107 protein-coding genes and 3 tRNA genes (2 of these 110 cut by a window edge) are annotated in these 114,622 nt (G+C 74.5%); 52 read left to right on the plus strand and 58 right to left on the minus strand.

The features are described 5' to 3' along the window. The 30 genes from DQ241_RS21370 to DQ241_RS08950 all read left to right on the plus strand — a co-directional run. A protein-coding gene (locus DQ241_RS21370; RefSeq protein WP_113829791.1) for a flagellin crosses the window boundary here: on the plus strand, positions 1-401 show its end. 733 nt of this gene lie to the left of the window's left edge; the window shows 401 of its 1,134 coding nt (coding positions 734-1,134); its start codon lies off the left edge, out of view; the stop codon is at positions 399-401. Between the two features lie 119 nt (positions 402-520). Continuing rightward, positions 521-1,894 carry a flagellar filament capping protein FliD gene (gene fliD / locus DQ241_RS08810; RefSeq protein WP_113829792.1) on the plus strand — a complete coding sequence of 458 codons (1,374 nt, stop codon included), beginning with the start codon at positions 521-523 and terminating at the stop codon, positions 1,892-1,894. Positions 1,895-1,946: 52 nt separating this feature from the next. Beyond that, the gene (gene fliS, locus DQ241_RS08815) at positions 1,947-2,333 is read left to right on the plus strand and encodes a flagellar export chaperone FliS (protein ID WP_113829793.1); all 387 of its coding nucleotides are present in this window, start codon (positions 1,947-1,949) and stop codon (positions 2,331-2,333) included. Next, the gene (locus DQ241_RS08820) at positions 2,330-2,761 is read left to right on the plus strand and encodes a hypothetical protein (protein WP_113829969.1); all 432 of its coding nucleotides are present in this window, start codon (positions 2,330-2,332) and stop codon (positions 2,759-2,761) included. The genes fliS and DQ241_RS08820 overlap by 4 nt, the downstream gene beginning before the upstream one ends. Before the next feature lie 362 nt (positions 2,762-3,123). Next, entirely contained in the window at positions 3,124-3,471 is a 348-nt protein-coding gene (gene flgB / locus DQ241_RS08825) for a flagellar basal body rod protein FlgB (protein WP_113829794.1), read from the plus strand. A gap of 1 nt (position 3,472) precedes the next feature. After that, entirely contained in the window at positions 3,473-3,877 is a 405-nt protein-coding gene (locus DQ241_RS08830; protein ID WP_113829795.1) for a flagellar basal body rod protein FlgC, read from the plus strand. 2 nt (positions 3,878-3,879) lie between these two features. Then, on the plus strand, positions 3,880-4,212 hold the full coding sequence (gene fliE / locus DQ241_RS08835) for a flagellar hook-basal body complex protein FliE (protein WP_113829796.1): 333 nt from the start codon (positions 3,880-3,882) through the stop codon (positions 4,210-4,212). Next, positions 4,212-5,810 (plus strand): flagellar basal-body MS-ring/collar protein FliF, encoded by a 1,599-nt coding sequence (fliF, locus tag DQ241_RS08840; RefSeq protein ID WP_113829797.1) that lies wholly within the window; start codon positions 4,212-4,214, stop codon positions 5,808-5,810. Before fliE ends, fliF begins: the two co-directional genes overlap by 1 nt. After that, complete coding sequence (fliG, locus tag DQ241_RS08845; RefSeq protein ID WP_113829798.1) at positions 5,807-6,889, plus strand: flagellar motor switch protein FliG; 1,083 nt, start codon at positions 5,807-5,809, stop codon at positions 6,887-6,889. Before fliF ends, fliG begins: the two co-directional genes overlap by 4 nt. Beyond that, positions 6,873-7,790, plus strand: a complete 918-nt coding sequence (locus DQ241_RS21375; protein WP_113829799.1) for a FliH/SctL family protein — start codon at positions 6,873-6,875, stop codon at positions 7,788-7,790. The genes fliG and DQ241_RS21375 overlap by 17 nt, the downstream gene beginning before the upstream one ends. Then, positions 7,787-9,094 carry a FliI/YscN family ATPase gene (locus DQ241_RS08855; protein ID WP_113829800.1) on the plus strand — a complete coding sequence of 436 codons (1,308 nt, stop codon included), beginning with the start codon at positions 7,787-7,789 and terminating at the stop codon, positions 9,092-9,094. The genes DQ241_RS21375 and DQ241_RS08855 overlap by 4 nt, the downstream gene beginning before the upstream one ends. Continuing rightward, positions 9,091-9,540: a flagellar export protein FliJ gene (locus DQ241_RS08860; RefSeq protein WP_113829801.1), complete on the plus strand. Its 450-nt coding sequence runs from the start codon at positions 9,091-9,093 to the stop codon at positions 9,538-9,540. Before DQ241_RS08855 ends, DQ241_RS08860 begins: the two co-directional genes overlap by 4 nt. Beyond that, positions 9,528-10,472 (plus strand): NlpC/P60 family protein, encoded by a 945-nt coding sequence (locus DQ241_RS08865; RefSeq protein WP_113829802.1) that lies wholly within the window; start codon positions 9,528-9,530, stop codon positions 10,470-10,472. Before DQ241_RS08860 ends, DQ241_RS08865 begins: the two co-directional genes overlap by 13 nt. Continuing rightward, positions 10,469-11,824, plus strand: coding sequence for a flagellar hook-length control protein FliK (locus DQ241_RS08870; protein WP_147252350.1), 1,356 nt, complete (start codon positions 10,469-10,471; stop codon positions 11,822-11,824). The genes DQ241_RS08865 and DQ241_RS08870 overlap by 4 nt, the downstream gene beginning before the upstream one ends. A 21-nt stretch (positions 11,825-11,845) precedes the next feature. After that, on the plus strand, positions 11,846-12,301 hold the full coding sequence (locus DQ241_RS08875) for a flagellar hook capping FlgD N-terminal domain-containing protein (RefSeq protein WP_113829804.1): 456 nt from the start codon (positions 11,846-11,848) through the stop codon (positions 12,299-12,301). A 39-nt stretch (positions 12,302-12,340) separates the two neighbouring features. After that, a complete protein-coding gene (locus DQ241_RS08880; RefSeq protein ID WP_113829805.1) occupies positions 12,341-13,612 on the plus strand; it encodes a flagellar hook protein FlgE in 1,272 nt (423 codons plus the stop codon). A 233-nt stretch (positions 13,613-13,845) separates the two neighbouring features. Continuing rightward, positions 13,846-14,130, plus strand: coding sequence for a flagellar FlbD family protein (locus DQ241_RS08885; RefSeq protein WP_113829806.1), 285 nt, complete (start codon positions 13,846-13,848; stop codon positions 14,128-14,130). Between the two features lie 3 nt (positions 14,131-14,133). Beyond that, positions 14,134-14,904: a motility protein A gene (locus tag DQ241_RS08890; protein ID WP_113829807.1), complete on the plus strand. Its 771-nt coding sequence runs from the start codon at positions 14,134-14,136 to the stop codon at positions 14,902-14,904. A gap of 4 nt (positions 14,905-14,908) precedes the next feature. Beyond that, positions 14,909-15,814 (plus strand): flagellar motor protein MotB, encoded by a 906-nt coding sequence (locus DQ241_RS08895; protein WP_113829808.1) that lies wholly within the window; start codon positions 14,909-14,911, stop codon positions 15,812-15,814. Continuing rightward, positions 15,807-16,268 (plus strand): flagellar basal body-associated protein FliL, encoded by a 462-nt coding sequence (fliL, locus tag DQ241_RS08900; protein ID WP_113829809.1) that lies wholly within the window; start codon positions 15,807-15,809, stop codon positions 16,266-16,268. Before DQ241_RS08895 ends, fliL begins: the two co-directional genes overlap by 8 nt. A gap of 152 nt (positions 16,269-16,420) precedes the next feature. After that, positions 16,421-17,407 carry a flagellar motor switch protein FliM gene (locus tag DQ241_RS08905; RefSeq protein WP_233492323.1) on the plus strand — a complete coding sequence of 329 codons (987 nt, stop codon included), beginning with the start codon at positions 16,421-16,423 and terminating at the stop codon, positions 17,405-17,407. Then, positions 17,404-18,135: a flagellar motor switch protein FliN gene (gene fliN / locus DQ241_RS08910; RefSeq protein WP_113829811.1), complete on the plus strand. Its 732-nt coding sequence runs from the start codon at positions 17,404-17,406 to the stop codon at positions 18,133-18,135. The genes DQ241_RS08905 and fliN overlap by 4 nt, the downstream gene beginning before the upstream one ends. Continuing rightward, a complete protein-coding gene (locus DQ241_RS08915; protein WP_113829812.1) occupies positions 18,132-18,557 on the plus strand; it encodes a flagellar biosynthetic protein FliO in 426 nt (141 codons plus the stop codon). The genes fliN and DQ241_RS08915 overlap by 4 nt, the downstream gene beginning before the upstream one ends. Then, complete coding sequence (fliP, locus tag DQ241_RS08920) at positions 18,554-19,411, plus strand: flagellar type III secretion system pore protein FliP (protein WP_233492324.1); 858 nt, start codon at positions 18,554-18,556, stop codon at positions 19,409-19,411. The genes DQ241_RS08915 and fliP overlap by 4 nt, the downstream gene beginning before the upstream one ends. Further along, on the plus strand, positions 19,411-19,686 hold the full coding sequence (fliQ, locus tag DQ241_RS08925; RefSeq protein ID WP_113829813.1) for a flagellar biosynthesis protein FliQ: 276 nt from the start codon (positions 19,411-19,413) through the stop codon (positions 19,684-19,686). Before fliP ends, fliQ begins: the two co-directional genes overlap by 1 nt. Before the next feature lie 7 nt (positions 19,687-19,693). Next, a complete protein-coding gene (gene fliR, locus DQ241_RS08930) occupies positions 19,694-20,458 on the plus strand; it encodes a flagellar biosynthetic protein FliR (RefSeq protein ID WP_113829814.1) in 765 nt (254 codons plus the stop codon). Continuing rightward, positions 20,458-21,609, plus strand: coding sequence for a flagellar biosynthesis protein FlhB (locus DQ241_RS08935; RefSeq protein ID WP_113829815.1), 1,152 nt, complete (start codon positions 20,458-20,460; stop codon positions 21,607-21,609). Before fliR ends, DQ241_RS08935 begins: the two co-directional genes overlap by 1 nt. A 176-nt stretch (positions 21,610-21,785) precedes the next feature. After that, on the plus strand, positions 21,786-23,819 hold the full coding sequence (gene flhA, locus DQ241_RS08940) for a flagellar biosynthesis protein FlhA (protein WP_113829971.1): 2,034 nt from the start codon (positions 21,786-21,788) through the stop codon (positions 23,817-23,819). After that, positions 23,800-26,688, plus strand: coding sequence for a hypothetical protein (locus DQ241_RS08945; protein WP_113829816.1), 2,889 nt, complete (start codon positions 23,800-23,802; stop codon positions 26,686-26,688). The genes flhA and DQ241_RS08945 overlap by 20 nt, the downstream gene beginning before the upstream one ends. Then, positions 26,685-26,945, plus strand: coding sequence for a hypothetical protein (locus DQ241_RS08950; protein ID WP_113829817.1), 261 nt, complete (start codon positions 26,685-26,687; stop codon positions 26,943-26,945). Before DQ241_RS08945 ends, DQ241_RS08950 begins: the two co-directional genes overlap by 4 nt. 309 nt (positions 26,946-27,254) lie before the next feature. Here the strand turns inward: DQ241_RS08950 and DQ241_RS08955 are convergent, their stop codons facing one another. The 6 genes from DQ241_RS08955 to DQ241_RS08980 all read right to left on the minus strand — a co-directional run bounded on the left by DQ241_RS08955 (position 27,255) and on the right by DQ241_RS08980 (position 32,930). After that, complete coding sequence (locus tag DQ241_RS08955; RefSeq protein ID WP_113829818.1) at positions 27,255-28,550, minus strand: PhoH family protein; 1,296 nt, start codon at positions 28,548-28,550, stop codon at positions 27,255-27,257. Between the two features lie 263 nt (positions 28,551-28,813). Continuing rightward, entirely contained in the window at positions 28,814-29,572 is a 759-nt protein-coding gene (locus DQ241_RS08960; RefSeq protein WP_113829819.1) for an ABC transporter permease, read from the minus strand. Beyond that, on the minus strand, positions 29,572-30,555 hold the full coding sequence (locus tag DQ241_RS08965; RefSeq protein ID WP_113829972.1) for an ATP-binding cassette domain-containing protein: 984 nt from the start codon (positions 30,553-30,555) through the stop codon (positions 29,572-29,574). Before DQ241_RS08965 ends, DQ241_RS08960 begins: the two co-directional genes overlap by 1 nt. A 59-nt stretch (positions 30,556-30,614) precedes the next feature. Continuing rightward, entirely contained in the window at positions 30,615-30,902 is a 288-nt protein-coding gene (locus DQ241_RS08970) for a hypothetical protein (protein ID WP_113829820.1), read from the minus strand. A gap of 4 nt (positions 30,903-30,906) precedes the next feature. Beyond that, the gene (locus DQ241_RS08975; protein WP_113829821.1) at positions 30,907-32,124 is read right to left on the minus strand and encodes a DUF885 domain-containing protein; all 1,218 of its coding nucleotides are present in this window, start codon (positions 32,122-32,124) and stop codon (positions 30,907-30,909) included. A 23-nt stretch (positions 32,125-32,147) separates the two neighbouring features. Beyond that, on the minus strand, positions 32,148-32,930 hold the full coding sequence (locus DQ241_RS08980; RefSeq protein ID WP_113829822.1) for an isoprenyl transferase: 783 nt from the start codon (positions 32,928-32,930) through the stop codon (positions 32,148-32,150). A 115-nt stretch (positions 32,931-33,045) separates the two neighbouring features. Between DQ241_RS08980 and DQ241_RS08985 the strand changes: the two genes are divergently transcribed. Next, positions 33,046-33,861: a hemolysin III family protein gene (locus DQ241_RS08985; RefSeq protein ID WP_113829823.1), complete on the plus strand. Its 816-nt coding sequence runs from the start codon at positions 33,046-33,048 to the stop codon at positions 33,859-33,861. Positions 33,862-33,864: 3 nt separating this feature from the next. Here the strand turns inward: DQ241_RS08985 and DQ241_RS08990 are convergent, their stop codons facing one another. From DQ241_RS08990 to DQ241_RS09000, 3 genes are read right to left on the minus strand one after another with little or no spacing between them, the layout of a single operon-like run. Continuing rightward, positions 33,865-35,115 (minus strand): geranylgeranyl reductase family protein, encoded by a 1,251-nt coding sequence (locus tag DQ241_RS08990; RefSeq protein ID WP_113829824.1) that lies wholly within the window; start codon positions 35,113-35,115, stop codon positions 33,865-33,867. A gap of 43 nt (positions 35,116-35,158) precedes the next feature. After that, the gene (locus DQ241_RS08995) at positions 35,159-35,824 is read right to left on the minus strand and encodes a maleylpyruvate isomerase N-terminal domain-containing protein (RefSeq protein ID WP_113829825.1); all 666 of its coding nucleotides are present in this window, start codon (positions 35,822-35,824) and stop codon (positions 35,159-35,161) included. Between the two features lie 19 nt (positions 35,825-35,843). Then, on the minus strand, positions 35,844-36,431 hold the full coding sequence (locus tag DQ241_RS09000) for a hypothetical protein (protein ID WP_304554640.1): 588 nt from the start codon (positions 36,429-36,431) through the stop codon (positions 35,844-35,846). Between the two features lie 186 nt (positions 36,432-36,617). Between DQ241_RS09000 and DQ241_RS09005 the strand changes: the two genes are divergently transcribed. Together DQ241_RS09005 and DQ241_RS09010 are read left to right on the plus strand one after the other, a co-directional pair. Beyond that, positions 36,618-37,094 carry a proteasome activator gene (locus tag DQ241_RS09005; RefSeq protein ID WP_113829826.1) on the plus strand — a complete coding sequence of 159 codons (477 nt, stop codon included), beginning with the start codon at positions 36,618-36,620 and terminating at the stop codon, positions 37,092-37,094. Between the two features lie 56 nt (positions 37,095-37,150). Next, positions 37,151-38,497, plus strand: coding sequence for a WS/DGAT domain-containing protein (locus DQ241_RS09010; RefSeq protein ID WP_113829827.1), 1,347 nt, complete (start codon positions 37,151-37,153; stop codon positions 38,495-38,497). 13 nt (positions 38,498-38,510) lie between these two features. Here the strand turns inward: DQ241_RS09010 and DQ241_RS09015 are convergent, their stop codons facing one another. The 3 genes from DQ241_RS09015 to mca form a co-directional block, all read right to left on the minus strand. Further along, the gene (locus tag DQ241_RS09015) at positions 38,511-39,473 is read right to left on the minus strand and encodes a universal stress protein (protein WP_113829828.1); all 963 of its coding nucleotides are present in this window, start codon (positions 39,471-39,473) and stop codon (positions 38,511-38,513) included. 118 nt (positions 39,474-39,591) lie between these two features. After that, positions 39,592-39,912 (minus strand): hypothetical protein, encoded by a 321-nt coding sequence (locus DQ241_RS09020; protein WP_113829829.1) that lies wholly within the window; start codon positions 39,910-39,912, stop codon positions 39,592-39,594. Then, positions 39,909-40,796: a mycothiol conjugate amidase Mca gene (mca, locus tag DQ241_RS09025; protein ID WP_113829830.1), complete on the minus strand. Its 888-nt coding sequence runs from the start codon at positions 40,794-40,796 to the stop codon at positions 39,909-39,911. The genes DQ241_RS09020 and mca overlap by 4 nt, the downstream gene beginning before the upstream one ends. Before the next feature lie 170 nt (positions 40,797-40,966). Between mca and greA the strand changes: the two genes are divergently transcribed. Further along, entirely contained in the window at positions 40,967-41,470 is a 504-nt protein-coding gene (greA, locus tag DQ241_RS09030; protein WP_113829831.1) for a transcription elongation factor GreA, read from the plus strand. 22 nt (positions 41,471-41,492) lie between these two features. Continuing rightward, positions 41,493-41,825 (plus strand): RNHCP domain-containing protein, encoded by a 333-nt coding sequence (locus DQ241_RS09035; protein WP_199584223.1) that lies wholly within the window; start codon positions 41,493-41,495, stop codon positions 41,823-41,825. A gap of 7 nt (positions 41,826-41,832) precedes the next feature. Here DQ241_RS09035 and DQ241_RS09040 read toward each other — a convergent pair whose 3' ends face one another. The 4 genes from DQ241_RS09040 to ilvA form a co-directional block, all read right to left on the minus strand. Then, positions 41,833-43,890 carry a M3 family metallopeptidase gene (locus DQ241_RS09040; protein ID WP_113829832.1) on the minus strand — a complete coding sequence of 686 codons (2,058 nt, stop codon included), beginning with the start codon at positions 43,888-43,890 and terminating at the stop codon, positions 41,833-41,835. 47 nt (positions 43,891-43,937) lie between these two features. Continuing rightward, positions 43,938-44,744 carry an ABC transporter permease gene (locus tag DQ241_RS09045; protein WP_113829833.1) on the minus strand — a complete coding sequence of 269 codons (807 nt, stop codon included), beginning with the start codon at positions 44,742-44,744 and terminating at the stop codon, positions 43,938-43,940. Then, a complete protein-coding gene (locus tag DQ241_RS09050; protein WP_113829975.1) occupies positions 44,741-45,739 on the minus strand; it encodes an ATP-binding cassette domain-containing protein in 999 nt (332 codons plus the stop codon). The genes DQ241_RS09045 and DQ241_RS09050 overlap by 4 nt, the downstream gene beginning before the upstream one ends. A 73-nt stretch (positions 45,740-45,812) precedes the next feature. Then, positions 45,813-47,027 (minus strand): threonine ammonia-lyase, encoded by a 1,215-nt coding sequence (gene ilvA / locus DQ241_RS09055; RefSeq protein WP_233492325.1) that lies wholly within the window; start codon positions 47,025-47,027, stop codon positions 45,813-45,815. A gap of 61 nt (positions 47,028-47,088) precedes the next feature. Between ilvA and DQ241_RS09060 the strand changes: the two genes are divergently transcribed. Both DQ241_RS09060 and DQ241_RS09065 read left to right on the plus strand, forming a co-directional pair. After that, positions 47,089-48,552 (plus strand): sigma 54-interacting transcriptional regulator, encoded by a 1,464-nt coding sequence (locus DQ241_RS09060; protein ID WP_199584225.1) that lies wholly within the window; start codon positions 47,089-47,091, stop codon positions 48,550-48,552. A gap of 2 nt (positions 48,553-48,554) precedes the next feature. Continuing rightward, positions 48,555-50,537, plus strand: a complete 1,983-nt coding sequence (locus DQ241_RS09065; protein WP_113829834.1) for a VWA domain-containing protein — start codon at positions 48,555-48,557, stop codon at positions 50,535-50,537. Here the strand turns inward: DQ241_RS09065 and DQ241_RS09070 are convergent. Next, the gene (locus DQ241_RS09070) at positions 50,534-51,874 is read right to left on the minus strand and encodes a DUF2252 domain-containing protein (protein WP_233492326.1); all 1,341 of its coding nucleotides are present in this window, start codon (positions 51,872-51,874) and stop codon (positions 50,534-50,536) included. The genes DQ241_RS09065 and DQ241_RS09070 overlap by 4 nt on opposite strands. Positions 51,875-51,982: 108 nt before the next feature. Here DQ241_RS09070 and DQ241_RS09075 point away from each other — a divergent pair, with 108 nt between their 5' ends. Together DQ241_RS09075 and DQ241_RS09080 are read left to right on the plus strand one after the other, a co-directional pair. Next, entirely contained in the window at positions 51,983-53,008 is a 1,026-nt protein-coding gene (locus tag DQ241_RS09075; protein WP_113829835.1) for an SGNH/GDSL hydrolase family protein, read from the plus strand. Between the two features lie 122 nt (positions 53,009-53,130). Next, complete coding sequence (locus tag DQ241_RS09080; protein WP_113829836.1) at positions 53,131-54,351, plus strand: acetyl-CoA C-acetyltransferase; 1,221 nt, start codon at positions 53,131-53,133, stop codon at positions 54,349-54,351. A gap of 63 nt (positions 54,352-54,414) precedes the next feature. Here the strand turns inward: DQ241_RS09080 and DQ241_RS09085 are convergent, their stop codons facing one another. Then, positions 54,415-55,245: a Bax inhibitor-1/YccA family protein gene (locus DQ241_RS09085; RefSeq protein ID WP_113829837.1), complete on the minus strand. Its 831-nt coding sequence runs from the start codon at positions 55,243-55,245 to the stop codon at positions 54,415-54,417. 129 nt (positions 55,246-55,374) lie between these two features. Between DQ241_RS09085 and DQ241_RS09090 the strand changes: the two genes are divergently transcribed. Further along, a complete protein-coding gene (locus DQ241_RS09090; RefSeq protein WP_113829838.1) occupies positions 55,375-55,662 on the plus strand; it encodes a DUF1905 domain-containing protein in 288 nt (95 codons plus the stop codon). A gap of 6 nt (positions 55,663-55,668) precedes the next feature. On the opposite strand, the gene DQ241_RS09095 is transcribed toward DQ241_RS09090, so the two are convergent. Beyond that, positions 55,669-55,742, minus strand: a tRNA-Leu gene (locus tag DQ241_RS09095). A gap of 75 nt (positions 55,743-55,817) precedes the next feature. On the opposite strand from DQ241_RS09095, the gene DQ241_RS09100 reads away from it, so the two are divergent. Further along, positions 55,818-56,711, plus strand: a complete 894-nt coding sequence (locus DQ241_RS09100) for an alpha/beta hydrolase fold domain-containing protein (protein WP_113829839.1) — start codon at positions 55,818-55,820, stop codon at positions 56,709-56,711. Positions 56,712-56,713: 2 nt separating this feature from the next. On the opposite strand, the gene DQ241_RS09105 is transcribed toward DQ241_RS09100, so the two are convergent. The 9 genes from DQ241_RS09105 to mfd form a co-directional block, all read right to left on the minus strand. Beyond that, the gene (locus DQ241_RS09105) at positions 56,714-58,096 is read right to left on the minus strand and encodes an NAD(P)/FAD-dependent oxidoreductase (protein WP_113829840.1); all 1,383 of its coding nucleotides are present in this window, start codon (positions 58,094-58,096) and stop codon (positions 56,714-56,716) included. A gap of 50 nt (positions 58,097-58,146) precedes the next feature. Continuing rightward, positions 58,147-58,917, minus strand: coding sequence for a uracil-DNA glycosylase (locus tag DQ241_RS09110; RefSeq protein ID WP_113829841.1), 771 nt, complete (start codon positions 58,915-58,917; stop codon positions 58,147-58,149). Between the two features lie 62 nt (positions 58,918-58,979). Continuing rightward, complete coding sequence (locus DQ241_RS09115) at positions 58,980-59,927, minus strand: Ppx/GppA phosphatase family protein (protein ID WP_113829842.1); 948 nt, start codon at positions 59,925-59,927, stop codon at positions 58,980-58,982. Continuing rightward, a complete protein-coding gene (locus tag DQ241_RS09120; RefSeq protein ID WP_113829843.1) occupies positions 59,924-60,424 on the minus strand; it encodes a DUF501 domain-containing protein in 501 nt (166 codons plus the stop codon). The genes DQ241_RS09115 and DQ241_RS09120 overlap by 4 nt, the downstream gene beginning before the upstream one ends. Beyond that, positions 60,421-60,927 (minus strand): septum formation initiator family protein, encoded by a 507-nt coding sequence (locus DQ241_RS09125; RefSeq protein ID WP_233492327.1) that lies wholly within the window; start codon positions 60,925-60,927, stop codon positions 60,421-60,423. The genes DQ241_RS09120 and DQ241_RS09125 overlap by 4 nt, the downstream gene beginning before the upstream one ends. A 99-nt stretch (positions 60,928-61,026) precedes the next feature. Further along, on the minus strand, positions 61,027-62,307 hold the full coding sequence (gene eno / locus DQ241_RS09130; RefSeq protein ID WP_113829845.1) for a phosphopyruvate hydratase: 1,281 nt from the start codon (positions 62,305-62,307) through the stop codon (positions 61,027-61,029). 52 nt (positions 62,308-62,359) lie between these two features. After that, positions 62,360-63,271, minus strand: a complete 912-nt coding sequence (locus DQ241_RS09135) for a MazG family protein (RefSeq protein ID WP_113829846.1) — start codon at positions 63,269-63,271, stop codon at positions 62,360-62,362. 4 nt (positions 63,272-63,275) lie between these two features. Further along, positions 63,276-64,259, minus strand: a complete 984-nt coding sequence (locus tag DQ241_RS09140) for a peptidylprolyl isomerase (protein ID WP_158545904.1) — start codon at positions 64,257-64,259, stop codon at positions 63,276-63,278. 49 nt (positions 64,260-64,308) lie between these two features. Beyond that, a complete protein-coding gene (gene mfd, locus DQ241_RS09145; protein WP_113829848.1) occupies positions 64,309-67,857 on the minus strand; it encodes a transcription-repair coupling factor in 3,549 nt (1,182 codons plus the stop codon). 207 nt (positions 67,858-68,064) lie between these two features. Here mfd and DQ241_RS09150 point away from each other — a divergent pair, with 207 nt between their 5' ends. Together DQ241_RS09150 and DQ241_RS09155 are read left to right on the plus strand one after the other, a co-directional pair. Beyond that, the gene (locus tag DQ241_RS09150) at positions 68,065-68,763 is read left to right on the plus strand and encodes a 4'-phosphopantetheinyl transferase superfamily protein (RefSeq protein ID WP_113829849.1); all 699 of its coding nucleotides are present in this window, start codon (positions 68,065-68,067) and stop codon (positions 68,761-68,763) included. Further along, positions 68,744-71,665 (plus strand): acetoacetate--CoA ligase, encoded by a 2,922-nt coding sequence (locus tag DQ241_RS09155; RefSeq protein ID WP_233492328.1) that lies wholly within the window; start codon positions 68,744-68,746, stop codon positions 71,663-71,665. Before DQ241_RS09150 ends, DQ241_RS09155 begins: the two co-directional genes overlap by 20 nt. Positions 71,666-71,669: 4 nt before the next feature. Here DQ241_RS09155 and DQ241_RS09160 read toward each other — a convergent pair whose 3' ends face one another. The 5 genes from DQ241_RS09160 to DQ241_RS09180 form a co-directional block, all read right to left on the minus strand. Beyond that, the gene (locus DQ241_RS09160; protein WP_147252351.1) at positions 71,670-73,160 is read right to left on the minus strand and encodes a polysaccharide biosynthesis tyrosine autokinase; all 1,491 of its coding nucleotides are present in this window, start codon (positions 73,158-73,160) and stop codon (positions 71,670-71,672) included. A gap of 103 nt (positions 73,161-73,263) precedes the next feature. Next, complete coding sequence (locus DQ241_RS09165; protein ID WP_147252352.1) at positions 73,264-74,571, minus strand: polysaccharide biosynthesis C-terminal domain-containing protein; 1,308 nt, start codon at positions 74,569-74,571, stop codon at positions 73,264-73,266. Beyond that, positions 74,555-75,673, minus strand: coding sequence for a glycosyltransferase family 4 protein (locus tag DQ241_RS09170; protein ID WP_113829852.1), 1,119 nt, complete (start codon positions 75,671-75,673; stop codon positions 74,555-74,557). Before DQ241_RS09170 ends, DQ241_RS09165 begins: the two co-directional genes overlap by 17 nt. A 13-nt stretch (positions 75,674-75,686) precedes the next feature. Further along, on the minus strand, positions 75,687-76,472 hold the full coding sequence (locus DQ241_RS09175; protein ID WP_113829853.1) for a WecB/TagA/CpsF family glycosyltransferase: 786 nt from the start codon (positions 76,470-76,472) through the stop codon (positions 75,687-75,689). Then, entirely contained in the window at positions 76,469-77,011 is a 543-nt protein-coding gene (locus DQ241_RS09180; RefSeq protein ID WP_113829854.1) for a serine O-acetyltransferase, read from the minus strand. The genes DQ241_RS09175 and DQ241_RS09180 overlap by 4 nt, the downstream gene beginning before the upstream one ends. Positions 77,012-77,382: 371 nt before the next feature. Here DQ241_RS09180 and DQ241_RS09185 point away from each other — a divergent pair, with 371 nt between their 5' ends. Beyond that, positions 77,383-80,679 (plus strand): PIG-L family deacetylase, encoded by a 3,297-nt coding sequence (locus DQ241_RS09185; protein ID WP_158545905.1) that lies wholly within the window; start codon positions 77,383-77,385, stop codon positions 80,677-80,679. 83 nt (positions 80,680-80,762) lie between these two features. On the opposite strand, the gene DQ241_RS09190 is transcribed toward DQ241_RS09185, so the two are convergent. The 10 genes from DQ241_RS09190 to DQ241_RS09235 all read right to left on the minus strand — a co-directional run bounded on the left by DQ241_RS09190 (position 80,763) and on the right by DQ241_RS09235 (position 90,672). Further along, on the minus strand, positions 80,763-81,962 hold the full coding sequence (locus DQ241_RS09190) for a hypothetical protein (RefSeq protein ID WP_113829856.1): 1,200 nt from the start codon (positions 81,960-81,962) through the stop codon (positions 80,763-80,765). A 167-nt stretch (positions 81,963-82,129) separates the two neighbouring features. Next, positions 82,130-83,617, minus strand: coding sequence for a right-handed parallel beta-helix repeat-containing protein (locus DQ241_RS09195; RefSeq protein WP_113829857.1), 1,488 nt, complete (start codon positions 83,615-83,617; stop codon positions 82,130-82,132). Continuing rightward, positions 83,614-84,228: a hypothetical protein gene (locus tag DQ241_RS09200; RefSeq protein ID WP_158545906.1), complete on the minus strand. Its 615-nt coding sequence runs from the start codon at positions 84,226-84,228 to the stop codon at positions 83,614-83,616. The genes DQ241_RS09195 and DQ241_RS09200 overlap by 4 nt, the downstream gene beginning before the upstream one ends. 88 nt (positions 84,229-84,316) lie before the next feature. Further along, positions 84,317-84,865 carry a DapH/DapD/GlmU-related protein gene (locus DQ241_RS09205; protein ID WP_147252354.1) on the minus strand — a complete coding sequence of 183 codons (549 nt, stop codon included), beginning with the start codon at positions 84,863-84,865 and terminating at the stop codon, positions 84,317-84,319. Continuing rightward, a complete protein-coding gene (locus DQ241_RS09210) occupies positions 84,855-86,210 on the minus strand; it encodes a sugar transferase (protein ID WP_113829860.1) in 1,356 nt (451 codons plus the stop codon). Before DQ241_RS09210 ends, DQ241_RS09205 begins: the two co-directional genes overlap by 11 nt. A gap of 354 nt (positions 86,211-86,564) precedes the next feature. Next, positions 86,565-87,134: an aminoacyl-tRNA hydrolase gene (gene pth, locus DQ241_RS09215; protein WP_199584280.1), complete on the minus strand. Its 570-nt coding sequence runs from the start codon at positions 87,132-87,134 to the stop codon at positions 86,565-86,567. An 86-nt stretch (positions 87,135-87,220) separates the two neighbouring features. Then, positions 87,221-87,937, minus strand: coding sequence for a 50S ribosomal protein L25/general stress protein Ctc (locus tag DQ241_RS09220; protein WP_113829862.1), 717 nt, complete (start codon positions 87,935-87,937; stop codon positions 87,221-87,223). A 138-nt stretch (positions 87,938-88,075) separates the two neighbouring features. Continuing rightward, positions 88,076-89,056, minus strand: a complete 981-nt coding sequence (locus DQ241_RS09225; protein ID WP_113829863.1) for a ribose-phosphate diphosphokinase — start codon at positions 89,054-89,056, stop codon at positions 88,076-88,078. A gap of 15 nt (positions 89,057-89,071) precedes the next feature. Then, positions 89,072-90,568: a bifunctional UDP-N-acetylglucosamine diphosphorylase/glucosamine-1-phosphate N-acetyltransferase GlmU gene (gene glmU, locus DQ241_RS09230; RefSeq protein ID WP_113829864.1), complete on the minus strand. Its 1,497-nt coding sequence runs from the start codon at positions 90,566-90,568 to the stop codon at positions 89,072-89,074. A gap of 31 nt (positions 90,569-90,599) precedes the next feature. After that, positions 90,600-90,672 (minus strand) — tRNA-Gln (locus DQ241_RS09235). 196 nt (positions 90,673-90,868) lie between these two features. Here DQ241_RS09235 and DQ241_RS09240 point away from each other — a divergent pair. Further along, complete coding sequence (locus DQ241_RS09240) at positions 90,869-91,858, plus strand: acyl-CoA desaturase (protein WP_113829865.1); 990 nt, start codon at positions 90,869-90,871, stop codon at positions 91,856-91,858. 31 nt (positions 91,859-91,889) lie between these two features. Beyond that, entirely contained in the window at positions 91,890-92,531 is a 642-nt protein-coding gene (locus DQ241_RS09245) for a TetR/AcrR family transcriptional regulator (RefSeq protein WP_233492329.1), read from the plus strand. Here the strand turns inward: DQ241_RS09245 and DQ241_RS09250 are convergent. From DQ241_RS09250 to DQ241_RS09285, 8 genes are all read right to left on the minus strand, one after another. After that, positions 92,524-93,432, minus strand: a complete 909-nt coding sequence (locus DQ241_RS09250; protein ID WP_113829866.1) for a 4-(cytidine 5'-diphospho)-2-C-methyl-D-erythritol kinase — start codon at positions 93,430-93,432, stop codon at positions 92,524-92,526. The two genes, DQ241_RS09245 and DQ241_RS09250, sit on opposite strands and share 8 nt — an antisense overlap. Next, a complete protein-coding gene (gene rsmA, locus DQ241_RS09255) occupies positions 93,429-94,157 on the minus strand; it encodes a 16S rRNA (adenine(1518)-N(6)/adenine(1519)-N(6))-dimethyltransferase RsmA (RefSeq protein ID WP_233492330.1) in 729 nt (242 codons plus the stop codon). Before rsmA ends, DQ241_RS09250 begins: the two co-directional genes overlap by 4 nt. A 202-nt stretch (positions 94,158-94,359) precedes the next feature. Continuing rightward, positions 94,360-95,451 (minus strand): resuscitation-promoting factor, encoded by a 1,092-nt coding sequence (locus DQ241_RS09260; RefSeq protein WP_113829867.1) that lies wholly within the window; start codon positions 95,449-95,451, stop codon positions 94,360-94,362. Between the two features lie 351 nt (positions 95,452-95,802). Beyond that, on the minus strand, positions 95,803-96,642 hold the full coding sequence (locus DQ241_RS09265) for a hypothetical protein (RefSeq protein WP_113829868.1): 840 nt from the start codon (positions 96,640-96,642) through the stop codon (positions 95,803-95,805). A 26-nt stretch (positions 96,643-96,668) separates the two neighbouring features. After that, a complete protein-coding gene (locus DQ241_RS09270; protein ID WP_113829869.1) occupies positions 96,669-97,568 on the minus strand; it encodes a TatD family hydrolase in 900 nt (299 codons plus the stop codon). Further along, positions 97,565-99,364, minus strand: coding sequence for a methionine--tRNA ligase (gene metG, locus DQ241_RS09275; protein WP_113829870.1), 1,800 nt, complete (start codon positions 99,362-99,364; stop codon positions 97,565-97,567). Before metG ends, DQ241_RS09270 begins: the two co-directional genes overlap by 4 nt. Before the next feature lie 49 nt (positions 99,365-99,413). Further along, the gene (locus DQ241_RS09280) at positions 99,414-100,073 is read right to left on the minus strand and encodes a hypothetical protein (RefSeq protein WP_113829871.1); all 660 of its coding nucleotides are present in this window, start codon (positions 100,071-100,073) and stop codon (positions 99,414-99,416) included. 83 nt (positions 100,074-100,156) lie between these two features. Beyond that, complete coding sequence (locus tag DQ241_RS09285; protein WP_113829982.1) at positions 100,157-101,650, minus strand: amino acid permease; 1,494 nt, start codon at positions 101,648-101,650, stop codon at positions 100,157-100,159. Between the two features lie 79 nt (positions 101,651-101,729). Here DQ241_RS09285 and corA point away from each other — a divergent pair, with 79 nt between their 5' ends. Continuing rightward, entirely contained in the window at positions 101,730-102,869 is a 1,140-nt protein-coding gene (gene corA, locus DQ241_RS09290) for a magnesium/cobalt transporter CorA (RefSeq protein ID WP_113829872.1), read from the plus strand. A 76-nt stretch (positions 102,870-102,945) separates the two neighbouring features. On the opposite strand, the gene DQ241_RS21075 is transcribed toward corA, so the two are convergent. Then, the gene (locus tag DQ241_RS21075; RefSeq protein WP_233492331.1) at positions 102,946-103,233 is read right to left on the minus strand and encodes an endonuclease domain-containing protein; all 288 of its coding nucleotides are present in this window, start codon (positions 103,231-103,233) and stop codon (positions 102,946-102,948) included. A 633-nt stretch (positions 103,234-103,866) separates the two neighbouring features. Next, positions 103,867-104,706 carry a 16S rRNA (cytidine(1402)-2'-O)-methyltransferase gene (gene rsmI / locus DQ241_RS09300; protein WP_113829873.1) on the minus strand — a complete coding sequence of 280 codons (840 nt, stop codon included), beginning with the start codon at positions 104,704-104,706 and terminating at the stop codon, positions 103,867-103,869. Positions 104,707-104,802: 96 nt separating this feature from the next. On the opposite strand from rsmI, the gene DQ241_RS09305 reads away from it, so the two are divergent. The 3 genes from DQ241_RS09305 to DQ241_RS09315 are packed head-to-tail and all read left to right on the plus strand — an operon-like array spanning position 104,803 to position 108,508. Beyond that, on the plus strand, positions 104,803-106,308 hold the full coding sequence (locus DQ241_RS09305; protein WP_113829874.1) for a dolichyl-phosphate-mannose--protein mannosyltransferase: 1,506 nt from the start codon (positions 104,803-104,805) through the stop codon (positions 106,306-106,308). A 44-nt stretch (positions 106,309-106,352) separates the two neighbouring features. Continuing rightward, positions 106,353-107,657, plus strand: a complete 1,305-nt coding sequence (locus DQ241_RS09310) for an MFS transporter (RefSeq protein WP_199584227.1) — start codon at positions 106,353-106,355, stop codon at positions 107,655-107,657. A gap of 56 nt (positions 107,658-107,713) precedes the next feature. Further along, complete coding sequence (locus DQ241_RS09315) at positions 107,714-108,508, plus strand: enoyl-CoA hydratase/isomerase family protein (RefSeq protein ID WP_113829876.1); 795 nt, start codon at positions 107,714-107,716, stop codon at positions 108,506-108,508. Positions 108,509-108,555: 47 nt separating this feature from the next. On the opposite strand, the gene DQ241_RS09320 is transcribed toward DQ241_RS09315, so the two are convergent. The 5 genes from DQ241_RS09320 to DQ241_RS09340 all read right to left on the minus strand — a co-directional run bounded on the left by DQ241_RS09320 (position 108,556) and on the right by DQ241_RS09340 (position 112,716). After that, positions 108,556-108,629: transfer RNA gene (locus DQ241_RS09320), tRNA-Ala, on the minus strand. A gap of 65 nt (positions 108,630-108,694) precedes the next feature. Beyond that, positions 108,695-109,378: a hypothetical protein gene (locus DQ241_RS09325; RefSeq protein ID WP_233492332.1), complete on the minus strand. Its 684-nt coding sequence runs from the start codon at positions 109,376-109,378 to the stop codon at positions 108,695-108,697. 191 nt (positions 109,379-109,569) lie between these two features. Beyond that, on the minus strand, positions 109,570-110,190 hold the full coding sequence (locus DQ241_RS09330) for a GNAT family N-acetyltransferase (RefSeq protein WP_199584229.1): 621 nt from the start codon (positions 110,188-110,190) through the stop codon (positions 109,570-109,572). Positions 110,191-110,198: 8 nt separating this feature from the next. Then, positions 110,199-111,671: a gephyrin-like molybdotransferase Glp gene (glp, locus tag DQ241_RS09335; protein ID WP_113829879.1), complete on the minus strand. Its 1,473-nt coding sequence runs from the start codon at positions 111,669-111,671 to the stop codon at positions 110,199-110,201. Positions 111,672-111,795: 124 nt separating this feature from the next. After that, the gene (locus DQ241_RS09340) at positions 111,796-112,716 is read right to left on the minus strand and encodes a UTP--glucose-1-phosphate uridylyltransferase (RefSeq protein WP_113829880.1); all 921 of its coding nucleotides are present in this window, start codon (positions 112,714-112,716) and stop codon (positions 111,796-111,798) included. A gap of 27 nt (positions 112,717-112,743) precedes the next feature. On the opposite strand from DQ241_RS09340, the gene DQ241_RS09345 reads away from it, so the two are divergent. Next, positions 112,744-113,337 (plus strand): 5-formyltetrahydrofolate cyclo-ligase, encoded by a 594-nt coding sequence (locus DQ241_RS09345; protein WP_113829881.1) that lies wholly within the window; start codon positions 112,744-112,746, stop codon positions 113,335-113,337. 43 nt (positions 113,338-113,380) lie between these two features. Further along, a protein-coding gene (locus tag DQ241_RS09350) for an SLC13 family permease (protein WP_113829882.1) crosses the window boundary here: on the plus strand, positions 113,381-114,622 show its 5' portion. 96 nt of this gene lie beyond the right edge of the window; 1,242 of the gene's 1,338 nt are visible here — the first part of the coding sequence; its start codon is at positions 113,381-113,383; the stop codon falls past the right edge of the window.

Here is a 114,622-nt window from a genome sequence, read left to right on the forward strand (position 1 = left end):
GCACCGGCCTGAGCGCCCAGGTCGACGCCTACGGCGGCGTGGTCATCAGCGGCCCGTCCAGCGCCGCCGCCGGCGACGTGACGGCGGCCGGTCTGACCGTGGCTCACAGCACCTCGGGCAGCGGCGCGGACTCGGCCATCCAGGCGATCGACGCGGCGCTCAAGACGGTGTCGACCGCCCGTGCCGACCTGGGTGCCAAGCAGAACCGGTTCGACCACACCATCAACAACCTCAACGTCGCGGTGGAGAACCTGACCGCGTCGGAGAGCCGCATCCGCGACGCCGACATGGCCCAGGAGATGGTCGGGTTCACCCGCAACCAGATCCTGACTCAGGCCGGCACCGCGATGCTCGCGCAGGCCAACCAGGCCTCGCAGGGCGTCCTCTCGCTGCTCCGCTGATCCCAGCGCGGTAGCTGAGGGCACCTCGGCAAGACCCTGGGTGAGGGGGGAGGTCTCCGGACCTCCCCCCTCACTCACACCACGACCACGGGGGGACCCGTGCCGACGGGAGGACTCGCATGGCAGGGATGGCAGTCGACGGGCTCGTCTCCGGGCTCGACACCACCAACCTGATCAACCAGCTGGTCGCTGCCGAGGGCGCCACCCAGTCGGCGCTCAAGACCCGGCTCAAGGGCACCGAGACCGCAGCCTCGGCCTACCGCACGGTCAACACGACCTACCTCGCCGTCACCACCGCAGCCGAGAACCTGCTCAAGCCCGAGACCTGGAACGCGACCCGGGCCACCAGCTCCGCGACCTCCGTCGCCGCCGCCGCGACTACCGGCGCCACCCCCGGATCCCTCACCTTCGCGGTGAAGAACCTGGCCACGACCCACTCCCAGGTCAGCACCGGGCGCTGGGCCTCCACCACCGCCGCCGCGAACGTCACCACGCTTGACGTGAAGAACGCCGACGGCACCAGCCGAGGCACCGTCCCGCTGACCGGCACGGAGTCGCTCGCGGAGGTCGCCAGCAAGATCAACAGCGCGAAGCTCGACCTGGCCGCGTCCGTGGTCAAGGTCAAGGACGGCGAGTTCGCCCTCCAGGTGACCTCCACCAAGTCCGGCGCCGCGGCCGGCTTCAGCCTGTCGGGCGGCAGCGCGTTCGCGGACACCTCCACCGGCAAGGACGCCCAGCTGGTCATCGGCTCCGGCGCCGGCGCCTACTCCGTCTACAGCTCGACGAACGTCTTCGACGGGTTGATGGGCGGCACCACGATCACCGTCAGCAAGGTCGAGGCGGATCCGGTCACGGTGAGCGTGGTCAGCGATCCGGACTCGATCGCGGCGAAGATGCAGGCCCTGGTCGATGCGGTGAACTCCGCCCTGACCCAGACCAAGAGCTACACCAGCAGCGCCCCGGGCAGCACCGCCGCGCTCAAGGGCGATTACACGCTCACCTCCCTGGCCAGCAGCGTCCTGAGCACGGTCGCCACCGGCGTCGGCAAGGACGGCTCGGTGGCCAAGCTCGGGCTGGAGCTGACCAAGGACGGCAAGCTGTCCTTCGACAAGGCGAAGTTCCTGACCGCCGTCAAGGAGACGCCCGAGCTGGCCAAGCGCATGGTCTTCGGCACCACGGCGAGCAACGGTGCCGACGGCGCGGTGGGCGGTGGCGACGACGTCGCCGCGGTCACCGGCCTCGCCGGCCGGTTGCTGAGCCTCTCCAAGGGCGCCTCCGACAGCACCACGGGCACCATCGTGGGCCTGGCCAACGGGCAGGACACCCTCGGCAAGGACCTCACCAAGCGTATCGAGGAGTGGGACCTGCGGCTGCAGATGCGCCGGCAGACCCTGACCCGCCAGTTCACCGCCATGGAGACCGCGCTGAGCAAGCTCCAGAGCCAGTCCAGCTGGCTCGGCGGCCAGCTGGCCTCGCTGCCCTCCAGCTCCTGACCGGTCCTCCCCCGCCGGTCCTGCACCCCCATTCCACCCAGGAGACCCCTCGATGAGTGCCGCATCCCTCCGCGCCCGCTACCTCGGCGACTCGGTCGCCACGGCGTCGCCGCAGCAGATCCTGGTGATGCTGTACGACCGACTGGCCCTCGACCTGGAGCGCGCCCAGAAGCACGTCGCCGCCGGCCAGCGCGAGGATGCCTCCGAGCAGCTGCAGCACGCCCAGGCGATCGTGCTCGAGCTTCTCTCCAGCCTGCAGGTCGACGCCTGGGAGGGAGGGCCCCGCCTGGCCGCCCTCTACAACTGGCTGATCGGCGAGCTGGTACAGGCGAACGTGAAGCTCGACACCAACCGCATCGCCTCCTGCCGCCAGGTGGTGGAGCCCCTGCGTGACGCGTGGCGCCAGGCCGCGGCGTCCCTGGCCGGCGCTCCGGCATGACCGGCGTGAGCCCGGTCGGCGGCACGGCAGCCGCGGGCTTCGGCTTCAGCCCCTACTCGGCGGCCGCCGAGGCGCGCGGTCTGGGCGCCGGCGGCCGGGAGCGCCGCCGGCAGCCGCAGGACTGGCACCAGGCCCTCGACGAGCTCGAAGGTGATGTGCTCGACGCCCAGGCCGCGCTGGCCCGCAACCGCGCCGAGGAGATCGCCACCTGGGGCCGCCGCGCGGAGGACTGGGTCCCGCCGCACGACCTGGGGCCGCTGCCCGCCGACCTGCGCGAGCGAGCCGCCCGGCTGCTGCAGCACCAGCTGGCCGTCGCCGAGCAGCTGGTCGAGCGGATCACCCAGTCGCAGAAGCAGCGCGACGTCGCCGCCCGCATGTCCTACGCCCCCACCCGCCCGGTCGCCTCGTTCATCGACCGCGGCCTGTAGCCGCACCGCACTCCCCCAGCCCCGCCTCCGGCCACGCCGGCGGCGGGGCTTCGTGCTTTTCCACGGTGAAGCAGCCCGCATCACCGCGGAAAGGCACGGAACCTGCCAACTCCCCCGTCCCGGTCGGCCCGGGACACGGCGAGGTCACCGCTGGTCACACGCGTCCCGGTTCCCCCACCCGGGTGCTGCTGCCACTCGTGTGGCGGACCGGCGGTCAGGCGGGGAGAGGCGGGTGCCGATGACTGGGAGGCACGGAGAGCAAGCCCTTTCGCCACGGATCGGCGGACCCCGCACTCGTTCGCGAGTGCCTTCCGCGTACCCCGGAGGACGAACGTGCCCTGCTTCCCGAGCCGGCCGGCCCCATGATCGGCGAGATCACCCCGGCCGCCCTGCACGCAGCCCTGTCCGGCCTGGCCCAGCGCCAGCGGGTCACCGCCGACAACATCGCCAACGTCAACACCCCGGGGTTCCTCGCCGGCCGGACCGACTTCGAGTCCTCGCTGCGCGGCGCGCTGCGCACCGGTGAGACGCCGCAGATCAGCGGCGGCACCGTCGCCCGGTCCCTGGAGCCGACGAACACCAACGGCAACAACGTCAACCTGGATGCGGAGACCCTCATCGCCACCGAGACCGGCCTGCGCTACCAGCTGGCCCTCAGCGCGCTGGACGGCAAGTACAACTCGATCCGCACCGCCCTCAGGACCTCGTGACATGGCCATCTTCGACACCTTCGGCATCTCCGGCTCCGGCCTGCTGCTGCACCGCAAGTGGCTGGACGCCGTCTCCGACAACATCGCCAACGTCAACACCGTCTCGCGGACCAACGAGGACGCGTTCCAGGAGCGGATGATCATCGCCCGCGCGGTCGACTACGGCACCGGCGAGGGCGGCGTGCGTGCCGCGCGCGCGGAGTTCGGCGACCCCGAGGGCCGCATGGTCTACGCGCCCGACCACCCCCTGGCCGACGAGGAGGGGTACGTGAAGTACCCCGACATGGACCTCGGCGACCAGATGTCGCAGATGATCATGGCGCAGCGCGGCTACCAGGCCAACCTCGCCGTCGTGGAGCGGGCGACCGCCCTCTACCAGGCTGCCCTGCAGCTCGGGAAGGGCTGACCGTGACGTTCCCGATCGGTGGCATCCCCGGCGTCAGCGCCCTCGCCGGGTCCGGCGGCGTCGCCGGCATCGACACGACCGCGACGGTCGCCGAGCCCGGCCGCACCGGCGAGACCAGCGGCTTCGCGTCGGTCCTGGCCGCCTCGTTCGACCAGCTGCAGACCACCCAGGCCAACGCCGACGGGCTGGCCGCCCAGGCCGCCACCGGCGACCTGAAGGACGTGCACGACTACATGATCGCCAGGAACGAGGCGTCCCTGGCCGTCGAGATGGTCGTGTCCATCAAGAACAAGGCCGTTGAGGCCTTCAACGAGATCATGAGGATGCCCGTCTGATGAAGTCGGCACTCGCCGGGACGCTGGAGCGTGCCCGCTCCACGTTCGCCACGGTCAGCCTGGGGCAGAAGGTCGTCATCGGCCTGCTGCTCGCCGGGCTGCTCCTCGGCGGGTTCTTCTTCTACAGCTGGATCACCACGCCCACCCAGGCCCCGCTCTTCTCCAACCTGGCCGCCAGCGACGCCGCCGCGATCACCGACGAGCTCGACGCCGCCGGCGTCACCTACGAGCTGGCCGACGGCGGGGGCACCATCCTCGTCCCCAAGGACCGGGTCTACGACCTGCGCCTGGACATGAGCGCCCAGGGCCTGCCGGCCGGCGACGACACCGGCTACTCGCTCCTCGACGAGCAGGGCATCACCACCAGCGAGTTCCAGCAGCAGACCACCTACCGGCGGGCGCTGGAGGGCGAGCTGTCCAAGACCCTCGAGGCGCTGGACGGCGTCCAGCAGGCGATCGTCCACGTGGCGCTGCCCGAGGAAGAGGTCTTCGTGACCGAGCAGGCGGACCCGACCGCCTCCGTCATGCTGCAGCTCTCCGCCGGCACCCAGCTCTCCGGTGAGCAGATCCAGGCCGTGACCAACCTGGTCTCCTCCAGCATCGAGGGCATGTCGCCGGAGCAGGTGACCGTCACGGACACCTCCGGCCAGGTCCTCTCCTCCCCCGGCACCGGCATCTCCGCCGCGGCCGGCGACGCCCGCTCGCAGGTCGAGCAGGAGTACCAGAGCCGGCTGCAGGCCAACGCCCAGGCGATCCTCGACCGGGTCCTCGGGCCGAACAGGGCCGTGGTCTCGGTGCGCGCCGACGTCGACCTCGACAAGCGCGACACCACGTCGGAGACCTACACCTACGACCAGGGCACCCCGCCGGTCTCCGAGAGCACCACGACGGAGAACTACACCGGGGGCGGCGGCGCGATCGTCGGCGGCGTCCTCGGCCCGGAGAACATGCCCGACGCCGCGGAGAACGCCGGCACCGGCGAGTCGACGTACGAGAAGGAGTCGACCACCTCGAACAACGCGGTCGGCAAGACCACCGAGGTGACCCAGGGCGCGCCCGGAGGCCTCAACCGGCTGACCGTCGCCGTGGTCATGGACGACGCCGTCGCCGGCAACCTCAACCAGCAGCAGATCCGCGACCTCGTCGGCAACGCCGTCGGCCTGGACGAGGCACGCGGCGACGACATCACCGTGGCCGCCATGCCGTTCGACACCGCCGCGTCCGACGCCGCCGCAGCCGAGATGGAAGCCGCTCGCGAGGCCGAGGCCAAGGAGCAGATGTGGTCGATGATCAAGCAGGGCGGCATCGCGGCCGGCATCGCGCTGGTCATCCTCGTCGTCTGGCTGCGCTCCCGCCGCGGCCGCGAGGAGGAGGAGGACTACGAGCCGCTCGAGCTGACCGACGACATGCTCGCCGAGCTGGACCGGCTCCGCGTCTCCAGCACCCGTGACGAGGTGCCCGCGATCGACGACAAGCAGGCCGAGCTCGAGGCCGCGGAGCGGCAGCGGGTGCGGGGGGAGATCTCGACCATGGTCAGCGAACGACCCGACGAGGTGGCGGCCATGCTCCGCGGCTGGCTGAGCGAGAACAAGTCATGACCATGGCCGGGCTCGAGCAGCTGATCGGCGCCACGGGCGCCGCCAACCTCCCCGCCGTCCCGTCGGCCCCGCCGCGGCCGGAGCTGCCGGGGCTGCGCAAGGCCGCCGTCTTCCTGGCGCAGATGTCCAAGGAGGAGGCCGGCATCCTGCTGTCCAAGCTGCGGCCCCGCGAGGTCGAGTCGCTGACCCGGGAGCTCATGCGCCTGGGCTCGGTGGAGCTCGAGGACGTCGACAGCGTCATGACCGAGTTCCACGGCCTCATGACCGCCCAGCAGTTCGTGGGCCGCGGCGGCGTGGAGTTCGCCCGCGAGATCCTCGCGGCGGGCCTGGGTGAGGACAAGGCCGAGGGAATCCTCTCCCGGCTCAACGTCGTCTACACCGAGGTCCCCTTCGCCTCGCTGCGCAACGCGGACGTGCGCCAGCTCGTCACGTTCCTCAAGGACGAGCACGCGCAGATCATCGCGCTCGTGCTGGCGCACCTGACGCCGGCGCAGTCGGCCGAGGTGCTCTCCGGTTTCGCGCCGGAGCAGCAGGCCGAGGTGGCCCACCGCATCGCGACCATGGATCGCACCTCCCCCGAGATGGTGCGCCTGGTCGAGGAGGAGCTCGGCCGCCGGATGGGCTCGATCCTGGCCCACCAGGACATGTCCACCGCCGGTGGCGTCGAGGCCCTGGTCGAGATCATCAACCGCTCGCCGCGGCCCACCGAGCGCTCGATCCTCGAGTGGCTGGACAACGCCGACCCGGAGCTGGCCGACCAGGTCCGCTCGCAGATGTTCGTCTTCGAGGACATCGTCACCATCGACGACCGGTCCCTGCAGCTGGTGCTGCGCGAGGTCGAGGCCAACGACCTGGCCACCGCCCTCAAGGGTGTCCGGCAGGACGTGCGCGACAAGATCCAGCGGAACCTCTCCGAGCGCGCCGCCGAGAACCTGGCCGAGGAGATCGAGCTGCTCGGCCCGGTCCGCACCCGCACCGTCGAGGAGGCGCAGGCCAAGGTCGTCGCCGTCATCCGCACCCTCGAGGAGCAGGGCGTGCTGACCATCTCGCGCGGCGGGGACGATGAGTTCGTCTCCTGACCCGGGGCACCGGCCGCCGCGGGAGGGGGCGGTCCTGCGCGGCGGCGCCGCCGTCGCCGCCCGGCCCTACCGCGACGCCAGCGGGCAGGTCACCCCTGCCGGCGGCACCACCGCGACCGCCGTCCTGACCGCACCCGCGGCGCCGGCCGCGCCCGCACCGGCGATCCCCGCACCGGCGCCCGCGCCGTCGTCGCTGACCCCGTCCCCGGTCATGACGGCGGCTGCGGCGACCGCCGTCATCCCGCCGCAGCCCTCGCCGGTGGAGCGGCGGTCCTCGGTGCGCCGCGCCGAGGACCAGCCGGTGGCCGGTAGCCGGCCGACCTTCCGGCTCGGCGAGGTCTACGCCGACGAGCTGGAGCGGCTGCGCCGGCAGGCGCACGCCGAGGGCTTCGCGGCAGGTCACGCCGAGGGCATGGCCGCGGCCGGCGCCGCCGTCGCCGAGGCCGAGCGCGCGGCCACCGAGCGCATGGCCGAGGCGCAGGCCCGGTGGGAGCGGCGGATCGCCACCGCGACCGCCGCCCTGGGGTCCGCCGTCACCCGCCTGGACGAGGCCGCCGTGCCGGTGGCCGACGACATCCGCGAGACCATCCTGGGCACGGTCCTGACCCTGCTCGAGGACCTGCTCGGCCGGGAGCTGGCCATGGCCGACTCCCCCGTCCTCGACGCGGTGCGCCGCGCGCTCACGCTGTGCCCGGCCGACGCGCCCGTCGTCGTCCGCGTGCACCCCGACGACCTGGGCGAGATCCCCGAGGAGGCGGTGGCCGAGCTGCCGGCGTCCGTGCGCCTCGTGGCCGACGCCTCGGTCGAGCGCGCCGGCGCCGTCGCCGAGACCGGTCCCCGCCGGATCGACGCCCAGCTCGTCGCCGCCCTGGAGCGGGTCCAGGCGGTGTTGTCCTCGTGACCGTGCCCGCCGCGCTCCTCACCCGGGCCCGCGCCGCCGCCCGCCCCCAGGTCACCGGCGTGGTCACCGGCGCCATGGGCCTGACCCTCACCGTCGACGGCATCGTCGCCGCCGTCGGGGACCTCGTCGAGGTCAACCCCGGCACCGCGCCGCTGCTGGCCGAGGTGGTGGCCGTGGGCCGCGACCGGCTCACCTGCATGCCCCTGGGCAGCCTGGCCGGCGTGCACGCCGGCGCGCCGGTGCGGGCCACCGGGCTGCCCCTGCAGGTCCCGGTCGGCGAGGCGCTGCTCGGCCGCGTGCTGGACGGCCTCGGCCGGCCGATCGACGGCGGTCCCCCGCTGGCCTCCCGGGTGTCCTGGGTCGACCTCGCCAGCGAGACGCCGCACGCCCTCGCCCGCAGCCGGGTCGAGGAGCCGCTGACCTTCGGGGTCCGCGCGCTCGACACCCTGGTGCCCTGCGGCAAGGGCCAGCGCCTGGGCATCTTCGCCGGCTCCGGCGTCGGCAAGTCCAGCCTGATGGCCCAGATCACCCGCGGCACCGACGCCGACGTCCGGGTCATCGGGCTGATCGGCGAGCGCGGCCGCGAGGTGCGGGAGTTCATCGAGGAGAACCTCGGCGCCGAGGGCATGGCGCGCACCGTCGTCGTCGTCGCCACCTCCGACGAGCCGCCGCTGGTGCGGCTCAAGGCCGCATTCGTCGCCACCCGGATCGCCGAGGCGTTCCGCGACCATGGCCGCGACGTGCTGCTGCTCATGGACTCGATCACCCGCACCGCGATGGCGCAGCGCGAGGTCGGGCTCTCCGCCGGGGAGCCGCCGGCGACCCGCGGCTACCCGCCGAGCGTCTTCGCGATGATGCCGCAGCTGCTGGAGAAGGCCGGCACCGGCGTGACCGGCTCGATCACCGGCCTCTACACCGTCCTGGTCGAGGGCGACGACCACAACGAGCCGATCGCGGACACCGCCCGGTCGATCCTCGACGGGCACATCGTGCTCACCCGCAAGCTGGCCACGGTCGGTCACTTCCCGGCCATCGACGTGCTCGAGTCGATCTCCCGCGTCGCCGGCGCGGTCACGCCGCCCCCGCAGATGGCCGACGCCCGCGAGATCCGCCGGCTCATGGGCGCGCTGCGCGACGTCAAGGAGCTCGTCGAGATCGGCGCCTACCAGGCCGGCACCGATGCCCTCGTCGACCGCGCCCGCGAGCTGGCCCCGCAGATCGACGCCTTCCTGCAGCAGCCCCTGGGCGAGTCCACCCCGCCGGCGGAGGCCTGGTCGTGGCTGCAGCGGATCGTGCGCTCGTGAAGCGCGCCGCCTTCCGCCTCCAGCCGGTGCTGGAGCTGCGCCGCACCCAGGAGCGCGCCGCGGCGGCCGACGCCGCCCGCGCCGCCCGGAACGCCGCCGACGCCGACCGCGCCGCGGCCGAGCGCGAGCACGCGCTCGCCACGTCCGCGCTGCCCGCTCGGCTGTCGTCCGGCGACTTCGTGGCCGCCATGGTGCTGCTGCGCGCGGCGGCCACCGACGCCAGCGACGCCCGCGCCCTGGCGACCGCGTCCGCCGAGCAGGCCGCGGCCGTCCGCGCGGAGTGGACCGCGGCGGCCCAGCGGACCAAGGCCCTGGAACGGCTGCGCGAACGCCACCTGGAGGCCCAGCGGCACGCCGAGGCCGCCGCCGAGGAGCGCGCGGCCGACGACCTCGTGACCGGCCGGGCCGGTCGCACGGACCCCCGGGAGGTGCCGTGGACGGGCTGAGCGCGGTGCAGGCCCGCATCAGCGAGATCCAGGCCCGCTTCTTCCCCGTGCAGGCCACCTCGACCGGGTGGGCGTCGGCCGCCGCGGCCGCGGGCCTGGACGGCACGAGCGCGACCAGCAGCACGTGGGCCACCACCGGCGCGGGGTCCGCGTCGGAGACCGCCGTCGTGGCCGAGGCGCAGAAGTACCTCGGCGTGCCCTACGTGTGGGGCGGCACCGACCCCGCGAAGGGGCTCGACTGCTCCGGCCTGGTGAAGCTGGTCTACGGGAACCTCGGCATCGAGCTGCCGCGCACCTCCTCCCAGCAGGCCACCAGCGGCAAGGCGGTCGCCTCGCTGGCCGCCGCCCGCCCCGGCGACCTGGTCTTCTTCGACCACTCCTCGTCGCGCGCCGGCATCGACCACGTCGGCATCTACATCGGCAACGGCAAGATGATCGCCGCCCCGCAGGCCGGCGAGACCGTCAAGGTGCAGGACGTCGGCACCCCGACCCTCATCCGCCGCGTGCTGCCCGAGGCGGCGCCGAGCACGGCGTCCGCGGCCGGCGGGGTCGCGGGCGTGCCCTACGCGAACCTCTTCAGCAGCGCCGCCAGCCGGCACGGCGTCGACGCCTCGCTGCTGGCCGCGATGGCCTCGGTGGAGTCGAACTTCAACGCCGGCGCCGTGTCGCCGGCCGGCGCCCAGGGCCTCATGCAGTTCATGCCGGCCACCGCGAAGGGCCTCGGGGTCAACCCGCTCGACCCGTCGTCGGCCGTGGACGGCGCCGCGCGCTACCTCAAGAACCTCACCTCGCAGTTCGGCTCCACCGAGCTGGCGCTGGCCGCCTACAACGCCGGTCCGGGCACGGTGACCCGCTACGGCGGGATCCCGCCCTACGCAGAGACCCAGAACTACGTCCGTTCCGTGATGAGCAAGGCGGAGGCCTACCGATGAGCGCTCCCGTGATGCCGGCCGCCCCCGCGGCGGTCCGCACCCCGTCCCCGGGTGCCGCCGAGGGGGGCTCCACCGAGAGCGCCGCCCCCTTCGCCTCCGCGCTGGACGGCGCCCTGTCGGAGGGGCGGGCGCCGGTCGGCGAGCGGCCGCCGGGAGAGGGCGACGCTGGCACGCCCGGGGAGGAGGCCGGCGCGGAGACCGCCGCGGTCGGGACGGCGGTGCCGGTCGAGGTGGCCGCCGGGTGGACCGGCGCTCTCTGGGCCCTGGCGCTCGGCGCGGTCTCCGCACCGGGCACGGCTGCCACCACCGAGGGCGAGGCGGCCGGCGTCGCCGCGGCGCCCTCGACGACCACCACCGCGCCGCTCCCGGCGACCGGCACCGTCGCGGCGCCCGCCGACACCCTCCCCGGTGCCGCCGCCGACCAGGTCGCGGCGCAGCCCGCGACCGCTCCGCCGGCCACCCCCACCGCCGCGCAGCCCGGCACCGGCCTGCCCGCGGGCCTGGTCGTCGTCCCCGCACCGGCGACCGGAGCAGGCCCTGGCACCGGCCCCGGCACCGACGTCCCCGGCGCCGCGGTCGTCACCGCCGACACGGCTGCCGGCGTCCCCGGCTCCCCCGCCCCGGCTGCCCCGACGGGCAGCGGCGCGGCACCCGAGGCGGCCGGCCTGCCCGGCTCCGCCCCGGTCCGCGCCGGCGAGGGCCCCGGCTCGTCCGGTGCCGGTGACCAGCCGGGCGACGAGCCCGGCACCCCGGTCCCGGCGGCGATCCCGGTCACCGACGGGGCGGGCGAGCAGCCGGCGACGGTGCCCGTCGCCGCACCGGCCGCCCCGTCCGCGACCGGCACCGCGGCCCCGGTCGGCCCCGTCGCGAGCGCGACCGGGCAGGCGGCCGAGCAGCCGGTGCACACCCAGCTCGCCCGTCAGGTCGCCGTGCTCAGCGCCGCCGACGGCTCGCACACGATGACGATGGTGCTCACCCCCGAGACCCTCGGCCCCGTCGAGATCTCGGTGACGGTCACCGGGAGCAGCGTCGACCTCGCCCTGCGCGGTGCGCACGAGCACGGCCGGGCCGCGCTGCTCGACGCCCTGCCGGAGCTCCGCCGCGAGCTGGAGGCGGCCGGCCTGACCGCCCAGCGGGTCGAGGTCTCGAAGGACAGCGGGGGCTCGTGGCTGGCCCGGCACGCCGCCGAGCAGCAGGCCCAGCAGTGGCAGCAGGGCTCCGGGGACCGATCCGGCCAGCAGGGATCGCCCGACGGGCGGTTCCGACCGTGGCAGCGCACTGCCGATAGCGGAGACGGACGTCCCGTCGCGACGGGCCGCACCGGATCCGACGGCGTCGACGTCCGCGTCTGAGAGAAGGAGACCCACAGACCCATGACCGACCCCGTGAACGGCCTCGGCCAGACGGCCTACACGTCGGCGACCACCCAGGTCGACCGCGGTGACCAGATGGGCAAGGACACCTTCCTCAAGCTCCTCGTGGCGCAGATGCGGTACCAGGATCCGTCCAACCCCGTCGACAGCACCCAGATGATCGCCCAGACGGCGACCTTCACCCAGGTCGAGAAGCTGGAGCAGCTGGCCTCGATGAGCGCCACCTCGCTGGTCCTGCAGGAGCACGCCACCGCCGGCGCCATGGTGGGCCGCCAGGTCACCTACACCAACAGCAACGGCGAGCCGGTGACCGGCGTCGTCTCCTCCGTGCGCCTCGCCTCCGGCAACTCCGAGGCCGTCGCCGTCGTCGACGGCAAGGACGTGCAGGTCGGGCGCATCACCGCCGTCTCCCTCCCCACGCCGAGCTCAGGGACGAGCTCCTCCGCGGCGTCCTGATCCCACCCCCCACCCCCGAACCGCGAGGAGAACCTCCGCATGCTCCGCTCCATGTTCTCGGCCATCTCCGGCCTCAAGGCGCACCAGACCAAGATGGACGTCACGGGCAACAACATCGCCAACGTGAACACCGTCGGCTTCAAGAGCAGCAGCACCGTCTTCCAGGACACGCTGTCGCAGGTCGTCCGGGCCGGCGGCGCCCCCGCCGCCGAGCGCGGTGGCACGAACCCCGCGCAGGTCGGCCTCGGCGTCAAGCTCGCCGGCATCATGACCAACTGGACCAACGGCGCCGCCCAGTCCACCGGCCGCTCGACCGACTTCATGATCGAGGGCGACGGCTTCTTCGTGACCCGCGGGCCGGGTGGCGAGCAGCTCTACACCCGGGCCGGCTCGTTCGACTTCGACGCATCCGGCCGCCTGGTCACCCCCGACGGCTCGATCCTGCAGGGGTGGATCGCCGACCCCACCACCGGCGCGATCAACCCCAACGGCCCGATCGGCGACCTGTCGGTGCCCTACGGCGCGAACGTCGCCCCGTCGGCCACCTTGAGCTCGACGATGGACGGCAACCTGGACAGCGCCGCCGCCGTCGGGGCGTTCGTGCAGACGCCGGTCAAGATGTACGACTCCATGGGCAACGCCCAGCAGGTGACCTACACGTTCACGAAGACGGACCTGAACGAGTGGACGCTCACGGTCAACAACGGCGACGACGACGGTGACCCGAGCACGCCGCCCCCGGCCCTGGCCCTGAGCAACCCCGACGGCACCGCGTTCAGCGGCGTCATCACCTTCGACCCGGTCACCGGCGTCATGAGCCCCGCGCTCGACGACGTCCGCTTCGCCCCCGGTGTGGCGAGCTGGCCCGGTCCGGTCCGGATGGACCTCTCCGGGATCACCCAGTACGGCGGCAAGAGCCAGGTCGTGCCGACCGACGTCGACGGCTACGCCATGGGCACGCTGCAGGGCTTCTCGCTGTCCAACGACGGCACGATCGTCGGCACCTACTCCAACGGGCTGCGGCAGAACCTGGGCCAGCTCGCGATGGCCGCCTTCAACAACCCGAGCGGCCTGGAGAAGGCCGGCAATTCCTCGTTCCGCGTGGGGGACAACTCCGGTGAGCCGGTGGTCGGCACCGCCGGCACCGGCGGCCGCGGCATCCTCTCGTCGGGTGCGCTGGAGATGTCCAACGTGGACCTCTCGGAGGAGTTCACCAGCCTGATCGTCGCCCAGCGCGGCTTCCAGGCGAACAGCCGCGTGATCACCGCGTCCGACGAGATGCTCCAGGACCTGGTCAACCTCAAGCGCTGATCCGGCACGCCCCCGTCCCCTCCGTGAGCTCTCGGTACCGAGAGCTCACGGAGGGGCCACAGCTCTCGGTACCGAGAGCTGGAACTCGCGCCCCCGAGGCGCCGGCACCGAGGGCTCATCCGTCGGGGTGACCTGCGAGAACCCCCGCTTCGGCTCAAGGAGCCCGAGGCGGGCGCCGATGAAGTCACTGACGCAATGCGCCCGTTCCACCCACCGAGCTAGAGGACCGACCCGTGATCCGTGTGACGCGCCTGAACGGGGAGCAGTTCGCGCTCAACCCCGACCTGATCGAGCGGGTCGAGGGCCACCCCGACACGGTCGCCTTCCTGGTGGACGGCACCAAGTACGTGGTGAAGGAGACCGTCGAGGAGGTGCTCCGGGAGATCGTGGAGTACCGCGCCGGGATCCTCGCGACGTCCTACGAGATGGACCGCGGCGAGTACCGCGTGCAGGCGCCGCCCGCGGACTCCGCCGGAGTCTCGTCCGTCGTGCCCTTCCCGAGCCGAGAGGAGCGCTGACCCGTGGATCCCGCCACCCTGATCGGGTTCGGCATCTCCGTCGTCGCCCTGTTCGTCTTCATGACCCTCGAGGGCGTCTCGCCCTCGGCGCTGATCTTCCTGCCCGCGATCGTCCTGGTCGTCATCGCGACCTTCGGTGCGGCGGCTGCCAGCCAGACCCTGGACGACCTGAAGAAGGTCGGCAGCTGGTTCAAGATGGCCGTGCTGCCGGCGAAGGTGCCGGCACCGACCGAGCAGATCCAGACGCTGGTCAGCCTCGCCGAGAAGGCCCGCAAGGAAGGGCTGCTCGCGCTGGAGGCCCAGGTCAAACAGATCGACGACCCGTTCCTCCGCAAGGGCCTGCAGATGGGCATCGACGGCACCGACCCGGAGGAGCTGCGCACCGTCCTCGAGAGCGAGATCGCGGCCAAGAAGGCCGAGGACAAGGTCGCCGCGAAGTTCATGAACGCCATGGGCGGCTACGCGCCGACCATCGGCATCCTGGGCTGCATCGTCGGCCTGATGAACGTCATGGGGAACCTGAACGACCCGGAGACGCTCGGCCCGATGGTCTCCGCCGCGTTCATCGCCACGCTGTGGGGCGTCATGGCGGCGAACTTCTGGTTCCTGCCGATGGGCGCCAAGATCCTCCGCGTCAGCGAGCTGCAGGCCGCCCAGATGGAGCTGCTCGTCGAGGGCATCACCGAGATCCAGGCCGGCACCAGCCCGCGCGCCGTCCGGCTCAAGCTGACCTCGCTGGTCCCGCCGGGCTCGCAGGCGAAGGAAGCGGCGTGACCGCGTGAGCACCGGTCACGGCCGCCGCCGCGGCAAGAAGCACGAGGAGCACGAGGAGCACGAGAACCACGAACGGTGGCTCGTGTCCGGCTTCGACATGATGACGCTGCTGTTCGTGCTGTTCGTGGTGCTCTTCGCCATGAGCAAGGTGGACGAGCAGAAGTTCGCCGCCCTGGCCAAGGGCATGTCGGACGCCTTCGGCACCCCTGTCTCGGTCCTGACCAGCGCCACCCCCGAGGGGTCGGTGCTCGAAGGCCTGCCGGGCGCCATCGACATCGCCTCCGCCATCCCGCCGGACCCCACCGTCACCGACGCGCAGGTCGAGCAGGCGGCGGCGCAGGCCGCCGCCGAGCGCGCGGAGCGGGTCGCCGCCGAGGCCCAGCAGGCCTACGACGAGCTGGCCGCCGCCCGCGAGAAGCTGCAGGCGGCGCTGACCGCCGCCGGCTACCCCGACGCCGCCCGGTTCGAGATCGACGAGCGCGGCCTGGTCGTGCACATCGTCGCCGACGCGGTGCTGTTCGACGCCGAGGAGGCCGTCCTCCGGCCGGAGGGCCAGGCCATCCTCACCGCGGTCGCCCCCACCCTCACCGGGCTGCCCAACCAGCTGGCCGTCGAGGGGCACGCCAACCACCTGCCCGTGACCGCCGGCGGGCCGTGGCCGTCCAACTGGGAGCTGTCCGCCTGGCGCGCCACCACCGTCGTCCGCTACCTCGCCACCGGCGGCGTCCCCGAGACCCGCATGTCGGCCGACGGCTACTCGTCGACCAAGCCCCTGGTCCCCGTGACCGACCCGACGGCGATCAACGTCAACCGGCGCGTCGACGTCGTCGTCCTGTCCACCGCCTCGGCAGAGGCCAACGCGCTGCTGCCGGGCATCGACGCCACGCAGAAGGAGGCGACCCATGAGTAAGGACAAGAAGACCGACGCCGAGGAGACCGAGGGCGGCGGCGGCAAGAAGAAGCTCTTCCTCGTCCTGGGCGTCGTCGTGCTGGCGCTCGCGGGGGCGGCCTACTTCTTCCTCCTCCCCAGTGGCGAGGCCGAGGCGGCCGAGCCCGAGCACGGCGGCTACGTCGCGCTCGAGCCGATCGCGGTCAACCTCGCCGGCGGCGGCTACCTGAAGATCGGCATCACCCTGGACTACACGACGGCTGCCGCCGGCGGTGGGCACGGCGGGGGCGGTGTCGACGGCGCCAAGGCCTACGACGCGATCATCTCCACGTTCTCGCAGGCCAGCCCGGCCGACGTGACCGGGGCGCGGGACGCGCTCAAGGAGACCCTCGAGCAGAAGATCATCGAGGCCTACACCGAGCACGAGGTGCAGATGGTGATGGGCATCTACTACACCGAGTACGTCACGCAGTGAGCCGTGGTGCCCGGGCCCCTCCAGGGGGTCCGGGCACCGCTGCATCACGCCGGGGCACACCCCGCCCCAACCGTCACACCCTCCCCCTACGCGTCCGGGGGTGCGGTCACCCCCGGTCACGGTGCCCCCCTCCTCCGCCGATGAGGGAGGACGTGACACAACCCGATGCCGGCCCCGCCGCCCGCGGCGCGAACGCCCAGGCCCCGGCTGCGTCACCCGCCCCCGGAGGCGGTCGCAGCCGCCGCGGCGAGCCGCGCACGTACGACTTCCGCCGGCCGACGAAGCTCTCCCGCGAGCACGTGCGCGTGCTGCAGATCGCGCAGGAGGCCTTCGCCCGCCAGGCGACGACGATCCTCACCACCTTCCTCCGCGCCGGGGCCCGGCTGGAGCTCGTGGGCATCGAGCAGTACTCCTACGACGACTACGTCGCGACGCTGCCCGACCCCGTCTTCATCACCACGTTCACCCTCGAGCCGCTGGCCGGCAAGGGGATGCTGGCCTACCCGCTGGACATCGCGATGGCGATCGTGGACCACATGCTGGGCGGCTCCGGCGCCGCCGAGCAGCCCAACCGGCCGATGACGGCGATGGAGGTGTCCATCACCCGGCACCTGCTGGACCGGCTGCTCGACGAGTTCTCCGCCGCCTTCGGCCACATCACCGAGATCCAGCCGGCGATGGCCGGCCTCGAGTACAACCCCCAGCTGGCCCAGGCGGCGTCGGGATCGGACACCGTCATGGTGGCCACCTTCGCCATGGCCGTGGGCAGCCGCGAGGGCGAGGCCACGCTGGTGCTGCCCTTCTCGTCGTTCGCCCAGTCGCTGAACAACGCGGCCTCGCCGCAGCTCTCGGAGTCGGCGCTGCGCAAGCGGCAGCGGGCCACCGAGGCGCTCAAGGAGCGGCTCAACCTCGTCCCGGTCGACGTCAGCGTGCGCTTCGCCCCGCTGACCGTCTCCTCCTCCGACCTGCTCTCCCTCGCCGTCGGCGACGTCCTCCTGCTGCGCCACCCCCGGGACAGCCCGCTCGAGGTCACCACCAACGACGTGACGTTCGCCTACGCGATCGCCAGCAACCACCGGCGCCGCCTGGCCGCCTCCATCGTCCCGACCCCGTACGCCGCCGCGAAGGACACCGCATGAGCACCGACACGACCCAGGACTCCCAGACCATCACCGCCGTGGTGGCGGCCGCCGCGCGCGCCGCGGCGGGCCTGGTCCCCGCGGCGTCCGAGCTGGTCGCGGGGACCCCGGTGAGCGACCCGGACACCGTCCCGCTCCCCCCGAACGCCGCGTCCGCCGTGGCCGCCGGGCTGTCCGGCGAGGTCAGCGGCGACGTCGTCCTCGTGCTGTCCGCCGACGTCGTCGAGGCCCTGAGCAACTCCCCGGTCGGCAAGATGGACGTCGCCGCCGCGCTGCGGCCCGCGCTCGAGGCGGCCGCCGCCACCCTGGGGCGCGTCCGCGTCGCCTCCGAGCGGCTCGAGGAGCCGGTCGCCGCGCTCGACGGGCTGCGCGACAAGGGCATGCTCGTGGCCGTCCCGCTGATGGCCGGCGGCGAGCACCAGGCCACCTTCGCCCTGCAGGTGACCCTGCCCGCGGCCCGCGCCGCCTCGGGCAGCCTGGACCTGCTGCGCCACGTGGCCATGGAGGTGACGGTCGAGATCGGCCGCACCCGCATGACGGTCCAGGAGCTGCTCTCCCTGCACCCCGGCGAGGTCGTCGAGCTCGACCGCGCCGCCAGCGCCCCGGCCGACCTGCTGGTCAACGGCACACTCATCGCCCGCGGCGAGGTGGTCGTCGTCGACGAGGACTTCGGCCTGCGGATCAGCGAGATCGTGAGCGACGCCGCCGAGCTCGGGGTCACCGCATGACCTGGATGATCATCCGGCTGGTCCTGTCGCTGGCCTTCGTCGCCGCGGTGCTGCTGTTCGCCGCGCGGCTGGCCAAGAAGCGGGGCCTCGGGCAGGGCAACGGCCTCATCGAGGTCGTGGCCCGTCAGCGCATGGGCCGCACCAGCACGCTCAACGTGGTGCGGATCGCCGACGTCGTCCTGGTCGTGGGCGCCACCGAGGAGCAGGTCACCCTGCTCGCCGAGGTCGACGGCGAGGCCGTCGACGCGGCGCTGCGCGAGCGGGTCCCCGCCCGCACCCCGGCCACCGGCGAGCGCGACGAGCGACCCGCCGTCCCGGCCGCCCGGTCCGGCTCCGGCGCCCTGGCCGGCTCGGTGCTCGACCGCGAGGGCTGGGGCTCCCTGGTCGACCAGCTCCGCGAGCGGACGGTGCGGCGGCCGTGAGCACCTCGACCCTGCGGCTGCCGGCCGCGGCACCGGTCCGGCGGCGCGCGCTCGCCGTCGTGCTGCTGTCGCTGCTGACGGCGGTCGCGGCGGTCGTGCTCGCGGGCCCCGCGTCCGCGGCCCCCACCGCCCCCACCGCCCCGGTGGACCCGACCGCGCCCGTGGTGCCGGGCATCGGCGGTGCCGACGGCGGCGTGGACATCTCCATCGGCGACGGCTCGCCGAGCACCTCCATCACCCTGATCATCGCGATCACGGTGCTGTCGGTCGCGCCGTCGGTGCTGCTGCTGGCGACCTCGTTCACCAAGATCATCGTCGTCCTGTCGCTGACCCGGAACGCCCTGGGCCTGCAGGCGGCACCGCCCAACCAGGTCCTCACCGGCCTGGCGCTGTTCCTGACCCTGTTCGTGATGGGGCCGGTGTTCGGCGACATCAACGAGGTGGCCGTCCAGCCCTACATGGACGGGACGCTCACGGTGTCGCAGGCCTACGACGCCGGCGTGGTGCCGCTGCGCGAGTTCCTGCTGGACAACACCCGCGAGGACGAGCTCAAGCTGATGGTCGGGCTCTCCGGCGAGGAGGCCCCCGCCGACGCCGCCTCCGTCACCCTCACCACGCTCATCCCGGCGTTCGTGCTCTCCGAGCTCAAGAGCGCCTTCATCATCGGGCTGGTCGTCTTCATCCCGTTCCTGGTGCTCGACATGCTGGTCAGCGCCGCGCTCATGTCGATGGGCATGATGATGGTCCCGCCGACCATCGTCGCCCTGCCCTTCAAGCTGCTGCTGTTCGTCGTCGTGGACGGGTGGTCCCTGATCACCACCGCCCTCGTCGGCTCGTACGGGGGAGGCGGCTAGTGAGCGACGCCGACGTCACCGAGATCGCCACCGAGACCATGATGGTGGCTGCCAAGATCGCCGCGCCGATCCTGCTCACCGCACTGCTGGTCGGCTTCCTGATCTCGCTGTTCCAGGCCGCCACGCAGATCCAGGAGGCCACGCTCTCGTTCGTGCCGAAGATGATCGCCGTGGCGATCGCGCTGCTGATCACGGGCAACTGGGTGCTCGCCGAGATGGTCGACTTCACCCACCACCTGTTCGACCAGCTGCCCCGGCTGCTCGACCGGACCTGAGGCCGCCATGGACCTGACGGTCCCGGCGGTCACGCTCGCCGCCCTCCTGCTCGGCACCGCGCGGGCCGCCGGTTTCGTGCTGCTGGCGCCGCCGTTCAGCTCGCGGGTCATCCCGGCGCCGGTCAAGGGCGCGCTGGCCATGGCGCTGTCGCTGCTCCTGTCCACCCAGATCGCCCCGGACCTGCCGGCCCCCACCGCGGGCTTCCTCGCCGTCGCGGCGGTCACCGAGGTGGTCATCGGGGCCGCGCTGGGGTTCCTGGTGCAGGTGCTGTTCACCGCCGTCCAGATGGCCGGTGACCTCATCGACGTCACCGGCGGTTTCTCGCTCCAGCCGGCCTTCGACCCGCTGTCGATGAGCCAGAACGCGACCATCGGCCGGCTGCACTACCTGCTGGCGACCACGCTGCTGTTCACCAGCGGTGGGCACCTGCTCCTGGTCCGCGGCTTCGCGGCGTCCTACGAGGGGCTGCCGGTGGGCGGGGACGTGCCGACCGACCAGATCGGCACGGTGCTGATCACCGCCTTCTCGATGATGTTCCTGGCCGCGCTGCAGATCGCCGGGCCGATGGTCGCCGTCCTCCTGCTGGCCGACGTCGCGCTCGCGCTCCTGTCGCGGGCCGCGCCGGCGCTCAACATCTTCTCCTTCGGCTTCCCGGTCAAGATCACGCTGACCCTGGTCATGCTGGGCCTGACGTTCCCGCTGCTGCCGTCGGCGCTCGACGGGCTGCTCGAGCACGCCGCGCAGGCCATGTCCTCCCTCCGGAGCGGCTGATGGCGAAGGACGGTCCCGGCGGTGAGAAGACCGAGAAGCCCACTCCGCAGCGCCTGAAGAAGGCGCGCAAGGACGGGCAGATCCCCCGGACCCAGGAGCTCGGCACCTGGACGGGCATGGCGGCGGCGAGCGTGCTGCTGCCGATGGTGGTCGGTAACGCCTACGAGGAGTCGCAGACGCTGTTCGTGCAGATCGGCCGGGTCGCGTCGGACCCCGAGCTGGCCGACGTCTACGCCCTGCTCGGGCAGGCCCTCAGCGCCTTCATGAGCACCGTGCTGCCGCTGGCGCTGGCGCTCATGGCCGTGGGCGTGGCCGCGTCGGCGGCGCAGGGCGGGGTCACCGTCTCGGGCAAGTCGATGAAGCCGACGCTCAAGAAGTTCAACCCGTTCACCGGCCTGAAGAAGATGTTCGGCACCCAGGGGCTGTGGGAGGCCACCAAGGCCATCATCAAGACCGTCGCCCTGGCCGTCGTCGTCATCGTGACCAGCGACCGCGCCCAGCAGCTCGTCTCCGCGGCCGGCGCCCTGCCGCTCTCCGCGGTGGTGGCCACCTTCACCAGCTCGGCGATCCTGATGTTCCGCGTCGTGGCGGTGACCGGGCTGGTCATCGCCGTCGCCGACTACGTCGTGGTCCGCGCGAAGATGATGAAGCAGCTCAAGATGAGCAAGTACGAGATCACCCAGGAGCACAAGCAGGCCGAGGGCGACCCGCACATGAAGGCGCACCGCCGCGGGGTGCAGCTGTCGATGTCGCGCAACCGGATGATGGCCGAGGTCGCGGAGGCCGACGTCCTGCTCGTCAACCCCACGCACGTCGCCGTCGCGCTGAAGTACGAGCCGGCCAAGGGCGCTCCGCGGATCGTCGCCAAGGGCGCCGGCGAGGTCGCGGCGAAGCTGCGCGCCCGGGCCGAGGAGGCCCGCGTGCCGATGGTGCAGGACATCCCGCTGGCCCGGGCGCTGCACGCCTCCTGCGACATCGGCCAGGAGGTGCCGCCGCAGCTGTTCACCGCTGTCGCGCGGGTGCTCGCGTTCGTCATGCACCTGGGCGCCCGCGGCGTGCGCGGCGGCTTCCACCGGCCGGGCTTCGAACCCCCGGACACCGCCGACCTGCCGAAGGCGGGACGACGCCGGCCCGCGGTGCCGGCGGCCTGAGGAGCGGCGATGACGATCAGGTGACCTGATCGTCAGGGGTCCTGGCTCACCGTCGACGCTGAGCCAGGACCCCTGGCGGTGAGCCAGGACGGGGTACCGGTCGGGCCCGCGGCTGCCGATGAGGGATCCGTGGACCAGGGACCGGCGCCGACCTCGCGGGGCGACTCGTGAAGGGCATGCTCAAGGCGGCCGTCCCCATCGGGGTCGTCGCCATCGTGCTCATGCTGGTCGTGCCGCTGCCGGCCGCCCTCATGGACCTGCTGATCGGGCTGAACCTCGCTCTCTCGCTGCTGATCCTGCTGGTCGCCATGCAGATCAGGAAGCCGCTGGACTTCGCGGTCTTCCCCTCGCTGCTGCTCATCGCCACGCTGTTCCGGCTGGCGCTCAACGTCTCCTCGACCCGCCTGGTGCTCACCGACGGCTACGCCGGCAAGGTGATCGAGGCCTTCGGCCACATCGTGATCGCCGGCTCGCTGGTCGTCGGCCTGGTCATCTTCGTGATCCTGACCGTGGTGCAGTTCGTGGTGATCACCAACGGCGCCGGCCGCGTCGCCGAGGTCGGGGCCCGCTTCACCCTCGACGCCATGCCCGGCAAGCAGATGGCCATCGACGCCGACCTGAACGCCGGCCTGATCAACGAGGACCAGGCGCGCAAGCGCCGCAACGAGGTCACCGCCGAGGCCGACTTCTACGGCTCGATGGACGGTGCGTCTAAGTTCGTCAAGGGCGACGCGATCGCCGGCATCATCGTGACGCTGGTGAACCTCATCGGCGGGTTCGCGATCGGCGTCATGCAGCGCGGCCTGGCCCCCGCCGAGGCGGTGTCGACCTACTCGCTGCTGACCGTCGGCGACGGCCTGGTGTCGATGATCCCGGCGCTGCTGATGTCGACGGCGACCGGCATCATCGTGACCCGGTCGGCCACCGAGGGCGACATGGGCACCGACCTCATCGCCCAGCTCGGCCGGTTCAAGCAGCCGGTGCGCATCGCCGGTGGCGCCGCGCTCGCCCTGTGCCTGATCCCGGGCCTGCCGAAGCTGCCGTTCCTGCTCGTCGGCGCGCTGTTCCTCTTCCTCTCCACCCGCCTCACCGACGAGCCGGAGGTCGACGACGACGCCGGCGCGGCGGCGGGCGCCGAGCTGGAGCCGCAGCCGGACTCCCCCGAGGCCATCGCCGAGAAGATGCGGGTCGACCCGCTGGAGCTCGAGGTCGCCTTCGACCTGGTGGAGCTGGTCGACACCTCGCGCGGCGGTGACCTGCTCGACCGGGTCAAGGCGCTGCGCCGGAAGGTCGCGATGGAGACGGGCCTGGTCATCCCTCTCGTCCGCACGCGGGACAACCTGGACCTGCCGGCGTCCCAGTACGTCATCTGGCTCAACGGCGTGCCCGCGGCGAAGGGCAGCTCGCCGGCCGGGACCGTGCTCGCCATCGGCGACAACCTCGACGGGCTCCCCGGCAAGGTCACCCGCGAGCCGGTCTTCGGGCTGGCCGCGAAGTGGGTGCCGACCGAGCTGCAGCGGGCCGCGGAGATGGCCGGCGCCACCGTCGTCGACCGCTCCTCGGTCATCACCACGCACCTGGCCGAGGTCGTCCGGCAGAACGCCGCCGACCTGCTCGGCCGCGAGGACGTGCGCCTGCTGGTGGAGATGGTCCGGCGCACGCACCCGGTCGTCGTCGAGGAGCTGACCCCCGCCCTGCTCACCCTGGGAGAGGTGCAACGCGTGTTGCACGCGTTGCTCGAAGAGGGTGTGTCGATCCGGGACCTGGTGCGCATCTTCGAGGCACTCTCTGTGCGTGCGAAGCAGTCGACCGATCTCGACGGTCTGGTCGAGGCAGCCCGCTCCGCACTCGGCCCGGCGATCAGCCACCCGTACGTGACGCCCGACGAGCGGTTGCACGTGTTCACCCTCGAGCCGGGTTTCGAGCAGCGGCTGCTGGAGTCGCTGCGGCAGAGCGACGTCGGGGCGGTCCTGGCCCTGGACGCCGGGTCCGTCGACGCCCTCGTGGCCGGCTGCGGCGGTCTCCTGCAGGAGGCCGAGCAGCAGGGCCTCTCCCCTGTCCTGGTGTGCTCCCCGCAGGTCCGCGCCGCCCTGGCGCGCCTCATGCGCCAGGTCCTCCCCCGGCTTCCGGTGATCTCCTACACCGAGGTGTCCCGGACAGCGCAGATCGAATCGCTGGGAGTTGTGAGCGGTGCCGTTGCGATCCGTTGAGGCCGCGACGCGCGACGACGCGATCGCCGCGGCGCGCGAGCAGTTCGGGCCCTCCGCGCGCGTGGTCGGCGTCCGCCGGGTGCGCTCGGGCGGCGTGCTGGGGTTCTTCGCCACCGAGCGCTACGTCGCCGAGGTGGCTCCCGACCAGGGCTTCCGGCCCGGCGCCCCGGTTCCCTCGCGGCCGGCCGGTGCGCTGACCGAGGAGCCGGACACCGGCTCGCTGCCGGCCGCCTTCGGCTCCCCCCTGGCCTCGGCCGCGCAGGCCCGCGCGCGCGTGGCCGCGCCGCCGCGCAACGGGGCCGCCGCGTGGGCGGCCGAGGCGTCCCGGCCGGCCCGGACGTCCCGGCCGGCCGAGGCCGCCCCACCGGCACGCGACCCGGAGCCGCTGGCCGCTCGCGCCGCCCGTGTCGCCGAGACCTTCCGCGCGGCGGAGGCGCTGCGCGCCGGCGAGCCGGGCGCGCCCTCGTTCGCCGCGCTGCTCGAGGCCTCGACGGCCGGTCGGGCCGCCGTCCGACCGGCCGACGAGGAGCGCCTGGACGAGCTGGCCGGTCTGCTCGGCGCCGACCCGGCCCCGGCGGGCCGGTCCTCCACGCCGTCCCCCGCGGCCAAGGGCCGCCCGGGCGTCACCCGCGCCGCCTTCACCCGCACCACGCGGGACGAGGTCGTGCGCCGCGACGACGTGGCCGACGAGCCCTCCCCCGCCGGCGGCGAGCCGGCCGCCGCGCCGTCGCCGTTCACCGCCGCCCTGGCGCGGATGGTCGCCGGCGACAAGGACGTGCAGCACGCCGTGCGCGTCGCGCTCGAGCCGCCCGCCGCGGCGGCTCCCCCCGTCGAGGACACGGGGTCCCGGCCGACCTGGCCCGGACCCGCAGCTGAACCATCGGGCGCGCCGGTCGTGGCGCCCCAGGAGGAGGAAACGGTGGGAGATCAGGTCATCGCGCCGCCCTCCACGTCGCTCGACCGTCCCGAGGAGGCGGTCTCCTGGGCCGCCGACCCGGAGGTCGTCGGCTTCCACGAGGAGATCAGCAGCTTCCGCGAGGAGATCAGCACGTTCCGCGAGGAGCCGGTCGGCCTCCCCGAGGCCGCCCCGGCCCCGGTCCCGGCCGAGGAGACCCCCGCGTCCCGCGAGGAGGCCATCGCCGAGATGCTGCGCGCCGCGCTCGCCGAGGGGCACTCCGACGAGGCACTGGCCGGCATCCTCCGCAAGGTCGTCGCCGGCGACTCGCCGCAGGCCGCGCTGGCCGAGCCGGAGCCCGCGATCGTCGAGCCGGAGCCGTCGCCGGCGCTCGCCGAGCAGCCGGTCGCCGTCCTCGAGGTCCCGGCCCCCGAGCCGGCCCTCGCGCCGGCCCCCGCGCCGATCACCCTGGACTGGGGGCCGGTGGCTTCGGCCCCCGTGGCCCTGTGGGGCGAGCCGACGGCGTCGACGTCGTCGGCTCCCCTGGCGGAGGAGCCGGCCGACGTGCCCGTCGCCCGGGCCGATGCCCCGATCTGGGCCGAGGTCGTGCTGGGAGAGCCCGCCGCCGCCCAGCCGGTGCTCGAGGAGGCCCGGGCCGAGGAGGTCCCCGTGGCCGAGGAGGCCCCGGTCGAGGAGGCCCCCGTGGCCGAGCTCCCGGTCGAGGACATCCCGGCCGTCGAGGTCCCGGCCGTCGGGGTCCCCGCCGTCGACATCCCCGCCGTCGAGGAGGCCCCGGCCGTCGAGGCCACCGCCGTGCCCGCCGTCGAGGTCGCCGAGGCGGGGGACGCCGCGGAGCCGGCCGAGGAGCCGGCGCTCGAGGAGCCCGTGGAGCTGGCTGCCCCGCTGGCCCGCACGGCCAGCGACCCGGCACCGCTCTCCATGGACGCCACGACCGTCATGCCGCCGCTGTCCCTGCTGCCGGGTGCCCCGTCGCGCGGGCGCGGCCTCCCCCCGGTGCCGCCGCGGAGCGGCCGGCCGCCGGTGCCGCCGGCCCGTCCGTCGGCAGGTGCCGCCCCGCGCGGCACCGAGCCCGCACCCGCCCCGGCCCCGTCGGCCGAGCTGGCCACGGTCACCCGGCTGCCGGTCGCCCCGCTCATGGCGACCCCCGAGACGCCCGACATGCCGGAGCTGGCCGACCTCGCCGACCTCATCGAGGCCGACGCCCCGACCGTCGAGGAGCCGGTGCTGCCGGTGCTCCCCCCTCGGACGCCCGCCCGCGTGAAGATCGACCCGCCGAGCACGCCGGACGAGGTGCTCGCCCGGCTCACCGAGCTCGGTGTCCCGGCCGACCTGCTCGGCCCGACCTTCGCCGACGACGTCGCGGCCGGCGGCACGTACGCCGCGCTGACCCGCGCCCTCGGCACCCGCCTACCGGAGGCCCCGGAGCTGCCGTCGGGCGCCGGCGAGGTGCTGTTCATCGTCGGCCCCGGGGTCGAGACCCTGCGCGCCGCCCGCTCGCTGGCCGCGAGCCTGCGGCTGGACCCCGACCGGGTGCAGTGGGCCACCCGCGGCGACCTGGCCGGCCTCGTGCCGGAGGCCAGCCGGATGAGCACGATCGACGCCGCGATAGCCCGCCGGGCCGAGGCCGCGGCCGCCGGGACGGTCACGATCGTCGCCGTCGACGCGCCGCTGCGCACCGACGCCTACTGGATGGCCCAGATGCTCGCCGTCTGGTCGCCGGTCGCCGTGTGGGCCCTGGTCGAGGCCACCCGCAAGCCCGAGGACGTCGAGCACTGGATCGACGGCCTGGCCCGGGTCGACGCGCTCGTCGTCCAGGACACCGACCTCTCGGCCGACCCGGCCGCGGTCCTGGCGCGGCTGGCCGCCCCGGTGGCCGTGGTCGACGGGCTCCGGGCGACGCCGCACCGCTGGGCCTCGCTGCTGTGCGAGCGGCTGGAGACAGCACCGGCATGAACCCGCTGCGCTGGGAGGTGCTCGCCCTCGGGTTCGTGCTGTCCCTGCCCGTGCTCGCGCTCGGGATGCGGGGCGACCTCAGCGCGGACGAGGTGACCACCCGCCTGCCGTGGTGCCTGCTGGCGGCGTGGGTGGCGGTGGTGCTCGTGCGCGCCGCCGCCACCCCGCCCGCGCCGGCGAAGGGCTCCGCGAAGGGGTCGGCGAAGAAGCCGGTCGGACTGGCCGCGGAGCCGCGGGAGGAACCCCCCGCGGCCTGATCCCGGCTCCACGAGGCCGCGCGATGCTCGCCGGCCTGCGACGCAGCGCCGTGGTGAGCCACCAGGCGGCGGTGCCCGGCGATGCCGTCCTCGCGGAGAAGCCGCGCGAGGACGCCGTGCGGGACGAGGGCGGGGGGTCGCCCGCTGGACATGGCCGGACCTGAGCGCCGGCCACCGGCCGGCCGCCCGGATCCGTCGCGCGCCGGCCCGGGGCGGCCGGTGAGCCGCTCCCGGGGTGTTCCTCGCGCCAACGGTGTCCTGCTGGACCGCGGGAGCGCGAACGACACCCCGGGAGCCGCGCCGGCACGGTCAGAGGGGCAGGTCCTCGAGCATCTCGGTGACCAGCGCCGCGATCGGCGAGCGCTCGGAACGGGTCAGCGTGATGTGCGCGAACAGCGGGTGGCCCTTGAGCGACTCCACCACCGCGGCGATGCCGTCGTGCCGGCCGACGCGGAGGTTGTCCCGCTGGGCCACGTCGTGGGTGAGCACCACCCGCGAGCCCGAGCCCAGCCGCGACAGCACGGTGAGCAGCACCCCGCGCTCCAGCGACTGCGCCTCGTCGACGATCACGAACGAGTCGTGCAGCGACCGGCCGCGGATGTGGGTCAGGGGCAGCACCTCGATGAGCCCGCGGTCGGCGATCTCGTCGAGCACCGCCGGGGAGACCAGCGCCCCGAGGGTGTCGTACACCGCCTGCGCCCAGGGGGACATCTTGTCGCCCTCGCTGCCGGGCAGGTAGCCCAGCTCCTGCCCGCCGACCGCGTAGAGCGGCCGGAAGATGACCACCTTCTTGTGCGCCCGGCGCTCCATCACCGACTCCAGGCCCGCGCACAGCGCCAGCGCCGACTTGCCGGTGCCGGCCCGCCCACCCAGCGACACGATCCCGATGTCGGGGTCGAGCAGCAGGTCCAGCGCCACCCGCTGCTCGGCCGACCGGCCGTGCAGCCCGAACGCCTCGCGGTCACCGCGCACCAGGTGCACCTGCTTGTCCGGCGTCACCCGGCCCAGCGCCGAGCCGCGCGAGGACAGCAGCACCAGCCCGGTGTGGGCCGGCATCTCGGCGGCCGCGGGCAGGTAGACCTCGCCGTCGTCGTACAGCCGGTCGACCTCGTCGTCCTCGACCGACAGCTCGGCCATGCCCGTCCAGCCGGCGTCGACCGCGTCGTGCACGCGGTACTCGTCGGTCTCCAGCCCCACCGCCGCCGCCTTGACGCGCAGCGGCACGTCCTTGGTGATCAGGCAGACGTCGCGGCCCTCGGACCGCAGGTTGAGCGCCACGACCATGATCCGCGAGTCGTTGCTGTCGTTGCGGAAGCCGGCCGGCAGCACCGAGGGGTCGCTGTGGTTGAGCTCGACGTGCAGCGTGCCGCCGTCCTCGCCGATCGGGACCGGGGCGTCGAGCCGGCCGTGCCGGACGCGCAGGTCGTCCAGGATGCGCAGTGCCGAGCGCGCGAACCAGCCCAGCTCCGGGTGGTTGCGCTTGTCCTCCAGCTCCCCGATCACGACGAGCGGGAGCACCACGTCGGAGTCGCCGAAGCGCAGCAGCGCACCGGGGTCGGAGAGCAGGACGGAGGTGTCGATGACGAACGTGCGGCGAGTGGTCACGGTCGACTCCCGTCGGGGCGCGCGGCGCGCCCCTTCTCGAAGGTGGCCGGGCCCCGGCGCAGAGGCCGGGCACCGGCCCCCCTGGTCGACGAACTCGTCAGCACCAACCGGGCCTCCCGTGAGCGACGAGGACGACTCGTCGCTCACCGCGGACGGTAGGCCCGACCGGTGACAAGAGCGCGGCCGCACCACGCCGTGCAACCCGAAGTTCACCCGACGGGGTACCGCGGGCCACACCGGCACCACCGGTGCGCAGCCACCCCTCAGCTGGACTCGCGCCGGAAACGCCGCACCCCGAAGAACCAGCCCAGCACCGCGAGCAGCAGCGTCATGGCCACGCCCCACCAGGCCGTGGAGGTGCCGTAGCCGCCGACGAAGAACTGGCGGGCGCCCTCCACGACGTGCTTGAGCGGGTTCACGTCGCTGACCGCCTGCAGCCACCCCGGCGCCAGCGACATCGGCAGCAGGATGCCCGACAGGAGCAGGACCGGGAGCACGAAGGCGTTGAGCAGCGGCGCGAAGGCGTCCTCGCTCTTCAGCGTGAGCGCCAGGGCGTAGGACACGGAGGCGAACGCCGCGCCCAGCAGGGCGATCACCACGAGGGTGAGGACGACGCCGGCCAACGGCGCGCGCAGCCCCAGCGGGATCGAGACCAGCACCAGCAGCGTCCCCTGGACCAGCAGGACGACGACGTCGCGCAGCACCCGCCCGAGCAGCAGCGCGGTGCGGCTGGCGGGGGTGACCCGCTGGCTCTCGATGACGCCGGCCCGGTACTCGGCGATCAGCCCGAAGCCGACGAACAGCGCTCCGAAGATGCCCAGCTGCACGAGGATGCCGGGCACGAAGATCTGGTAGGCGTTGCCGGAGCCGAGCTGGCCGGACAGCGGCTCCAGCAGCGGCCCGAACAGCAGGATGTAGAGCACCGGCTGCATCAGGCTGATCACCAGCCAGGCGGGGTTGCGCAGCGACAGGCGCATCGATCGGGCGAAGACCGTGTACGTGTCGCGCAGCAGCGTGGGCATCAGGCCGGCACCTCCACGGCCGGGGCGGGCGCACCGGCGTCGCGCAGCGAGCGGCCGGTCAGGGACAGGAAGACGTCGTCGAGGCTGGGCCGGCGGCTCTCGATGCCGCTGATCGCCACGCCCTCGCGGTCCAGCGCGCGCACCAGCTCGACCAGCGCCGCGCCACCGTGCGGCACCCGCCCGACGACGCGGTCGTCGACCACCTGCGGCGGCTCCGCCCCCGGGAGCGCGCCGACCAGCCGGGCGACGGCCGGTACCGAGGCGACGTCGGCGGCGGTCACCGTGAGGACGTCGCCGCCGACCTGCGACTTGAGCTGGTCCGGGGTCCCCTCGGCCACGATCGCGCCGTGGTCGATGACGAGGATCCGGTCGCACAGCGCGTCGGCCTCGTCGAGGTAGTGGGTGGTGAGGAAGACCGTCGTCCCCCGCTCCTCGCGCAGCCCGCGGATGTGCTCCCACAGGTTGGCGCGGGCCTGCGGGTCCAGCCCGGTGGTGGGCTCGTCGAGGAAGACCAGCTCCGGGACGTGGATGAGCCCGACGGCGATGTCGAGCCGGCGCCGCTGACCGCCGGACATCGCCTTGGGCTGGCGCTCCCACAGGCCGTCGAGGTCGAGCTCGCGGAACAGCTGCTGCCCGCGCTCGACGGCCTCGGCGGTGCTCATCCCGTAGAGCCGGGCGTGGTCGACGACCTCCTCGCCCGCCCGGGCCTCGGGGGCGGTGGAGCCGCTCTGCGAGACGTAGCCGATGCGCCGGCGCACGCCGACGGGGTCGGTGCGCAGGTCGCAGCCTGCGACGGTGGCCTCCCCGGCCGTCGGCTCGAGGAGCGTGGTGAGCATCCGGAGGGTCGTGGTCTTGCCGGCGCCGTTGGGGCCGAGGAAGCCGACGATCTCCCCCGGCTCGACGTCGAGGTCCACCCCGACGACGGCGTGCACCTCCTGCTTGCGCTTCCGGAACGTGCGGGCCAACCCGCGGGCGTGGATCACGCCGGTCAGCATGGCGAACGGCACCGACGCCGGGCGACCGGTTTCACCGTGGGCGCAGCTCAGCGCCAGGGATCGCGCGGCGGGACGGCGGGCCGCTCGACGGTGTCCGTGCGGACCGACGGCGGGATCGGCTCCCACCCGTCCTCGTCGCCCCACCTGTCGTACTCCCGGGCCGCGCGCCGCCGCGGGCGCAGCGCGACGAGCGCCCAGAGCACCGGCACGAGCAGCACCGGCCACTGCAGCGACAGGTCACCGAGCCGGAGGACGCCGGCCAGCAGGAGGACGAACAGGCAGCCGGCCGTCCACAGCCCGAGCAGGCGGGCGGAGCGGGGGTCGCGGCGGCTCACGAGGTCAGCCCGCGGCGAGCTCGGCGGCGACCGCCGCGGGGGTCAGCGGCTCGTCGAGGAGCCGGACGAACCGGTCGGCCACCGGCTGCGCGTCCGGCCGGGCGTCCAGCCACCGGGAGAGCAGGTCGTAGCCCTCGACGTAGGTGGAGGTGTAGGCCCGCCACAGCGGATCGGTGAGGAAGCGGATCTGCTGGCGGGCCCGGTCGGCGGTCACCAGCGACCACCGCTGCAGGAACGCGCTCACCTCGTCGACGTCGGCTCCCCGGTCGTGCAGCAGGATCGCCGCGTCCTGGCGGACCCGGTTGAGCGGCGCGGCCGCGGCGGCGACCCGCTCGGCCAGGTGCCCGTCGAAGCGCAGCCCCAGGTCGCCGAGGATGTCCTCGGCCCACGGACCCCAGCCCGCGCCGATCGACGCCTGGACGCCGAGGTCGGCCAGCCCCTCGGCCATCAGGCACTCCGGGGTGTTGACCAGGAAGACCGTGTGCTCCAGCCGGGCCGCGCGCTCGACCAGCCCGCGCTCCTTGCGGCAGTGCTCGGTGTGGTGGCCCGGGTAGGACTCGTGGGCCACCAGGTGCGGCAGCTGGGAGAGCCGGTGCGGGAGGTCGGCGTTGATCGCCACGCGCGAGCAGTAGTCGCCCTCGTAGTAGTTGAACCCCGACCAGGGCTTGTCGGTGACGACCTCGTACCGCACGGTCTCGACCTCGGGCAGGCCGTACTGCCCGCGGACCCGGTCGCGCAGCGCGCTGGACAGGGCGTGCACGGCGGACTCCAGCCGCGCCGGGGGGCACTCCTCGCGACGGCGGTGCGCGGCGTACCGGTCGGCCAGCGTCCCATCCCCTGGCAGCAGCGCGTCCAGCTCCGCGTGGGCCGCGGCGTAGACCGCCTCGTCCCCGAGCTCGACGTCCACCTGGAAGTAGCTGCGGACCTCCTCGACGAACCCGACCGGCTCTCCCCCGAGCTTGCGGGCGCTGCACTCCAGCCCGGTCAGCTGGCCGCGCAGGAAGGCGGCCCGGTCGGTCGGCAGGCCGGCGGCGTCGAGCTCGGCCAGCAGCGCCCGCGCCCGGTCGCGCAGCTGCTGCGGGGTCGGGGCGGGCTCGCTCTCCACCTCGGCGCGCAGCCGGGGGTCGCCGGTGTAGGCGTCGACGAAGCCGCTCTCCACCCGGTCGAAGCGCAGCCCGAGGCGCACGTACTCCAGCGGGACGTCGAGGGCTCCGGCGCTCATGCGGGCAGTCTCGCAGCCCGTCGTCACTCGCCGAAGCGGCGGTGCCGGGCGGAGTAGTCGCGCAGCGCGCGCAGGAAGTCGATCCGGCGGAAGTCCGGCCAGTAGACGTCGGTGAAGTGGAACTCGGCGTTGGCCGTCTGCCACAGCAGGAAGCCCGACATGCGCTGCTCGCCGCTGGTCCGGATGACCAGGTCCGGGTCGGGCTGGCCGCGGGTGTAGAGGTGCTCGGCGATGTGCTCGACGTCGAGCTGCTCCACCAGCGCCTCGAGCGGGGTGCCCCGCTCGGCGTGCTCGGCCAGCAGCGAGCGGACGGCGTCGGCGATCTCCCGCCGCCCGCCGTAGCCGACGGCGAGGTTGACCGTGGCCCCGGGCCGGTCGCAGGTGTCCTCCTCCGCCCGCTTCAGCACCGCGACGGTCTCCGGGGGGAGCACCTCCGGCGCGCCCATCTGCCGGACCTTCCAGCGCCGGCCGGGGGCGGACAGGTCGACGGCGACGTCCTCGATGATCCGCAGCAGCGCGCTGACCTCGGCCTCGGGACGGTTGCTCAGGTTGTCCGTGGAGAGCATGAAGAGCGTGACCACCTGGACACCGGCGTCGTCGCACCAGGCCAGCAGGTCGCGGATCTTGTCGGCACCGCGACGGTGGCCGTGGGCGACGTCCTCGAGGCCGATCGAGCGCGCCCAGCGGCGGTTGCCGTCCATGATCACGCCGACGTGGCGGGGCACGTCGGCCCCCACCAGCGCGCGGGCCAGCCGGCGCTCGTAGACCCGGGTGAGCGCGTCCCGGACGGTCTGGCGCACTCCCACGCAGGTCACCCTAGGCCCCTGCCGGTGCCCCGGCAGGCACCCCCGCGAGGAGGTTGGCAGCAAGCTCAAAGGGTGCCGGCATGACGCCGGACCTACGGCTCCGTAACCTCGGACCATGAGCCACCCCTCCCCGACCGAGCACGAACCCGTCCGGGTGGAGGCCGACAGCGCCGAGCTGGAGGCGCCGCGCGACCAGGCGCGCACCGCCGTCCTCGCCGAGGGCGAGCGGGTCGAGCGCGAGTGGACCGCCGAGGACTTCGGCGACAGCGACTGGAACCACCCCGACACCCGGCCCCGCATGCGCGGCTGGCTGCACCTGTTCTCGTTCTTCGGCGCGATCGTCGCCGGGGCGGTCCTGATCCCGCTGGCCTACGTGGAGAGCGCCCGGGCCGGCCTGTCGGTGACCGTCTACTGCCTCACGATCTGCGGGCTGTTCGGCGTCAGCGCGCTCTACCACCGGCGGCGCTGGTCACCGCGCGGCTGGAAGATCATGAAGCGGCTCGACCACTCGATGATCTTCCTGTTCATCGCGGGCACCTACACGCCCTTCGCCCTGCTCGCCGTCGACCAGGTGACCGGGTTCTGGGTGCTCGCGGTGGTCTGGATCGGCGCGCTGTGCGGCGTGACGCTGAAGATGACCTGGCCGACGGCGCCCCGCTGGGTGGGCGTGCCGCTCTACATCGGCCTGGGCTGGGTCGCGGTCTTCGTGCTCACCGACATCCTGCACTTCGCCGGGGTGGCCTCGCTGGTGCTGCTGGCCACCGGCGGCGTCCTCTACACGCTGGGCGGCGTCGCGTACGGCGTCAAGAAGCCCAACCCGTGGCCGGGCACGTTCGGCTACCACGAGGTCTTCCACGCCATGACTGTCGTCGCGGCGATCTGCCACTACATCGCGGTCTACTTCGCGATGTACAACTCGCCCTTCAACTAACGGTCAGCTGAACGGCGGGCGGTCGTCCAGCCTCACCGACAGCCGGCCGGCGGTCCGCCAGAGCCGCGCGACGACGTCGCGGTCCGCGTCGGTGACCAGGTTGCCCATCACGCGCAGCGCCACCGTCATGAGCGGCCGCACGCGCATGCCGACCGGGCCGGCGGCCGGCAGGAAGCGGGGCACGGTGAGCAGCCCGGCCAGCCGGCGGGCGATGGAGAACGCCTCGCCGTAGTGCCGGCGCAGCGTCGCCGGCCACGCCGCCGACCAGTCCGCCTCGTCGAGCAGGCCGGCGATCGAGCGCCCGGTCTCGAGCCCGTAGTCGATGCCCTCGCCGTTGAGCGGGTTGACGCAGCCGGCGGCGTCACCGATCAGCGCCCAGTTGCGGCCGGCCACGCCCGAGACCGCGCCGCCCATGGGCAGCAGCGCCGAGGCCGGCAGGCGCACCGCGCCGTCCAGCCGCCACTCCTCGCGACGGGCGTCGGTGTAGCTCTCCAGCAGGGCCTTGAGCTGCACCCCGGCCGGCCGGCGGGAGGTGGCCAGGGTGCCGACCCCGATGTTGACCTCACCGGCCTCGGCGCCCAGCGGGAAGATCCAGCCGTAGCCGGACAGCAGCTCGCCGTCGACGCCGCGCAGCTCCAGGTGCGAGGAGATCCACTCGTCGTCGCTGCGGCCCGACGCGACGTACCCGCGGGCGGCGACGCCGTAGGCGGTGTCGCGGTGCCACTCGCGGCCCAGGACCCGGCCGAGCGGGGAGCGCACCCCGTCGGCGACCACCAGCCGCTCGCAGGTGACCGTCCTCGTCGCGCCGTCGCCGTCCTCGAAGACGACGCCGCGCACCCGGTCCCCGTCGCGGACCACGTCCACCGCCCGGGCGCCGTCGACCGGCACGGCGCCGGAGTCCACCGCGACCCGGCGGATCCGGTCGTCGAGCTCGGTGCGCGGCACCGCGCTGCCGTGGTCGGGGAAGGCGCCACCGGGCCAGGGCAGCTGCCACTCGCGGCCGAACCCCGCCGCGCGCAGGCCCCGGTTGCGGGCCTTGGACCGCGCCCAGTCGCCCAGACCGAGGTGGTCCAGCTCGGCGATCGCGCGCGGCGTCAGCCCGTCACCGCACGTCTTGTCGCGCGGGAAGACGGCGGCGTCGGCCAGGACGACGTCCCGCCCCGCCCGCGCGGCCCAGGCGGCGGCCGCCGAGCCGGCCGGGCCGGCTCCGACCACGAGGACGTCGGTGGCGGACGGCGCGGCGCTGGCTGGCACGCCGCCCAGTGTCCCTGGTGGCGGCGACGGGTCGCGCACCCGCTCAGCCGAACAGCGGGAAGACGTCGGCCCGCTCGCCCAGTTCGGCGCGGTCGGTGCTGGTCAGCGCCTCCCGACCGGTCCCGCGGCGGGCGGCGGTGACGTCGTCCCACCGGGCCGGGAGCGGGCCGCCGGCCAGCTCCGCCAGGATTCGCCGGACCTCCGCCAACGGCCCGGCCGACGGCCCCGAACGGTCCAGCCGGGCGACCAGGTCCAGGTGGTGGACGGCGGCCTCGACCACGAGCGTGGAGAGCACCGCGTCGACCTCCATCACCCAGCCCTGCGTGCGAACCAGCTCCCCCGCCGGGACCCGGCCGGCCGCCACGAGAACCGCCGCGGCGGCCTCGGCGTACGCCTCGACCAGCTCGGGGAAGCCGAGGGCGGTGCTGGCGACGACCCGGGTGCGCCGCAGCGCGTCGTCGTCGCCGGGCTGGGGCGGCTGCCACCCGGCCCAGTAGGTGGCGGCATCACGATCGGCCGGCCCGGGCGCCGGGGTGTTGAGGGCCACCAGCGCCCGCCGGGTGTCACCGAGCAGGTGGAAGCCGAGGTCGTGCACGGTCCACCCGCGGCAACCGGTCGGCGCCCACTGGTCGCCCTCCCGGGCCACGTCGTGGAGCGTCCCGGTCAGGTCGCCGTACGCGGTGCGCAGCAGTTCCAGCGGTGCGGTCACGAGCGCAGCGTGGCAGAGATCAGCCCGCCTGCGGCCCCCGTCCGCGGACCTCCTCGACCGCGGCCATCGCGTTCCGGAGCTCGGTCAGCCACTCGTCGGTGTGCCGGCCGACCAGCCGCACCGCCCACGCCAGGGCGTCGGAACGGGACCGGGCCACGCCGGCGTCGACGAGGGTGTCGAGCACCAGCCGCTCGGGCTGGCGGAGCCGGGTCATGACCGGCACCGAGGCGTGGGTGAACAGCTGGCGGGTGCCGCCGCAGACCGCCCCCCAGGCGACCGAGCGGCCGTAGCGCTGCTGCGCGGCGTCGGCGACGGCCATGCGCTCCCGCCGCGTCTCCTCGCGGAACCGCTCGATCCGGCCCGCCCGGGCGGCGTCGGCGTCACCGGCGCCCGCGTCGGGCTCGGCCAGCGTGCCGACGACCGTGATCTCGTCCCGGTCCACGGTGATCTCCACGGGGCCGGTGAACCACGCATCGGGCAACCGGCCGGCGAACCACCCGGCCACCTCCTCCCGGTCGACCGGCGGCGGGGCGTCCGCGCCCCGACCGCGCCCGCGACCCCGACCGGCACCGAACTGCATCTCGGCGAAACGCTGGTACCCGTGCACGACGACCTCCCCAGCCGCTTGATTACGTGGTTGCACGGTAAGCGCGTGCTGCCCGCCGCGGGGGGCTTTCGCTCCCGGCGGAACGGCGCGGGACGTGGGTCCCGGCGCGACCGGGGCTGTCGGCACTGACCCGACGGCCCGCCCCGGCCCAGGCTGGGCGCCCAGGCCCCTGAGGGAGGAGGGCGGATGCCGGACCTGTCGACCACCTCTGCCCCACGCCCGGCCGCGCCGCCCGACCCCGGCGCCGTCCCACCGGGCGCCCAGCCGGGCGAGCTGCCGGCGGAGCCCGCCACCCTGGTGCGGATCGGAGCGATGACCCGCCACCTGCTGCGCGAGGTCCGTGACGGTCCGCTGGACGGGGCGGCCCGGGCGCGGCTGCGCTCCATCCACCTGGCGTCGCTGCGCGAGCTGCAGGCCGCCCTGCCCCCGGAGCTCGGCGCGGAGCTGGACCGCATGACGTTCCCCCTCCCCGACGACGGCGCGCCGACGGTGGCCGAGCTGCGGATCGCCCAGGCCCAGCTCATCGGCTGGCTGGAGGGCGTGTTCCACGGCATCCAGCTGGCGCTGTCGCTGCAGCAGGCCGGCGCCGGCGCCGGGCTCGCAGGCCTGCGCCGGCAGGAGCTGCCGCCCGACCTGCCGGACGCCGAGGGTCTCTACCTCTGAGCACCCGTCCACGACCCGGACCGCGGCGTCCGGGCAGCCCGCGGAGGAGCACGACCATGACCCCGGACGACGACCGTCCCGCGGCACCGCACGGCCGCCCGATGCGCCCGGAGGACGCCTTCTGGCTGGAGCTGGACCGCCCGGAGAACCTCATGGTCGTCACCTCGCTGATGTGGACCAGCGAGGAGGTGGACCCCGACCGGCTGCGCGCCGTCGTCCGGGAGCGGATGGTGGACCGGTTCCCGGTGTTCCGCCAGCGGCCGGTCCTGCACGGCGGCCCGCTCCGCCGCGGCCGGTGGGTGGAGGACCCCGACTTCACCCTCGACCGCCACCTGCTGGTCCGCCCGGCACCCGACGGCGGCGACCGACGGGCACTGGCGGAGTTCGTGGGCGAGCAGCGGGGCATCCCGCTGGAGCCGCAGCACCCCATGTGGCGCATGCACCTGCTGCAGGGGTACGCGGGGGGCAGCGCGCTCGTGACCCGGTTCCACCACTCGATCGCCGACGGGATCAGGTCCACCGAGGTCATGCTCGGGCTGCTCGACCCCCTGGACGGCGAAGCGCCCCGGTTCACCGCGCGGGTGGGGCGGGTCCGTCCCGCGCACCGGGCCACCGGCCCCGCGGCCCCGGTGCTCACCGCCCTGAACACCGGGCTGGCCCTGCTGACCATCGGGCTGTGGTCCAACCCGCGGACCGCCCTGGAGGGACGGCCGCGCGCGGCGAAGTCCGCCGCCTGGGGCGATCCGGTCCCCCTCGAGGTGGTCGCCGGCATCGGGCGGCGCACGGGGACGACGGTCAACGACGTCTGCACCGCGCTGGTGGCGGGCGCCCTGGCGCGCTACCTGGCTCGCTCACCGCACGGCCCGCGCCTGAGCACCGGTGACGACGACGTGGCCTGGATGGTGCCGGTCAACCTGGCCGCTCCCGCGCCGCAGCCACCGGAGCAGCTCGGCAACCACTTCGCCCTCGTCCTCGTGCCGCTGCCGGTGGGCCCGCGGTCCTTCCCCGACCGGCTCGCGGTGGTGCACCGGCGGATCCGGCGGATCCGCGACTCGTGGGAGCCGGTGCTGACCCTGGGCCTCAGCGACGCGCTGACCCGCTCGCCGGCGCTGGTCGGCGGGGCGGTCACCCGGTGGCTCGGCGGCAAGGCGGTCGGGGTGCTGACGAACGTGCCCGGCCCGCGCGCCCCGATGTCCCTGGCCGGCGCCCCGGTCGCCGGGGTGGTCGGGTGGGCGCCGACCAGCGACCGGCAGGCGCTCACGGTCACCGTCTTCAGCTACGCGGGCTCGGTGACCGTGGGCTTCGGGGCCGACTGCGCGGTGGTGCCCGACGTCGACGCCCTGGTCGCGGCGTTCCAGGAGGAGGTGGCCGAGGCGGTGGCCGGGTGCGCGGACCGACCCTGACCGCCGCGCCGGGTCAGGCCGCGTCGACCGGGTGGGCCGCCCGCCCCTCCTGCGGCGCCCGCTCGCGCGCCGGGACCAGCAGGACGGGGCACGGCGCCGCCACGGCGCAGCGCAGGGCCACCGAGCCGAGGAAGCGGCCACCCAGCCCGCTGCGGCCGTGGTTGCCCAGCACGAGCAGCGCGGCGCCGCGCGCCCGCTCCACCAGGACGTCGGACGGCGACCCGTCGACGACGTCGATGCGCGCCCGCACCGGCCGCTCCACGCCGGCCAGCACGGCCTCCACCATGGCGGCGGCCCCCCGCTGCACGTCGGCGCGCACACCGGCGTAGCTGGGCACCACCGTCGTCGCCAGGTCGTTCCACTCGCCGCTGCCCTCGCAGACGGCCACGACGTCGACCTCGGCGCCGAGCCGGCCGGCCTCCTGGACGGCCGTCGCCAGCGCGGCACGTGACTCCGGGGACCCGTCGACGCCGACGACGACGCGCGGTACCGCGCCCGTGGGGGCGGCGGCGTCCTCGAGGGGCACCACCTCGACCGGTCCGGCGGCGTGCCCGAGGCAGCGCAGCGCCACCGACCCGATCAGCGCGGTGCGCACGGCACCGTGCCCGTGCCGCCCGACGACCAGGAGCTCGGCCCCCGCGGCCCGCTGCAGGAGCACGTCCGCCGCGGGGCCCTCCACGACGTCCACCGTGATCGCCGGAACCGTGGCCAGCTCCGCGCCCACCGCGGCCACGAAGTCCTCGGTGCGGGCCAGCGTCTCGCGGTGCAGCCGCTCCGGATCGGGCACCAGGGAGCCGCTGGTCCACGGCAGGGCCGCGGAGAAGGTGGCGATCACCTCCACGTCGGCGCCGCGCCGGAGCGCCTCAGCGACGGCGTGCCGCAGCGCCCGGCGGCTGCCCGGCGAGCGGTCGACGCCGACGACGATGCGTCGCCGCGGTGACCTGGCCCCGTTGCCCTGCCCCTGCTCCCCGGCCATCTGCCCGACCTCCAGCCGCCCCTCCCGCGAGGGTGCCCCCCGACCATGGCGGGACGGGGCGGGCGCGCCATCGGACCGAGGACCCGCCGGGGAGGGACCTTCGGCACCGTTCCGGTGATCAGCCGGCGGAGCCGGGGCGCTCGGGTTCGTCTCCGCGCGGCGGCTCGATGGCCAGCGGCGCCCTGCGCAGCTCGTCGAGCAGCTCCTGGCCGGGCTCCCGTGGCTCCACCAGCTCCGCGGGGGTGTCGGGCACCTCCGGGAGCTGGTCCTCGGGGTCGAAGCTCCGGGGCAGCTTCTTCAGGTGCCCCGACATCGACCTCACCAGCAGCGCGACCGCGATCAGCAGCAGCACGATCAGCAGCAGGCCGATCGGGCCGGCCTTGCCGACGTCCTCGACCGGCTGGTCGCTCGCGGCCAGGACGATGCTGGCGCCGGTCATCGGACGGCCACCTCGCTGCGCAGCCCGGCGAACAGGTCGTCCTCGGGGGTGGTGGAGTCGACCAACGACCGGACCAGCTCGTAGTCCTCGGTCGGCCAGATCTCCTGCTGGGTCTCGACCGGGCAGGCGAACCAGCGGCCCAGCGGGTCGATCTGCGTGGCGTGCGCGATCAGCGCGGCGTCGCGCACCGGGAAGTACTCGCCGCACGGCACGCGGGTGGTGACCCGGTGCGAGATGTCGTGCGCCGGGTCCCAGTTCTCCAGCCACTCGGTGTAGGGCGACTCCGCGCCGGTGGCCAGGATCGCCTCGTGCAGCGCCTTGGTCCGGGGCAGCGTGAAGCTCATGTGGAAGTAGACCTTGCTGATCTGCCAGGGCTCGCCGAGCTCCGGGTAGCGGTCCGGGTCGGCCGCGGCCTCGAAGGCGTACATGGAGATCTCGTGGGTCTTGATGTGGTCGGGGTGCGGGTAGCCGCCGCGCTCGTCGTAGGTGAGCATCACCTGCGGCTTGAACCGGCGGATCAGCTCCACCAGGGGCGCCGCGGCCTCCTCGACGGGCACGAGGGCGAAGCAGCCCTCCGGCAGCGGCGGCAGCGGGTCGCCCTCGGGCAGGCCGGAGTCGACGAAGCCGAGGAACTCCTGCTCGACGCCGAGGATCTCGCGGGCCTTCGCCATCTCCTCCCGCCGGATCTCCGGCAGGCGGTCCCACACCTCCGGGCGGTCCATGGCGGGGTTGAGCACCGAGCCGCGCTCGCCGCCGGTGCAGGTGGCCACCATGACGCGGACGCCCTCCGCGACGTACTTGGCCATCGTCGCGGCGCCCTTGCTCGACTCGTCGTCCGGGTGGGCGTGGACGGCGAGGAGGCGCAGCTGGTCGGGATCGGTCACCGGAGCATTGTCCCCCGTGGGCGGCGGGAGGCGGCGGCACTCCCCCGGACGGGTCCGGCCGGGGGCGGCGCGAGTCCGTGCACCGGCGCCGTCGGCGGTGTTAGCTTGGCCGTTCGACCAGCGGCCGTCCCCGTTCGGGGGCGGCCTCCCGAGTCTCAGGAGTACCTCACGTGTCGACCCCCACCGACGAGCAGGACCAGGGCATCTGGCTGACCCAGGAGGCCTACGACCGGCTGAAGGCCGAGCTGGACCAGCTGGTGGCGAACCGACCGGCGATGGCCGCCGAGATCAACGCCCGCCGCGAGGAGGGCGACCTCAAGGAGAACGGCGGTTACCACGCCGCCAAGGAGGAGCAGGGCAAGCAGGAGGGCCGCATCCGCCAGCTCACCGACCTGCTCCGCAAGGCGCACGTCGGCGAGCCGCCCACGACGGCGACCAACGCCGCGCTGGGCACGGTCATCACGATCAAGTTCGCCGGCGACGACGAGACGGAGAAGTTCCTCCTCGGGTCGCGCGAGATCGCGGGCACGACCGACCTCACCGTCTACTCCCCCGAGTCGGCCCTGGGCGCGGCGATCATGGGTGCGGCGCCGGGTGCGACCGTGACCTACCAGGCGCCCAACGGCCGCGACATCACCGTCGAGGTCGTCGGCGTCGAGCCGTTCGTCCCCTGACGGGCCGGGCGGACAGGTCACGGTGAGCTCGCCGCGGGCCCGCTCCCGGCGGGCGGAGAACACCGGCTTCCCGTGCGTGCACTGCGCCGCGCCGGTACCGGCGAACACCGACGGGCACTACCGGAACCACTGCCCGTACTGCCTGTGGTCGCTGCACGTCGACGACCTGCCGGGCGACCGGGCCAGCGAGTGCCGGCAGCCCATGGAACCGATCGGGCTGGTGGAGAAGTCGGGCAAGGGCTGGCAGGTGGTGCACCGCTGCACGGCGTGCGGCCACCGCCAGCCCAACCGGCTCGTCCGCGAGGGCGCCGCCCCGGACGACCTGGACCTGGTGCTGTCGCTGCCCTGGCTGTAGGCCCCCGTCAGGCGGCGAGGCCCCGGCGGCGGAGCAGCGGTGCGGGGTCGGCGTCCCGGCCCCGCACGGCGCGGAAGGCGGCCAGCGGGTCCACCGAGCCGCCCACCGCGAGCAGCCGCTGCCGGAACGCGTCGCCGTTCTCCCGGCGCAGGCCGCCGTTCTCCTTGAACCACTCCACGGTGTCGGCGTCGAGGACCTCCGACCAGATGTAGGAGTAGTAGCCGGCCGAGTACCCGCCGGCGAACACGTGCTGGAAGTAGGTCGTCCGGTACCGCGGGGGCACCAGGTCGGACGCGACACCCGCCGCCTCGAGCGCCCGCCGCTCGAACGCCGCCGGGTCGCCGACCTCGGTCTCGGGCGCGATCCGGTGCCACGCCTGGTCCAGCAGCGTGGCGGCGAGGTACTCCAGCGTCGCGAACCCCTCGCCCCAGAGCCGGGCGGCCTCGATCGCCTCGACGGCCGACGGCGGCAGCGGCTCGCCCGTCTCCACGTGCCGGGCGTAGTTGCCGAGCACGTCCGGCCACATCGCCCACATCTCGTTGACCTGGCTCGGGAACTCGACGAAGTCCCGGGGGACGCTGGTCCCGGCGAACCGGGGGTACGTCACCGAGGAGCTCAGCCCGTGCAGCGCGTGGCCGAACTCGTGGAACAGCGTGTCGACCTCGTCGAGCGTCAGCAGCGCCGGCTGCCCCTCGGGCGGACGGGCGACGTTGAGGTTGTTCACCACCACCGGCCGGGTGCCCAGCAGCCGCGACTGGGTGACGAAGGAGTTCATCCAGGCACCGCCGCGCTTGCCCTCGCGGGCGAAGAAGTCGCCGAGGTAGAGCCCGAGCGGGGCGCCGTCCGCGTCGCTGACCTCCCAGACGCGGACGTCGGGGTGGTAGCCCTCCAGATCGGGCCGCGGGGTGAAGGTGAAGCCGTAGAGCAGCCCGGCGGCGTGGAAGACGCCGTCGACCAGCACCCGGTCCAGCTCGAACCACGACCGCAGGGCGGCGGTGTCGACGGCGTAGCGCTCGGCGCGCACCTGCTCGGCGTAGAAGGCCCAGTCCCAGGCGGCGAGCTCGACGCCGTCGCGGGCCGCGGCCTCGGCGAGCACCTCCGCCTCGGCCTCGGCGTTGGCCATGGAGGCGGGGACCATCGAGGCCAGCATGGCGTCCACCGCCTCGGTGGTGCGCGCGGTCGAGTCGGCCAGCACCAGGTCGGCGTGCGTGCCGAAGCCCAGCAACCGGGCCCGCTCGGCGCGCAGCCGAGCGATCCGGACCGCGACCGGCCCGTTGTCGTGCTCGCCGGCCGATGCCCGGGTCACCGATGCCTCGTGCACCCGGCGGCGCAGCGCCCGGTCCCGCAGCTTGGCGAGCAGCGGCTGGCGCGTGGGCAGCAGCAGCGGCAGCACCCAGCCCTCCAGCCCCCGGTCGGCGGCGGCCGTCGCGGCGGCGGCGACCTCCTCCTCGCCGAGCCCGTCGAGCTGCGCCCGGTCGGTGACGTGCACCGCGGCGGCGTCCATCGCCTGCTGGACGTTCTGGCCGAACTGCGTCGACAGGGCCGAGAGCTCCTGGTTGAGCTCGGTGAGCCGGGCCCGCCCGGCCTCGTCGAGCTGGGCGCCGGCCAGGACGAAGTCGAGGTGGTAGCGCTCGACCAGCCGCACCGACTCCTCGTCCAGGCCGGCGTCGTGGCGCGCGGCGTGCACCGCGTCGATCCGGGCGAACAGCGCCGGGTCCAGGTGCAGGGCGTCGGAGTGCGCCGCCGACAGCGGCGCGATCTCGCGCTCGATCTCGCGCAACCGCGGCGTCGACACCGACGGCGTGAGGTTGTGGAAGACCCGCTCGGCGCGAGCGAGCAGCCGGCCGGACCGCTCCAGCGCGACGACGGTGTTCTCGAACGTGGCCGGTTCCGGGGACCCGACGATCGCCGCCACCTCGACCCGCTGCTCCGCCATGCCGGCCAGCAGCGCCTCGCGGCAGTGCTCGAGGGAGATCTCCGCGAAGGCTGGCAGCTGGAAGTCCAGCGGCGACGGAGCGAACAACGGGTTGGCCGGGGTCACCGCGGGGGTGTCAGGAGCGCTCATCGACCCCCATCCTGCGCCAGGTTCGTGTCCGGCGCGTCACCAGGCGCTCACCGTGCGGCGGTACGCCGGTAGGCGCGCACGGAGAGCGGCACGAAGACGACCAGGATGATCGCGGTCCACAGCAGCGTGTACAGCTCCGGGTTCTGCAGCGGCCACGCGTCGGGCACCGGCGCGCCCGGCACGGTGTTGCCGAACAGCTCCCGAGCTCCCTGGACGACCGTGGACACCGGGTTCCACTCGGCGAAGACGCGCAGCGCCGCGGGGAAGGACTCCAGCGGCACGAACGCGTTGGACGCGAAGGTCAGCGGGAAGATGACCATGAAGCTGGCGTTGTTCACGACCTCCGGCGTCCGCACCAGGAGCCCGACCAGGGCCATCAGCCAGCTGATCGCGTAGGCGAACACCAGCAGCAGGACGAACCCGCCGATCGCCTCGACCACCGAGGAGTTGATCCGCCAGCCCACCGCCAGACCGGTCAGCGCCATGACGGTGATCGAGATGATGTTGAGCCCGGCGTCGGCCACCGTCCGGCCGATCAGCACGGCCGCGCGGGACATGGGCAGTGAGCGGAACCGGTCGATCAGACCCTTCTGCAGGTCCTCCGCGATCGAGGCGCCGGTGACCGTGGACCCGAAGACCACGGTCTGGGCGAAGATGCCCGGCAGCAGGAACTCGGCGTAGTTGATGCCCGGCGGGAGGTTGATCGCGCCCCCGAACACGTACCGGAACAGCAGCACGAACATGATCGGCGACAGCGTCGCGAACACGATCAGGTCGGGTACCCGCTTGACCTTGATCAGGTTGCGCTTGGTGATGACCGCGCTGTCGGACAGCGTGGCGGCGAGGCTGCTCATCGGACTCCTCCGGTCACGGCCGGCTCGGCCGGTTGCTCGTCGTCGGTGGCGACCTCCTCGGCCGCGTGCCCGGTGAGGGCGAGGAAGACGTCGTCGAGGTCGGGCCGGCGCAGGCCGACGTCGAAGATCCGGTCGGTGTCGCCGTCGAGCCGGCGCAGCGCCTCTGCCAGCACCTCGGCACCGCCGCTGACCGGCATCGACAACCGGCGGCTGGCGACGTCGACGTGCGGTTCGTCCACCGCCAGCGGGCGCAGCGCCTCGACCATCCCCGGGAGCGCAGCCGCGTCGGTCACCGTGAACTCGAGCCGCTGACCGCCCACCTGGGCCTTGAGCTCGTCGGCCGTGCCGCGGGCGATGACCCGACCGCGGTCGATGACGACCATGCGGTCGGCCAGCCGGTCGGCCTCCTCCAGGTACTGGGTGGTGAGCAGGATCGTCGTCCCGCCGTCGGCCAGCTCGGCGATGAACTCCCACATCGCCAGCCGGCTGCGCGGGTCGAGCCCGGTCGTCGGCTCGTCGAGGAACAGCACCCGCGGTCTGTTGATCAGCGAGGCGGCGATGTCCAGCCGGCGGCGCATGCCGCCGGAGTACGTCTTCGCCGGCCGGTGCGCCGCCCCGGTGAGGTCGAAGCGCTCCAGCAGCTCCCCCGCCCGGGCCCGCGCCTCGGCCTTCCCCAGCCGGTAGAGGCGGCCGACCATCTCCAGGTTCTCGAAGCCGGTGAGGTACTCGTCGACCGCGGCGTACTGACCGGTCAGCCCGATGGCCGCGCGCACCGCGTCCGCCTCGCGGACGACGTCGAGACCGACCACCTCCGCCCGGCCCGCATCGGCCTCGAGGAGGGTGGTGAGGATCCGCACCACCGTCGTCTTCCCCGCACCGTTCGGCCCCAGCAGCCCGAGCACCGACCCCTCGGTCACGGTCAGGTCCACTCCGTCGAGCGCTGTGGTGGCGCCGAAGCGCTTGACCAGCCCGTCGACGACGATCGCTTCGCTCATGCCGGCCACGCTATGAGTGGCCTACGACACTTTCGAGCTCTTTTCGCGGCCGCCCCCTGCCGGGGGTCCTTCTTCAGTTCTGGGTGACCTCGTAGCCCGCCCGCTGCAGCACGCCGACGACCTCGCCGGCGTGCTCCGGACCGCGGGTCTCGAGGACGACGAAGACCTCCACCTCGCCGAGGTCCAGCCGCGTCGTCGTCCGCTCGTGCTCGACCTCGAGCACGTTGGCGCCGACCGCGGCCAGCTCGGTCAGCACCGCCGCCAGGGATCCGGGGCGGTCGGGCACCCGGAGCCGCAGCGACAGGTAGCGCCCCGCGGCGGCCATGCCGTGCTGCACCACCTTGAGCAGGAGCACCGGGTCGATGTTGCCGCCCGAGACGACGGCGACCACCGGCGGCGCGAAGGCCGCCGGATCGGCCAGGACGGCGGCGACGGCGGCCACCCCGGCCGGCTCCACCACCAGCTTCGACCGCTCCAGGCAGAACAGCAGCGCGCGGGAGAGGTCCTCCTCGGTGACCGTGCGCACCTCGTCGACCAGGCCGCGCACGTGGGCGAAGGTGAGGTCGCCCGGCATCGGGACGGCGATGCCGTCGGCCATCGTGGCCATCGACGGCACGGGCACCGGCCGGCCGGCGGCGAGCGAGCCGGGGAGAGCGGCGGCGGTCGCGGCCTGCACGGCGACCACGCGCACGTCGGGCCGCCGGTCCTTGACCGCCGCGGCGACGCCCGACACCAGCCCGCCGCCGCCGGCGCACACCAGGACGGTGGCCACGTCGGGGCACTGCTCGAGCAGCTCCAGCCCGACGGTGCCCTGGCCGGCGATGACGTCGGGGTGGTCGAACGGGTGGATGAAGACCGACCCGGTGCGCTCGGCGTGCGCCGCGGCCGCCAGCAGCGGCTCGGCCAGCGACTGGCCCAGCATCTCGATGCGGGCGCCGTAGGCCCGGGTGGCGGCCACCTTCGGCAGCGGCGCCGTCTCCGGCATGTACACGGTCGCCTCGGCGCCCAGCAGGCGGGCGGCCAGCGCGACGCCCTGCGCGTGGTTGCCGGCGCTGGCGGCGACGACCCCGCGGGCGCGCTCCTCGTCGGTCAGCCGGGCGATGCGGGTGTACGCGCCCCGGATCTTGAACGACCCGGTGCGCTGGAGGTTCTCGCACTTGAGCCAGACCGGTCCGCCGACCCGGTCGGCGAGGCCGCGCGAGTGGTGCAGCGGGGTCCGTCGGACGACGCCGTCGAGCAGCGCGGCGGCGGCCTCGACGTCGGCACCGGTGACGAGGGGAGCGGGCACGACGGCGATCCTCGCAGGCAGCGCGACGCAGGCGTGCCGGGACGCGCGTGATCGTCGTACCGTGGTCGAGGTGACGGACCTGGCGACAGCAGCCACCCCCTCCCCCGCACCCACCACCCTCGGCGAGCTCCGCGCGAGCGGCGCCACCTACCGGCCGGTCAAGGCCGAGATCCGCACCAACCTGCTCGCCCGCCTGGGCCGTGGCGAGCCCAGCCTGCCCGGCATGGTCGGCTTCGAGGACACCGTGCTCCCCGAGGTCGAGCGGGCGCTCATCGCGGGCCACGACCTCGTGCTCCTGGGCGAGCGCGGCCAGGGCAAGACCCGCCTCATCCGCACGCTGGTCGGGCTGCTCGACGAGTGGACGCCGGTCCTCGCCGGCAGCGAGCTCAACGAGCACCCGCTGGCCCCGATCAGCGTCTGGGCGCACCGGCAGCTCGCCGAGCACGGCGACGCCACCCCCGTCGGCTGGCTGCACCGCAGCGAGCGGTTCGGGGAGAAGCTGGCCACGCCGGACACCAGCGTCGGCGACCTCATCGGCGACGTCGACCCGATCAAGGTCGCCGAGGGCCGGACGCTGGGCGACCCCGAGACGGTGCACTACGGGCTCGTGCCCCGCACCAACCGCGGCATCTTCAGCGTCAACGAGCTGCCCGACCTGGCCGAGCGGATCCAGGTCGCGCTGCTCAACGTGCTGGAGGAGCGCGACATCCAGATCCGCGGCTACCGCGTCCGCCTGCCGCTGGACCTGCTGCTCGTGGCCAGCGCCAACCCCGAGGACTACACGAACCGCGGCCGGATCATCACCCCGCTCAAGGACCGCTTCGGCGCCGAGGTGCGCACCCACTACCCGGTCGAGCTGGCCGACGAGATCCGGCTGCTGCACCAGGAGGCCGAGACGTCGTCGCTCGGCGGGGACGGCGGCACCGCCCCGCTCGTGCCCGAGCACCTGGCCGAGATCGTCGCCCGCTTCACCCGCCTGGTGCGGGAGTCCAGCCACGTCGACCAGCGCTCCGGCGTCAGCGCCCGGTTCGCCATCGCCGGCCTGGAGACCGTCGCCGCCTCCGCCGTCCGGCGGGCCGCGATCTCGGGTGAGACCCGGCCGGTGGCCCGCGTGGTGGACCTGCCGAGCATCGTCCCGGCCAGTCGCGGGAAGGTCGAGTTCGCCGACTCCGGCGCCGATCCGGACGACGACCGCGAGCTGGAGATCCTCGACCACCTGCTGCGGCAGGCGACCGCCCAGACCTTCCGCGCGCGGTGCGCCGGGCTGGACCTCACCGGGCTGCAGGAGCACTTCACCGGCGGGGAGACCGTCGAGTCCGGCGACCTGGTCAGCGCGCCGGCGCTGCTCGGTCAGCTGGGCACGATCCCGCGGCTGGCCGAGCTGCTGGGCCGCCTGGGCGTGCCCGAGGGCGAGCAGTCCGCCGAGCAGGCGGCCGCGGCGGTGGAGTTCGCGCTGGAGGGGCTGTACCTGACCCGCCGGCTGGCGAAGGACACCGACGGCGGCCGCACGGTCTACGGGGCCTGACCGTGACCCGCGGACGCCCACCCAGGGGCTACCGGTACGGGCGCTGGCGCGGCGGTCCGGACCCGCTGGCGCCGCCGTACGACCTGGGCAACGCCGTCGACGAGATCGGCGACTCGGTGCTCGGCGGCAGCGGCGTCCGGGAGGCGCTGCGCGAGCTGCTGCGCCGCGGCACCGAGGGCCGCCGGGGCCTGGACGAGCTGCGCCGCTCCGTGCGCGACCGGCTGCGCAAGGCCCGCACCGCCGGGCGGATGGACGGCACGCTGGAGGAGGTCCGAGAGCTGCTGGACCAGGCCCTGGAAGCCGAGCGCCGCGAGCTGTTCCCCGACCCGGACGACGCCGCCCGGCTGGCCGAGGCCGAGCTCGACGCCCTGCCCGACGACACCGCCGGCGCCGTCCGGGGGCTCAAGGAGTACTCCTGGCGGTCGCCCGAGGCGCGGCAGGCCTACGACCGGATCCAGGACCTGCTCCGCCGGGAGGTGCTCGACAGCTCCTTCGCCTCCATGAAGCAGGCGCTGGAGAACGCGACCGAGCAGGACATGCAGGCGGTCAAGGACATGGTCGCCGACCTGTCGCAGCTCATCGACGCGCACAACCGCGGCGAGGACACCGAGCAGCGGTTCGCCGACTTCATGGAGCAGCACGGCCAGTTCTTCCCCGACGACCCGCAGTCGATCGAGGAGCTGATCGACTCCCTCGCCCGCCGCGCCGCCGCGCAGGAGCGGATGATGGCCGGCCTCTCCCCGGAGCAGCGCGCCGAGCTGGCCGAGCTCATGGCGCAGACCATGCAGGACATGGGGCTGGCCAGCGAGATGGCGCACCTCTCCGACGCCCTCCGCCAGGCCCGGCCCGACCTGCCCTGGGGGCAGCGCGGGCAGGTGCCCGACGGCGAGCAGGCGCTCGGCATGGGCGACGCCACCAGCGCCGTCGCCGAGCTCGCCGACCTCGAGGCGCTGTCCAGCCAGCTGTCGCAGGGCTACGCCGGCGCCTCGCTGGCCGACATCGACGAGGAGCTGCTCGAGCGCGCCCTGGGCCGGCCGGCCGTCGACGACCTCGCCGCGCTGCGCCGGCTGGAACGCGAGCTGGAGCGGCAGGGCTACCTCAACCGCTCCGACGGGAAGCTGGAGCTCTCCCCCAAGGCGGTCCGCCGGCTCGGCGCGACGGCGCTGCGGCGGGTGTTCGCCAAGCTCGACGCCACCGGCCGGGGCGAGCACGACGTCGCCGACGCCGGTGCCGCCGGCGAGCTCACCGGCAGCTCCCGGGAGTGGCGGTTCGGCGACGAGCAGCCGCTCGACGTCGTCCGCACCCTGAAGAACGCCGTCCTGCGGACGGCGCACGAGGACCGTGACGACCGGAAGGTCCGGATCGCCGTGGAGGACTTCGCGGTGGTGGAGACCGAGCGGCGCACCGGCGCCGCGGTCGCGCTGCTGGTCGACCTCTCCTACTCCATGGCCCTGCGCGGGACCTGGGGCGCGGCGAAGTCGACGGCGATGGCGCTGCACTCGCTGGTGACGACGAAGTTCCCCCAGGACGCCATCCAGATCATCGGCTTCTCCTCGACCGCGCAGGTCCTGCGCCCGGAGACCCTCGCCGAGCTGTCCGTGGACACCCTGCAGGGCACCAACCTGCAGCACGGCCTGATGCTGGCGCGGCGGTTCCTCGCCCGGCACCGCGACGCCGAGCCCGTGGTCCTGGTGGTCACCGACGGCGAGCCCACCGCGCACCTGGAGGACGACGGGACGCCGTTCTTCTGCTGGCCGCCGATGCCCGAGACGATCGCCCGCACGGTCGCCGAGGTGGAGCGGGTGGCCCGCTCCGGCGCGACCGTCAACGTCTTCGCCCTCGACCCCGACCCGGGGCTGGTGCACTTCGTCCACGACCTCACCCAGCGGGCGGGCGGGCGGGTCTTCCAGCCCGACGCCGACCGCCTCGGCGAGTACGTCGTCGCCGACTACTTGCGCACCCGGAGGGGGCGGCGGGCGCGCTAGCCGACGGGGTGCGCGCCGCTCGAGCTGATGCCCGGGATGGCGCCGGCGCGGAAGGCGTCGACGAACCGGCGGTGGTCCTCCTGGGTCTGCCGCGCGTAGCCGTGGGCGAACCCGACCAGGTCGGCGACGAACTCCTCGCGCCGGCCGCCGATCATGGCGGTGATCGCCTCCTCTGTCTGGAACGGCACCAGCGTGTGGTCGCTGTCGGCGTCGCCCACGCAGTGCAGCTTCGCCGTCGCCCGGCCGAGCTGCACCAGCACCGGCAGGATCTCCTCCGGCTCGGTGAGGTCCTCCCAGTCGAGGTCCAGCTCGTAGGGCGAGAGCTCGGCGACGACGAAGCCGACGCCGCGGATCTCCGTGTGCCCCAGGAACTGCGAGGCGTTGGCCTGCAGCGCCCGCTGGCTGACCGCCGTCCGGTGGCCGTGGTGCTCGAAGTACCCGGCGACCTCGGGGTCGTCGACGATGCGGCTGGGCGCGGCCACGTTGCCCTGCTTGAGCGAGAGGACGACGTCGTTCTCCAGCGCCTGGTCGTAGCCCTCGAGCAGCACGTTGTAGGCCGGCAGCCCGGCGCTGCCGATGCCGAAGCCGCCGGTGGCGATGACGTCCTTGACGTCGTAGGCCACGTCGCGGCGGCGCCGGGGCGGGACGACGGTGCCGCGGTAGCGCTCGAGCGCAGCCATGACCTCGGCCCGTTCGGCGTCGTGCAGCCGGCGGTTGCGCGGGACGTCGGCGAACCGGCGCTCGTACCCCTCGACGACGGTGAGCCGGTCGACCAGCCCGGCCCGGCTGCGAGCCGTGGTGGCCAGCACCAGGTCGTGCACGGCGCCCTCGGTGTTCTCGCGGACCAGCGCGAACGAGCGGTCCTCGTCCGAGCGGGTGAACGCCGCGACCTGGTCGAGGTAGGCGCCCAGGTAGGCGGCGAGCAGCTCGGAGATGACGTCGTCGCCGAGCGCCTTGCGCCACGCGAGCAGGGCGAAGCTGGCGCAGAACCGGCGCAGGTCCCAGCTCACGTGCCCGACGTAGGCCTCGTCGAAGTCGTTGACGTCGAAGACCACCCGCCCGGCGCCGTCCATGTACGTGCCGAAGTTCTCCGCGTGCAGGTCACCCTGGATCCACACGCGCGACGTCCGCTCGTCGCACCAGCGGTCCTCGATCGTCGTCATGTCGGCGTAGAACAGACACGCGCTACCGCGGTAGAAGGCGAACGGGTCGGCCGCCATCTTCCGGAACTTGGTGCGGAAGGCGTCCGCGTCGGCCCGCATGAGGTCGGCGAAGGCGTCGACCAGCACGTCGACGATCAGCCGACTCCGGTCGTCGAGGGTTGTGGACTGGGTCACACCTGAGGGGGATGGGGCCACAGGTGGCACCGTAGAGGGCCGATAACCTCGGTGAAGGGTGATCACCGGCGGTGATCCGGGCAGGACGGGAAGCGGGACGGAGGATCCGTGACGCGAGCGGGGACAGCGCGACGGCTGGCGGCCGGCGCCGCCTACGGGGGCGGCGGGGTCGGGCTGGCCGGCGCCGCGCTCTACGCGGTGCTGCGCGAGGAGGCCCGTGCTGCCCGCCGCAACATCGACGCCCGCCGCGAGCCCGACCCGCCGGCCGGCAACGGGGTGTACGGCCGCGGCCGGACCAGGCCGCTGTCGTTCGTGGTGCTCGGCGACTCCAGCGCCGTCGGCCTGGGCGTCCAGCGCGCGGCCCAGACCCCTGGCGTGCTGCTGGCCGCCGCCCTGGCCGAGCTGGCCGAGCGCCCGATCAGGCTCACCCGGCTCGCGGTGTCCGGCGCCAAGTCGCCGCAGCTGGCCGACCAGGTCGAGGCCGCCCTGGAGGAGAAGCCCGCTCTCGCGCTCATCATGATCGGCGCCAACGACGTCACCAGCCGCACCCGGCCGTCGGTGTCGGTGCACCACCTCGGGGAGGCGGTCCGCCGGCTCACCGAGGCCGGTGCGGAGGTCGTCGTCGGCACCTGCCCCGATCTGGGCACCATCCGGCCGATCGGCCAGCCGCTGCGCCTCCTCGCCCGCCGGTGGAGCCGGCAGCTGGCCGCCGCGCAGACCATCGCCGTCGTCGAGGCCGGTGGCCGGACCGTCTCCCTGGGCTCGGTCCTCGGCCCGAAGTTCGCCACCGACCTCTCGATGTTCAGCAACGACCAGTTCCACCCGAGCGCGGCCGGCTACGCCCAGGCCGCCGCGGTGCTCCTTCCCGCGCTGGCCGACGCCATCGGCGCCTGGCCGGAGGGCGCCGACCGCCGGCTGCGCACCGGCCGGCGGGAGGCCGTGCAGCCGGTCGCGCGGGCGGCCGCCCGCGCGGCGGCGCGGTCCGGCACCGAGGTGCAGCCCGCCGAGAAGCGGGGTGCCACCGCCGGCCCCCGCGGCCCCTGGGCGCTGCTGCGCCGGCCGCGGACGCCGGAGGTCCCGACCGCGGAGGAGGCCGAGCGCGCCGAGCAGTCGCCGGAGGTCCTGGCGCCCTGAGCGGCGGCGGCCGGGCCCCGCTGCGGCAGGGGGCGATCCGGCCGGTCGGGACCGGGGTAGTTTCGCGGGGACCGACGTCCCGGGCGCAGCTCGTCCGGACCCACCTCATCGCGGAGGACTCCATGCCCGAAGCCGTCATCGTCGCGACCGCGCGCTCGCCCATCGGCCGCGCGTTCAAGGGGTCGCTCAAGGACCTGCGGCCCGACGACCTGGCCGCCACCATCGTGCGCGCCGCCCTGGACAAGGTGCCGGCGCTCGACCCGCGCGACATCGACGACCTGATGCTGGGCTGCGGCCTGCCCGGCGGTGAGCAGGGCTACAACATGGGCCGCGTGGTGAGCGTGCTGCTCGGCATGGACCACCTGCCCGGCACCACCATCACGCGCTACTGCTCCTCGTCGCTGCAGACCACCCGCATGGCCATGCACGCCATCAAGGCCGGTGAGGGCGACGTGTTCATCTCCGCCGGCGTGGAGATGGTGTCGCGGTTCGTGAAGGGCAACAGCGACGGCCTGCCCGACACCCAGAACCCGGTGTTCGCCGACGCCGAGGCCCGCACCGCGAAGGTCGCCGAGAACGGTGCGGACGGCTGGCGCGACCCGCGCGAGGACGGCGACGTCCCCGACGTCTACATCGCCATGGGCCAGACCGCGGAGAACCTCGCGCTGCTCAAGGACGTCTCCCGCCAGGAGATGGACGAGTTCGCCGCGCGCAGCCAGAACCTCGCCGAGCAGGCCATCGCCGACGGCTTCTGGGAGCGGGAGATCACCCCGGTCACCACGCCGGACGGCACCGTGGTCAGCACGGACGACGGCCCGCGCGCCGGCACGACGGTCGAGGCGCTCTCGCAGCTCAAGCCGGTCTTCCGCCCCGACGGCCGGGCCACCGCCGGCAACGCCTGCCCGCTCAACGACGGCGCCGCCGCGGTCGTCGTCATGAGCGACACCAAGGCCGCCGAGCTGGGCCTGACCCCGCTGGCCCGCATCGTCTCGACCGCGGTCACCGGCCTCTCGCCGGAGATCATGGGCTACGGCCCGGTCGACGCCTCGAAGCTCGCTCTCCAGCGCGCCGGCATGACCATCGACGACATCGACCTCGTCGAGATCAACGAGGCGTTCGCCGCCCAGGTCATCCCCAGCTACCGCGATCTGGGCATCGACATCGACAAGCTCAACGTGCACGGCGGCGCCATCGCCGTCGGCCACCCGTTCGGCATGACCGGTGCCCGCATCACCGGCACGCTGATCAACGGTCTGCAGACCAAGGACAAGACCTTCGGCCTGGAGACCATGTGCGTCGGTGGCGGCATGGGCATGGCGATGGTCATCGAGCGCCTCTCGTAACGACCCCTGGCACGACAGCGGCCCGGCCCCCGCGAGGGGACCGGGCCGCTGTGCGTTCCGGGGTCAGTTGTCCTGGAAGTAGGACAGCAGCCGCAGGATCTCCAGGTACAGCCAGATGACGGTGACCAGGAGGCCGAAGGCGATGTACCAGGCGAACTTCGCCGGGGCGCCGCGGCGGATGGCCTCGTCGGCCATGTCGAAGTCGAGCAGCAGCGAGAACGCCGCCACACCGATCACGACCAGGCTGAACAGGATGGCGATCGGGCCGCCGTCACGCAGGTTGAGCGCGTCGCCGTCGGCCGAGAAGAAGCTGGCGATCAGGTTGACCACGATCAGCGCGAAGACGCCGATCATGGCGGCCAGCAGCCAGCGGGTGAACTTCGGCGTCACCCGGATGGCGCCGGTCTTGTAGACCACGAGCATGCCGGCGAAGACACCGAAGGTGCCGATCAGCGCCTGCATCACGATGCCGGGGTAGACCTCGTTGAACGCCTCGCTGATCGCGCCGAGCGCGACACCGTAGAGCGCGCCGTAGGCCAGCGTCGCGACCGGGTTGGCGATCTGCTTGAACGCGATCACCAGGCCCAGCACGAACGCGACCAGGACCGCGGGGAGCGCGAAGCCCCAGGCGGCCTGGCCGGGCATCGCCCAGGTGACGGCCGCGGCGAGCACGGTCACCAGGAAGGAGAGACCGGTCTTGGTGACGACGTCGTCCATCGTCATGTAGCGCGTGGTCGTCGCCGAGTAGGGCGACGGGGCGGCGTACGGATCGGCCGTGGGGGCGCCGTACTGGCCGTACTGCTGCTGGGGCGCGGCACCCCAGCCGGCGTACTGCTGGCCGGAGCCGCCGGCGGTGCCGCCGAGGCCCCGGAACGCCGGGTTGTTGCTGGGCATCGTCATCTCCTCGAGGTGACTTCGGAGTCGTGGGGTCCACGCTGGTGCACCCCACTCGGTCAGGTCAACGCCCCCGGGGCCGCGGAAGTTCCGGCGTGTCGGGGACGTCCGCCGTCCTATCCTCCGCGGATGGAGCTGGCGGTCACCGGCGCGCTCGTCCACTGGCGGGGGCCTGCGCCCTTCCACTTCGTCCCCGTGCCCGACGAGCAGTGCGCCGCCCTGGAGGCGGTCTCGGGGCAGGCGAGCTACGGCTGGGGCTGCATCCCGGTCACCGCGCGGATCGGCGGCACCCGGTTCACGACGTCGCTGTTCCCCAAGGACGGCGGCTACCTGGTCCCGGTGAAGGCAGCGGTCCGCGTGGCCGAGCGGCTCGACCTGGGCGACGAGGTGACGGTGCAGCTCACGGTCGCCGTGTGACGGCGGTGCCCCCGGTCGGTTTCGAACCGACACTGGGACCCTTTTAAGGGGCCTGCCTCTGCCAGTTGGGCTACGGGGGCTCGCTGCGCACGGTAGTGCCGCCGGCCGTCCCTTCCGTACGGTGATCGCTCCGCAGCCGATCCTGGAGGTCCCCGGTGCCCGTCGCCCGCCCGCAGGTCCCCGTCCCGGTCATGCGCGCCGCGGTGCGCGCGCTGGTCCGGCCCGTGCTCGGCTCGGGCCTCCCGGCGCCGGTGCAGCGGCGCTGGCTCGAGCTGGTCTCCGGCACCTCCCCCGCGGCGCCCGGCGTCGCGGTGCGCCGCGGCACGCTCGCCGGCCGCCCGGTGGAGACGCTCGTGCCGCCGGACGCCGTGCCCGGCCGCGCGGTGCTGTACCTGCACGGCGGCGCGTTCCTCGTCGGCTCCCCGCGCACCCACCGGGCGCTCACCACGCACCTGGCGGTCGCGAGCCGCGCCACGGTGCACGCCCTCGACTACCGGCTCGCCCCGGAGCACCCGTTCCCCGCCGCCCTCGACGACGCCGTCGGCGCCTGGCAGGAGCTGCTCGCGGACGGCGCCGAGCCGGAGGCCACGGCGCTGGTCGGCGACTCGGCCGGCGGCTGGCTCGCCCTGGCCGCGGCGCTGCGGCTGCGCGACGCGGGCGGCGCCCAGCCCGCCGTCCTCGGGCTGGTGTCGCCCTGGCTGGACCTGGAGTGCTCCGAGCCGACGCCGGGGGTGGCCGACGCGATGCTCGACGCCGACCGGCTGCGCCGCGCGGCCGCGGTGTTCGAGGGCGCCACGGTGCTCCCCCGGCTGCTGGACGCCGACCTCGCCGCCCTGCCCCCGATGGTGGTGCAGGTCGGCAGCGAGGAGATCCTGCTGCCCGACGCGGTCCGGCTGGCGCGCCGGGCGCGGGCGGCCGGCGTCCCGGTCGACCTGCGCCGGCTGGACGGCCTCTGGCACGTGGCCCAGACGTCCGCGGGCTCGGTCGCGGAGTGCACCGCGGCCGTCGACGCCCTCGGGTCGGCGCTCGCCGCCCGGCTGGCCGGCTGAGGTCAGCCGGCCTTCTCCGCCTCGTCCGCCGTTCCCGGGGCCTCCGGGCGGGGCGGCGGCAGCTGACCGGTGCGGCCGGTGTTCGCCGCGGACACGAACTCGCGGCGCGGGTCCTGCAGCTGGCCCAGCGAGATCACCTCGCGGCGGAACACCGAGGCCAGCGCCCAGTCGGCCACCACCCGCGCCTTCCGGTTGAAGGTCGGCACCCGGCTCACGTGGTAGGCGCGGTGCATCGCCCACGCCGGCCACCCCTTGAGCTTGACCCCGTACACCTGCGCGACGCCCTTGTGCAGGCCGAGGCTGGCCACCGAGCCGACGTAGGCGTGCCGGTAGGGCTCCGGCGCCCGCCCCTCGAGCACGGCCACGATGTTGTCGGCCAGCCGCTTGGCCTGCCGCACGGCGTGCTGGGCGTTGGGCGCCGTCGTCGCCCCGGGGTCGTCCTTGGTGACGTCGGGGACGGCGGCCAGGTCGCCGGCGGCCCAGGCGCCGTCGAGGCCGCGGACCTGCAACGTCGCCTCGCACACCACGCGCCCCCGCTCGTCGAGGGGCAGATCGGTCCCGGCCAGGACCGGGTTCGGCTTGGTCCCGGCGGTCCACACCAGGGTGTCGCTGGGGAACCGGTCGCCGTCGCTCAGCTCGACGACGCAGTCGACCACCGACTCAAGCCGGGTGTTGAGCCGCACGTCCATGCCGCGGGCGGTCAGCTGCTTCACCGTCCACGCGGCCATGTCCAGGTCGACCTCGGGGAGGATCCGGCCGGTGGCCTCGACCAGCACCCAGCGCATGTCGGCCGGGGACAGCCGCGGGTAGTAGTGCTCGATCGCGTACCGGGCCATGTCCTCGAGCTCGGCGAAGGCCTCGATGCCGGCGTAGCCGCCGCCGACGAAGGTGAAGGTGAGCGCCCGGCGGCGGACGCCGGGGTCGTCGGTGGAGCTGGCCGCGTCGAGCCGGGCCAGGACGTGGTTGCGCAGGTAGATGGCCTCGCCGACGTTCTTGAACCCGATGCCGTGCTCGGCCAGCCCGGGGATGGGCAGCGTGCGCGCCACCGAGCCGGCGGCCATGACGAGGACGTCGTAGGAGACGTCGAACGCCTCCCCCTCGATCGGCACGACCCGGGCCCGCCGCTCGGCGTGGCTGACCCCCGTGACGGCCCCGGTGATCACCCGGCAGCGGTTGAGGGTCCGGCGCAGCGGGACGACGACGTGCCGGGGCTCCACCGAGCCGGCCGCCGCCTCGGGGAGGAACGGCTGGTAGGTCATGTGCGGCTGCGGGTCGACCACCACGACCTCGGCCCGGCCCCGGGACAGCTTCTTCTGCAGCCGCAGGGCCGTGTACAGGCCGACGTAGCCGCCGCCGACGACGAGGACCACCGGTCGCTGAGCCATGCGTCGAGGGTAGGGGCGCGGCGGTCGTCGCACGATGTCGAGCGTCGCGCTCAACGGACGGTCGCGGCCAGCTCCACGGCGCGGGAGAGGACGGCGTCGAGCATCGGCTCGGTGAGCTTGCCGGTGAAGGTGTTCTGCTGGCTCACGTGGTAGCTGCCCAGCAGGGTCAGCGGACCGCGCGGGCCGGCCAGCTCCACCTCGACCCCGTGCCCGAACGCCGGCCGCGGGCGGGGCAGCGCGTACCCGGCCCCGGCGAGCACCGGCCACAGCGCCGTCCAGCCGAACCCGCCCAGGACGACGGCCACCCGCAGCCGCGGCAGCAGCGCCAGCTCCCGGGCCAGCCACGGCGAGCAGGTGTCGCGCTCCTCCGGGGTCGGGGCGTTGGCCGGGGGCGCGCAGCGCACGGCGGCGGCGACCCGCACGTCGGTGAGCTCGAGCCCGTCGCCGATGTGCGTCGAGGTCGGCTGGTTGGCCAGCCCGGCCCGCCACAGCGCGGCGAAGATCCAGTCACCGCTGCGGTCGCCGGTGAACACCCGCCCGGTCCGGTTCCCGCCGTGCGCGGCCGGGGCGAGCCCGACGACCGCGATCCGGGCGTCGGCCGGGCCCAGGCCGGGCACCGGCCGGCCCCAGTACTCCTGGTCGCGGAAGGAGGCCCGTTTGACCCCGGCGACCTCCTCGCGCCAGGCGACCAGCCGGGGGCAGGCGTAGCAGCCGGAGATGCGGGCGTCGAGGACGGGCAGCTCGCGGGTGGACCGCGCCGACCGGACCACCCCGGCCGGGGTCCGCGTCACGGGGAAGCCCCCGGCGTCCCGCGAGGTCATGGAACGGCCCCGGTGCAGGGTCCCGCGGCGAGCCTGCGAGTCGTGGGGGGCACCGTGGTCCTTCAACGCGCGAGGCGCAGGGCGATGCCGTCCAGGATGTCGTGCTCGCTGACCACGACCTCGTCCATGCCGAACTCGTCCACGATCACCCGCAGGATCAGGGCCCCGGCGCCGATGACGTCGACCCGGCCCGGGTGCATGACGGGGAGGGCGGCCCGCTGCGCGCGCGGCGCCGCCAGCAGGTCCGCGGTCACCGCCCGGACGTCGGCGGCCGGGATGCGGGAGCCGTGGATGACCAGCGGGTCGTAGGCCGGCAGCCGCAGCGCGAGCGCGGCGACGGTGGTGACCGAGCCGGCGAGCCCGACCAGGCTGCGGGCCTCGGCCACCGGCACCTCCGCGCGGACCAGGGCGAGCGCGGCGCGGATGTCGTCCTCGGTGGCGGCGATCTCCGCGACCGACGGCGGGTCGCCGTGCAGCCGGCGCTCGGTGAGCCGGACGCAGCCGATGTCGACCGAGCGGGCCGCGCGCAGCCCGGCGGCGTCGCCGAGCACGAACTCGGTCGAGCCCCCGCCGATGTCGACGACCAGGAACGGCGGCTCGGGCGGCGTCGTCCCGTGCTGGGCGGCGGCGGCCTCGAGCGAGGCGGTGGCGCCGAGGAAGGACAGCTCGGCCTCCTCACGACCCGGGACGACGTCGGGCAGCCGGCCCAGCGTGGTCAGCACCATGTCCTCGAACTCGGCCCGGTTGGCGGCGTCGCGGGTGGCGCTGGTGGCCACCATGCGGACGTCCTCCGCCCCCAGCTCGCGGGCGGTCGCGGCGTACTCGGCCAGCACCTTCCGGGTGCGCTCGATCGCCTCGGTGGCCAGCCGGCCGGTGGCGTCCACGCCCTGGCCGAGCCGGACGACCTCCATCCGGCGCACCAGGTCCGTGGCCGCGCCGGTGGGCGGCACGTCGGCGACCAGGAGGCGGATGGAGTTGGTGCCGCAGTCGATGGCGGCGACCCTCGTCACTGGTCCCCTTCCGGGAGCGCGCAGGGGCCCTTGGCCCACCACTCCCCCATCTCGGCCACCGCGCGGTCGCCGATCGGGTTCACCCCGGGCCCGGCGGCCAGCGCGTGCCCGGCGAGGGCGTGCAGGCACTTGACCCGGTCGGGCATGCCGCCGGCCGTGTTGCGGGTGGGCAGCACGTCCTTGGCGTCGCGCTCGGCGAGGTAGGCCTCGTGCGCCGCGCGGTACCGCGCGGCCAGCTCCGGGTCGGTGGCCAGCTCGTCCTGCCACTCCCGCATCCGGCCGGTGGACTCCAGCCGGCTCGCGGCGGCCGAGGCCCGGGGGCAGGTCAGGTAGTAGAGCGTCGGGAACGGCGTGCCGTCCTCCAGCCGCGGCGCGGTCTCGACGACGTCGGGCTGGCCGCACGGGCAGCGGTGCGCGACGGCCGTGAGCGCGCGCGGCGGCCGGCCGAGCTGGCGGGCGATGATCTCCCGCTCGGCCGGGGTGACCGGGTCGTTCACTCGGTGGGCTCCTCGGGGGCGTCCCCGTCGGCGACGGAGAGCGTGTCCATCAGGCCCTCGTACCAGGGCTTCGGTTCTGCCGGCGTGGCCGCCTCGTCGAGCGTGCCGGCGTCGCCCTCCACGGTCTCACCGTCGACGACGACGATCAGGCGGTCACCGGGCAGCACGTAGGTGAGCCGCTCGCGGGCCTGGCGCTGCGTCCAGGCGGGGTCGGCCTGGCGCTCCAGCTCGGCCTCGAGCTCCGCGGCGCGGCGGTCGAGCTCCCGCCCCTCGGCGGTCAGCTCGACCAGCTCGGCCCGGCCGGCCGAGTACTGCCGGATCGGCCCGGCCAGGGTGAGGGCGAGCAGCAGGACGAGCGCGCCGAGGAGCACCGCCCGCCCGGTGAACAGCGGCCGGCGCCGGGCGGACGACGACGTCGTCGTCCGCGCGGGACGGCGGGCGGCCCGTCGTTCGCCCGGGCGCCGGGTCGGGTTCGGGGTGCCGGTGCGCAGCCCGGTGCGCACCGGACGGGTCGAGTGGACCCGTGGTGCGCGACCGGTGCTGCGGTGCCCCGGCGGCGGGGACCCGCCCCGCCGCCCCCGAACGCTGCTCATCGGCCCGGGTCAGCCCCGCGCGAGCCGGGGGAACGCGGCGGCGCCGGCGTAGCGGGCGGCGTCGTCGAGCTCCTCCTCGATGCGCAGCAGCTGGTTGTACTTGGCGACGCGCTCGCTGCGGGCCGGGGCACCGGTCTTGATCTGCCCGCAGTCGGTGGCGACGGCGAGGTCGGCGATCGTGGTGTCCTCGGTCTCGCCCGAGCGGTGGCTCATCATGCAGCGGTAGCCGTTGCGGTGGGCCAGGTTGACCGCGTCGAGGGTCTCGGTGAGCGTGCCGATCTGGTTGACCTTGACCAGCAGCGCGTTGGCCGCGCCGCGGTCGATGCCGTCGGCCAGCCGAGCGGGGTTGGTGACGAACAGGTCGTCGCCGACGAGCTGCACGCGGTCGCCGAGGGCCGAGGTCAGCGAGATCCAGCCGTCCCAGTCCTCCTCGTCGAGCGGGTCCTCGATCGAGACGATCGGGTAGGCGTCGACCAGACCGGTGTAGTACTCGGCCATCTCGGCCGCCGACAGCTGCTTGCCCTCGAAGGCGTAGGAGCCCTCGGAGTGGAACTCGGTCGCGGCGACGTCGAGGGCGAACACGATGTCCTCGCCGACGGAATAGCCGGCCTGCTCGACGGCACGGGTGATGAGGTCCAGCGCGGCCCGGTTGCTCGACAGGTCCGGCGCGAAGCCGCCCTCGTCGCCCAGCCCCGTGGACAGACCCTCCTTCTTCAGGACGGCCTTGAGCGCGTGGTAGGTCTCGGTGCCCATGGCCAGCGCCTCGGCGAAGGTGGCCGCACCGATCGGGGCGATCATGAACTCCTGGACGTCGACGTTGCTGTCGGCGTGGGCGCCACCGTTGAGGATGTTCATCATCGGCACCGGCAGCAGGTGCGCCGAGGGGCCGCCGACGTAGCGGAACAGCGGCAGGCCGGCGGAGTCGGCGGCAGCCCGGGCGACGGCGAGGCTCACGCCGAGGATGGCGTTGGCGCCCAGCCGCGACTTGTCGGGCGTCCCGTCGAGGTCGAGCAGCCGCTGGTCGACCAGGCGCTGCTCGCTGGCCTCGTACCCGACCAGCTCGGGGCCGATGACGTCGAGGACGCCGTCGACGGCCTTGGTCACCCCCTTGCCGCCGTAGCGGTCGCCGCCGTCGCGCAGCTCGACCGCCTCGAAGGCGCCCGTGGAGGCGCCGCTCGGGACCGCCGCGCGGGCGATCGTCCCGTCGTCGAGGGCGACCTCGACCTCAACGGTGGGGTTTCCGCGCGAGTCGAGGATCTCCCGCGCGCCTACGGCATCGATGCTCGGCACGGGGAGCAGCCTAGCCAGCGGTTCCGGGAACGTCCGCCCGCCTCGCCCCAGGTCAGCCCGCGGAGCGCTCCTCGGCCGCCGCGTCGAGCTCCCCGGCGTAGCGGCGCACCGCCTCGCGCAACGCGTCCTCGGCGTCCCAGCCGCGCCCCTCGACGGCCGCGACCACCGCGAGCAGCCGCTCCCCCAGCGCCTCGGGGCTGTCCACGGTCAGCTCGGCCGGCTCGGGCGTGGGCAGCCCGGCGCGGCCGGCCCGGCGGACCAGCGCCGCGCCCCACGAGGCGGCCGGCTGGGAGCGCGAGACGCCCTCGGTGGGCGAGCGGCGCTGCTTCTCCGCCTTCTTGATCTCCTCCCACCCCGCCTCGACCTGCGCCACGTCGCGGGGCCCGGCGTCCCCGAACACGTGCGGGTGCCGCCGGACCAGCTTCTCGACCAGCTCCCCCGCCACGTCGTCGACGTCGAACCGCCGCTCCGCGCCGGCCTCCGCGGCCACCCGGGCGTGGAAGACCACCTGGAGCAGCACGTCGCCGAGCTCCTCGCGCATGCCGACCGGGTCGTCGTCGACGATCGCGTCGTAGGCCTCGTGCGCCTCCTCCAGCAGGTAGCCGCGCAGCGAGGAGTGCGTCTGCTCGGCGTCCCAGGGGCAGCCGCCCGGCGAGCGCAGCCGGTCCATCACGGCGACGACGTCGAGCAGCCGGCTCCCCGACGGGCGGGCCACCGACGCCGAGCCGGGGAGGGCCGCGAGCTCCCCGGCGGTGCCGAGCAGGACGACGTCCTCCGGGCGCGCCTGCGCCGCCGCCGCGTCGACGTCCTCGACGGCGAGGCCGGCGCCGCGCAGCTCGGCGGCGGTCGCGGCCGCCCCCGGCAGGGCCAGGACCGGCGCGGTCCCGCTGACGGCGCGCCACCCGGCGGGGCCCAGCAGGGCGGGGGCGTGCGGGCTGACTTCGACGGTGAGCACGACGGGCACCGGCTCAGTCTCCGCGACCGTCCTCGGCGGCGTCGTCCCCGCCCCGGCCGAGGATCTCGACGACGCCGCCGTCGCCCTCGACCAGCCGCCCGTCGCGCAGCACGCCGTACCGGGGGTTGACGGTCAGGTCGAGGTCGTCGCGCACCTCGTCGACCAGGTCGGCGCCGGCCTGCGCGACCTCCTCGCCGGCCGCGGCCTCGAGCTGCGGCCGCACCTCCTCGAAGGGCGGCTCGACGACAGCGGTGACGAAGCCGACCACCGTGCCCACCTCGCTGACCTCGACGGTGAAGCCGGTGCCCGGCGCCGCGGCGGTGAGCTGGTCGGCCATCACCGGCGGCAGCTGGTCGGGCCCGCGGCGGGTCACCGCGCCGAGGGTGAACTGGCCCGGGTACTGCGCCGCCACGGCCGGGTAGCCGGCGGGGGCGGCGGTGAGCTGGGCCAGCACGGCGTCGCCGGTGGCGGCATCGGGCACGGCGATGTAGCCGAACTCGATCTCGGCCAGCTCGCGGCGCACCTGCTCGTACTGCGCCCGCAGCGACTCCTCCGACAGGGCGTCGGCCTGCCCGTCGGCCGCGGCGACCTCCTCGCGGATCAGCTGCTGGCGGATGCTCTCGGTGACGTCCTCGCGGCCGATGCCCTGCTGGGCCAGCTGGCTGTACACGTCGTCGGGGTCGTCGTCCCCCAGCAGCTGGTCGATGCGGGCCTGCACCGCGCGGTCGCCCACCTGGACGCCGTAGCGGTCGGCGGCGGCGGCGTGCACCTCCTGCTCGACCAGGGAACCCAGCACCCGGCGGGTGAACGCCTGCTCGTCCCCGGCCGCGTAGGCCGCCACCTCCTCGTCGGCGAGGCGCTCCTCGACGGCCGCCTCCAGCTCGGCGACGGTCACCCGCTCGTCCCCGACGTAGGCGGCGACGTCCGGGGAGGTCCGGCAGCCGGTCAGCACGACCAGGCCGACGGCCAGCGAGGCGATCAGGCGACGCGTCTGCACGGCCGGAGCGTGCCACAACGTCTGTGACCTGCGCCGCACCCCGCCCGGATCAGCGGGCCGCGGCGGCCACCGGGTTCTCGAGGACGGCGGTCAGCGTGGCGCGCAGGTTCTCCAGCAGGGCGATGTCGCGTACCGGCGTCCGCCGGTCGGGGCCGACCGGCGCCTTGAGCACGATCGTCTCCACCGCCGCCTTGTAGCTTGCCCCCTCCGCGAGCCGTGCCAGCCGCATCTGCTTGGACTCGGGCAGCACGACCGGGCTGATCCGGATCGCCCGGCCCTGCAGGGACACCTCGGTGATGCCCAGCGCCCGCATGGCCACCCGGAACCGGGCGACGGCGATCAGGTTCAGCACCGGAGCCGGCGGGGCGCCGTAGCGGTCGGTCAGCTCGTCGAGCACGGCCTGCGCCGCGTCGTCGTCCTGGATCGAGGCGACCTTGCGGTAGGCCTCCATCCGCAGCCGCTCCCCCGGCACGTAGTCGTGCGGCAGGTGCGCGTCGACCGGCAGGTCGACCCGGACCTCGACCGGCTCGACGGGCGCGGACTCGCCCGTGACCTGGGCGCGGTAGTCGGCCACCGCCTCGCCCACCAGCCGCACGTAGAGGTCGAAGCCGACGCCGGCGATGTGCCCGGACTGCTCGCCGCCGAGCAGGTTGCCCGAGCCGCGGATCTCCAGGTCCTTCATCGCCACCGCCATGCCGGCGCCGAGGTCGGTGTTGTGCGCGATGGTGGTCAGCCGGTCGACCGAGGTCTCGGTCAGCGTGCGGGTCGGGTCGTAGGTGAAGTAGGCGTACGCCCGCTCCCGCCCACGGCCGACGCGGCCGCGGATCTGGTGCAGCTGGGAGAGGCCGAAGGTGTCGGCCCGGTCGACGATCAGGGTGTTGGCGTTCGGGATGTCCAGGCCCGACTCGATGATCGTCGTCGCGACCAGGACGTCGTACTCCTTCTCCCAGAAGCCGACCATGATCCGCTCGAGCTCGTGCTCCTTCATCTGCCCGTGGCCGACGGCGACGCGGGCCTCGGGCACCAGGTTGCGGATCTTGGCCGCGGCCTTGTCGATCGACTGCACCCGGTTGTGGATCACGAAGACCTGGCCGTCGCGCAGCAGCTCGCGCCGGATCGCGGCGGCCATCTGCTTGTCGTCCCACGCGCCCACGTAGGTCAGCACCGGGTGCCGCTCCTCGGGCGGGGTGAGGATCGTCGACATCTCGCGGATGCCGGTCAGGCTCATCTCCAGCGTGCGCGGGATCGGGGTGGCCGACATCGACAGGACGTCGACCGCCGTCCGCATCGTCTTCAGGTACTCCTTGTGCTCGACGCCGAAGCGCTGCTCCTCGTCGACGATCACCAGGCCGAGGTCCTTGAACCGGGTGGTCGGCTGCAGCAGCCGGTGCGTGCCGACCAGGATGTCGACCTCGCCGTCGGCCAGCTCGCGCAGGATCTGGGTGGTCTCGGCGTCGGACTGGAACCGGGACAGCACCCGCACCTTCACCGGGAACTGGGCGACCCGCTCGGAGAAGGTCTTGAAGTGCTGGTTGGCCAGCAGCGTCGTCGGCACCAGGACGGCGACCTGCTTGCCGTCCTGCACCGCCTTGAACGCCGCCCGGATGGCGATCTCGGTCTTCCCGTAGCCGACGTCGCCGCAGATGATCCGGTCCATCGGGACCGGCTGCTGCATGTCGGCCTTGACCTCGTCGATGGCGGCCAGCTGGTCGGGCGTCTCCTGGAACGGGAAGGCGTCCTCGAGCTCGCGCTGCCACACGGTGTCCGGCCCGTAGGCGTGCCCCTTGCTGGCCATGCGCGCCGAGTACAGCCGGATCAGCTCGGCGGCGATCTGCTTGACCGCCTTGCGGGCCTGGTTCTTGGTCTTCTGCCAGTCGGCGCCGCCGAGCTTGGACAGCGCGGGCGCCTCGCCGCCGACGTAGCGGGTGAGCTGGTCGAGGGCGTCGGTGGGCACGAACAGCCGGTCCGGCGGCTGGTTCCGCCGCGAGGGGGCGTACTCGACGATCAGGTAGTCGCGCTGGCCGCCGTTGACGGTGCGGCTGACCATCTCGATGTAGCGGCCGATGCCGTGCTGCTCGTGGACGACGAGGTCGCCGGGCTGCAGCTGGGCCAGGTCGACGGCGTTGCGCCGGCGCGCGGGCATCTTCACCGCGTCGCGCATGGTCGCCCCGCGGGACCCGGTCAGGTCGTGCTCGGTCAGCAGCGCGAGCCCGACGCCGGGGAAGGCGAAGCCGGACTCCAGGTTGCCCTGGGTGACGTGCGTCAGCCCCGCGCCGGGCGGTGTCGCGATGTCGGGCACGAGCCGGACGCCGAGGTCGGCCTCGGCGAACTGGTCGGCCGCGCGCTGCGCCGGTCCGGGGCCGGCGAAGGTGAGCACCACCCGCCAGTCGTCCCGGGTCCAGCTGCGCACCTGCTCGACGGCCTGCGGGACGTCGCCGGAGAACCGGTCGACCGTGGTCGCGTCCAGGGTGACCTGGTGCTCGTCGTCGTCGGCCTGCAGCGTGAAGGCGCCGGTGGTCCACCACGGCAGCCCGCGGCCCCGGGCCGCGGCCTCGACGTCGGCCAGGTCGCGGAAGGACGAGGCACCCAGGTCCAGCGGGGCCTCACCCGCCTCCGCGGCGGTGGCCCACGAGGCGGCCAGGAACTCCTCGGCGGTGCGCACCAGGTCCGCGGCGCGGGTGCGCACCCGCTCGGGGTCGCAGACCAGCACGTGGGTGCCGGCCGGCAGCAGGTCGGTGAGCAGCTGCATCGCCTCGTCACCGATCAGGGCCGGGGTCAGCGACTCCATGCCCTCGACCGCGATGCCCTCCGCGAGCTTGCCCAGCACCTCGATCAGGCCCGGGTGCTCGACGGCCAGCGCCGCGGCGCGGGCCCGCACCTCCTCGGTGAGCAGCAGCTCGCGGCACGGCGGCGCCCACAGCCGCTCGGGCCGCTCGTCGAGGGAGCGCTGGTCGGCCGCGGAGAAGTAGCGCAGCTCGTCGACCTCGTCGCCCCAGAACTCCACGCGCACCGGGTGCGGCTCGGTCGGCGGGAAGACGTCGAGCAACCCGCCGCGGACGGCGAACTCACCGCGCTTCTCCACCAGCTCGACGCGGGTGTAGGCGGCGTCCGCGAGCGCGCGGGCGACGTCGTCGAGCTCGGCGGTGTCGCCGGGCTTCAGCTCGACCGGCACGAGCTCGCCGAGGCCGGGGGCCAGCGGCTGCAGCACGCTGCGCACCGGGGCGACCAGCACGTCGATGGTGCCGTTCCCGCCGGGGTGGGTGAGGTCGCGCAGCACCGCGAGCCGCCGGCCCACGGTGTCCGCGCGCGGGGAGAGCCGCTCGTGCGGCAGCGTCTCCCAGGCCGGGAAGGTGGCGACCCGGTGCCCGGGGAGGAAGCAGCGCAGCAGGTCGGCGGTGACGTCGGCGTCGCGCTCGCCCGCGGTCACGAGCAGCACCGGGGCGCCGGCACCTCCGCCACGGGCGGCCAGCGCGGCCGCGACGAGGGGCTGGACCGGGGGCGGCGCGGTGACGGCCAGCTGCGCCCGTCCCGCCGACGCCACGACGCGGGCCATGCCGGGGTCGGTGAGGACGACGTCGAGCACGCCGCGCAAGGTCACGCCGGGACACTCCTGAGGGATCTCGGGCCGCGCGTCCCCCGATCGGGACGCGTCACCGCCTCGGAAAAGGTTAGTCCTCGCCGGTGACCTGCCGCCGCCCGCGCGAGGGGGGCCTGACCGGTCGGCGGGGCCGGGACGTCACGCTGACGAGGGGTTTCCCCGGTTCGGGGACGTCCTCGGGAGCCCCTCGGTGGGAACATCGACCCCATGCCGGCCGCCTGCGCACGCCGCCCCGCCGCGGCCGTCGCCCCCCGGCCGTCCGCGCCCGTCGTCCGGCTGGTGCCGCTGGAGCGCGACCCGGTCGCCCTCGCCGCCGACCGGCGGCTGCTCCACGCCGACGAGCGCGCGCACGCCGACCGCGCGACCGCGGCCGTCGCACGCCGGCGGATCGCGCTGCGCGCCGCCCTGCGCCGGCTGACCGGTTCGTTCCTCGCCCTGCCGCCCGCCGCCGTGCCGCTGCACGCCGGGGAGCACGGCCGGCCCGAGCTGGACGTCGAGGGCGCCGACGTGGCCTGCTCGCGGTCCGGCGAGCACGGCCTGGTGGCGGTCGCCGTGGGGTGCCGCATGGGGGTCGACGTCGAGCAGATCGCCCCGTGGTCCCACGACGCGCTGGACGAGGGGTGGCTCTCCCCCGCCGAGCGGGCCGCCCTGCTCGACCTCGCCCCGCCCGCCCGCGCGCTCGCGGCCACCCGTTGCTGGACCCGCAAGGAGGCGGTGCTCAAGGGCACCGGCAGCGGGCTCACCGATCACCTGGCCGCCCTGGAGGTCGGGGTGGTGCCAGGCCCGGTCGTCGTCGGGGACTGGCTGGTCGAGGACGTCCCGGCCCCGCGCGGGTTCGTCGCCAGCATCGCCACCTCGCCGTCCCACCCCGTGGAGGAGCCCCCCCGTGGCCGTGCCGACCGTTGACACCGCGGGCACCCCGCCCCAACCCGCCCAGCTGGCCGGCTTCCGCCGGCAGCTCGAGGAGCGCACCGGCCTCGACCTGCGCGACCCGGTCGTCCTGCACCGGTTCTCCGTCGAGCAGCCCGCGGTCTTCTGGCACGCCCTGCTCGAGTGGACCGGGCTGCCCTGGTCCGGCTCCGCCGACCCCGTCGTGACCGGCACCGACGTGGAGACCGCGCGCTTCTTCCCCGGGGTGCGGCTGAACTACGCCGAGGCGCTGCTCCGCCCGCTCGACGGGGTCGACGACGACGCCCCCGCGCTCACCGGGGTGCACGCCGACGGCCCGGCCGACTGCTACACCCGCGCGGAGCTGCGGGCGGCCGTGCAGCGGGGCGCCACCGCGCTGGCCCGCCTCGGCCTCGCCGCCGGCGACCGGGTCGTCGCGGTCGCGCCCAGCACAGCGGACGTCGTGGTGGCCGCGCTCTCCGTCGCCGCGCTCGGCGGCACCCTCTCGACCGCCACCCCGGACATGGGGACGACGGCGCTGCTCGGCCGGTTCGAGCAGGTCGAGCCGGTGCTGGTGCTCCTCGACCGCCGCACGGTGGACGACCCGGACGGGACGGTCGCGGCCCTGCTGGCCGGTCTGCCGACCGCGCGCTCCGTCGTGCTGGTCGACGACCTGCCCCTCCCGGAGCCGGCCGGGATCCCGGCGCACCGCTGGGCGGACCTCAGCTCCGAGGCCGGCGACGGACCGCCGGCCGGCTGGCCGCGGCTGCCGTTCGACCACCCGCTTTTCGTCATGTTCTCGTCGGGCACCACCGGCCCGCCGAAGGCGATGGTGCACGGAGCCGGCGGCACCCTCCTCGAGCACGTGAAGGAGCACCGGCTGCACGGTGACCTCCGGGCCGGGGAGACGCTGTACTTCCACACCACCACCGCCTGGATGATGTGGAACTGGCAGCTGTCGGCCCTGGCGGTCGGCGCGCACGTCGTCGTCTACGACGGCCCGGTCACCGGCCCCGCGACGCTGTGGGAGATCGCGGCCGACCACCGGGTACAGGTGCTCGGCACCAGCCCGCCGTACCTGCAGCTCTGCCAGGACGAGGGGTACCGGCCCGCGGAGGCGGTCGACCTCTCGGCGCTGCGCGCGGTGCTGTCCACCGGCGCCGTGCTGCACGAGTGGCAGTTCGACTGGGTCGCCGAGGCCGTCGGCCCGCAGCCCCTCCAGTCCATTTCCGGCGGGACCGACATCATCGGCTGCTTCGTGCTCGGGCACCCGGAGCTCCCGGTCCGCCGGGGCCGCAGCCAGGCCCGGAGCCTCGGCCTGGACGTGGTGGCCGTCGACGGGTCCGGCGTCGAGGTGGTCGGCCGGATCGGCGAGCTCGTCTGCCGCCGCCCGTTCCCCTCCCGGCCGGTCGCCTTCCTCCGCGATTCCGACGGCGCCCGTTTTCACGACGCGTACTTCGCCGAGCACCCGGGCGTCTGGACCCACGGCGACCTCGTCGACGTCGACGCCGACGGGTCGGCCCGCGTGCACGGGCGATCCGACGGCGTGCTGAACATCGACGGCATCCGGATCGGCCCGTCGGAGATCTACGCGGCGCTGCACGCCGTCCCGGAGGTCGTCGAGGCGCTCGCCGTCGAGCAGCGCCACCCCCACCGCCCCGGCGCCACGCGCATGGTGCTGCTCGTCCTCCTCGCCGCCGGCGCGGTCCTGGACGGGCGGCTGGACCGGGAGATCCGGGCCACCCTGCGCCGCCGGGCGTCCGCGGCGCACGTGCCCTCCCTGGTCGTGGCGGTCCCGGAGCTGCCGCTGACCCACAACGGCAAGCGCTCTGAGCGGGCCGCCCGCGACGCGGTCAACGGCGACCCGGTCGGCAACCGCTCCGCGCTGCGCAACCCCGGGAGCCTGGAGACCGTCCGCGCGGCGGTGCTCGCCGCCGTCGTGGCCCCCGCGGCCGACGGGGACGACGACGCCCCGACCGTGGTGCGCCGGCTGTGGAGGCAGGCGCTGGGGCTCGCCGACAGCCACCCCGACGACGACTTCTTCGACCTGGGTGGCACCTCGCGCCAGCTGGTGTCGTTGCTCCACCGGGTCCGCGAGGACCTGGGCGCCGACGTCCCGGTGTCCGAGTTCGCACCGCGGCCCACGCTGGCCGAGCTGCTCCGCCGGGTGGCGGCTGCCGCACCGACGCCCGCCGGCGTCCGGCTGCTGCGGGAGGGGGACGGGGCGCCGGTGTTCCTCGTCCCCGACGTCGGGCGCGCGCCGGCGGACTACGCCGACCTGGCCCGTCTCCTGGACACCGACCGGCCGGTGCACGCCCTCCCCGTCGACGCCACCGCCGCGGACGGCAGCGCCCTGAGCCTGGCGGACGCCGGCGCGCGGGTGCTCGCCGCGCTGCCCCTCCCGGCCGACGCGCCGTGCGTGCTGGTCGGCCACGGGCTGGGTGGCGTGCTCGCCGCCGAGGTCGCCGCCCGGCTGGAGGCCGAGGGAGCCGACGTCTCCGCCGTGGTGCTGATCGACGCGCCACCGCCGGCCGCCGCACTCCCCCGGCACCTGGCCGCCCGCATCCGGTGGTCGGGCCGGCTGACAGCGCTGCGCGCGCCTGACCGCGCCGACCTGCTGCTCCAGCGGTTCGCCGAACGGTTCGCCCCGGCGACCCTGTCGCCGGAGCGGCTCGCCCACGTGCGGGCGCACGCCGCGTTCGACGCGCACCGGCCCGGCCGCTTCGGTGGAGCCGCCGTGCACCTGGGCCCGCCGCGGTCCCCGGTGCCCGCCGCATGGCGCCGCGTCCTGCCGGGGCTGGTCGCGGTCGAGGTGCCCGGTGCCGGCTCCGACGTCCTGGCCCCCGGCGGTCTACCGGAACTGGCCGGGCGGCTGTCGGCCGCGCTCGCGGGAGCCGGGGTCGGGGCCGGGAAGCCCTGACCCGTCAGCGCTTGCCGCGGTTGGGCTGCTTCACCTTGGCGGCCGGCGGGCGGCCGGCCGACCCGACCGGTGCGTCCGCCTGCGGTGCCAGCACCGGTACGGGCACCGGCAGCGGCGGGACGGCCGGGGCCGGGGCCGGGGCGTCCGCCTGAGGCCGGCGGCCGGGGGCGTACCCGTAGTCGTAGCCGTGCCCGTGCGCGGCGGCCAGCTCGCTCTTCACCGGCACCATGGTCAGCACGACGCCGAGGACGTCGGCCCCGACGCGGCGCAACGCACCGGAGGTCTCGGTGAGCTGGTCCAGGCGGGTGCTGCCGTACCGCACGGACAGCAGCACGCCGTCCACGTGCGCGGCCAGCCCCCACGAGTCGGCCACGGGCAGCACCGGTGCGGCGTCCACGAGGACGTAGTCGTTGTCCGCCCGCAGCTTCTCCAGGAGCATCGCCATCTGGCTGGAGCCGAGCAGCTCGCTCGGGTTCGGCGGCGTCGGGCCGGCGGCCAGGACGTGCAGGTCCCGCTCGCCGACCTGCTGGAGGACGTCGTCGAGGTCCGCCGTGCCGGCGAGCACGTTGGTCAGCCCCGCCCCGCCCACCAGCTCCAGGTACTCGGTCACCTTGGGCCGGCGCAGGTCCGCCTCGACCACCGTCACCCGGCGGCCGGCGTCGGCGAGCGCCACGGCCAGGTTGACCGCCGTCGTCGTCTTCCCCTCGGCGGGGACCGCGCTGGAGATCATGATGACCTTCGGCGGCTGGTCGACGTTGAGGAACTGCAGGTTGGTGCGCAGCTGCCGGTACTGCTCGTCGGTCCGGGCCTCGACCTCGGCGAGCCGCTGGTGCTTCTCCAGGGCCCCGTCCTGGAAGACCAGCCCGATCACGGGGGCCTCGGCAGCCCGCTCGCTGGCGTCGGCGTCGGTCACCGAGCGGTCCAGGAGCACCCGCGCGATCGACGCGGCCGAGCCCAGCACGAGGCCGAGCACGGCCCCGACGAAGGCGTTGCGCACCGCCGTGGACGGCGAGGGCTGCACCGCGGCCGTGGGCCGGTCGGTGTTGGCCACGGTGACCGGGGAGTCCTCCGGCGCACCCGGGTTCTCGACGTCGGAGACGAGCTCGGGGAAGGTGTCCACCAGCGCCTCCGCGATGCCCACCGCGCGGCCGGGCGAGGCGTCGGTGACCGTCACGTCGATCATCACCGTGCCGGTGCGCACCGTCGCGCCGATCGTGCCGGCGATGTCCTCCGGCTCCAGGTCCAGCTCGGCGGCGACCCGGTCGGCCAGCTCGCGGCCGGTGAGCAGCCCGGCGTAGGACTCCACCCGCTGCTGGGCCAGCTGGCTGCCCTGGAACGCCTCGGACGTCGAGCCGGAGTCGGTCGTGGACACGAAGAACTGCAGATGGGTCGTGTACTGCGGGCCCACCAGCAGGCCGAGGCCGTACCCCAGCGCGCCGCCCAGGAGGAGCCCCGCCAGCGACAGGCGCCAGCCGGCTCGCAGCGTCGACCACACGACCCTCGGATCCACTACCAACCCCGTTCGAGAAGCGCGCGGGAACCGCGCGCACGCACCTGCGCCGAAAGCCTGACACGCACCGAGACCGCGCGACCCCCGATCACCGGGCACCCCCCGCCAAGGGGTGATCCCCGGCCGGCCCCACCCGCCGCTCGCCCGCCCTGCGCTCCCGCACGAGCTGGCGCCAGGCGAGAACCTGCACCGCCAGGATGGAGAGCTGGGCCAGCGCGACGCCCGCCGCGCCGCCGACGGCCCCGAACTCGTGGGCCAGGGCGGCCACGCCCAAGATGGCCACGACCGCCCCGGTCGTCGCGCTGCGCAGGATGTGCCCGGTGCGACCCACCGGCGCCAGCACGTTGAAGTTGAACGACGAGGTCAGCGCGTAGAGCGCGAGCACGACCCCGAACCAGACCGCCACGTCGTACCCCACCGGCACCTCGCCGGCGAACAGGACGCGGTCCACGGGCGGCAGGCCGATGGCGAACGCCACCCCACCGAGCAGACCTCCGGTGGAGGTCGCCGCCACGGCCAGCCGCATGCGCGGGGCCATGTGCCCACCCGGCGCCTCCGACACCCAGCCCTGGAAGGCGTTGAACAGCGGCTGGATGCCCGACTGGGCCAGCTTCACGATGCGGTCGCCCGCGGAGAAGGTGGCCAGCGCCCCGGGCGCCGCCCAGGCCACGATGCTGGTGGGCATCGACTGCGTCAGCGCGACGACGACGTCGGTGGCGGCGGCGGCCCGCTGAGTCCGGAGCGCCCTCAGCGCCGCCGCCCAGGTGTCCCGGGACAGCGAGACGACGGCGAGCCGCGCGGTCAGCCAGACGATGATCAGCGTCTGGCCGACGAGGAAGATGACGGCGTACCAGAGGACGTCCTGGGTGAGGAGCACGACGAGCGCCGCGCCGAGCAGGACGACCAGCCGCGGCACCGTCTCGTAGCGCGCCGCCAGACCGGCCCGCCCGACGCCCACGAAGTACCAGAAGGCGGAGAGGCCGAAGGTCGCGGCGCCGAGCGCGGTGAGGGCGGCCAGCCACCGGTGCCCGTCCGGCGCGAGCACCGCGGCAGCGGCCGCCGTCACCGGGAGCACCAGGCCGGCCACCAGCAGCCGCGACAACATGCTGAGCCACAGCAGCCGGCCGCGGTCGTGGTCGCCCAGCGGCACCAGCAGCCGTGGCCCGGTGAACCCCCAGCCGTACTGCAGCACGGTCGCGGCGCCGGCGCCGAGCGCCTGGCCGAGGCCGACCGCGGCCCACCCGGTGGCGCCACCGACCGAGGCGATGACCGGGATGAGGGTCAGCTGCCCGACGATCGAGATGAGCGGGAGCCCGGCGAACGACGTCATGCGCCGCCACGGGAGCCCGGGGGCGCGCGCCCCGGCGGGCGCCCCGAGGTCAGAGGGAGCAGCCATGCTGGTGCGCCAGCTCCGTCCACGCGTCCGCGGTCGCCTCGATCGAGTAGCGGCCGATCCACCGCTGCATCTCGTCCAGGCCCGGGGTGCGGTCCAGCGCCCCGGCCCGCTCCTTGACCGCCGTCGCGAGCCCGTGCGGGTCCCCGAGCGGGAACAGGCTCATGATCTCCGGCCGGTCGCCGAGCAGCTCGACGATCTCCGAGGGCCCCATCGCGCCGGCGGCGATCACCGGCACGCCGACGCCGATGGCCTCGAGCAGCACCAGCCCCAGCGCCTCGGAGTGCGCACCGTGGACGAGCACGTCGGTCTCGCGGACCAGTTCGAACGGCCGCGGGTGGCCGCCGTGGGCGCGGACGACCACCGGCCCGTCGTCGGGCAGCGATTCCAGCCACTCGCGCTGCGGGCCCTCACCGATCACGTGCCACTCGCACTCGACGCCCGAGGCGAGCAGTCCCTCGTAGACCAGGTCCAGGCCCTTGAGCGGGACCAGCGACCCGACGGTCGACACGCGGAGCGGGCGCACCCGCTCGCCGAGCGCGGAGCCGGGGGCCTCGGCAGCGGCGCGCAGCGTGCTCAGGTCCACCGCGGGGCTGATCACCCGCGGACGGGTCTCGAGGCCGTAGACGCGGACCATCGCGTCGGCCACCCGGTCGGTGTTGGCCACGAGGAGGCCCTTGCGGCGGAAGACCGCCTGGACCAGCCGCTGCTTGACCCTGCCCAGCGGGATGAACCGGGCGTGCTCGGAGGGGTCAAGGTCCTCGCAGTAGGCGAAGGTGAAACCGTCGTCGTCCCGGCGCTCGGCCAGCGCCCCGGGCAGGATGCTGCCCCACAGGTGCAGCTTGACCAGGGACCGCTCCTCCCCGCGGAAGTGCTCGTCGAGCGCGCGACGCATGCGGCGGGCCACCAGCGGGGTGCGCAGGTGGTCGTCCATGCCGAGCTCGGCGACGGGGATGTCCGGGTGCAGCTCCGGGAGGAGCCCACCCACCTTCTCGTGCAGGACGACGCCGGTGCGCGCACCCCGGCGCTGCAGGGTGTTCGACAGCAGGACGGTCTGCCGCTCCGCACCGCCGAAGCGCAGGTGCGGCTGGACGCTGATCAGCACGGGTGCTCCCCGGTCAGGCGGCGGGCGCGTCGGCGGACGCGGACCCGGTCGGGCGCTCGGCGGCGTCGAGCGGGCGCCGGCCGCGCACGGTGACGTACTCGGTGAGCGCGGCGCGGGCGCGCAGCGCGCGGGCCGCGTCGACGGTGTACCGGCGCCACAGCCGGCGCGGCTCCCGGGCCAGCCGGACCAGCCAGTTGAGCCGGAGCGGGTACGCCCACGCCGGGTAGTAGGCCTCCGCGGTGAACTGGTCCAGCCAGCCACCGCAGGTGGTGACCAGGACACCGGGGGTCGCCGCGTCGAGGACGTAGAAGTCCTGCTTCGGCGCGCCCAGACCCACGACCGCCAGCTGCACGCGGGCCGCTCCGAGCTGGCGGCGCAGCTCGGCCGGCTCGGGCAGCTCGTCGTAGCCGTCGCGCACGAGGACGACCTGGTGCCCGTACTCGGCGGTGATCTTCTCCGCGACGGCGCTGAGCGTCCCGCTGCGGGAACCGATCAGCGCGATCCGCAGGCCCTGCGTGCGCTCGAGCAGCAGCGGCATGACCAGGTCCGCGCTGGTGCGGCACCCCTCGGTCCGGACGAGGTGGCAGAGGAAGACGCCGTCCAGACCGAGGTAGTCGAACCGGTCCACGGGGACGCCGGCCTGGAGCGCGCGCAGCCCGCTGTAGTGGTTGAACCACGTGACGGTGCCCCCGCGACGCTGCTCGATGCTCTCGGCGAGCACGGCGGCGAACGCCTCGGGACCGACCGGCTGCGGCTGCTCGGCGGGCGCCGCGGGCGGCGGCGCGACCGAGGTGCTCACGGCCGCACCGGGGCGTCACCGACGACGCGAGCCGGCACGCCGATGGCCAGCTTGCCGGGCGCGACCGGGCGGACCACCAGCGCGTGGGCGCCGATGAAGGCCCCTTCACCGATGGTGATGTCGCCGACGATGCTGGAGTTCGCCCCGACGTAGACGTTGTCGCAGATCGTGGGCGCGCCCGGGGTCGGGAACGCCATGCCCGCACCGGAGCCGGAGGCGAAGCTGACGTCGTTGCCGACGACCGTCTCCGGGTTGATGATTACGTTCCGGCCCCCGTGCGGGAGGACCAGCCGGCGGCCGCAGGCGAGCTTGCCCGAGATCTCGTTGCTCAGGCCCAGCCGGGCGAAGGCGACCAGCGGCAGCGACAGCAGCCGGACGACGAGGGGCACGAGGCCCCGGTTCCGGACACCGAACTGGTTGAGCCGGAAGATCACGACGGCGACCACGCTGAGCAGCCCGCCGTGCGTGCGGTTCACGGCCACGTCCTCGGCCATCCACCGCGCGAGCTCGCGGAGGGTCCTCGGGTGGGTCGGCGCCATCGGAACAGTCCTTCGGTCGTCTACGTCGGCTGGCCCGGGCGACCGTTCCGCTTTCCACTGAAATGCAGGAACGGCACCACGGGACGGACCGAGGTTATGGCCGTCACACGGCCGCTCCGGCCTTTCTCCGGGGTGCGCTAACCCGTTAGGGGGACCGCCGGAAAGGCGTCATCAGGTTTCTCCGACCTGGAAATCCAGGAATGGCCGTCGAAAACGGCCCGAAGCGGCCCGGATCTCACTCTGCGTGGCCCGGAGCGGGCCGGGACGTCACCCGACCGGGCGCAAAACCGCGGGATCCCGCCGATCGCCCCCGATCCGGTGATTACGTTCCGTGTCTTCGTGCCGAGATCAGCTCAGGGGGAATGAAGATCGTGGCTCGCCCGAGGTTCCTGAGCACGCCGACCGCCGTGGTCGCGCGTGCCGCCCGTCGTCCCGTCGCCCGTCCGCTGCGCGCCCTGGTGGTGCTCGCCGCGCTGGCGGCCATGAGCCTCGTGGCGCCGGCCGCGAGCGCCGCGACCTGCACCGGCGGGTCGGTCAACGTCGTGGCCCACCCGGACGACGACCTGCTCTTCGTCAACCCGGCGATCGTCCGGGACATCCGCTCCGGGGTGTGCTCGGACACCGTGTACGTGACCTCCGGCGACGCCGGCGGCCCGGACAGCTACTACCGCGAGCGCGAGGTCGGCGTGCGGGCGGCGTACGCGCAGATGGCCGGCGTCGCGAACGCCTGGACCACCGCGCAGGTGGCGGTCCCGGGCGGCACGGTCACGCGCTCGACGCTGACCGCGGACCCGTCGGTCACCCTCACCTTCCTGCGGCTGCCCGACGGGTTCCCCGACGGCACCGGCAGCGAGCGCTCCGACTACTCGAGCCTCCAGCAGCTCTACGTCGGCGAGACCGACGTGCTTCCGGCCCTCGACGGTTCCCGCGCGTACACCCGGTCGGACCTGGTGAGCACCCTCGGCGCGCTCATGACCGGTGCCCGGACCGTCCGCACGCTGGACTACGAGCACGAGTACGGCGACGGCGACCACAGCGACCACTACACGGTGGGCCGCTTCGCGCACGAGGCGCAGAGCGAGCACGCCCCCTCGGCCGCGCTCAGCGGGTACTACGGCTACCCGGTCACCGAGCTGCCCGAGAACGTCTCCGGCGCCGACCTCACCGCCAAGCAGGACGCGTTCTTCGCCTACGCCCCGCACGACCCGGGCATGTGCGCCTCGGCCGAGGAGTGCGCCTGGGGCGCCGAGGGCGAGTGGCTGCCCCGCTCGCACACCGTCGGCGAGACCCCGGTCCCCACGCCCGAGCTGACCGGCACGAACGTGGCCGGCAAGGCGACCGCGACCGCCTCCTCGGAGAACGCCGAGTGGCAGCAGACCGCGGCGAAGGCCGTGGACGGCATCGTCGACGGGCACCCGGGTGACCTGGTATCGGAGTGGGTCACCGCGGGGGAGACCGTGGGCGCCTGGATCGAGCTCGCCTGGAGTGGCCCGGCCACCCTCAACGGCGTCGTCCTGCACGACCGGGTCAACGAGTGGGACCAGGTCACGGGCACCACGATCACCTTCGACGACGGCTCCACCGTCGACGCCGGCGTCCTGGACAACGGCGGTGCCGGCCTGACCGTCGCCTTCCCCGAGAAGACGACGACGACGCTGCGGGTCACCGTCACCTCCGTGGGACGGTGGACCGGCAACGCCGGCCTGGCCGAGCTCGAGGCCTGGGGCACCGCGCCCGACCCGCTGCCCGAGCCGGAACCGGTCGTCCTGACCGGGACCAACGTCGCCGGCAAGGCGACGGTGACCGCCTCGAGCCAGAACACCGAGACCGGTCAGCTGGCCGCCCAGGCCGTCGACGGCGTCGTCGACGGGTACCCCGGCGACCACACCGCCGAGTGGGCGTCGCTGGGCGAGACCACCGGCGCCTGGATCGAGCTGGCCTGGAGCGGCCCCGCCACCCTCAACGGCGTCGTCCTGCACGACCGGCCCAACGACTCGGACCAGGTCACCTCGGGCCTGCTCACGTTCGACGACGGCAGCACGGTCGCCGTCCCGCTGCTGGACAACGGCGGCGCGGGCGTGCAGGTGTCCTTCCCGGAGCGGACGACGACCTCGCTGCGGATCACCGTCACGGGCGTGAGCGGCTGGACCTCCAACGCCGGGCTCTCCGAGGTGGAGGCCTGGGGCACTGCTCCTGACCCGCTGCCCGGGCCCGAGCCGCTCCCGCTGAGCGGTACCAACGTGGCGGCCAAGGCCACAGTGACCGCCTCCTCGCAGAACACCGAGACCGGCCAGCTGGCCGCCAAGGTGGTCGACGGCGTCGTCGACGGCTACCCCGGCGACCACACCGCCGAGTGGGCCACCGAGGGCGAGGGCGTGGGCGCCTGGGTGCAGCTGACCTGGAGCGGCCCGGCCGAGATCACCGGCGTCGTGCTCAACGACCGGCCGAACGACTCCGACCGGATCACCGGCGCCACGATCACCTTCGACGACGGCTCGACCGTGGCGGTGCCGGCGCTGGACAACGGCGGCTCGGACCTCCAGCTGACGTTCCCGGCGCACATCACCACCTCGCTCCGGGTCACCGTGACCGCGGTCGGCGAGTGGACGTCGAACGTCGGCCTGGCCGAGCTCGAGGCCTGGGGCACCGCCCCCGACGCGACCCCGGTCGAGCCGGAGCCCGAGCCCGAGCCGGAGCCCGAGCCCGAGCCCGAGCCGCTGAGCGGCACCAACGTCGCCCCGAAGGCGACGGTCACCGCCTCCAGCGAGAACGTGGAGAACGGCCAGCTGGCGGCCAAGGTCGTCGACGGCGTCGTCGACGGGTTCCCCGGCGACCACACCGCCGAGTGGGCGTCGCTGAGCGAGACCGTCGGCGCCTGGGTGCAGCTGACCTGGAGCGGGCCGGCCGAGCTCGACGGGGTCGTGCTGCACGACCGGGTCAACGAGTGGGACAACGTCACCGGCGCGACGATCACCTTCGACGACGGCTCGACGGTGGCCGTGCCGGCGCTGCAGCCGACCGGCGGCCGGGTGCAGGTGAGCTTCCCGGCGCGCACCACGACGTCGCTGCGGATCACGATCACCTCGGTGGGCGAGTTCACCGGGTCGGTCGGGCTCGCCGAGCTCGAGGCCTGGGGCACCGCGCCCGACCCGGCGCCCGCGCCGCAGCCCGAGCCCGAGCCGCAGCCCGAGCCCGAGCCGCAGCCCGAGCCCGAGCCGCAGCCCGAGCCCGAGCCGGAGCTGCCCACGGGCACCGACGTGACCTCGCTGGCCACCGTCACCGCGTCGTCGGAGACTGCGGAGCACGGCCAGCTGGCCGGGTCGGCCGTCGACGGCCTCGTCGACGGCTACCCAGGGGTGGTCTCCGCCGAGTGGGTCAGCCTCGGTGAGCGCGAGGGCGCCTGGCTGGAGCTCTCCTGGACCGAGGCCGTCCAGCTGCACCAGCTGGTGCTGCACGACCGGATCAGCGAGTACGACCAGGTGACGGCCGCGCTGCTCACCTTCTCGGACGGCTCCACGGTCACCGTCCCGGCGCTGCCCAACGACGGGGAGGGCCTGCTGGTCACCTTCCCGGCCCGGCTGACGACGACGGTCCGCATCACCCTGGTCGGGGTGAGCGACTGGACGTCGAACGCCGGTCTGGCCGAGGTCCGCGCCTGGGCGCTCTGACCCGGGCGCTCTGACCCGGGCGCCGCGCGACCGGCTGGGCACCCCCGCACCCGCGGGGTGCCCAGCCGTCGTCCTGCCCGCCTCTAGCGCGCCCGGACCGCGCTGCGGGGGAAGGGCCGTCCGCCGACCGGCGGGTCCGTCGCCGGCTCGACCGGGGCCGCGCTGCGGTCCAGGGCCATGGCGACGCCGAGGGTGATGGCCACGAAGACGTTGTTGAACGCCGACACCGACAGGCCGCTCACCGAGATGAGCGCGAGCAGCGCCAGGGTGTCGCGCAGCGGGACGCCCGAGCGCCGCAGGCCGATCCAGACCAGCACGTAGAGCAGCGCCAGCCCGAGGACACCGTGGTCGAAGAAGGCGCGCAGGAAGTACGAGTGCAGGATCACGGAGTAGCAGACGCCCGGGTCGCTCGAGCTGAACAGCGCCTCGTAGAAGCGGAGGCTGCCGCAGCTGCCCGGGGACAACGGGGTGAGCGGGAACGAGCCGGTGAGGAACTCCCAGATCGGCCAGTCGCGCACCTCGTACCGGAAGGTGTCCATGAAGACCAGGCGGTCGAGCCGGGCGCCGGCGTCCTGCTGGGCGCGGCTGCTGAACAGCCAGAAGACGGCGTAGCCGACGGCTCCAGCCCCGGCCACGTGCAGCGGCCAGGTGCGGTTGCTCGTGCGCACGAACAGCGGCAGGTAGATGCAGATGAGCCCCAGCGCCGCGCTGCGCGACCCGGAGATGAGGACGATGAACGCGAGCGCGAGGAAGACCAGGTTCCGGCGGGCGCCCAGCCACGGCCACGACAGGTAGAACAGCCCCATGAGCATGATCAGCTCGAAGTTGTTCTCGATGTAGATGCCGGGGCGGTCGGCCAGCCCCAGGGCCACCGAGTAGCCGTACTTGACCAGGAAGGCGCCGATCAGCAGCGTGCTGAACTGCGCCAGCCGCGGGCCGTCGAACACCTGCTTGCCGACGAGGAAACCCAGGGCGACCAGGTAGAAGAACGCCTTGTACGCCTGCAGGAAGTCCGGGAGGGCGGCGTCGCTGTAGACCGCCCATAGCAGCGTCTTGAGGAAGACGTAGAAGCCGCCCACCAGCAGCAGCGCCCAGCCGGCCGGGCGCACCCGGGGCGAGCGGAGCACCAGGAGGCCCGCGGTGCCCAGGAACGTGAGCTCGAGCAGCGAACCGGCCGGGACGGAGCTGAACCGGCCCGGGGAGGCGATGCCGACGACGGCGAGCAGCAGGAGCGCCCCGTAGAGCAGCTTCTCCGATCCGCTGGCCCCGGAATGGTCGGCCACGAATGCGCGCACCCGCGAATTCCGCGGCCGCCGGGAAATGGTCGCGCGACGCGTGCGGGCGCTCGTGACCACGCTGACCTCTTCCATTTTCCCGGACGATTCGCGTCAGCATAAGCAGCCGACGTCACCGGTTCGCGTGAACGCCGGGCCCGCGCACCCCGAACGGGTCAGGTCAGCTCGAGCCGCACCTGGACCGGGACCGCCCCCGCGTTGCCCAGGGTGACGGCCAGCTCGCCGCCGTTCCCGCTCACCGTGGCGCGCAGCGAGAACCGCTCGGCGGCCCCGGAGCCGATCCGGTCCGCGAGCGCACCGACCGCGACCTCGGCGTCCCCGTCGTCCCGCGACACGAGCAGCACCGCTTCGGCGGCGGTCCGGGCCCCGCTCCCCCGGTCGCGGGCGACGACAAGCAGCCGGTACGCGGTGCCGGCGTCGTCCCGGGAGGACGGCCCGAGGTCGAACGCCGCGGATGCGGACGCGGCCGGGTCCACGACCAGGTCGGCGGTCCCCACGCGGACGCGCGTCCCCGAGGCCGTCTGCACCCCGGCCACACCGGCATTCAGCAACGCGGTCTGCGAGCCGTCGTCGTCCACGGCCGACCCCGTCCGGCCGGTCAGGTCGTTGCCGGTCAGGACCAGGTCCCTCCCCCCGCGCCGGCGCACCGCGACCGCCGGGGACGCGTAGCCGCCGCCGTCGTCGTCACCCCCGGAGTTGGTGACCACACCGGTGACCACCAGGCCCGTGCAGTCCTGCTGGAAGATGTGGCAGTCGTCGTCCGATCCCTGCGCGAGGCGGCCGTTGCGGCGCAGGACCGAGCCGACGACCGCGCTGTGCCCGCACTCGACGAAGCGCAGCCCGGTGCGGCCGTTGCGGTCCACGATCCCGCCGACCACCAGGTTGTGCTCTGCCTGGAACGCCTGGAGACCGTGCCCGGCGTTCCACTCGATCTTCAGGCCCTGGAAGACGTTGTCGTTGGCCCCCGGGCCGAGGGCCACGCCGTCGCCGTCGTTGGCGTTGATCGCCGTGGTCTGCACGAGCGAGTCGACGAGGTTGGCGATGCCGGTGCCGTTCTCGTGGATCTGGCAGTCGCTGAGCACGTTGCCGCTCGTGTAGTCGGCGTCGTAGCCGACCGACCCCTCGACCATGGTCACCCGCTCGACGACGACGAGGAAGCCGCCGGGGCGGACGGCGGGCTGGTTGCGCCCGTTGCCCGACACCGTCAGGTCGCTCAGCCGGCCGTTCGCGCCGACGGTGAGCACCGGCTCCCGCTGGCCAGGCGTGCGGGCGCGCAGCCGGGCGCCGTGACCGGCCGTCCCGGTGTAGGAGCGCGCCAGGGGGCCGGCCAGCGACTGCCCCGGTGCGAGCACGAGTCCGTCGACCAGGTAGAGGCCGGCGGGCAACCACAGCGCGGCGCCCTCGCCCGCAGTGTCGACGAGCCGCTGCAGCGCCGTCGTGCTGTCGTCGGTCCCCGTCGGGTCGATGCCCCGACCGGCGAGGACGGTCGCCCCGACCGGCGGGCCCTCGGTGAGGGTGACGTCCGGGGCCGACAGCCGGGCGACCCCGGCGCCGGTGGCCGCGCCCGCCGCCGCGCCACCGACCAGCGCCGCGACGAAGCCGCGCCGGCCGAGAGCGGGCAGGTCGGGGTGGGGTCCGGTCACCGAGGGGTCCCGGCGGCCCGCTCGTCGCCGACCGGGACCAGCCGGTCGAGCAGCGGGAGCAGCGCATCCGCGATGGTTTGCGCGGTCCGGAGGTGCACCTCGTCGTCCCGGCCCACCGGGTCGGCGATGTCGTCGTCCGATCCGCTGGGGCGCCGGGAGCGCATGGCCGCCATCCGCGCGACGAGGGCGCGCATGCGGTCCTCGGGGCTGTCCGGCAGCGGCTCGGCCGGGTCGACCAGGCCGAGCAGACCGGCGGCCTCGCGCAGCGTGAAGGTGCGGGCCATGGCGCGCGGGGCGCGGGCCAGCACCTCGGCGCGGTGGGCACGCGTCATCGTCAGCGTCAGGTCGACGCCGACCGCGAGCTGCTCGGTGAGCTGCCGGGCCCGGAACCCGTCCGCGGACGCGCCGAGCCGCTCGAGCGCACGGGCGCTGGCCGGGTCCACGGGGGCGCCCACGACCGCGCGCACCCCGGCGCTGGCGAGGGCCACCACCGGCCCGCCCGCGGCGGCGACCCGCTCGAGGTGCGCGGCGCCGAGCCGCTCGGCCACCGGCGACCGGCAGATGTTCCCCGTGCACACCACGAGCAGGGTGAAGGGGACGTCGGCCGGCATGGACACCATTCTCCGAGCGGGACGGGGGTGACCCCAGCGCTGCCGGGAGCGGCTCCCTCGTGCGGGGTACACGACGGCAGCGGTGCGGCTACGCCGCGGAGCCCTCCAGGACCTCGGCCGGGGTGCCCAGCGCCACCGCACCGGCCGGCAGGTCCTGCAGCACGAGCGCGCGGGCGCCCAGAAAGGCGTTGTCGCCGATGGTCACCGGCCCCAGGACCGTCGCGTGGGCGCCGAGGTACACCCGGTCACCGATGACCGGGGCCCCGGGTGTCGGGTACGCCGCGCCGACGGACGCGTACGGCGCCATGACGACGTCGTCACCGAGCACCGCGCCGTGCACGACGATGACGCCCCGCCCCCCGTGGGCCAGCACCAGCCGACGGCCGCAGGCCAGGTCGGCGGGGATCTCGCAGCCGAGCAGGAGCCGGGCCACGGCCAGCAGCGGGAGGGCCACCAGCCGCGCCACGCGCGCGGCCGGGCCGGACGCCCGGGCACCGAACTGCGCGATCCGGACGATGGCGACCGCCAGCACGCTCAGCCCGCCGCCGCGACGCCGATTGACCCGGGCGTCCTCGGCCATCCAGACGACCAGCTCGGCGAGGGTGGCGGGATGGGTCGCGACCACCTCAGTAGGCACCGGAGGACGTGAGGACGGCGCGCGCGGTCTTCCAGATGATCTGCGCGTCGAGGGCGAGCGACCAGTTCTCGACGTAGCGCAGGTCCAGCCGGATCGCCTCGTCCCAGGACAGGTCGCTGCGCCCGGAGATCTGCCAGAGACCCGTGAGGCCGGGCTTCACCAGCAGCCGCCGGTGGACGACCTCGTCGTAGCCCGCGACCTCGCGCGGCAGCGGCGGGCGCGGGCCGACCAGCGACATCGAGCCGCCCAGAACGTTGAGCAGCTGCGGCAGCTCGTCCAGGGACAACCGACGCAGCCACCGGCCGACCGGCGTGACCCGCGGGTCCGCCTTCATCTTGAACAGCAGACCGTCGGAGTTGTTAGCGTCGCGCAGGGCCTCCAGGCGCTGCTCGGCGTCGACCACCATGCTGCGGAACTTGAGCATGGTGAAGGTGCGGCCGCCGAGGCCCACCCGCTCCTGGCGGTAGAGGACCGGCCCCGGCGAGGAGAGCCCGACCGCCAGCGCGATCACGACCAGCACCGGCGCGGCGGCGAGCAGCAGGAACGCCGCCAGCCCGCGGTCCACGCCGCCCTTCACGACGCGCCGCCAGCCCTCGAAGCGGGGCTGCTCCACCGACAGCAGCGGGAAGCCGTCGTACGGGCGGATGTGCAGTCGCGGCCCGGCCACCTCGATCAGCCCCGGCGCCACGAGCAGCTCGATGCCGGTCCCCTCCAGCTGCCAGGACAGCCGCCGGAGGTACTGCGCCGCGGTCTCGCTCGCCGAGGTGACCGCAATCGTGTCGGCGTCGAGCCGGTCGGCCATCGCGACGACGTCGTCCAGGCCCCCGACGGGGACCGCGGCCGCCCGGCCCACCCGGTGGCGGTCGGCCGGCGGCACGCAAGCGGCCACCACGTCGAGCCCGGAGTGGGTCGACCGGCGGAAGGACTCCACGAGGTCGAGGACGGCGCCACCGCGGCCGACCACGATCACCCGCTTGGTCCACCGCCCCGCCGCGCGGCGCCGGTTGAGCCAGATGCGACCGGCGTAGCGGATCATCAGCGTGGCGACGGTCAGCGCGGGCACCGCCACGACGACGAACGCCCGGCTGAGATCGAGAGCCGCCGCGTAGGAGACGAAGCCCGCGACGGCGAGAACCGCGAAACCGGCCGTGCCGACCCGGCGGTACTCGTCGCTGCCCGCGCCGAACACCCGCTCCTCGTGGGCCCCGGTGAGCGCGAGCAGCAGGGACCAGGTCAGCGGCAGGGCGAGCGCGGCCCAGAACAGCGGCCCGGCGGCGTCGAGGGCGGCGGGGCGGGTGGCGACGACGGCGCCGGCGGCCACAGCCGCGGCGAGCGTCTCGGCCACGGCGAGCCCGGCGGAGTACCGGCGGACCCAGGAGGACGTCGCCCGCCGCCTGGCGGCGGGGCCGAGACTCGGCGTCGGCGCAGCAGCCAGCGGTGCCCGCGGCGTCGGTAGGACGTCGCGCGTCAGTTGTTCGTGGTCAGCCAGCACGTGTTCCCCCCGTGTCACTACCCTCGGTCACACCCGAGTGTCGAGGGCACCTCCGCGGCCCCTGCTCGCCTGCGGAAGAGCGGCCGGGGCGGCATCGGCGCCGAGTACAGGGTCACCGAGCGTGACGTGCAGGGTCAACGCGAACGGGGGCTCTTCACCCGTTGGTGGTTCCCCTCCGCCCCCGGTCGGGTGGCGGAGGCCTCCGCGTCAGCTGCGCGGGTGCACCACGTTCTGCGCCGCCTCGAGGCCGCGGGTCAGCAGCTCCTCCGTGGCGTCGGCGGCCTCGGCGATCAGGAGGTCGAGCTCCTTGCGCTCGGTCGCGGAGAAGTCCTTGAGCACGAAGTCGGCCGGGTCCTGGCGACCGGGCGGGCGGCCGATGCCGACGCGGACCCGCAGGTAGTCCTTGGTCCCGGTGGAGCGGGTGATCGAGCGCAGCCCGTTGTGCCCGCCCTCCCCGCCGCCGCGCTTGAGCCGCACGACCCCGAAGTCGATGTCGAGCTCGTCGTGCAGGACGACGAGGTCGGTCGCCGGCAGCTTGTGGTAGTCCAGCAGGCCGCGCACCGGGCCGCCGGACTCGTTCATGTAGGTCAGCGGCCGGGCGAGGACGACGCGGCGGCCGGCCAGCCGCCCCTCCCCCGACAGCGCGCGGGCGCGGGCACCCTTGCCGGCGGTGAGCTTCAGCCCGGCGCGGGCGGCGAGCTCGTCGAGCACCATCGCGCCGACGTTGTGCCGGTTGCCGGCGTAGCCGGGGCCGGGGTTGCCCAGCCCCGCGATCAGGAACGGCCCCTCGCTGGGGGCGGACGCCGCGGGGGCGCCGGCGGTGCCGGCGCCCCCGCGGGACGTGCTCTCGCTCAGGGTCGGTCTCAGCCGTTGTCGGCGGAGTTCTCCGCCGCGTCCATCGACTCGCCGCTGCCCTGGGCCGACGGCTCGGGGACGACGTCGCCCTCGCCGGCGCCCTCGGCGGCCGCATCGGACTCCTCGCGCTCGATGCCGGCCTCGGCCTCGGCCTCGGCGAGCTCGGCCTCGAGGGCCTCGGCGGTCGGGGCGCCCAGGAAGCCGATGACCATGGCCTCGGGGTCGGTGATCAGGGTCGAGCCCTTGGGCAGGACGAGGTCGCCGGCGGTGATGTTCTGGCCCGCGGCGCGCCCGGTGATGTCGACCTCGATGCTGTCGGGCAGCTTCGTGGCGTCGGCCTCGATCGAGACGGTGTTGAGCTGGTGGTTCGGGATCGAGTCCGGCGCCGGCTCGCCGACGACGACGATCGGCACGTCGACGGTGGTCTTCTCGCCGCGGCGGACCAGCAGCAGGTCGGCGTGCTCGTGCACGCGGGTCAGCGGGTCGCGCTGCACGGCCTTGGTCAGCGCGAGCTGCTCCTTGCCGTCCAGGACGATGGTCAGCAGCGCGTTGGCGCCACCGTTGCGCAGCGCCGCGGCGAACTCGCGGGCCGGCAGCGACAGGTGGACGACGTCCTGGCCGTGCCCGTAGAGGACGGCGGGGACGCGGCCGGCGCGACGGGTGCGGCGGGCGGAACCCTTGCCGAACTCGGTGCGGGTCTCGGCCTCGAGACGGAAGTCAGCCACGGTGGTGTGCTCCTAGAAGTCGGGTCTGCGTGGGCCGGCGATCAGGCGCAGCACACCCCCGAAGGAGCACACGCACGTCGATCACGGAGCAGGTGGACCGCTCCCTCGCCGGGCAACGGTGCACAGACTACCCGAGCGTCAGGAGGCGCCGTCGAAGAGGCTGGTGACCGAGCCGTCCTCGAAGACCTCCTTGATCGCGCGGGCGAGCAGCGGGGCGATCGAGAGGACGGTCAGCTTGTCGAACTGCCGCTCGGGCGGGATCGGCAGCGTGTTGGTCACGATGACCTCGCTGACCTTGCTGTTGGACAGCCGCTCGGCGGCCGGGCCGGACAGCACGCCGTGGGTGGCGGTGACGATGACGTCGGCCGCGCCGGCGTCGAACAGCGTCTCGGCGGCCTTCACGATCGTGCCGCCGGTGTCGATCATGTCGTCGACCAGGATGCAGACCCGGCCCTCGACCTCGCCGACCACGCGGTTGGCGACGACCTCGTTGGCGACCAGCGGGTCGCGGGTCTTGTGGATGAAGGCCAGCGGGGTGCCACCGAGCTTGTCGCTCCAGCGCTCGGAGACCCGCACCCGCCCGGAGTCCGGCGAGACGACGGTGATGTCGCGGTCGCCCCAGCGCTCCTTGACGTGGTTGACCAGCAGGTCGAGGGCGAAGAGGTGGTCGACCGGGCCGTCGAAGAAGCCCTGGATCTGCGCGGTGTGCAGGTCGACGGCCATGAGCCGGTCGGCGCCGGCGGTCTTGAACAGGTCGGCGACCAGGCGGGCGGAGATCGGCTCGCGGCCGCGGTGCTTCTTGTCCTGGCGGGCGTAGGGGAAGAACGGGGCGACCACGGTGATCCGCTTGGCCGAGGCGCGCTTGAGCGCGTCGACCATGATCAGCTGCTCCATGAGCCAGGTGTTGATCGGCGCCGTGTGGCTCTGCACCACGAAGGCGTCGCAGCCGCGCACCGACTCCTCGAACCGCACGAACAGCTCACCGTTGGCGAACTCGTAGGAGGCCGTGGGCGTGGGCGTGACGCCGAGGTGCCCGGCGATCTCCTCGGTCAGGGCGGGGTAGGCCCGGCCCGAGAAGAGCATCAGGCTCTTGTTGGTGGTCTGCCGGATCGCGCTCATCGGCTGTCGATGTCCCTAGCTGTCGTGGTCCGCCCCGGGATCCCCGGAGGCCTCCGCCCGGCTCTCGGCCGCTGCCGCGGCCTCCGCGGCAGGGGTCCCGGGCCGACGGCGGCGCACCCAGCCTCCCACATTCCGCTGCCGCGCCCGTGCGACCCCCATCGCACCCGGGGGGACGTCGTCGGTGATCACCGACCCCGCTGCCGTGTACGCGCCGTCGCCCACCGTGACCGGCGCCACGAGCATGGTGTCCGAGCCGATCCGCACGTGGTCGCCGATGGTCGTGCGGTGCTTGTCCACGCCGTCGTAGTTGACGAACACCGTGGCCGCGCCGACGTTGGCGCCCCGGCCGATGGTGGCGTCACCGACGTAGGACAGGTGCGGCACCTTCGAGCCCTCGCCCACCTGGGTGTTCTTCACCTCGACGAAGGCGCCGACCTTGGCCCCGGCGGCCAGCCGGGTGCCCGGCCGCAGATAGCTGAACGGGCCGACGGTCGCCTCCGGTCCCACGACGGCGCCCAGGCAGTGCGAGCGGACGACGCTCGCGCCGGCCTCGACGGTGCAGTCGACCAGCGTGGTGTCGGGTCCGACGACGGCGCCGCTGGCCACCGACGTCGTCCCCTTCAGGTGGGTGCCGGGCTCGAGGACGGCGTCGCGCTCCACGGTCACCGTGACGTCGACCCACGTGGTCGCCGGGTCGACGACGGTGACCCCCTCGACCATCAGCCGGTCCAGCACGCGGTCGTTGAGCGTGCGCCGGCGGGCGGCGAGCTCGCGCCGGTCGTTGCAGCCGAGCACGTCGTCGGCGTCGACCGCCCGGGCGCCGCCGACCGGGGCGCCGTCGGCGACCAGCAGGCCGAGCACGTCGGTGACGTACAGCTCGCCCTGGTCGTTGTCCGCGCTGATCCGGGACAGCCCGCTGCGCAGCGCCGCGGCGTCGCCGACGTAGACGCCGGCGTTGATCTCGCGGATGGCGCGCTGCCCCGGGGTGGCGTCGCGCTGCTCGACGATCGCGGTCACCGCGCCGGAGCCGTCGCGGACGATGCGGCCGAGCCCGGTCGGGTCGTCCACCTCGGCGGTGAGGACGGTGAGCGCGTTGCCCGCCCGCACGTGCTCGGCCACCAGGTCGGTCACGGTCTCGACGCGCAGCAGCGGCGCGTCGCCGTTCACCAGCAGCACCGGCCCCTCGACCTCGGGGACGGCGGCCAGCGCGACCTGCGCCGCGTGCCCCGAGCCGCGCTGCTCCTCCTGCACGACCGGCAGCGCGGCGGGAGCGACCTCGGCCAGGTGCGCCTCGACCTGGTCCCGCCCGGAGCCGACGACGACGACCGTGGTGGCCGCCCCGAGCGGCTCGCAGGCGGCGAGGACGTGACCGAGCATCGACCGGCCGCCGAGGGCGTGCAGCACCTTGGGGGTGGCCGAGCGCATCCGGGTGCCCTGACCCGCGGCCAGCACGACGACGGCGGCGACCGCCGGTGCCCCGGCGTCGGTCGTGGACGGTTCCTGCTGGCTCACGGGTCTCCTCGGCGTCGCTGCGGTCGGACAGCTGGGGGACTCGGACTCGAACCGAGACTTCCCGGCTCCAAAGGCCGGCGGGCTGCCGATTACCCCATCCCCCACCCGCGGCGCGCGCTGCGGCCGCGGGGGCGCGCACCGGCGCCCGCGGCGAGCCTAAGGGCCGCGGGGGCGCGGGGGCACGCGCCGGGCTCGGAGGCCGGGTCGCCCGGCTCCCTACGCTGCCGTAGGTTGCGGGCAGTTCCCCGCTCTCCGCGGACGCGCCGTCCGGCTGCCCCGCTCCCCTGCCCCGGAGGCCCCTTGTCCGCTCCCGCCCTCACCCGGCCCACCGCTCCCCCGCTCGCCGACCCGCACGCCGGGCTCCCGGCCAGCGCGATCGGCCGGCGCAAGAGCTCGCTGGAGATCGTGACGCTCTTCGTGATCGTCGCCGTCCCGTTCCTGGCGCTGGTCGCGGTCGTCCCCGCCGTGTGGGGCTGGGGCCTGTCCTGGCTGGACGTGGGCCTGGCGGTCGGCTTCTACTACCTGACCCTGCTCGGCGTCACGGTCGGCTACCACCGGCACTTCACGCACGGCTCCTTCAAGGCCCGCCGCCCGCTGCGGCTGGCGCTGGCGGCCGCCGGCTCGATGGCGATCCAGGGACCGGTCATCCAGTGGGTGGCCGACCACCGCCGGCACCACGCCTTCTCCGACCGGGCCGGCGACCCGCACTCCCCGTGGCGCTACGGCACCGACCTGCGGGCGCTGCTCAAGGGCATGTTCCACGCGCACCTGGGCTGGCTGTTCGACCGGCGTAAGACCAGCCAGGAGCGCTACGCGCCCGACCTGCTCAAGGACGGCGCCCTGGTCGCCACCAGCCGGCTGTTCGTCGTCTGGGCCTTCCTGAGCCTCGCCGCCCCCGCGCTCATCGGCGGCCTGGTGACGCAGAGCTGGGCCGGCGCGTGGTCGGCGTTCTTCTGGGCCGGCCTGGTCCGGGTGGCGCTGCTGCACCACGTGACCTGGTCGATCAACTCGGTGTGCCACGTCGTCGGCAGCCGGCCGTTCGTCTCCAAGGGCCGGGACCGGGCCACGAACTTCTGGCCGCTGGCCGTGCTCAGCGCCGGCGAGTCCTGGCACAACCTGCACCACGCCGACCCGACCTGCGCCCGGCACGGCGTGCTGCGCGGGCAGATCGACATCAGCGCCCGGGTCATCTGGCTGTTCGAGAAGGCCGGCTGGGCGTCGAACGTGAAGTGGCCCGACCCCGTCCGTCTGGCCGCGAAGCGGCGGGAGCCGGTGCCGGCCGCCCGCTGAGCGGGCGGCACGTCCGGGCAGGATGGCGCGCGTGAGCAGCACCCCCGCCCGGCCACGGGTCCGCATGACCGGCGCGCAGCGCCGCCAGCAGCTGCTCGATGTCGCCCGCGAGCTGTTCGCCGAGAAGGGCTTCGAGGCGACCTCGATCGAGGAGATCGCGGCGCGGGCCGACGTCAGCAAGCCCGTGGTCTACGAGCACTTCGGCGGCAAGGAGGGCCTCCACGCCGTCGTCGTCGACCGGGAGATGCAGCTGCTGCTCGGCCGCTTCACGGCGGCGCTGTCCACGCCCGGCCACCCGCGCGAGCTGCTGCAGCGGGCGGCGCTCGTGCTGCTGGAGTACATCGAGTCCGACACCGACGGCTTCCTGGTCCTGACCCGCGACGCCCCGGTCACCGGCGGCCGGGGCAGCTACTCCTCGCTGATCGGTGAGGTCGCCCGCGAGGTCGAGCACCTCCTGGCCGCCCAGTTCGACGCCCGGGACCACGACCCGCGGCCCGCGGAGCTCTACAGCCAGGCGCTGGTGGGCATGGTGGCGCTGGCCGGGCAGTGGTGGCTGGACAACCGCGTGCACGACAAGCGCGTGGTCGCCGCGTACCTGGTGAACCTGGCCTGGAACGGCCTGGCGCACCTCGACGCGCACCCGCGCCTGGTGGAGGGGCCCGGCGTCAGCTGATCAGGCGGGCGCCGGGCACCGGACCGGAGGCGGCGCGCACGGTCCGGAACACGCCCTCGCCGGCCAGCGTCGCGGCCAGGGTGACGGCGGACCGCTCGTCCTCGGCCAGCGCGGCGACGGTCGGGCCGGAGCCGCTCACCAGGGCCCCCACCGCGCCGGCGTCGGTGGCCGCCCGCAGCGCTCGTCGCAGCTCCGGCCGCAGCCCGAGGGCCGGCGCCTGCAGGTCGTTGCCGAGGGCGGCGGCCAGCGCCGACGGCGGCCCGGAGCGCAGCGCCGCGAGGACCGGTTCGGCCGGCAGCAGCTGCGTCCCGTCGGGGACCCGGCCCGCCGCGCGCAACCGGTCCAGCTCCGCGTAGACCGCGGGTGTGGACAGCCCCTCCCCCGCGATGCCCAGCACCCAGTGCCAGGTGCGGTCGGTGAGCACGGGGGCCAGCTGCTCGCCGCGGCCGGTGCCCAGCGCCACCCCGCCGAGCAGGCTGAACGGGACGTCGCTGCCGAGCCGGGCGGCCAGCTCGAGCAGGTCCGAGCGCGCGGCCCGCGTGCCCCAGAGCGCGTCCAGGGCGACGAGCGCGGCTGCGGCGTCGGCGCTGCCGCCGGCCAGCCCGGCCGCCGCCGGTATCGACTTGTCGACGTGCAGCGTGGCGTCGGCGCGGACGCCGGCGTGCGCGGCCAGCAGCTCGGCGGCCCGCCACACCAGGTTGCGCCCGTCGACCGGCACCTCGCCGCCGGCCCCCTCGCCGCTGACGGTGAGCGCCAGCCCCTCGCCCGGGCCGGCGGTGACCGTGTCGTGCAGGCCGACCGCGAGGTAGACGGTGCGCAGCTCGTGGAACCCGTCGGACCGCAGCGGACCGACGGCGAGCAGGACGTTGATCTTCGCCGGCGCACGGGCGACGACGGTCACGCCGGCTCCCCGCCGACCGCGGCCAGGCGGGCGAAGTCGGTGACCGACAGCTGCTCGCCGCGGATGGCCGGGTCGATGCCGGCCGCCCGGAGCCGGGCCTCCGCGGCCGCCGGGCTGCCGGCCCAGCGGGCCAGCGCCGCGCGCAGCCCCTTGCGGCGCATCGCGAACGCCGCGTCGACGACGGCGAAGGTCGCGGCGCGGTCGCCGGGCGGCGGTGGCCGGCGGACCAGCGACACCAGGCCGGAGTCGACGTTGGGCTCCGGCCAGAACACCCGCCGGCCGACGTTGCCCGCCCGGCGCACCTCGCCGTACCAGGCGGCCTTGACCGACGGGATGCCGTACGCCGCCGTGCCCGGGCCGGCCGCCAGCCGCTCGGCCACCTCGGCCTGGACGAGGATCAGCGCCCGGTCCAGCGTGGGCAGCAGCTCGAGCAGGTGCAGCAGGACCGGGACGGCGACGTTGTAGGGCAGGTTGGCCACCAGCGCGGTCGGCGGCGGGCCGGGCAGCTCGCGCACCCGCAGCGCGTCCTCGCGGACGACGGTCAGCCGGTCGGCCAGGTCGGGACGGCGCTCGGCCACGGTGCGCGGCAGCCGCACGGCCAGCCGCTCGTCGATCTCCACCGCCGTCACGCGGGCGGCGGCCGGCAGCAGCCCGAGGGTCAGCGAGCCCAGCCCCGGGCCCACCTCGAGCACGACGTCGTCGGGCCGCAGCCCGGCGGTCCGCACGATCCGGCGAATCGTGTTCGCGTCGTGCAGGAAGTTCTGCCCGAGCGTCTTGGTGGGCCGGAGCTCGAGCTCCTGGGCCAGCTCGCGGATCGCGGCCGGGCCCAGGAGCCCGTCGGGCTGCTCGGCTGAGGTGCTCAGTTCAGGCCCCGCTGCAGGGGCCCGCCGCGAGCGAGCGAGCGGTGGGGGGCAGCGGGGTCCTTCATCAGCTGAACAGGCGGGGGCCGCAGTGCGGCCACTGGCCGGCGCCGGAGCGCTGGTACAGCAGCTGCGCGCGGTAGGTCTGCTCGTCGGGGCTCGCGGCGGACGGCAGGCCGGTGCCACCCACGGCCTGCCAGGTGCCGACGGAGAACTGGTAGAGGCCGTGGTACTTGCCGGTGCTGCTCACCGCGTTGGGGCGACCACCGGACTCGCAGGCGGCCAGGGCGGCCCAGTTGAGCCCGTCGGCCGACGGCGCGTTGGCCGGGCGGGCCTTGCTGCCCACGGCGACCTGCTCGGTGACCGGCTGCTTGGTGACGGCGGAGGTCAGCTTCTCGCGGGCGGTCTCGACCCCGTCGGTGACCGTGACGCGGTAGGTGACCGTCTGCTCGCCGTCGACGCCGGGCGTGGTGACCTTCTTCTGGCCCACGAACGCCTCGGGGTCGGCCGTCTCGGCGACCTCGTGCGCGATCGGCTCGGCGACGGTGACCTCGGAGACCTGCACCCGGAAGACCTGCAGCCGCATCTTGGCCAGCAGCGCCTGGTTCGGGTAGAGGCTGGTGCGGTCGGTCTCGCCGAGCACGATGCCCTGCTCGGCGAGCAGGTCGGCCGCGGTCGCCGCGGTGGTGGTGACCACGCGCTCCTGGCCGTCGGCGACGAGGACGACGTCCTTGGGGGTGGTGATCTGCAGGGCCATGCCGTCCAGCGGCAGCCGCTCGCTGCGGCTGGCGGACAGGACCAGCCCCTCGGCGCGCAGCCCGAGCTGGTCGAGGGCCTCCTCGACCGAGAGCGCGGTCACGTACACCTCGCGGTCCACGCCGTCGATCGACAGCTGGAGCGGGCGGGCGCGGTTGAGGACCACCGTGTCGCCGTCGGTGATCGGCTGGTCCGCGGCCGGCAGCAGCACGTCGTGCGAGGCCGGCTCCAGGCCCTCCTCCTCAAGCACCTCGGCCACGGTGTCGGCGTACGTGCCGACCTCCTGGGCCTGCCCGTCGATGGTGAGCGTGACGGACTTCTGGGCCACGAGGAACGCCAGCGTCCCGCCCACGAGTCCGAGCAGGACCAGGGCGAAGAGGCTGAGCTGGAGAGAGCGGCGCACGACACTTCCAGGGGTCACGGGACCCGGGCAGGAGAAGCGTGCGCGCCGCGGTGGACGGCTGCCCGCTGCGGTCCGCTCCGGGTCACCCGCTCGGCCGGTGGGCCGGGCGACGCGACCCGGGGCGTTCTCCACCCCGGCTGTCGGTCACGACACGATAACGAACAGCGAACGGTGAGCACGAGTGCACGAGCAGTGAACCAGACCATGTCGACAACTCGATGTGGGCACGCCGACACCCGACGTGACCGACGTGCCGTGCGGGACGGGCCGGCCGTCCCTCAGGCCCGAGCAGGGCCGGTGAGCAAACGCACAGGGTGAACCGCCGGCACGCGGGGCAGGCGGGCGGCGGGTTCAGCCGGCGAGGGCGGGCTGCCCGGCGCGCACCGGCCGCAGCCAGGTCAGGAGGAAGCCGGCGACCGCGACCCCGGCCGCGAGGGCGGAGAAACCCCCGGCGACCAGCGCCACCGGGAGCAGGTCGAAGTGCTCGGTCACCCGGTCGCCCAGCCCGATGCCGGCGGCCAGCAGGAGCGCGCCCAGCGGCAGCAGCGCGACCACGCCGGCCGCCGCCGTCACCAGGTGGGCGGTCCAGGTCCGGAGGGCTTCGTCGGCCGGGACGTCCGCGCCGGCGGCCGGCAGCGGGCGCAGCAGGGCGCGCAGGAGGGCCACCTCGGCCAGGGCCCAGGCCACCGCCGGCCCGGCGACGGCCGTCCACCCCACCGCGTCCGGGAGCTCGCCGGCCGACCACAGCCAGACCGCGGCGGCCATCTCACCGGCGACGACCGCCCGCATGCTCCACACCAGCCAGCCCGAGATCAGCTCCCCGAGGCGCGGCCGGCGCACCGGCTGCGCCAGGGCCCAGCGCGGCCGCGGGCGGGTGACCTCGGCCAGGAGCACCCCGGCGAGGAGGCCCAGCGCCAGCGCCGGCACCCACAGGAAGACCGACGCCTCGGCCCACAGGACCACGCTGCCCGCGATCCCCGCGACGCCGAGCAGCCAGCCCAGCCCGCGCCAGCGGCGGCCGTGCTGCGCCTGGCGCTGCAGCGCCAGGGCCCCCGCCTCGGTGGGCTCGGCCAGGGCGACCGCGGCGCCCGCGACCGCCCGGCGACCGGCCGCCAGGGACCACGCCCTGGCCAGGAGGACCCCGGGCACCAGGACGGCGATGAAGAGCACGACCGCGATCAACCGACCCACGGCCCCAGTGTGCCCCGCCGACGCGCTCAGCGGCGCGGCGCGTCCGCCTCCCAGCGCCCGAAGACCCGCTCGGCGTTGGCGGTCAGGGCGTCGCAGAGGCGGACCAGGTCGACGCCGGTGACGTCGGCCAGCGCGCGGACCGTGTGCGGCACCAGGCGGGAGGCGTTGGGGCGACCGCGCAGCGGGACCGGCGTCAGGAACGGCGAGTCGGTCTCGACCAGCAGCTGGTCCAGCGGGGTGAGCGCCGCGGCCTCGCGCAGGTAGCCGGCGTTGCCGAAGGTCAGCGTGCCGGCGAACGAGAGGACGTAGCCCCGCTGCACGCACGCCTTCGCGAACGCGGCGTCGCCGGAGAAGCAGTGGAAGACGGTCCGCTCGGGCGCACCCTCGTCCTCGAGCACGCGGAGGATCTCCTCGTGCGCGTCGCGGTCGTGGATGACCAGCGCGATGCCGTGCCGCTTGGCGATCCGGATGTGCGCGCGGAAGGACTCCTCCTGCGCCGCCCAGCCGTCGGGGCCGGTGCGGTAGCGGTCCAGCCCGGTCTCCCCCACCGCGCGCACCCGGGGCAGCGCGGCGAGCCGGTCGATCTCGGCCAGCGCCTCTGCGGTCGCCTTGCCCTCGCCCGCCTCGTTGGGGTGCAGCGCGACGGCGGCCAGCACGTTCGGGTGCCGCTGCGCGAGCGCCGCCGACCACTGCGACGACGGCACGTCGACGCCCACCTGCACCAGCCGCGGGACGCCGACCGCCGCCGCCGCCGCGATCTCGGCGTCGACGTCGGCGTCGGTCGAGGTCGGACCGCCGTCGGGGCGGAAGCCGTCCAGGACGATGTCGAGGTGGGTGTGGCTGTCGATCGCCGGCGCCGGCAGCGGCTCCGGGGACGGCGGCGGCTCCCCCCGCTTGTTGGCGCGGGACGCAGCCGAACGGCTCACTCGGCCTTCTCCTCCAGGCGCGCCAGCTCCTCCTCCACCACCGACTCGTCGAGCTTGGTGAAGATCGGCGTCGGCGGGGCCAGCGGGGTGCCCGGCGCGGCCAGCGGCGTGGAACCCCAGACCGCCTGACCCTGGTCGTAGGGGCCGGTGATGATCGGGTACGGGGAACCGTCGTCCAGGTCGGTCACCTCGTGGATCTCCGGCGCGACCGACCACACCCCGGTGCCGCCCAGCAGCTCGTGCACCTGCTGGGAGGAGTGCGGGAGGAACGGCGTCAGCAGCGCGTTGCAGTCCTTGATCGCCTGCAGCGCGGTGTGCAGCACGGTGTCCCGGCGGGCCGGGTCCTCCTTGAGCTTCCACGGCGCCTGGTCCGACAGGTACTTGTTCGCCTCGCCGACGACCCGCATGGCCTCGCCGATGGCCGCCTTCTGCCGGTTGCGCGCGAGCAGCTCGCCGACCGGGCCGAAGGCGCCCGACGTCGTCGCCAGCAGCGCGCGGTCGTCGTCGGTCAGCTCACCGGGGGTGGGCACGGCGCCGACGTTCTTGGCCGCCATCGAGACGCTGCGGTTGACCAGGTTGCCCCAGCCGGCGACGAGCTCCTCGTTGTTGCGCCGGCGGAACTGCTCCCAGGTGAAGTCGGTGTCCTGGGTCTCCGGGCCGGCGACGGCGATGAAGTAGCGCAGGGCGTCGGCGTCGTAGCGGGCGAGGAAGTCGCGCACGTAGATGACGACCTGGCGGGAGGAGGAGAACTTGCGCCCCTCCATGGTGAGGAACTCGCTGGAGACGACCTCGGTGGGCAGGTTCAGCCGGCCCAGCGAGCCGGGGCTGCCGCCCTTGTCGCCCTCGCCGTTGTAGCCCTGCAGCTGCGCGGGCCAGATCTCGGCGTGGAAGACGATGTTGTCCTTGCCCATGAAGTAGTAGGCGTCGGCGTCCGGCGTCTGCCACCACTGCCGCCAGGCCTCCGGGTCACCGGAGCGGCGGGCCCACTCGATGGACGCCGACAGGTAGCCGACGACGGCGTCGAACCACACGTAGATGCGCTTGTCCGGCCGGTCGCGCCAGCCGTCGAGCGGGATGGGGACGCCCCAGTCGATGTCGCGGGTGTAGCTGCGCGGCTTGAGGTCCTCGAGCAGGTTCGTGGCGAAGTTGAGGACGTTGGGCCGCCACCCCTTGCGGCTGGCCAGCCAGTCGCCGAGCGACCGGGTGAAGGCCGGCAGGTCGAGGAAGTAGTGCTCGCTCTCGACGAACTTCGGCGTCTCCCCGTTGATCTTGCTGACCGGGTTGATCAGGTCGGTCGGGTCGAGCTGGTTGCCGCAGTTGTCGCACTGGTCGCCGCGGGCGCCGTCGTAGCCGCAGATCGGGCAGGTGCCCTCGATGTAGCGGTCGGGCAACGTGCGCCCGGTGCTCGGGCTGATCGCCCCGAGGGTCGTCTTCGGGAAGACGTAGCCGTTCTTGAGCAGGCCCAGGAAGATCTCCTGGCTCACCGCGGCGTGGTTGGCCGTCGTCGTCCGGGTGAACAGGTCGTAGCTCAGCCCGAGCGACTGCAGGTCCTGCACGATGATCCGGTTGTTCCGGTCGGCGATCTCCCGGGGCGTGATGCCCTCGGCGTCGGCGGCGACCGTGATCGGCGTCCCGTGCTCGTCGGTGCCGCTGACCATGAGCACCCGGTTGCCGCTCATCCGCTGGAAGCGGCTGAAGACGTCGGAGGGGACCCCGAACCCGGAGACGTGGCCGATGTGCCGCGGGCCGTTGGCGTAGGGCCAGGCGACGGCGGTGAGGATGTGCCGATCAGTCACGGGCCAACAGTACGGAGCCGCGTCCACCCGGATCGCCGGGCGGTGCGGGTCAGGGCTGGTAGACGGTGGTGGCGGCGGTCTCGCCGGCGATCTGCGCGTCGTCGACCGGCGCGAGGAGCGCGACCGCGACGAGCACCAGCCCGATGGCACCCAGCGTCGCGGTGGCCAGCCCGCGGTTCTCGGCGACGGGGTCGGCGACGCGCGGGCGGGCCCGCGGGCCGGCCGCGATCCAGGCGCTCGCCGAGGGCGAGCCGACCAGGAGCAGCTTCCCCACGGGCAGGGCGACGGCGAGCAGCAGCAGCGCCGGCAGCGACAGGGTGGTGGGCACCGGCAGCGGCACCACGACGGCCACCAGGCCGACGAGGACCAGACCGGCGAGCTCGGCGACCGCGACGCCCTGCAGCAGCCGGCGCCCCGACCCGTCGAGGAGCGCGGCACCGCCACCGGCGGAGGTCACGATCCAGCCGGCGAGCACCAGCAGGGCCAGGCCGACGACGGCGCCCGAGGACTGCGCGGCCATCAGGGTGTCCAGCTCGGTGAGGCCCACGGCCAGCAGCGCGACGGCCTGCAGGACGCCGATGCCGCCGGCGGCCAGCACGGCCACGGGCAGGCGGCGCGGCGCCGTCGTCGCCACCGCGACCGGCCGCGCGGGCACGGAGGCGCGCGGCGGCGCGAACGTGTCGCGGACGTCGAGGACGCTGGTCGCCACGGAGGTTCCCCCTGAGCCGGTCGGTGCTGTCCCTGCTCAGCTCGGCTCCGCGGGGGTGCTGCCTGAGGGCGCGGACCCGGTTCTCACCCCTCCGGGTGAGCGGGTTCAGGCGTCCGGGCCTCCACGTCGCGCGTCGCCAGCCGGCTGTGCTGCCAGCTGTAGAGCCAGTAGACGCCCAGCCCGATCGCCATCCAGACGACGAAGCGCAGCCAGGTGTCGGCCGGGAGGTTGAGCATCAGCCAGAAGCAGGCCAGCGCCGAGACGATCGGCAGGGCCGGGACCAGGGGCACCCGGAAGGCGCGCGGCAGGTCGGGGCGGGTGCGGCGCAGCACCAGCACGCCGACGGACACCAGCAGGAAGGCGAACAGGGTGCCGATGTTGACCATCTCGGCGAGCGTGTCCAGCGGCACCAGCCCGGCCAGGACGGCGACGACGAGGCCGGTGGCGATGGTGATGCGGTACGGCGTCCCGTAGCGGGGGTGCACCTTCGCCAGACCCGGGGGCAGCAGCCGGTCGCGGCTCATCGCGAACAGCACCCGCGATTGCCCCAGCATCAGGATCATCACCACCGAGGTGAGCCCGGCGAGCGCGCCGATCGAGATGATCGTGGAGAAGGCGGTCAGCCCGACGCTGGAGAACGCGCCGGCCAGCGGGGCGGTGGCGCTCAGCTCCGTGTAGTTCTGCATGCCCACGACGACCAGCGACACCGCCACGTACAGCAGCGTGCACAGCACCAGCGAGCCCAGGATGCCGCGGGGCAGGTCGCGCTTCGGGTCGCGGGTCTCCTCCGCGGCGGTGGCGACGATGTCGAAGCCGATGAACGCGAAGAACACGATCGAGGCGCCCGCGACGACCCCGCCCCAGCCGTAGGTGCCCTGGCTGAAGCCGAGCAGCTCGATCAGCGGGCTGTGCCAGCCGCCCTCGCCCTCGCCGGCCGGCTGGGCCGGCGGGACGAACGGGCTGTAGTTGTCGGCGGTCAGGTAGAAGACGCCGACCACGACGATCAGCAGCACGATCGCGACCTTGATGGCGACGATCACCGCCGTCACCCGGCTGGACAGCTTGATGCCCAGCACCAGGACGGCGGTCATGGCCAGCACGATGAGGATCGCCGGGATGTTGAACCGCGCCTCCTCGCCCGCGATCGAGGTGGGCAGCGAGATGCCGACGTCGTCGAGCAGCTGCTGGAGGTAGCCCGACCAGCCGACGGCGACCGTCGCCGCCCCGAGCGCCAGTTCCAGGACAAGATCCCAGCCGATGATCCAGGCGATGAACTCGCCGAACGTGGCGTAGGAGAACGTGTAGGCCGACCCGGCCACCGGCACCGTCGAGGCGAACTCGGCGTAGCAGAGCGCGGCCAGCCCGCAGACGACGCCGGCGATGACGAAGGAGATCGCCGCGGCCGGGCCGGCCTGATCGCGGGCGACCACACCGGTCAGCACGAAGATGCCCGTCCCGATGATCACGCCGACCCCGAAGACGGTGAGGTCGAGCCCGGAGAGGTTCTTCTTGAGGCGGTGCTCGGGCTCGTCGGTGTCGCGGATGGACTCCTCCACCGACTTGATCCGGCGCGTCATGGCCACGTCGAGCTCCCTCGGAGATCCGGTCGGCCGCGCACGCCTACGCTGCGGGGGCCCGGTCAGAGGAGATGCCCCGATGAGCAGCGCCGACACGTCGCCCGGCGGATCGACGACGCCGCCGCTGCCGGACCGCGCCGCAGGCGGCCCGGCACCCGAGGGGCCGCCCACGCTGCGCCCCCGGCCGGCCGGGCGCCCGCCCCGCACGGCCACCCGGCCGGCCGGCACCGGCGCCGTCGTCGACTGCGCCGTGTACGTGGACGGGCGACGGCAGGAGGCGGTGGCCCCCGAGGACGCGCTGCGCATGGCGACCGACCGCGGCGGCTTCGTGTGGCTCGGGCTGTACGAGCCGAACGAGGACGAGCTCACCGCGCTGGCCGACCGCTACGACCTGCACCCGCTCGCGGTCGAGGACGCGGTCTTCGCCCACCAGCGGCCCAAGCTGGAGCGGTACGACGACGCGCTGTTCATGGTGCTCAAGACCGCGACCTACGTGGCGCACGAGGAGCTCACCGCGACCAGCGAGGTGGTCGACACCGGCGAGGTGATGGTGTTCCTCGGCGAGCGCTACGTGATCACCGTGCGGCACGGGCACCACGGGGAGCTCGGCGACCTGCGTCACCGGCTGGAGGAGCAGCGCGACCTGCTCTGCCTGGGCCCGTCGGCGGTGCTGTACGCGGTGGCCGACGCCGTCGTCGATGCCTTCGTGGACGTCGCCGCGGCGGTGGAGGAGGACGTCGACGAGCTCGAGGCCTCGGTGTTCAGCGCCGAGCGGACCGACGACATCGGCCGGCTGTACCAGCTCAAGCGGGAGCTGCTGTCGCTGCGGAAGGCGGTCTCCCCGCTGGAGGTGCCGCTGCAGAAGCTCGCGGAGCGGCAGATCGACGCCGTCCCGGAGGCGATGCGCTCCTACTTCCGCGACGTCCTGGACCACGCGATCCGGGTGCGCGACCAGGTGGCGTCGCTGGACGAGCTGCTCACGTCGATCCTGCAGGCGTCGCTGGCGCGCACCTCGATGGCGGACAACGAGGACATGCGCAAGATCTCGGCGTGGGCGGGCATCATCGCCGTCCCGACCGCGATCGCCGGCATCTACGGGATGAACTTCGAGCACATGCCGGAGCTGCGCTGGCGCTACGGCTACCTGCTGGTGTGGCTGGTCATCCTGGGCGCCTGCTTGTTCCTGTACCGCGGCTTCAAGCGCAACGGCTGGCTCTGACACCCTCGCTCGCGCTCGTCCCCGAGCGTGCACTTCCCGGCCCTTCCGGGGCGTCGTAGGCCCGCGTCGCGCACACTCACCAGGCCAGGGCCGCGGCGATCCGCCGGAGGAGCAGCGCCGGGTCCCGCATGTCCTCGGCGGTCACGAAGAGCACCCGCCATCCCGCGGCCGTGAGCCGGTTGAGCCTCGCGCGGTCCTTGGCGAACTGCCCGGGCTCGCCGTGCCACCGCCCGTCGTACTCGAGGGCGATCCTCCGTTCCGGCCAGGCGAAGTCGACGATGGCGACGAAACGTCCCCGGGCGTCCAGGACGCGGTGCTGCGCCGTCGGCGTCGGGAGATCGCTCCGGTGCAGGAGGAGCCGCACCCTGGTCTCCTGCGGGGACTGCGCGAGCCCGTCGGCGAGCGCGCACGCCGTCCTGGCTCGTGCCGCACCGCGTCCACGCGCGCGCGTCGCGAGATCGCGGACGCGGCCCAGGTCCGCAGCGGCCCTGTCGACCAGCTGGTCGACGGCGATGACCGCCGCGTCGCCCGGGAGCAGGCCGGCGAGCCGGACCGCGGTCGCCTCGGGTGCGAGCCGGGTGGCACCGTCACCTCCACGTCGTCGTCGGCGGCGGCCAGGTCGACGCCCCAGAGCGTGGCCGCGCTCCTGCCGCTCACGACCGCGAACGGCAGCAGGACGCAGGCCGCCCTCGCACGGACCTCGTGGGTCGGCGCGACGTCCCGGTGCACGTAGACCCCGCGGAAGACCCGCCGCCAGGCGCTGCTCCGCAACTGGTCGGGCGTGACCAGCCCCTCGTCGACGGCCCACCACCCCAGGAAGGGCTCGTCGGTGCGCAAGTCGGCGGGCTGGTGAGGCGTGCGCGGCACCGGTGGAACCCTGCCGGAAAGGGGCGCGACGGTGTCCCGTCGTCCACAGGTGCCGTGACTGTGCAGCTGCCGGGGACTCCGGCCCTTGGTAGGCCCGCGACGCGCACACCCGCGCGTCGGACTCCACGGGTCAGGGGGTCTTGGCGGCGACGACGGCGTCGTAGACGGTGCGGCGGGGCAGTCCGGTGCGTTCGACGACGGCGCGGATCGCGTCCTTGCGCGTCGCCCCCGAGGCCTCCTCCGCCGCCACCTCCGCGGCGAGCTCCTCCGGCGTCAGCGTGACCGCGCGCTCCGGCGCCCCGGCGACGACCAGCGTGATCTCGCCCTTCACCCCGTCGGCCGCCCACGCGGCGAGCTCGGCCAGGGAACCGCGGCGGATCTCCTCGTGGGTCTTGGTCAGCTCCCGGCACACCGCCGCCTGCCGGTCCTCGCCCAGCACGGCGGCGGCGTCGGTCAGCGCGTCGGCCAGCCGGTGCGGCGACTCGAAGAACACCATCGTGCGGCGCTCGTCGGACAGGCCGGAGAACCGCGTGCGCCGCTCCCCCGACCTCCGCGGCAGGAACCCCTCGAAGCAGAACCGGTCGACCGGCAGGCCGGACACCGCGAGCGCCGTCGTCACCGCGGACGGGCCGGGCACCGAGGTGACCTCGATGCCGGCGTCGATCGCGGCCCGCACGAGCGTGTAGCCGGGGTCGGAGACCGAGGGCATGCCGGCGTCGGTGAGCAGCAGGACCGTGGCGCCGGAGGTCAGCGCGTCCATCAGCCCCGGCAGCCGCGACCGCTCGACCGACTCGTGGAAGGTCACCACCCGCCCGGTGAACGTGACCTCGAGGTCGGCGGCCAGGCGGTGCAGCCGGCGGGTGTCCTCGACGGCGAGCACGTCGGCCGTCGCCATCGCCGTCCGCAGCCGGGGACCGACGTCGCCCGGCTGCCCCAGGGGCGCCCCGCCCAGCACCAGCCGTCCGCTCACGCCGCGAAGCCTGTCACGGTCAGGCCTGCCTGCAGGGACCCGGGGCGAGCGTGCGAGCGCCGGGGGGCAGGCAGGTCCTTTCACTACCCTGACCGCATGGCGGTGCTGGCTCCGGACGAGACGGAGCGGCCGGCCCGGCGCACGCCGTCGGGCCGGACCGGACGGCCGCCGAGCCCGCGCCGCGACCGCATCCCGCCGCTGCCGGCCGACACCCGGCTGTCCTGGGTGCTCACCGGGGTCCTCGGCGCCCTCACCCTGGCCGGCCGGCTGGTCGGCATCGGCTACCCGAAGAACCTGCTCTTCGACGAGGCCTACTACCCGCCGGAGGCGGCGGAGCTGCTGCGCTGGGGGTTCGAGTACAACCGCGGCTACACGTTCATCGTCCACCCGCCGCTCGGCAAGTGGCTGATCGCGTCCGGCGAGTGGCTGTTCGGCTACGACTCCTTCGGCTGGCGGTTCCCCAGCGCGGTCGCCGGGAGCGTCGCCGTCGTCGTCCTGGTGCGGCTGACCCGGCGGCTGACCGGCTCCACGTTCCTCGGCCTGGTCGCCGGCCTCCTCCTGGCGCTGGACGGCCTCTCCTTCACCCTCTCCCGCATCGGGCTGCTCGACGTCTTCCTCCAGGTCTTCGTCGTCTCCGCGGTGGCCTGCCTGGTCGTCGACCGGGACCGGGTCCGGGAGCGCCTCGCCGCGACGACGGCCGACGCGCGGCTCGGCCCGCGCGGGTGGCGGCTGGCGGCCGGCTTCCTCTTCGGCTGCGCGTGCGCGGTGAAGTGGAGCGGCGTCTGGTTCCTGGCCGCGTTCGCCGTCGCGTCCCTGCTGTGGGAGCGGAACGCCCGGCGCGCCGCGGGGCACCGGCGCCCCACGCGCGCGGTCGCCCGCCGCGGGCTTCCGGGCGCGCTGTGGGCGCTGGCCGCGGTCCCGGTGCTCACCTACGTCGCCAGCTTCACCGGGTGGTTCCTCGGCGAGACCTCGCAGGGCAAGGCGTGGGCGCAGCAGAACCCCGACACCGCGTTCCCCTGGATCCCCGACGCGGTGCGCTCGCTGTGGCACCAGCACGCCGAGTGGCTGCGCTTCCACAGCGGGCTGTCCTCACCGCACCCGTGGGAGTCGGGCCCGTGGTCGTGGCTGGTCACCGGCCGGCCGATCCTGCTGTGGAACCCGCAGGGCCTCACCGACGAGCGCGGCGGGCAGGTGGTCCGCTACATCCTCATGGTCGGGACGCCGACGCTCTGGCTGCTCTTCGTGCCGGCGGCGCTGTGGCTGCTGTGGCGGATCACGGCCCGCCGCGACCCGGCGGCGGGGGTGGCCGCGATCGCGATCGCCGCCGGCTGGGGCACCTGGCTCATGAGCCCGGAGCGCACGATGTTCATCTTCTACATGGCGCCGGTCGTGCCGTTCTTCGTCCTGGCGGTGACGCTCCTGCTCCAGGACGTGCTCGGCCCGCGGGACCGCCCGTTCCGCCGGAAGGTGGGGCTCGGCGCGGTCTGCGTGTACGTAGCGCTGGTGGCCGGCACCTTCGCGTTCTTCTACCCGGTGCTCACCGGCCAGCCCCTCGAGCACGGCGAGTGGGTGGACCGGATGTGGTTCTCCTCATGGTTCTGAGGACGCGCTTGACCCGGTAATAGTTGCGTTCTACAACCGAATGCGTGAGTCCCGCAGCCGGTTCCAGCATGTTCCAGCAGCCGAAGGCCGTGTACGCGGTGGCCTTCGCCTGCGTCGTCAGCTTCATGGGCATCGGGCTGGTCGACCCGATCCTGCCCGCGCTGTCCGAGCAGCTCGAGGCCACGCCGAGCCAGGTCAGCCTGCTGTTCACCAGCTACCTGGTGGTCACCGCCGTCGCCATGCTCGGCACCAACTGGGTGTCCAGCCGGCTGGGCGCCAAGCGCACGCTGATCACCGGCCTGGTCGTGATCGTGGTCTTCGCCGCGCTGGCCGGCCTCTCGGACACGGTGGACCAGATCGTCGGCTTCCGCGCCGGCTGGGGGCTGGGCAACGCGCTGTTCATCGCGACCTCGCTGGCCGTCATCGTGGCCAGCGCCTCGGGCGGCTTCGCCGGCGCGATCATCCTCTACGAGGCGGCCCTGGGGCTGGGCATCGCGGCGGGCCCGCTGGTCGGCGGCCTGCTCGGCGACATCAGCTGGCGGGGGCCGTTCTTCGGCGTGGCCGCGCTCATGGCCATCGCGCTGCTGGCCACCGTCGTCCTGCTCGAGCCGACGCCCAGGCCGGCGCACCCCACCTCGCTGGCCGCCCCGCTGAAGGCGCTGCGGCACCGCGGGCTGCTCACCATGAGCCTCACCGCGCTGCTCTACAACTGGGGCTTCTTCACGATGATGGGCTACGCGCCCTACCCGATGGAGCTCTCCGCCCTCCAGCTCGGCTTCGTGTTCTTCGGCTGGGGCCTGTTCGTCGCGCTGTTCTCGGTGGTCGGCGCCCCGCGGCTGCAGAACCGGTTCGGCACCGCGCGGTCGCTCTACGCCGCGCTGCTGCTGTTCGCCGTCGACCTGGCGGTCATGGGCATCTGGGCCGACGTGCGGGCCGTCGTCGTCGTCACCGTCGTCGTGAGCGGCGTCTTCATCGGCATCAACAACACGCTGACCACGCAGGCGGTCATGCTGGTGGCGCCCGTCGAGCGGCCCGTCGCCTCGGCCGCCTACGGGTTCGTCCGGTTCCTCGGCGGCGGCCTGGCGCCCTACGCCGCGGGCAAGCTGGCGGAGCACTTCACCGACCACGTCCCCTTCGTCGTCGGCGCCGGGAGCGTCGTCCTCGCCGTCGCGGTGCTCGCCACCGGGCACCGGATGCTGCAGCAGGCCGACGCCGACATGGCCGGTGGCGGGCACGCCCCCGCGGAGGACGACGTGGCCGGCGAGATCGCCGACGAGTTCGGCGGCGCCCCGGGCGCGATCGACGACGAGCTGCACGCCGAGGCCGCCGGCCGGCACGCCCGTCCCTGACGCCGGAGGCCCCCGCCCCCTACGGTGACGGCGAGGCACCCCGCGAAAGGACGACGATGACCGACCCGCAGGACCGGCCGCACGTGCTCACCGCGCTGGACGGTGACGTCTGGCGGATCACCCTCGACCGGCCCGAGACCGGTAACGCGCTCACCCCCGGGCTCGCCGCGGGACTGGCGGCCGCGCTGCAGGCACGCCCCCCGCAGGCGCGGGCGGTGCTCCTCCTGGCCAACGGCCCCCGGTTCTGCGTCGGCGGCGACATCGGCTCCTTCGCCACCGCCGAGGAGCCGGGCCGGTTCGTCGGGCAGCTGGCGCACGACTGGCACGAGGTCATCCGGGCGGTGCTCTACTGCCCGGTCCCCGTCATCGCGGGCGTGCAGGGGGCGGTCGCCGGTGCCGGAGTGGGGCTGATCGGCGCCTGCGACGTCGTCGTGTGCGCGCGGACGACGAAGATCCGGCCCGCGTACGGCGCGATCGGCTTCACGCCGGACGGCGGCACGTCCTGGGCGCTGGCCCGCTCGCTCGGCGCCCCGCGCGCGCTGGACCTGATGCTCACCAACGGCTCGCTGACCGCCGCCGAGGCGCACCTCACCGGCCTGGTGGCACGGCTGGTGGAGGACGAGGAGCTGCTCGAGACGGCGGTGCGGGTGGCCGCGGAGATCGCGGATGGGCCGATCCGCGCGATGGTGCGCACCCGGGCGCTGGTCCGGCGCGCCGCGACCCGCACGCTGGAGGAGCAGCTGGACGACGAGGCGCAGCTCATCGCCGAGTCCGCCGACGACCCGGAGGGCCGGGAGGGCGTGCGCGCGTTCCTGGAGAAGCGCCGCCCCGACTTCCGCAACGCCCGCTGAGAACGACGAAGGCCGGACCCGATCGGGTCCGGCCTTCGTCGTGCGGGTGGAGCTGAGGGGATTTGAACCCCTGACCCCCTCGATGCGAACGAGGTGCGCTACCGGTCTGCGCCACAGCCCCTTACGGCGGACAAGACTACCGTCCGCCTGCTCCGGCGCCGCCAGCGGGGGCGCCGGAGCGTCGGCTCAGAGGTTGGCGACGCGACGCGGCTGGTACTCGTCGATGTCGGCGAAGCCGATGTCGTCGTCGTCCAGGCCGACGACGGCGCTGTTCTGCCAGCCGGCCGGCGCCGGGGTGCGGGCGCTGACCACCCGGCCGCGGAACTGGGCGACCGGTGCCAGCGGCACGCTCGGGTGCACCTGGGCGGCCACCGTCTCGTGCACCTGGGCCTCGACCCGCGGGGCCGGGGCGACCGGAGCGGCGGGCGCCTCGGGACGGGCCCGCAGCGCCTCGCGGGCCGCGGCCCGCGCCGCCCGGCGGGCGGCCAGGCGCTCGCGGCGGGCCACCTTGCGCAGCACGAGGACGTAGCCGACGACGGCCAGGTCGAGCACGACCTGCAGCGCCCACAGCCACGGGGTGGCGAGGACGGCGCCGACGGCCGACAGCAGGGCCAGCGCGACCAGCCCGCCGAGGACGCGGCGGCGCAGGGCGTGCACGTCGACCTTCAGCTCACCGCTGGTCACCAGGGCCTCGCGGTCGATCTGCACCCGCTCGGTCGGCGCGGAGACGACCGGCTTCACGGTCCGCCGGCGCTGGAGCGTCCGGCCGGAGTCGGCAAGCTCCGCCCGGGCGTCCTGCCCGTCGCCGCGGGTCACCACCATGGGCACCAGCACGACGAACCACAGCACGACCAGAGCGGCCAAGAGCACGCCCGATCCCATCCCAACACCACCTGTCACATGAGTCACTCGCAGCGGCAGGTTATGCAGGCCCGTCCCCCGATCGAGGGAGGCGCGCGGGTGTGTCGCTGATCAGTTCTGTGGCGGCTGTGACGACGAGTCGGCGTGTCGACACCGACGGCACGGCCACCACCCCCTCCGCGTGGTAGGTCGCGGACCGATCAGGTCCCGGAGGTCTCCCGCCAGCGGGCCAGGACCCCGCCGGGCAGGTCCTCGGCCAGCAGCGACCAGGCCTGGTGGTCGCGCCAGTCGCCGTCGATGTCGAGGTAGCGGCGCAGCAGGCCCTCCCGGGTGAAGCCCAGCCGCTCGACCAGCCGCTGGCTGCGCGCGTTCTCCGGCCGGATGTCGGCCTGCAGCCGGTGCAGCCCCACCGCGCCGAAGGCGTGGTCGCACACCAGCGCCACGGCCAGCGACGCCATCCCCCGCCCGGCGACCTCGCGGTCGATCCAGTAGCCCAGGAAGCCCGCCCGCAGCGCGCCGCGGACGACGTTGTCCACCGTCACCTGCCCGGCCAGCCGGCCCTCGACGCGGATCGCGAACGGCACGGACGTCCCGACCCGGGCCCGCCGGGCGATCGCGCGGCGCATCGCGCGGTACGCCTGCGGCGAGTGGCGGACCGCCCACGCCTGGCTGGTCGTGGGCTCCCACGGCCGCAGCCAGTCCTCGTTGGCGATCCGCAGCCGGCTCCACTCGACCGCGTCGCGCCGGCGCAGGGGGTGCAGCTCGACCGGCCCCCAGGCCAGCCGCGCCGGCCAGCCGGGGTGCGGCACGGGTTGCGTCACGGGACGGATCAGCCGCCGAGGAGCAGCGGCATCACGGTGACCAGGCCGCCGGGTGCCACCTCGGTCACGTCCTCGTCGACCACGATCAGGCAGTTGGCGCGGGCCATGCGGGCCAGCAGCGCGTCGCCGCCGTCGCCGACCGGCTCCACCACGTAGCCGCCGTCGGGGTGGCGCATCACGGTGCCGTGCAGGTACTGCCGGTAGCCCAGCGGCGAGACCAGCGGCTGCCCGGCGATGGCCTGCACGGTGCGGCGGAACAGCTGCCGCTTGCCGAGCATGAGCCGGATGGCCGGGCGGACGAACACCTCGAAGGCGACCAGCGCGGCCACCGGCTCGCCCGGGATGCAGATGACCGGCACCCGGTCGCGCCCCAGCCGGCCGAAGCCCTGCACCGGCCCGGGGTGCATCGTCACCTGGCGGAACTGCATCTCGCCGAGCTCGGCGAGCGCCTCCTGCACCATGTCGAACCCGTCGGGCGCGAACGTGCCGGCGATGAGCACCAGGTCGCTGCGCAGCAGCTGGCTCTCCAGCACCTCGGTCAGCCGGCGGCGGTCCGTGGGCAGGATGCCCGAGCGGTAGGCCTCGGCACCCGCGTCGCGGGCGGCCGCGGCCAGCGCGTAGCTGTTGACGTCGACCACCTGGCCCGGCGCCGGCGTGGTGCCGACGTCGACCAGCTCGCTGCCCGCGCACAGCACGGCGATCCGCGGCCGGGGCCGGACCAGCACCCGCTCGCGGCCGACCGCGGCCAGCAGGCTGATCTGCGCCGGGCCGATCGGCGTGCCGATCTGCACGGCCGGGTCGCCGGGGGCGACGTCGTCCCCGGCGCGGCGGACGTAGCTGCCGGCCGGCGGCGCGGCCTGCACGGTCACGTGCACGGTGCCCTGGTCGGTCCAGACGGCGGGGACGACGACGTCGGCGCCCGCGGGCATCATCGCGCCCGGGCCCACCTTGAGCGCCAGCCCCGGCCCGATGGACGACGGCGCGCTCGCGCCCGCGACGCTCTCCCCCACCACGGCCAGCTCGACCGGCGCGGCCACCGTGGCGGCGACGACGTCCTCGGACCGGACGGCGTAGCCGGCCAGCGCGGCCTGGTCGAAGGCGGGCAGCGGGCGCTCGGCCACGACCTCCTCGGCGCAGAGCAGGCCCTGCGCGTCGAGGACGGCCAGCTCGATGGGGTCGACCTGCGGTGCCGCGCCCAGGATCTCGTCGAGGTGGCGCTCCACCGTCGGCATCGACAGCTCCACCGGGCCCGACAGCTGCGCCGGGGTGGGCACCGGGCGGGAGTCGGCCCGGGGCGCGCGCGGCACGGGCGGGCGGATGCCGCCGGTGTCCCGCGGCGCGGCCACGACCGGACCGGTCCCGCGCGGAGGCGCTGCGGCACGGGCGCGCGGGTCCAGCGCCATCGGCATGTCCACCTGCGTCGTGTCCCGGTACCCCCGGTACCGGGACACGCCCTGCTCGCCGTCGCTAGGCCCCGTCATCCTCACCACCGTCGTTCCGCCGTGCCGACCGCCGATCGGCGGCACCGGCCTGCGCGGCACCGCCGGCCCCGATCGGGAGCCGGCCGGGTACCCCGACGTCCGATCGTGCCCCGGCGAGGCCCCGTCAGGACGGCGACGCGCCATCCCGGGGCAGCTGGGACACGAACTCGTGCAGCCACGCGCGCAGCGGCGGACCCAGGTCGTCGCGCTCGGAGGCGAGCTGGACGACCGCCTTGAGGTAGTCGAGGCGGTCGCCGGTGTCGTACCGGCGGCCGCTGAACACCACGCCGTGCACCGGCTCGCCGCGCTCGACGAGGGTGGCCAGGGCGTCGGTCAGCTGGATCTCGCCGCCGCGGCCGGGGGCGGTCTCGCGGAGCACCTCGAAGACCTCCGGCGCCAGCACGTAGCGGCCGATGATCGCCAGGCTGCTCGGCGCCTCGTCCACCGGCGGCTTCTCGACCAGACCGGTGACGGCGACGACGTCGCGCCCGTCCGAGGTCGGCTCGACGGCGACCGCGCCGTACTTGTCGATGTTCTCCATGCCGACGTCGAGCAGCGCGATCACCGAGCCGCCGTGCTCGGCCTGGACGGCGAGCATCTGCTCGAGCAGCAGGTCGCGCTCGTCGATGATGTCGTCGCCGAGCAGCACCGCGAACGGCTCCTGCCCGACGAACGCCGCGGCCTGCAGCACGGCGTGCCCCAGCCCCTTGGCCTCGCCCTGCCGCACGAAGTGCACCTGGGCGACCTCGGTGGAGGAGTGCACGGCCGCGAGCCGGCCGTCGTCGCCCTTCTTCTCCAGGGCGGCCTCGAGCTCGGGCACGCGGTCGAAGAAGTCCTCGATGGCGGCCTTGTTCCGGCCGGTCACCATCAGCACCTCCGGCAGCCCGGCGCGGGCCGCCTCCGCGACGATGTACTCCAGCGCCGGCCGGTCGACGACCGGCAGCAGCTCCTTCGGGATCGCCTTGGTGGCCGGGAGGAAGCGGGTGCCCATCCCCGCGACGGGGATGACCGCCTTGCGGGCGTGGCGGGCGCCGGGGCTCGTCATGGCCCGAAGCGTAGCTAGCCTGCCGACGTGACCACCGTGCCCGACCTGGTGGCGGCCAAGTCCGCGCTCCGCGAGCGGGTGCTGGCCGCCCGTCGCGCCCGGCCCGCCGCCGAGCGGGCCGCGGCCGCGGCGGCCGTCGCCACGGCCCTCCTGCGCGGGCTGGCACGGGTGCGCACCTTCGCCGCCTACGTGCCCGAGGAGAGCGAACCCGGGCACGGCCGCCTGCCGGCGTCGTTCACCCAGCTCGGCGCCCGGGTGCTCCTCCCGGTGGTGCCCCTCAAGGGCCGCGAGCTCGGGTGGGCCGTGGACACCGGCCGGCTGGCACCGGGGCGGTTCGGCCTGCTGGAGCCGGTCGGCCCGCGGCTGGGGGCGACCGCGGTGGGGACGGCGGACGTCGTCGTCGTGCCCGCGCTGGCCGTGTCCCGCGACGGCGTGCGCCTCGGCCGCGGCGGCGGTTTCTACGACCGGGCGCTGGCCCACGCCCGGCCCGGCGCGGTGCTCGTCGCCGTGGTGTTCGACGACGAGCTGCTCGACGAGCTCCCCGCCGAGCCGCACGACCACCGGGTGACCGCCGTCGTCACCCCGTCCGGCGGCTGGCAGGCGCTACCCGCGGGTCACTGACACAGTGGGCTGACCCGTCCCCTGCGCCGTGGGAGCGCCGCCCGTGTCCCCTGAGATCGTCACCATCATCGGCCTGGTCGTGATCTTCGCGATCGCGACCTTCCTCCCGATCAACATGGGGGCGCTGGCCTTCACGGCCGCCTTCGTCATCGGCACCCTCTCGGTGGGGCTGTCCACCGACGACATCCTCGGCGGCTTCCCGGCCGAGCTGGTGGTGACGCTGATCGGCGTCACGTACCTGTTCGCGATCGCGCAGAACAACGGCACGGTCGACCTGCTGGTCAGGGGCGCGGTCCGGATGGTGGGCGGCCACGTGGCCGCGATCCCGTGGATCATGTTCGCGGTCACCGCGCTGCTCACCGCGATCGGCGCCCTCTCCCCCGCCGCGGTCGCGATCATCGCCCCGATCGCCCTGACGTTCGCCGCGCGGCACGACATCAGCCCGCTGCTGATGGGCATGATGGTCATCCACGGCGCCCAGGGCGGCGGCTTCTCGCCGATCAGCGTCTACGGCGTCACGGTCAACACGATCGTCGAGGACGAGGGGCTGCAGGGCAGCCCGGTCACCGTCTTCCTGGGCAGCCTGTTCTTCAACCTCGCCATCGCGCTGGTGCTGTTCTTCGTGCTCGGCGGACGTCAGCTGCTCGGCCGCAAGGTGGCGGTCGCCTTCCCCGCGGCCGGGCCCGACGAGGAGACGACGGTGCGCGGCCACGGGGCCGCGCCCGGCCCGGCGGTGGGCGGTGGGGACGACGCGGCCCTCGACGGGGGCGAGGCCGCGCCGAAGGTCGGCATCGACCAGGTCATGACCCTCGTCGGGCTGGCCGCCGTCGCCGTGCTGGCCCTGGTCTTCGACATCAACATCGGCTTCCTCGCCATCACCGTCGCCACGGTCCTGGCGCTGTTCGCGGCCGCCCGCCACAAGGGCGCGGTCAGCCAGATCAGCTGGTCGACGGTGCTGCTCATCGCCGGCGTGCTCAGCTACGTCTTCGTGCTGCAGGAGGCGGGCACGATCGACTACGTCGGCGAGGCGGTCATCGGGCTCGGCGTGCCGCTGCTGATCGCGCTGCTGCTGGCCTACATCGGCGGCATCGTGTCGGCGTTCGCCTCGTCGACGGCGATCATCGGCGTCGCCATCGCGCTGGCGGTGCCGTTCCTGCAGGACGGCGACATCGGCACGGTCGGCGTGATCGTCGCCCTGTCGGTGGCCTCCACCATCGTCGACGTGAGCCCGTTCTCGACCAACGGGGCGCTGGTCCTGGCCAACGCGCAGGACGTCGACCGCGAC

This window comes from Blastococcus sp. TF02A-30 (genome assembly GCF_003319185.1).
In the GTDB taxonomy this organism is placed as follows: domain Bacteria; phylum Actinomycetota; class Actinomycetes; order Mycobacteriales; family Geodermatophilaceae; genus Blastococcus.

Excerpts from the sequence above, each read along its gene's own strand:
- DQ241_RS09285 (WP_113829982.1), bottom strand. The coding sequence starts at position 101,650 with ATGACGCGCCGGATCAAGTCGGTGGAGGAGTCCATCCGCGACACCGAC.
- DQ241_RS08975 (WP_113829821.1), bottom strand. The coding sequence starts at position 32,124 with ATGAGCGCCGGAGCCCTCGACGTCCCGCTGGAGTACGTGCGCCTCGGG.
- DQ241_RS09005 (WP_113829826.1), top strand. The coding sequence starts at position 36,618 with ATGCCGGACCTGTCGACCACCTCTGCCCCACGCCCGGCCGCGCCGCCC.
- DQ241_RS08985 (WP_113829823.1), top strand. The coding sequence starts at position 33,046 with ATGAGCCACCCCTCCCCGACCGAGCACGAACCCGTCCGGGTGGAGGCC.
- DQ241_RS09090 (WP_113829838.1), top strand. The coding sequence starts at position 55,375 with ATGGAGCTGGCGGTCACCGGCGCGCTCGTCCACTGGCGGGGGCCTGCG.
- DQ241_RS09315 (WP_113829876.1), top strand. The coding sequence starts at position 107,714 with ATGACCGACCCGCAGGACCGGCCGCACGTGCTCACCGCGCTGGACGGT.
- DQ241_RS09150 (WP_113829849.1), top strand. The coding sequence starts at position 68,065 with ATGCCGGCCGCCTGCGCACGCCGCCCCGCCGCGGCCGTCGCCCCCCGG.
- DQ241_RS08915 (WP_113829812.1), top strand. The coding sequence starts at position 18,132 with ATGACCTGGATGATCATCCGGCTGGTCCTGTCGCTGGCCTTCGTCGCC.
- DQ241_RS08820 (WP_113829969.1), top strand. The coding sequence starts at position 2,330 with ATGACCGGCGTGAGCCCGGTCGGCGGCACGGCAGCCGCGGGCTTCGGC.
- DQ241_RS09180 (WP_113829854.1), bottom strand. The coding sequence starts at position 77,011 with ATGGCGCCGACCCACCCGAGGACCCTCCGCGAGCTCGCGCGGTGGATG.
- DQ241_RS08875 (WP_113829804.1), top strand. The coding sequence starts at position 11,846 with ATGACCGACCCCGTGAACGGCCTCGGCCAGACGGCCTACACGTCGGCG.
- DQ241_RS09040 (WP_113829832.1), bottom strand. The coding sequence starts at position 43,890 with ATGAGCGCTCCTGACACCCCCGCGGTGACCCCGGCCAACCCGTTGTTC.
- glp (WP_113829879.1), bottom strand. The coding sequence starts at position 111,671 with ATGACGGGGCCTAGCGACGGCGAGCAGGGCGTGTCCCGGTACCGGGGG.
- fliD (WP_113829792.1), top strand. The coding sequence starts at position 521 with ATGGCAGGGATGGCAGTCGACGGGCTCGTCTCCGGGCTCGACACCACC.
- DQ241_RS09225 (WP_113829863.1), bottom strand. The coding sequence starts at position 89,056 with ATGAGCGCGATCCGGCAGACCACCAACAAGAGCCTGATGCTCTTCTCG.
- fliG (WP_113829798.1), top strand. The coding sequence starts at position 5,807 with ATGACCATGGCCGGGCTCGAGCAGCTGATCGGCGCCACGGGCGCCGCC.
- DQ241_RS09110 (WP_113829841.1), bottom strand. The coding sequence starts at position 58,917 with ATGACCTCGCGGGACGCCGGGGGCTTCCCCGTGACGCGGACCCCGGCC.
- DQ241_RS09020 (WP_113829829.1), bottom strand. The coding sequence starts at position 39,912 with ATGACCGGCGCCAGCATCGTCCTGGCCGCGAGCGACCAGCCGGTCGAG.
- DQ241_RS09200 (WP_158545906.1), bottom strand. The coding sequence starts at position 84,228 with ATGCCGGCCGACGTCCCCTTCACCCTGCTCGTGGTGTGCACGGGGAAC.
- fliN (WP_113829811.1), top strand. The coding sequence starts at position 17,404 with ATGAGCACCGACACGACCCAGGACTCCCAGACCATCACCGCCGTGGTG.
- DQ241_RS09165 (WP_147252352.1), bottom strand. The coding sequence starts at position 74,571 with ATGGCTGCTCCCTCTGACCTCGGGGCGCCCGCCGGGGCGCGCGCCCCC.
- DQ241_RS09010 (WP_113829827.1), top strand. The coding sequence starts at position 37,151 with ATGACCCCGGACGACGACCGTCCCGCGGCACCGCACGGCCGCCCGATG.
- flhA (WP_113829971.1), top strand. The coding sequence starts at position 21,786 with ATGCTCAAGGCGGCCGTCCCCATCGGGGTCGTCGCCATCGTGCTCATG.
- DQ241_RS09045 (WP_113829833.1), bottom strand. The coding sequence starts at position 44,744 with ATGAGCAGCCTCGCCGCCACGCTGTCCGACAGCGCGGTCATCACCAAG.
- DQ241_RS08870 (WP_147252350.1), top strand. The coding sequence starts at position 10,469 with ATGAGCGCTCCCGTGATGCCGGCCGCCCCCGCGGCGGTCCGCACCCCG.
- fliR (WP_113829814.1), top strand. The coding sequence starts at position 19,694 with ATGGACCTGACGGTCCCGGCGGTCACGCTCGCCGCCCTCCTGCTCGGC.
- fliS (WP_113829793.1), top strand. The coding sequence starts at position 1,947 with ATGAGTGCCGCATCCCTCCGCGCCCGCTACCTCGGCGACTCGGTCGCC.
- DQ241_RS09085 (WP_113829837.1), bottom strand. The coding sequence starts at position 55,245 with ATGCCCAGCAACAACCCGGCGTTCCGGGGCCTCGGCGGCACCGCCGGC.
- DQ241_RS09105 (WP_113829840.1), bottom strand. The coding sequence starts at position 58,096 with ATGGCTCAGCGACCGGTGGTCCTCGTCGTCGGCGGCGGCTACGTCGGC.
- DQ241_RS08830 (WP_113829795.1), top strand. The coding sequence starts at position 3,473 with ATGGCCATCTTCGACACCTTCGGCATCTCCGGCTCCGGCCTGCTGCTG.
- fliF (WP_113829797.1), top strand. The coding sequence starts at position 4,212 with ATGAAGTCGGCACTCGCCGGGACGCTGGAGCGTGCCCGCTCCACGTTC.
- DQ241_RS08935 (WP_113829815.1), top strand. The coding sequence starts at position 20,458 with ATGGCGAAGGACGGTCCCGGCGGTGAGAAGACCGAGAAGCCCACTCCG.
- DQ241_RS09015 (WP_113829828.1), bottom strand. The coding sequence starts at position 39,473 with ATGGCCGGGGAGCAGGGGCAGGGCAACGGGGCCAGGTCACCGCGGCGA.
- flgB (WP_113829794.1), top strand. The coding sequence starts at position 3,124 with ATGATCGGCGAGATCACCCCGGCCGCCCTGCACGCAGCCCTGTCCGGC.
- fliL (WP_113829809.1), top strand. The coding sequence starts at position 15,807 with ATGAGTAAGGACAAGAAGACCGACGCCGAGGAGACCGAGGGCGGCGGC.
- DQ241_RS08880 (WP_113829805.1), top strand. The coding sequence starts at position 12,341 with ATGCTCCGCTCCATGTTCTCGGCCATCTCCGGCCTCAAGGCGCACCAG.
- DQ241_RS21375 (WP_113829799.1), top strand. The coding sequence starts at position 6,873 with ATGAGTTCGTCTCCTGACCCGGGGCACCGGCCGCCGCGGGAGGGGGCG.
- DQ241_RS08960 (WP_113829819.1), bottom strand. The coding sequence starts at position 29,572 with ATGCCCACGCTGCTGCGCGACACGTACACGGTCTTCGCCCGATCGATG.
- corA (WP_113829872.1), top strand. The coding sequence starts at position 101,730 with ATGAGCAGCGCCGACACGTCGCCCGGCGGATCGACGACGCCGCCGCTG.
- DQ241_RS09305 (WP_113829874.1), top strand. The coding sequence starts at position 104,803 with ATGGCGGTGCTGGCTCCGGACGAGACGGAGCGGCCGGCCCGGCGCACG.
- DQ241_RS09050 (WP_113829975.1), bottom strand. The coding sequence starts at position 45,739 with ATGAGCGAAGCGATCGTCGTCGACGGGCTGGTCAAGCGCTTCGGCGCC.
- DQ241_RS09340 (WP_113829880.1), bottom strand. The coding sequence starts at position 112,716 with ATGACGAGCCCCGGCGCCCGCCACGCCCGCAAGGCGGTCATCCCCGTC.
- DQ241_RS08950 (WP_113829817.1), top strand. The coding sequence starts at position 26,685 with ATGAACCCGCTGCGCTGGGAGGTGCTCGCCCTCGGGTTCGTGCTGTCC.
- DQ241_RS09080 (WP_113829836.1), top strand. The coding sequence starts at position 53,131 with ATGCCCGAAGCCGTCATCGTCGCGACCGCGCGCTCGCCCATCGGCCGC.